The sequence below is a fragment of the Pseudomonas sp. NPDC088414 genome, from assembly GCF_044753325.1.
GTDB lineage: Bacteria > Pseudomonadota > Gammaproteobacteria > Pseudomonadales > Pseudomonadaceae > Aquipseudomonas.
In genome coordinates, this window is the sequence record NZ_JBIVMY010000001.1 from 271,007 (window position 1) to 383,265 (window position 112,259).

Below are 112,259 nucleotides of genomic sequence, written 5' to 3' on the forward strand. Positions count from 1 at the left end.
TGATGAAGATGCTCGGCATGGAAGATGGCGGTGAAGGGATCATCAAGAAGGCGACCAATGTCGCCAATTCTTTCGCAGAAGAGCAGACACAACGTAACGCCGGCGCCGGTGGCGGCACCGGTGCTTTGTTGCAAGCGGATGCAACTCAGGTTGCAAAAGGTCGGCAGGCACTCAACAACCAGGCGTTTGGTATCGACAACAACCAGCTACTTCGCGCGCCTGGACAACTGCCCCCGTCGGGACAATTGCCGCCCTCGGGAAGTCTGCTCCAGCAGACTGCCGCTGCAAACACTCAGAAAGTGAATGGCGAACTGACGATCAATATCCCAAGCGCGCCGCCGGGTACGACGGTGGAGCAGCCGAAGTCAGACAGTAGCGGCCTAAAAATCAAACCAAAAGTCGGCACCCGTACTGTGGGTGTGATGAGGCCATAAATGGACCAGACATGGCGTGACCAAATGCTGCCGGCTTCGTTTCGCGGGATCAGTTTCTTGATCCCTCAGGCCTCGGTACCGATCGGCATGAAGGGACAGCTGCACGAATTCCCGCAGCGTGACGAACCGTACTTCGAGCAACTGGGCAAGCAATCTCAGGTGCATCGATTGGTGTGCTGGATTATCGGTGATGATTGTTTTGAACGACGTGACAAGTTCATGGAGGCAATTCAGACGCCCGGCCCGGGTGAGCTGGTACACCCGTGGCTGGGCCGGATGCAGGTCAAGGCGGGTGAGGGTGAGCTGACCCACGATTTCAAGTCGGGAGGAATGGCCGCTTTTGAGGTGACTTTCTACCCCGACACCCCTCTGAAGTTTCCGACCGCCAAGGTCAACAGCCAGCAGCAGGTGGTCAAGGCTTCCGACAGTTTGTGGGATTCGGCGTTGTCTCGTTACAAATCGGCAATGGCTACGGTGGACCAAGCCCGACTCGGGTTGGCTCGCCTGCGCAACACGTTGTCAGGTGTATACACGGTGATCCAGCAGCAGTTTTCGACCATCGTCGGTGTATTCACCAACCTGACCGGATTCGTCCAGTCGCTGATGAACGCACCAGATTCCCTGTCGTCGTTGTTCTCCAGCTACTTCAGCGAGTTTTCCGTCGATGACTATCTTGGCGAGGGCTCCAGTTCGAGCTACAGCGACACGGTAGCCACGGCAACTCAGCATTCAGAGGCCGTGTCCAGTATCAACACAGTCAGTCAAGTAGGCGGCGTTGATGCGGTTGCAGCAAGCCAGGCCACCGCAAATCTGGTGCAAGACGCGCTGCTGGTGCAGGTTGCGATGATCATCAGTGAAATGCCGATCGCGTCTCAACCGGTCTCCACCAGCACCGCGCCGTCGGTCGAGCAACAAGCGGTGCTGCCCATCGTGCGTCCGGAGGTTCCCGTAGCGGATGATGTGATCGACCTGCGCGATAACCTTGATGAAGCCATCTTTCAGGCGTCACTAAAGGCTGACCCGGTGCATTACATGGCGTTGAATACGCTTCGCCAAGCCATCGTAAAGCACCTGACCGCAGTCGCGGAATCGGGCGTGCGCCTGGTTGACATCACTCCACCCGTAACGCTCTCGGCGTTAGTGATTGCTTACCGCCGCTTCGGCGATGCCACTCGCGAAACTGAGGTGGTGCAGCGAAACCGCTTGCGGCACCCGGGCTTCGTCCCACCGCGTCCGATCAAAATCGCCCAGAGGTAGCCCATGGAAGACATCAATGCTGTCAGCCTCACGGTTGACGGGCTGGATTACTCTGGCTGGAAATCCGTGGAAATCGCCGCGGGGCTAGAGGATCAGGCGCGTTCGTTCAATCTCAGCATCACGTGGAGATGGCCGGGCCAGATTGAGCCGCTGCCGATCAAGCAGGGCTCCAAGTGTCAGGTAAAGATTGGGGACGACCTGGTGCTGACTGGTTGGGTATTCGCTACGCCCATCAGCTACGACGACAAGCAGATCACCACCACCGTTAGCGGGCGTTCGCTCACTGCCGATCTGGTGGACTCCGGGGCGATCAATAAGCCGGGTCAGTGGAACAACCAAAGCGTGCTGGCGATCGTTAGTGCTCTGGCTGCGCCATACGGCATCAGGGTACGAAATGAGATCCCGGAAGGGGCCAAGCTGTCAGATCACACCATCGAGCCTGGCGAAACGGCGTTCGAGTCTATCGATCGCTTGCTGACGCTTTTCCGCGTGTTCTCCACGGATGACGCGAAAGGTATGGCGGTGCTGGCTAAACCGGGCAGCGAGGTGCGGGCTTTTGACGTGCTTGAGGTTGGTAAGAACATCTTGTCCGCTGACGCTTCGTTGGATTTCTCGGCGGTATTTTCCGAATACCGGGTACTGGGCCAAAAGAGTGGCACCGATGAAGAGTTTGGTGAGAAGGCTGCCGAGGTGTCGGCTGTAGTCGTTGATCCGCGCATGACGCGTAAACGCGTGATGGTCATTCAGGAGTCCGGCCAGATGACCAACGAGCTGGCACAGGCCCGGGCGAACTGGGAGCGCGGCAGCCGAATGGGTAAGGCGGTCACAACGACGTACACGGTGCAGGGTTGGCGTCAGTCAAATGGAGCGTTGTGGAAGCACAACGCACTGGTGCGTGTGATTGATCCAATCATTGGCTTCGACCGAATCATGCTCATCGCCCGCGTGACCTACACCCTTGCCGACAACGGCATGCTCACCAAGATGGAGGTTGGCCCGCCGGATGGGTTCGAGCCAGAACCGCATGATCCGCACAAGAACCGAAAGCTGAAGAAGGGCGGCAAGGCCGACAACTTCGAGTACCTCATCCCCGCAGATTACGAGCCGAAAAAATGAGCCTGAAAAGCATAATGGCGCGCGGCACAGTGGTGCTCGCGGCAGCCGGAAAAAAGATGCAAGCGCTGCAGGTGCGGCTGACAGCGGGTGAGCTGAAGGACAACGTCGAGCACTTCGAACCGTATGGCCTGACCAGCAACCCGCTGCCAGGCGCAGAGGTGCTGACGCTGTTTCTCAATGGCGATCGGTCACACGGAGTGGTGGTGGTCGCTGCTGATCGTCGGTATCGGATTACCGAACTGAAGCCTGGCGAGGTTGCGGTTTACACGGATGAAGGCGACAAAGTGCACTTCAAGCGTGGTCGTATTATCGACATCGAAACCCAGACCCTGAACATCAAAGCGACCACCGCGGTGAATTTCGATACACCGGTGATCAATCAGACCGGAAAGATCGTTTCTAGTGGCGATCAAGTTGCCGGCGGTATCAGCCAGATCGGTCATGTTCACACCAACGTGCAAGCCGGTAGCGGCAATAGCGGGCCTCCCGCAGCGGGGGGCTGATGATTATTTCGGAAAACCGTGAAGCCTCCCTGACGCGTGCGGTGCTCATTAGCCTGTTCACCTGGCGCCGCGCTGCCCCCGATGACCCCGTCGATGATGAAGAGCTGTTCGGATGGTGGGGGGACAGTTACCCGGCCATTACGGACGATCGCATCGGTTCGCGGTTGTGGCTGCTGCGCAGGGTGAAGCTTACTGAAGCGACCCAGCGCGATGCGGAGTTCTACGCCAATGAGGCTCTGCACTGGTTACTAGATGACGGCCATGTGATCGCGATCGAGATCACCAGTGAAAAACCTGACATCAATCGACTGAACCTGGTGGTGATCCTTACCGTGCCAGGCGGCGCGCGCGTTGAAATCAAACCCCTCTCATCGTGGCAGGTGATCTATGCCGTTTGAAACTCCTTCGCTACCGGCGTTGATCAGCCGTACTCAAAGTGATCTGGCGAGCGATTCGCTCCGGCGTTCCGATGCGCAAGTATTGGCCCGCACGCTAAGTGGTGCTGCTTATGGCCTATACGGTTATCTGAACTGGATGGCCGACCAGATTCTGCCAGACAGGGCCGAGGTGGAAACGCTGGAGCGGATTGCCGCCTTGCGGCTCAATCAGCCTCGAAAAGCGGCGCAGCCTGCTGAAGGTTCAGTGCGGTTCAGCGCCGCTGCCGGTGCTGTGCTGGACGCTGATGTGGTGATGCAGTCGAGTGATGGGCGCATGTACAGAGTCACCACCGGCATCACCACGGTGGCAGGTTGGAACACAACCTCCATCGAAGCGGTTGATGCGGGCGCCTTGGGTAACTCCGAAACAGGCTTGGCGTTGACGTTAGTCCAGCCGGTACGTGGTATCACCAATGCGTTCACCGTGGCCGATCCGGGACTCTCGGGCGGGGTGGCGATCGAAAGCATCGAGTCACTTCGGGCGCGGGTCATTCGCTCCTATCGAGTGATCCCGCATGGTGGCTCTGTCGATGACTACGAGACTTGGGCACTGGAGGTGCCAGGCGTCACGCGAGCCTGGTGCCGTGGCTCCTACATGGGGCCGGGGACGGTAGGCCTCTTCGTAATGCGTGACGATGATCCGGTAGCTGTCCCCAATCCGGTCCAGTTGCAGGAAGTGAAGGATTACATCAAACCACTGCGACCGGTCACCGCTGAACTGTACGTGCTTGCGCCAGTGGAAAAGCCGGTGCTTTACAGCATCCGGCCGGTACCTGACACCAGTGCGGTTCGAACGGCAATCTACGTGCAGCTTGCCGACCTTCACAAGCGTGAAGCGGGACTGGGAGATACCCTGCTGATCAGCCATATCAGGGAGGCGATCAGCGGGGCGGCAGGCGAGACGGACCACAACCTAACTGTTCCCAATGCGAACGTAGCTGCCGCCACCAATGAGCTGCTGATCTTGGGGGGTATCACATGGCTGTAGCAAGAAGCGCGGACCAGTATCACCGGCATTTGCGGGGGTTGTTGCCAGCCGGCCCGGCATGGGATCCGGAACTTGTTCCTGAGATCGATCTTGTCCTGTCGGGCGTTGCGGTCGAGTTCTCTCGGCTCGATGCCCGAGCTGTGGACCTGCTCAACGAAATGGACCCCGCCGGCGTCAGTGAGTTGGTCCCCGATTGGGAAGCCATCATGAACCTGCCGGATCCGTGTCTCGGCCCAAATCCAGCGTTCGATGATCGCCGCCTGGCAGTTCGTCGGCGCCTAGTCGAAGTGGGAGGGCAGAGCCGGGCGTACTTCATCGATATTGCCGTCAGCCAAGGCTATCCCAACGCCACTATCACCGAGCACCGAGCGCCCCGAATGGGGCGTTCTCGTTTTGGCTCCGCGAATTTCGGTACCTGGTCGGCTCAGTTCATGTGGACGCTGAACACGGGGGGCCGCCAGCGATCGGGCCGCAGGTTCGGTGCCAGCTTTTGGGGTGAGCGCTTTGGAACGAATCCGGGCGATTCCCTTGAATGCTCGATCCGCCGACCGGCACCCGCATACACACTCGTATATTTTAATTACTCTTAAGAGGTAATCGCGTGGACTATCCAAGAAGCGTTCCGAACATCGGTCTTGTTAACGGGAAGTTTGCTAACGAAAACACTGCTACGGGAACACCCGGATCTCTTATTCCGGCGGAGTGGGGGAATTCTGTAACCGACGAGCTTCTGTATGTTATTGCTCAAGCAGGACTGGTGCCTTCCGAGGCAAGCCATCAGCAACTGACCCTCGCCATCCTGAAACTGATAGGGGACAAAACACCTCAGGCTACTGAGTTATTGCTCGGGGTTTTGAAAGTTGCAAGTCAAGTTCTGACCGATGCTGGGGCAGATGACGCATCTGCAGTTTCCCCGAAGAAACTCAAGTGGGGGTTTGCGGCCAGCCTCTCTCAGACGGGATACATTCGGTTTCCAACGTGGCTTGGTAGCGTGACCCTTCAATGGGGAATCACTGCCAATATTCCAGCGGGATCATCTGCAACGACACTTTTTCCAACGGCGTTCGCAACAAATTTGTTCTCGGTCGTTACCACGTACAGCAATCCGTCAGCCAACGTTGCTACAGGTGGCAACCCTCACATGTTAAGGACTCGCTCTAATACGGGGTTCGCTGTTTGGAACGGCGGGAACTCGGATTCGCAATACACATACTTCGCTGTGGGGGCTTGAGATGAATTACTTTTCGGCAGAGAACATGGGGTTTTATAACGATGACGCGGGTGCAGATACTTTCATTCCAGAGGATGCGGTTGAAATAACAGAAGAGCGCTGGCGGGAATTATTGAACGGCCAGGCAACAGGCCAATACATCGTGGCAGGTGAGGATGGTTTTCCCGAGCTGGTGAGTACTGCGCCTTCTAGTTCCTGATCACAACGTTGTTAACGCATATCCCGCTTCGGCGGGTTTTTTATTACCTGGAGACAAGTGATGACTGCAACCGAGAAAGACCGCGACATCCTCGCACGCACGCTATGGGGAGAGGCGCGCGGCGAAGGCACGGCAGGACAGGTAGCCGTAGCTTGGACGATTCGCAACCGTGTGTTCGATGGTAAGGCCAATTCGTGGTGGGGCGAGGGCTACGCCGGCGTGTGCCAAAAGCCGTACCAGTTCAGCTGCTGGAACAAGACCGACCCGAACTATCAGTTCCTGATCGGCGTGAAGCAGATCCCATTCCGCGAGTTGGCGCAATGTCGTATCGCAGCCGACCAAGTGATCGACGGCAATGTCCCTGACCCAACCAACGGCGCGACTCACTACTACGCCACCAGCATCAAAGCGCCGACCTGGGCGGCGAAGGCAAAACAGACGCTCAAGCTGGGTGGACATGTCTTCTTTCGAGATGTGCCGTGATGGTCGTTCCGTGGAAGGCGTTGGGCGTGCTGACGCTGGTAATCGCTGGTGCTGGTAGCGCTTGGCAGTTTCAAGACTGGCGCTACGGAGAGCAGTTGGCGAAGCAAGCGCGGCTTCATGCCGAAGCCCTTAACCAACTGAACAAAGCTGCCGCGACAGCGCAACAGGTCGAGCAGGATAAACGCCTGGCACTGGAGCAACGGCTTGTAACCAGTGAACAAACCCACTACAGGAAACTGAGCGATGCCCAACGTGATCAAGATCGCCTGCGCGATCGCCTTGCCACTTCTGATTTGCGCCTGTCAGTCATCCTTGCCTCGGGTTCAGCCGGTGCCAGTGACGTGCCCAAAGCCGCCAGCGCCGGCGGCGTGGATCATGGAACCGTACGAGCCGAACTTGACCCAGCGCATGCTCAAAGAATTGTCGCCATCACGAATCGGGGTGACAGAGGATTAATTGCGTTAAGTGCGTGCCAAGAAATTTTGAGAATGGCGACTCAATGAGCGGTTATGCTCACCCTAATGTGACTGGAGTACTTCGTGCTTGCTAGTGGTTCAACTGTCTGAGATTGTATGTGTGGAGGGGATCTGTTTTGTAAAAAATGAGGAGTAGCACTGTGACAGAAAACGTTCCATACGTATTCCATTACACCACAGCACGAACAGCGCTTAATTATATATTGAAAAATATGACTTTGAAGCTGGGGTCTCTGGCTGCTGTTAATGATCTTAAAGAATCAAAGTATCGCGACTTTACTCTGTATTCTAGAGGTATGAAGTCTGTGTTCGAATTTAAAGATTCGTATTTTGATGAGCTGACTCAAGATCTGGCGAATAACTCTTATGTCTTATGTTGTGGACTGAATGGAAAAGATCTTCATGACGGTGCGTTACGCCATCACATGTGGGCGAATTATGCAAGAAAGCATACTGGCGTGTGTCTGGTACTAAATGCGGCTAGGCTTCAGGAGGGCATTGAAAGAGCGGCCGGTGAAAACCCTCTGTATAGTGGTGAGGTTAGTTATCACGAGTTTGATGACAGAAATAATCCAAGCTGGCCGGCTTACAATTTGTACTTGGAGCAGTGGTTGCAAGATAAGGAGGGTTTTTTCGATGCGCATGTAAAAAATTATTATAAAGGTCTTTTTTTTAGTAAGGGTGTAGATTGGCGCGATGAAAGAGAGTGTCGGTGGGTTATTCGCTCTCGGGCGGGTAGGCCATTTTTTGTAGATATTAGTAATGCTTTAGATGGAATTGTAGTCGGTGGTAATATTTCCGATCGTAACTTTAATGCCATTCGCGAGATATGTGAAGGTTCGAACATTGATTTGCGCGCGGCAGTCTGGAACAATCATGGGTACCTATCTGAAAACTTAATCGCCGGTGAAGAGAGCGTAAACATTTCCGGGTCGTATAGCCTCGGCGTGCCTTGCAAAGCAGTATTTCGTAAAGCTACATCTGGTCGGGGCAAACAATATTCTTACGTTATTTCAAATGAAGGTAAGTGCATTTTTGTTCCTGATAATAATCCGGAGTATAGAAAGAATCTGGTTGAAAGTTTAGGGGGGGCTGTTCAGGAAGTGGGTGAGCCCTACGAGGTGAAAGGGTTTTCGGCGGCCAGATTGTCTGAGGTGGATAAAAAGCCACTAATGTTTGAATTTGTCGGTGATGTTTTGAAATTACATAAAGACGAAGAGCAGCCATACTACGGATTGGAAATTAGGAATTAATGATCGCGGGAACTTTTGTCTTATTGTTAAAATACTCTTGCGAATGGGGAGGGGGCGGATATTTGGTCAACCTCCTGCCGCATTCAGTTCCGCAACTGAGCACGCCCTCCTTGCATTACGCGGGCTAGAGCCCTTAGGGAATTAGCAAGTTGCGGAATTTATTTCGTTCTAAGCTATTGATATATAATGATTTGTAGATGGACTTAAAATCCCCCGCTCGTAAGGGCGTGCCGGTTCGATTCCGGCTTCGGGCACCATGAATATCAAAGGCCTGCATGAGATTTCTCATGCAGGCCTTTATCATTTGTACCCTGCAATAGTTGGGCGCTTTATGCAATTCACTGGGTCGAAACGATCTCAAGGGAAGATGCATAGCGCATCAGAGCGGGAGCATGGATAACGTGAATCACACACCAATTGAAAACCCGGCTCAGCTCCGGTTTTTTTTGTGCCCGCCATTCGACCGAGCGCACGTCGTCTGCCAGACACCGATTCCTTGAACTAAAAGTTGACCGGTAAGTCGGGATAATGAGTCGTCCCTTCATTCAGAGGTCATCCATGCGCAACTACACGATCCAATATTTGTTCAACGACACACCCCGTACGCATCAGCTCCAGCTGAATCAGTCGGAGCTTTCGGTCGCGGATGCTGCAATGCATCTGCTCGAGCTACATTTTGGCGATGGTGAGAACAGCTTGATCATGCCGACTGCGGACTCGACCGTTGAAGAGATTCTCCAGCAGGCGGAAGTGATGGGAATCACTCGGGTCGAAGTGGCTACGGAACCAAGCCTGCTTCACCATCTTGAATAATCTTATGTTTTTGGCGGACAACAAAAAGCCCGGACGTATCCGGGCTTCTCAGAGCTAACCTCAGCGCGAATTTACTTCTTCCTGTGTCCGGGCCGACGCTCTTTCCCTACGCCGGCGAACCCAACTATAGAAAGCGTGAACCGGGTGTAAAAACGCCGCAAGTACGCACAGCAGCAAGATGATGAAAATGGCAATCAGCGGGAGGCTTTCGTGCGAGAACATGGTGGGGTACTCCTGTAGGCACTATGTTGGAACCCGCAGGCTAGACGCTTTGAGCCATGCTTGCGATGAACGTATGTTCATCCTCGGGCGCTTGAACTGTGCTACGGAGGGCTCACCAAAATGATCGATTCCAGAGGTGCGCGAGCGCCGGTCTTCCGTTAAGGCCGGCGCCGTGCGTGGAGTGATTACGCAGGTGTGTTTCAGCTGCGCTTGGGCAGCTTCCAGTTCGGGCGGATGAAATGGCAGGTGTAACCATTCGGTATCCGTTCCAGGTAGTCCTGATGTTCAGGTTCCGCTTCCCAGAACGGCCCGGCGGGTTCGATTTCGGTGACTACTCGGCCCGGCCAGAGACCGGAAGCGTCAACGTCGGCGGCGGTATCCTCGGCGATGTCACGTTGTTGTTCGCTGAGGTAATAAATCGCCGAACGGTAGCTGGGGCCACGGTCGTTGCCTTGACGGTTGGGCGTACTCGGATCGTGGATCTGGAAGAAGAACTCAAGGATCTGCCGGTAGCTGATCACCGCCGGGTCGAAGATAATTTCGATGGCTTCAGCGTGGTTGCCGTGGTTGCGGTAGGTGGCGTTCGGTACATCGCCGCCGCTATAGCCGACTCGCGTCTGCAGCACGCCGGGATAGCGCCGCAGCAGGTCCTGCATGCCCCAGAAGCAGCCGCCGGCGAGAATCGCGGTTTCGGTTTGTCCGGTCATAATCTTTTTTGCCTCTCGGTGACTGTGGGTACGGTGCTGGTTATGAGGGCGCGTTGGCTATTTGCAAGCTTGACTCAGGGATAAGGACGGCTCGATCCGGTATTTTCAACAAAAAGCCCTGACGCTCAGGCCAGGGCATTGATGGGTTCGAGCGCTGAATTCGGGGCAGTTCACATCGAGTGATGGACTAAAAACACGACACAAGCGGTTATACAAACGCTTGCCCGAAAAAGCCCCGTGGCAGGCGCTGCGGCCCGGCCAGTGCGGTCAGGCGTTCGATCCACTCCGAACGCCAGTTCGATGCGCCGTGATCAGCCTTGGTGTGGCGCGCCGCGCGGCGTGCGGCATTGCGCTGGGCCTTGCGTGCTTCTTTGTAGGCGTCGGTGTTGCGGCAGCTGCGGCATTTGACGCGATTGAGTTCCAGGCTGGAGGCCAGGTTGTTGCCCTTGTGACCACAAGCCAGATGTCCGTCTGTTTTGAAATGGATAACCATGAACAGTCTCCTGGGTGACGTGTACAGGTTTTGACCTCCCACGACCGCAGGCGTTCGCCGGATCGGCCCAGTGGTGCGCCCGGAGACTGTCGTTTATCGCTGCGCAGTCATCTGAAACGTGGCAGTGGCCGCTCGACCGGTTGTAGCGACGACAGGGTGCTGCGGATCAGCGGTGTGTCTTTTTCGATGTCGTTCAGACGATCGCGGATGCGCAGGGCGGTCGGATGGCCGCCTTGATGATCGACCCAGTCGGCGATTTCCTTGCAGGCCGCAGCCAGCCGAGCCTGACGGGAGTCGAGCAGAGTGAGGAGGGTGGTGATGGACTCTTTTTCGGACATGGAACACCTCCGTTCAGAAAAACCGTTGAGAGGCAGCAAAGAGCCCGCGGGCTGCGAGCTCTGTGCCGTTGGGGCGCTGGTCGTCAGCTGCTTTGAGTATAGACCCCGCCTGTCAATTGCATCAGCCGGCCGATTGTCGCGCCGGCAGCGGCGAGCTGGCCGCATTGAGCCGTCGGCATTCGCGTCGGGCATCCTCCTCAAGATCGTAGCCATCGCCGATGAAGCCGCCGGTGCGCGTGTCGTTGATCCGAAACCAGCTGCTGGCCTCGGCGGGCTCGTGCTGGCTTTCCCCGGCGCGGCGGCCGTGAATGATGATTTTGTTGCAGCGCTTCACGACAAAGATGTCTTCCATGGCGTCACCACAGCAAATGGGTGTCAGATCAACTATAGAAGCCTTGGCCGATCGTGCAAAAAATAGCCAGTCAGTTCGTCGGTTGCAGCCGCCATTCTGTGGCATGCCAATCCAGATGATGCGTCGGACTCAACGCTTGTAGAAACTCAGGATCGTGGGAGACCGCGACAATGGCGCCGGGAAACGTCTGCAATGCCTGTTCGAAAGCCTGAACCGATGCCAGATCCAGATGATTGCTCGGTTCATCGAGCAGCAACAATTGCGCAGGTGTCTTGCCCCACAAGGCCACCGCCAGTGCGGCTTTCAAGCGTTCGCCACCACTGAGTGAAGCGCTCGGTCGGGTGACCCGTTGTGCGTCCAGTTGCAGATGAGCCAAATGCCCGCGCAATGCACTTTCACTCAACGGACTCTGCAGCGCCAACAGTTGCTCGATGACGCTGAGGCGGTCATCCAGCAGCTTCAGATGCTGGTCCAGATAGGCCACGGGAACATGGATGATGCACTCGCCACTGACGGGCTGCAGTTGACCTGCGAGGACTCTGAGCAGCGTCGATTTGCCGCAGCCATTCGGACCATTGACGGCGACGCGCACAGGACCGCTCAGCGCGAGATTGAACGGTTGCGCCGGCAGCCATGGCAGGCGCGCATCAATCAACGAGCAGACCCTGCGCGCAGCGGGCACTGCGCTGCCGGGCAGGTTCATCAACACGGTTTCGTCCGCGAGCACTTTGGCGTAGGCATCGCGCACCCGTGCATCGAGTTCGGATTTGCGCTGCTGATGACCATGACGCACCTGGCCCATGATCTGTCTCGCAGCACCTTTCAGGCCGGCGCGTTCGAAGCCCGAGACGTTGGCGGTTTTGGCATTGCGCAGTGAGCGGGCGGCATGCCGCTGGATGGTGTCGTGCTCGTTTTGCAAGCGCTGCTGCTCGCGCCGGCGCTCGGTTCGGCTTTGATCCAGCGTCGCTTGCGCCGCCGCCTGATGGATCTGTCGTTGCTGCTGATAAGCGGAAAAATTGCCGCCGTACACCGTAACACCCAGCGGCGTCAGCTCGACGATACGTTGCATGCGCTCAAGCAATTGCCGGTCGTGGCTGACGACGATCAATCCGCCGCGCCAGCGTTCCAGTTCGTTCATCAACCAGTTGCGGCCGGGGCTGTCCAGATGATTGGTCGGCTCATCCAGCACCAACAGGCGCGCCGGACTCAGAAACGCTCTGATCAACGCCAGCCGCGCCTGCTGGCCGCCGCTCAGCGGTTGGGTCAAATCCGTGGCGGCAATGTCTGGCAGACCGGCGTTATCCAGCGATTGGCGCAGACGTTCGGGCAGATCCCAGCGCTCGCCGAGGATGTCGAAGTCTTCCGCCGCCGCGCCACACTGCAGCCGTTGCAATGCGCGAAGAGCGGCAGCGGTGCCGGTGGCATCGGCCACGGTCTGCGCCGCATCGGCGGTGAATGTTTGCGCCACATAGGCCAATGGAACCCAGCAGGTGACGCTGCCGGCAGTCGGTTGCAAATGTCCGGCAATCAGCTTGGCCAGCACGCTCTTGCCGACGCCGTTGCGTCCGACGATGGCAGTGTGGATGTGATCGAAATGCAGATTCAGGTCGTTGAAAATCGCCTCGCCATTGGCGAACTGAAAACTGGTTTGATTCAGGGAGACGAGGGCAGGCGTACGCGAGACGTGAGTCATCGGCACCTCCGAAAAATGTCGTGAAGACTGACAGGCGCTATTCAGCGCTTGTCGCGATTACATTTTCAGAAGGCTTGATTGTTCACTGTCTGCGGTCGTCCAGAAGGAGGAGAGGTGGCTAGCCTAGATCACCCGTCCGCCGCGATCAAGGCGCATCCATCATTTGCTCGAGAAACATCGCCAGCGCCACTTCCTCGGAGCGCAAGCCCTTGCGCACTCGCGGACGAGGCAGTTCGGCCAGTGCACCGAGCAGGAAGCGCTCAACCACGGCCGGATGGATGTAGCACTTGCGGCACACCGCCGGGGTGTTGCCCAGCTGTTTGGACACGTTCTTGACCATCTCCACCACGTGCCGTTTCGCTTCGGCTTCCGACTCCCATTGCAGTTCGCGCAATACCGCCAGGGCCAGTGCGCTGCCGGCCCAGGTGCGGTAGTCCTTGGCGGTGAAATCGGCACCGGTGAGGGTTTGCAGGTAGCTGTTGACGTCGTGTGAACTGACGGTGTGCCGCTCACCGTTTTCGTCCAGATACTGGAACAGATTCTGCCCGGGGATTTCCAGGCAGCGCTTGATGATGCGCGCCAGGCGACGATCCTTGACGGTGATCTGGTGTTCGATGCCGCTTTTGCCGCGAAACTGGAACAGGATCGCGCTGCCGTTGACCTCGACATGCCGGCTGCGCAGGGTGGTCAGGCCATAGGAGCGGTTGTCCCGCGCGTATTGGGTATTGCCGACGCGGATCAGCGTGGCGTCGAGCAGCGTGATGACCGTGGCCATGACCTTGTCACGGCTGAAGCCGGGTGCGTCGAGCAGGGTTTCGAGCTGTTTGCGCAACTTTGGCAGCGCCAGGCCGAACTCACGCAAGCGTGAGTACTTGTCGGCATCGCGCACCTCGCGCCAGCGCGGGTGATAGCGATACTGCTTGCGGCCCCGGGCATCGCGGCCGGTGGCCTGCAAATGGCCACGCGGATCGGCGCAGATCCACACGTCGGTGTAGGCCGGCGGCACTGCCAGCGAATTGATCCGTTTGATCTCATCAGGGTCGGTGATGCGCTGCCCGGCCGGATCGAAATAGGCGAACTTGCCGCGCAGCTTTTTACGGGTGAGGCCGGGTTGAGTATCGTCGACGTAATGCAGGTCGGGCGGTAAGACGTCGGCTAGTGCGGTGTCGGGCATGGCAGTGTCCTTGGCGAATCGCTCTGTTACAGCGATTGACCGCGCGCCGTGGCCGTCGTGCCAACCAATTCAGGCCAGCACGGCGACGGCCTTGATCTGCGCCCACAAATGCTGGCCCGGGTGGATGCCAAGCTGATCCCGGGAAAACCGCGTGATCCGTGCCAACAGCGGTGTGCCGCCAGCGTCCAGACGAATCAGCACATGCGCGGTATTGTCCGCCGTCTGCTCGCTGATCACAGTGACCGGCAACCGATTGAGGATGCTGCTGGCCACACTGTCGTGGAGGCTCAGGCTGATGTCACGGGCGTGCACCTTGGCGCGCAAAGCCTGGCCCACGGCCATGGGTGCGTGGGTCACGCGGATATTCATTTCGGTGGCCGGCAGTTGCAGGCTGAGCAACTGATAATCGGCGTCGTAGGCACTGACTTGACCTTCGATGATCACCCCGGCGTCGTCGCCCATCGCCATTGGCAGGTCAAGGCGCGCGAGGGTTTCGCCAATCGGGCCGCTGGCCAGGGCCTTGCCGTCGCTGAGCAACACCAGATGATCGGCCAGTCGCGCGACCTCATCCTGAGCGTGGCTGACATAGAGCACCGGAATGTCCAGTTCATCATGCAGACGTTGCAGGTACGGCAGGATTTCGTTTTTGCGCTGACTGTCGAGGGCAGCCAACGGCTCATCCATCAGCAGCAGTTTCGGGCTGGTCAGCAGTGCGCGGGCGATGCCGACACGTTGGCGTTCACCACCGGACAGGTGTTGCGGATGGCGCTCCAGCAGATGGCCGATGCCCAGCAGTTCGGTGGCTTGCGCCATGTCGACCCGGCGCTGGGCCCTGGCAATGCGCTTGAGACCAAACTGCAGGTTGGCCAGCACTGACAGATGCGGGAACAGGCTGGCCTCCTGGAACACATAACCCAGCGCACGTTTGTGCGGCGGGACAAAAATCCGTCGCTCGCTGTCCTGCCAGATTTCGTCGTTGACCTGGATGAAACCCTGCTCGGCGCGCTCGAGCCCGGCGATACAGCGCAGGCAAGTGGTTTTGCCGGAACCGGAATGGCCATACAGCGCGGTCACGCCGCGCCCCGGCAAGTGCAGATCGACATCCAGGCTGAAACCCGGATAAGCGATTTTCAGACGTGCATCAATCATCGATCAGCTCCAGCCCGCGCGGGTCTTGCGGCTGGAGTAGAGCGCCAGCAACACCAGAAACGAAAACACCAGCATCGCCCCGGCCAGCCAATGGGCCTGGGCATATTCCATCGCCTCGACATGGTCGTAGATCTGTACCGAGACCACGCGGGTTTTGTCGGGAATGTTGCCACCGATCATCAGCACCACGCCGAATTCACCGACGGTATGCGCGAACCCGAGGATCGCCGCCGTCACAAAACCGGGGCGGGCCAACGGCAGGATCACGCTAAAAAAAGTGTCCCAGGGATTGGCGCGCAAGGTTGCGGCCACCTCCAGTGGGCGGGTACCGATGGCGGAGAACGCGTTCTGCAACGGTTGCACCACAAACGGCATGGAATAAATCACCGAACCGATCACCAGCCCGGTAAAACTGAAGGTCAGAGTGCCCAGGCCCAGCCATTGCGTAAAGTGGCCAAGAAAGCCATTGGGTCCCATTGCCAGCAGCAGATAAAAGCCGATCACGGTCGGCGGCAGCACGAGGGGCAGGGCGACGATTGCGCCGATGGGGCCGCGCAGCCAGGAACGGCTGCGCGACAACCACAGGGCAATCGGAGTGCCGACGACCAGCAGGATAGCGGTGGTCAGGGACGCCAGTTTCAGGGTCAGCCAGATCGCCGCGAAGTCGGCACTCGTCAGCGACATTTAGAGCTGATAGCCGTAGGACTTGATCACCGCAGCGGCTTTCGGGCCTTTGAGGTATTCAACCAGAGCCTTGGCAGCGGCGCTGTCCTTGCCCTTGTTCAGAATCACTGCGTCCTGTTTGATCGGGTCGTGCATGCTCGCTGGAACGATCCACGCCGAACCGCTGGTGACCTTGCCGTCTTTGTAGATCTGCGACAGCGCGACGAAGCCCAGTTCGGCATTGCCGGTGGACACAAACTGGTAGGCCTGGGTGATGTTCTGGCCTTCGACGATCTTGGCTTTGGTTGCTTCAGTCAGTTTGAGTTTTTCCAGCACTTGAGTGGCGGCCAGACCGTACGGCGCGGCTTTCGGATTGGCGATGGACAGGTGCTGGTATTCGTTCTTCTTCAGGACTTCACCTTTGGCGTCGACATAACCTTCTTTCGCCGACCACAGGGCCAGGGTGCCGATGGCGTAGGTGAAGCGCGAGCCCTTGACGGTGTCGCCTTCTTTTTCCAGTTTTTCCGGGGTGGTGTCGTCTGCCGAGAGGAACACTTCAAACGGCGCGCCGTTCTTGATCTGGGTGTAGAACTGGCCGGTGGCACCGTAAGCGGCGACCAGTTTGTGCCCGGTGTCTTTTTGGAAAACGGCAGCAATTGCCTGGATCGGCGCAGTGAAGTTGGCGGCAACCGCCACTTGCACTTCATCAGCCTGAGCGGTGCCGAAGGCGAATACCGCAAGCAGGGTGGCCAGGCAGGTTGGGGCAAAACGTGAGGCACGAATGGTCATGTAACAGCTCCGTTGTTGGCGTGTGCAGAGGGCAGTTATTGTTGGGGGTGGACTGCACCGATGCGAGGGGGTGAAACGCTATATAGCGAAATATATAGCGAAATGCCGCTAAACAGGAAGTGCTGTTGTATACAGAGTGAGGCTGCGCCGTACCTCATCCTGGATCGGATCAGCGCCGGACCAGTTTTGCCAGCGCGCCTTGCGCCAGTTCCCGGGTCAGATCGGCGCTGCTCAGTTCCTGGCCCAGCGGGAAAGCCTGACCGGCCCAGAGGTTGCTGAACTGCGCTTCACTTTTGGCACGCAACGGCATCAGCGCCCCGCCGGCCAGCGGGAAGGCCGGAGCTTTCGGTGACATCGGGCCGATTTCGCGCATCACCCGATTGAGAATGCCGCGAGCCGGGCGGCCGGTGAACAGGTTGGTAATCGCGGTTTCGCTTTCCTTGGCGGTGCGCAGCGCCTGGTGATGCGAGGCGCTGACTTTCGCTTCCGGGGTGAACAGATACGCGGTGCCGACCTGCACAGCTGACGCACCGAGTACCAATGCTGCGGCGACACCGCGTGCATCGGCAATGGCGCCGGCAGCGATCACCGGCACCTTGACCGCATCGACGATCTGCGGCACCAGCGCAAAGGTGCCGACCTGGCTGCTCAGGTCATCGCTGAGAAACATCCCGCGATGACCACCCGCTTCGTAACCCATGGCGATGATCGCGTCGCAACCGTTTTGCTCAAGCCACAGCGCTTCATCGACAGTGGTGGCGGACGAGAGGATTTTCGCGCCAGTGGCCTTGACCCGATCCAGCAGGGATTTTTCCGGCAGACCAAAGTGAAAGCTCACCACCTCAGGACGAAACTCTTCGAGCACGGCGCACGCTGCCGCATCGAATGGCGCGCGGTTGGAAACCGGTGTCGGTGCGTCGAAATCGACGCCCAATTCGCGGTAGTAAGGCTCCAGCAGGTTTTTCCAGTCTTGCGCGCGCTGTTCATCGGCGGCCGGTGGCTGGTGGCAGAAAAAATTGACGTTGAACGGATTGCGGGTGTGCTCGCGAATGGTCTTCAGCTCTTCGCGCAACTGCTCGATGCTCAGCATTGCGGCCGGCATCGAACCCAAGCCACCGGCGTTGCACACGGCAATCACCATGGACGAGTTCGTGGCACCGGCCATCGGGGCCTGGATGATCGGCAACTCGATGCCGAGCAGGTCAAGAATGCGAGTGTCAGGCCATTGGCTCATGGAAGCGCTTCTCCGAACGATGAAACGGGGCAGGGACGGCAGAGCCGGTTTTTTAACAGCAAAACCGGACCCAGGGCCAGTGCGAATTTTCAGATCAAGGACAATCGCGCGACCTTAGCGTCGATGAAATCCCCCACCGCCAAAGGAGTGGTTCATCAATCGCGAGGAATCGTGAAAGGTGTTGGTTCGCTGATTGCCGAAGTTGCGTGCAGCGGATTCGCGATTGAGGTTTTGCAACTGCGCGTTGTTGTTGACCGGTGCCGTGCGGGCAGGGCTGCCCTTGACCATCGATTGCCAACCGTTGTCGGTTTTCTTGTAGACGTTGCCGTCGCGCCCGGCATAGACGTTGTCGCCGACCCGGGCGGCGCCGCCGTCGCGGCCTTTCACGCCGGCATATTGCGTGGTCTTGTCGGTGTTGGGGTTGTACACCGCGCCACGATTGGCGCTGACTTGGGTGCCATTACGAGCGTTGCCTGCGGTGACCCGTCCACCGGCGATGGCGCCACCGTTTGGCCCGACCACTTCACCGCTGCGCCCGGCCGCATAATTGCCGTTATACACATTGTGTACGGCACCGCGCTGGCCCGCCGCCGCAATGCCGGTGCGCGAGTTGTAGGAAGAACCGACCTGACCGGCCCAGCGATTGCCGGTCCAGGCGTTGTATCCGGCGCCATAGCGACTCACCGTCGCGCGATCCCCCCACTGACGATAAATGTTGCCGGTGGTGCCTGCCCAGCCACCAGGCCCCCAGGCCACAGCACCGCCACGATAGCCATAAGCGGCGCCGCCCCAGGCCAGTGGCGCGGGGTACAGGCGCGGGCCCCAGGCGTAACCCCAGCCATAATTGCCCCACCATGGATAAGCGCCCCAGCCCCAACCCATCGCCACGGTGTTGCCGCCCCAGCTCCAGCCGAAGCCGAAACCGAAGGTCCAGCCAGTCCACGGCGTATAGCGCATGGCGACGCCGAAACCGTAGGTCACCGGTGGTCCGTACCAGACGCTGCCGACCCAAGGCGTGTACGGATAACCGGTGCCGTAGACCACCACGCCGGTGGCCGGATCCAGATTCGATCCTTGATAACCCGGGGTGTAGCCGACCACCACGGTGTCGCCGCTGGACTCATAGACTTTGACGTAGGTGAGGTAATGCATCGGCGAACTCGGCGGAATCGAATAGATCACCGCCGGCACCGAACTGGCGACGCTCCATGGTCCGTTCACCGAGGTGGCGTTGAACCAGATACCGTTTTCCACCGCATACCAGCTGTCGTTGTCGACCCGGATGATCGGCGTGGCACTGTTGACCACGTACTGCAGGGATGTGCTGTTGATTGCCTTCAACTGCGGCTCGCCATCGAACTGTGGCGCGGTCATTTTCACAGCGCTCTTCCTGATCGCCGAGGTTTGCGGGATGGTCGCCGCGATCGCGGCTTCCTTGGCCTGTGGCGTGCCGGCGACCGAGGCCTTGACGTTCTCTTTCGGACTGTCGTCCGGGATGTTGGCGAAATCTGCCGGCAGTTTGTCCGCCGGGGTAAACGTCCATGGGCCGCGCATGTCGGCAGCGCGAAACCAGCGCCCGGAGATCAGCACGTAACTGTTCTGGTCGCCGATTTCCTTGAAGATGTGCCCGGTGGTGTTGCTCACGTAGAGCAGACTGGTGCCCTGAATTGGCAGCCACTGCGCTGCGCCGTCGGTGACGATCAGCTCGGTGGGCGTGGTGGCGATGAAGATTTTCGGCTGCGGCGGTTTGGCCAGATTTGGGATTTTGTCTTTCGGATCACTCTGCCCGGTCAGCAGGTCGACCTGACGGCTCTGGATCGCCGCCTGTTTGGCTTTCTCCAGATCGGCTGGCGGCGAGGTCAGACGAGTGTATTCGCCGCTGAGGCTGTCAGCGACCATCCAGCCATCGAACACATGCAGGTAGTGCTTGCCCTCGGCGTCCTTGAGCAATAGCGGGCGGGTGTTGATCACCCGCTGCAACGCGGTGCCGTCGACCGCACGGTACACGGCGTCGCCATCGATGTAGATGAGCAGGGCGGGAACGTCGGAACTGATGATCGTCGGCGGGGTGTTTTCCAGTGGTGCGCTGTCGGCTTTCTGCTCGGCCGACAGCACGCCGACAGCGGCTTCGAGTTGATCGAGGGAAATGGTTTTCTTGCGACTTTCGGCATCTTTTTGCAGCGCGCCGAGCCAGACATCGGCCTGACTGGCATCGGCAGGGAAGTCGGCCTTGATGATCTTGTATTGATCCAGTGCGACCCAGCGCGTGGCTTTGTCGACCAGGGTGTGCGCGCTGAACTGGACGATGCCGAAAGTGGGTTTGCCGTCGGCGCCGGTGGCTTCGACGGCAGCCCGGGCATTGAGGGTGTAGCCATCCCAGCTGTCGAGTTGCGGCTGGTACACGGTCAGTTTGGCTTTGCCGCTGCTGATCACTTGCGGCCACGCCGGTGCGCTGGGAGCGGTGTCGGCCGCAGTGGCTTTGGTCGCCGGGGTGGACGCTGCCCAGGCATCGCCAACGGTCAGCAGGCACAGCATCAGTATCGCAAGCAACGAGCGCGGGTAAGACATTGTCAACTCCATCGACAGGGCCGCTTTCAGCAGGATGGCAGCGAAAGTTCGACCGTCGAAAAAGCATAGCCGCCCGCTCCGGAATTACTGGATGGATTTGCGAATTAGCGCAAAGTCGGGTAGGGCAATGTGTTGCTTTGTGTTATTTCAGGGCACGAGGACTTGAACCCATTGATTGAGAGGCAGCCATGTTCAACGGCATTTTGATCGACAAAGACGACAGCGGATATCGCGCCAGCCTGCAGCAGATCAGCGAAGCGCAGTTGCCTGAAGGCGACGTGACGGTGAAGGTCGCGTACAGCACGCTGAACTTCAAGGACGGTCTGGCGATTACTGGCAGCAGCCCGGTGGTGCGCAAGTTCCCGATGGTGCCTGGGATCGATCTGGCGGGTACGGTCGAAGCCAGTTCGCATCCCGACTATAAAGTTGGTGATCAGGTGCTGCTCAATGGCTGGGGTGTGGGCGAAAGTCATTGGGGCGGGCTGGCGCAGAAGGCGCGACTCAATGGCGACTGGCTGATTCCTCTGCCCAAGGCATTTACCGCAGCGCAGGCGATGGCCATCGGTACCGCCGGCTACACGGCGATGCTGTGTATTCTGGCGCTGGAGCGTAACGGCGTGACGCCGGATCAGGGCGAAGTGCTGGTGACCGGCGCCAATGGCGGGGTGGGCAGTTTCGCCATCGCCTTGCTCAGCCAGCTTGGTTATCGCGTGGTGGCGTCCACCGGCCGGGTGTCGGAGCATGAGTACCTGAAGCAATTGGGCGCCAGCGAGATCATCGACCGCGCAACCTTGTCGGAACCAGGCAAACCGCTGGCCAAGGAACGCTGGGCCGCAGTGATCGATTCGGTCGGCAGTCACACCTTGGCCAACGCCTGCGCCAGTACCCGCGCCGAGGGCACGGTGGCAGCCTGCGGTTTGGCCCAGGGTATGGATTTTCCGGCGTCGGTGGCGCCATTCATTCTGCGCGGCGTGACATTGGCCGGGATCAACAGCGTGACCCAGCCCAAGGCGCGGCGAATTGAGGCCTGGGCGCGCCTGGCCAAAGATCTGGACTTCGCCCTGTTGCCCTTGATCAGCCATGAAATCGCCTTGAGCGAAGCCATCGACGCGGCGCCGAAACTGCTCGCCGGACAACTGCGCGGCAGGGTTGTGGTCGACGTCAATCGCTGACAAAGTAGGCGGCATTGCGGCCCTGTGTGGCCGCACTTCTATTCAGGGAGCCGCAATTTCGATGGATTTGAAACGACAGCAAATCGACGCCTTTACCGTTGCTGGCCTGCGCGTTCGCACCACCAACGCCGCAGAGCACCAACCTGAAACCGCGAAAATCGGCCCGATGTGGGGTCGGTTTTTCGGCGAGGAACTGGCCGAAACCATTCCCGGCAAATCAGTCCATTCGCCGATTTATGGCGTGTATTCGGCTTACGAGTCGGATGCTTCGGGTGCGTTTGACGTTACCGCTGGCGTTGCCGTGAATGCTTCGGTCAAAGACTTCGAGTCCGTGCGGATCGAAGCGGGCGAGTATCTGGTGTTTGAGGCGCAGGGCTTGTTGCCTGACGCGGTCATCTCGACCTGGGGAAAGATCTGGAAGTTCTTTGAGCAGAATCCGCAGATTCAGCGTCGTTACGCCACGGACTACGAGGCCTATACCGGCCCCGAGTCCGTTGCGGTCTATATCGGCGTGCGCTAAGGCTGCGTTTCGCGCTCCAGCAACTGGCGCTTACGCTCAACGCCCCAGCGATACCCCGACAGATTGCCATCGCTGCGTACCACGCGATGGCAGGGGATCGCCACGGCCAGACGGTTGGCGCCGCAGGCCTGCGCCACGGCGCGCATGGACGTCGGCGCGCCGATGCGTTGGGCGATTTCGGCGTAACTGGCGGTGCGTCCGACGGGGATTTCCCGCAGCGCCTGCCATACCCGTTCCTGAAATGCGGTGCCGCGCACGTCCAGTGGCAAGTCGAGGCCCAGCGCTGGCGCCTCGATGAAACCCACCACTTTGGCAATCAACTGTTCGAAGCCGGCATCGGCGCCAATCAGGTTGGCCTGACGGAACTGATCCTGCAGATCGCAGACCAGTTGATGCGGGTCGTCGCCCAACAGAATCGCGCACACCCCGCGTTCGCTTTGCGCCACCAGAATCGCCCCGAGTGAGCATTGCCCGACAGCAAAATGAATGTCGTTGTTGCGTCCGGCAGCGCGGTAGTCGCCGGGTTTCATGCCCAGCAGCTTGTCGGCCGACTCATAAAAGCGGCTGTTGGAATTGAAACCCGCGTCATACAAAGCATCGGTCACCGAGCCGCCGTCTGCGAGCCGTTCACGCACCCGGCGCGAGCGGTGCGCCGCTGCGTAGCCTTTGGGCGTCAGGCCGGTAGCCGCCTTGAACACGCGATGAAAATGGAACGGGCTGAGGCCGGCGACCTCGGCGAGTTCAATGAGCGCGGGCACTGTTTCACTCGACTCGATCTGCCGACAGGCCATCGCCACGGTCGCGGCGTGCTGGCTGGCGACTTCAGTCTGATCCTTGCTCGTGCGTTTGCTTGGGCGGTAGCCCGCCGCTTCGGCAGCTTGAGCACTTTCGAAGAACTCGACGTTCTGCGGTTTGGGCAAACGTGAAAGGCTGCTGGGGCGGCAATAGATACCGGTGGTTTTCACCGCGTAGACAAACTGCCCGTCGGCCCGTGGGTCCCGTGCAACGACAGCGGCCCAGCGTGGATCGGTTTCAACGTTGATGATGGGCGAAAGCTTTTTCATGGCGAGTAGTCCGTTGACCTGTTTGATTCAGGTTAACCAGCAGCAATGTCGGTAACACTCCGGGCCTTGCGGTCAAATTTTTCAGATCACCCGGCGACACGCAAGGTCAGGTTGATCCGCCGCTCGCCCAGACGCGGATGCTGGCCGGGCTTGATCGGCAATACGCCGTGAAAACGCAAGCGATCGACCCCGCCCCAGACCACCATGTCGCCGTGCAGCAGAGGAATACGCTGGCTCTTGTCGCTGCGGGCAAAACCACCGAAGAGGAACATCGCCGGCAATCCCAATGACAGCGACACGATCGGCGCCGCGTAGGCATGTTCGTCCTTGTCCTGGTGCAAAGACATTTTGGCCCCGGGGACATATTGGTTGATCAGGCAGGAGTCTGGATGAAAGTCGGCAAATCCTGCGCACTCTGCTGCTTGGCGCGCCAGTTCTGACAGTACTTCTGGCATCGCCGGCCAGGGCTTGCCGGTCAGCGGATCCACGGAGCTGTAGCGATAACCGCTACGGTCGGTGATCCAGCCCAGGGTTCCGCAACTGCTGGTGCCCACCGACATGCTGAAACCGCCCGGGGTCATCATGTGGCGCAACGGTGCTACGGCGAGAATGGCTTCCAACGCTGGCAATAGTTGATCGATCACCGGCAAAGCGAAGCCGCGCAACACCCACGATTGTTCGCCGATCTGCTCGGCGCGGGGTTGCTGCTCGGGTTCGTGGTCGGCGAACAGGTCGAAGGTGGTCTGTTGCATGGCGTTCATGATGCGTCGTGAAAGATGATGCCCAGAGTATGCCGATTTCCGCTGTGCAGGCGACTGACGCCGTGACGCATGGTCACTCGATAATCACCGCGTGTGCCGCTGACCGGGCGCTGGTTGACCGCGAATATAACCGCGTCACCCTTGTGAAGATCCACAACGTGCGGGCGCGACTGCATGCGTGGGCGCTGCTCGGTCAGGATGAACTCGCCACCGGTAAAATCCTCTCCGGGCTCCGACAGAAGAATCGCCACTTGCAGTGGGAAAACCAGTTCTCCGTACAGATCCTGATGCAGGCAGTTGTAGTCCTCCGGACCGTATCGCAACAATAGGGGTGTCGGCCGCAGTTGGCCGGCAGCCTGACAGCGCTGCACAAACTCGGTATGGGTTGCGGGAAAGCGTACAGGCACATTCATGCGTTCGTACCAACGATTGGCCAGTGGCATCAGGCGTGGGTAAAGCGCAGTGCGCAGACGTCCGATAGTGGTCGGCAGGGGATAGCTGAAGTACTTGTATTCCCCGCGACCGAAACCGTGGCGGGCCATGATGACCTGCGAGCGAAACGGTTCGGTCTGCGGATACAGGGCGCTCAAGCGTTCACAGGTCTGCGCCGACAGCAGCGAGCGGACGATGGCATAGCCATATTGATCCAGATGCTGTTCGAGGCTTGCCCAATCGAGCGCATCCAGCCGAGACGGGGACATTGACATGCTGACTCCTGAACCCTTTGGTCGAGGCTGTCAGTCTGGGTAAATCCCGGCGGCAGAACACTCCGCCGCTTGCGGTCGAATCCCCGGATGTTGCGTTACAGGGCTTTGCTGACGGCGATGTCGCTGATTACATCATCAGTCTGGCCGTGGATGGCATCCAGTGCGGCCTTGGCTTCTTCCTCGGTGCCGTTTTCCAGTTGTGCGAACTCGAAACGGCGCTCGCCGTTGAGCTTGTATTTGATGACGTATTTGGTCGTTTGGGCCACGGTCGTGCTTACCTTTGCGTCAGGGGCGACTCAGCTCAGTTTGGAGCTGGAGCGGCGGATGATCTTGATCGAGTGGGTCAGGGTCGGCTTGCGCGTGACGCTGATGGCGCGACGGTTGACGGTATCGATGGTGATGTTCCAGAAACCGGTGCTCGGTGCGGTGATGCGCGCAGGAAACGTGTCGAAAGCGCCGCCGTGGTAGGTGTGGCGGCCGCCGTTCTTGAACGCGCGGAAGTTGGCGTCGTTCATCAAGCGGATGTTGCAGGTTTGCGAGCATTGGATGACGACGATGTCGTCTTCGTTGAGGTGCTCGCGCTGGTGAATGAATTTCATGGGCGCCTCCAGAAGGGCTTTTTCTACTAAATCAAAACGATAGCATGTGCGATTGGCGCAGTTTATCAGCCCGAACGGGTTATTATCCCGCCGTCGAGCGCTGCTTTGACAATTAAAAACAGTTATTCGCGATTCCATGCGGGTTTAATGGAGTAAGCCTCGGAGAAAAATGGCATTACTGCTGTCCGAGGGTCTTTATGGGAGGTATTTGTATGAAGTGGGGTGTGGTGTGTCTGCCGTTGATGTTAGTGGGTGGTTGCGCGAGTGTTTCCGAAATCAACGAAACCTTGCCCACCATGAGCGTGATTTCCGGCAAGAAACCCCATGAGTATGCTCAGTGCCTGGCCGACAAGCTTGCCAACAGCCGCGGCGCGCTGCAGATGCAGCCGCACAAGGATGGCGTGCGAGTGATTGTTCCCGGGAAATTTTCCACCGGCGCGGCCGCGGTGTTTGATATCGAAGACCGCTCCGGCGGCAGCAGCATCAAGCTGCATGAGCGGATGTCCAATGTGCCGATTCGTCCCCGTGACGTGCAAAACGCCGCCAATGCCTGTATTTCCGGCTGATAGAATAGCGCTCATCAGCACCGATGCCGTCACAGTCATGCTGTGACGGCATTTTCATTTCTGGAGTCGCGCATGAAGCGAGAACAAGTACGGGAACGGCATGCAGAGGGCCTTATCTCTGCCACGCATGTGATTCAAAATCCGGCGAACTCGGGCGAGTGGATCGTGTTTTTCAAGAAGAGTGCCGGTCGCAGCTATTTTCTGGTGGACGATAACGACGAAGTCGAATCCTTTGCCCGGCTCGACGACCTGATCGAGGTCGTGCGCGGGCTCGGGATCAAATTCGCCGAGATCCACATGTAGGGTCTATTTGCAGACCACCACCACGCTGCGGTTCTTGTAGTTGCCGACATCGACCCCCAGGGTCTTGTCGCTTTCCTTGGGCGCCGGCGTGCCGTCGGTACCGACGATGCGGTAACCGGTGCCGGCGCAGGAGGCGTCAGCCTTTTCGTAGCAGGTGGCCCAGGAGTTGGCTTCCCCGGAGCAGTCGATGCTCAAGCCCTGTTCGCCGTTGTTCAGGTAGGTGGTTTCCGAGGTGGCACAGCCACCGAGGGCCAATACCGCGAGCAGCGGCAGCATTCTGTTCATGTTCATAAGTGTGTCGTCTTCAGCGAGGGAGGGGCTAAACGCTCTGACAGCGCCAGCATGAAAAGGTTATAGCGATTGGCCACTTGTTTTCATCGCGCTGCGAGCGGCCACAAAAAAGCCCTGCACAAAGGCAGGGCTCGGCGTGTGTCGCAACCGATCAGTCCTGATCTTTGCCACGTCGCTTGGACGATGCAGGGGTGTCAGTGAACACCGACGCTACATCAGTCGCCAACTGCTCGCTGTCGAAAGGACCGGCGATGTGTTCGCCATTGGTAGTGGTCAGGTTCCACTTGCCGTCTTTCTTGTCGATCACATACCCATTGATGATTTTTACCGCGGCCATCTATCTGTCTCGTTCGCTGGATCAAAGGCGCCATGATACCGACAAATCCTCACATTGGGGGATGATGAGCGTATGGTGATGCAGCGCATTTGCGTGTTTGAGCTACTCTGTTTCCGCTGGGCAAAGTCGCCAACGGAACTATCGGCGAGAATATTTCTCTATGTTGGCATCGGTTAGCCAGTGCGGGGCATTGTAAGGTGCGCGCCGCCTGATTAGACTGCGCCGAAACTCGTACACACAGCCCTTTCAAGGACTTATATGATCAAGAAATGCTTGTTCCCAGCAGCCGGTTACGGTACTCGCTTCCTGCCAGCGACTAAAGCCATGCCCAAAGAAATGCTGCCGGTGGTAAACAAGCCACTGATCCAGTACGGCGTTGAAGAAGCACTGGACGCTGGCCTGACTGAAATCTCGATCGTGACCGGTCGTGGCAAGCGCGCTCTGGAAGACCACTTCGACATCAGCTACGAGCTGGAAAACCAGATTAAAGGCACCGACAAGGAGAAGTACCTGGTCGGCATCCGCAAACTGCTGGATGAGTGCTCGTTCTCCTACACCCGTCAGACCGAAATGAAAGGTCTGGGCCACGCGATCCTCACCGGTCGCCCGCTGATCGGTGACGAACCGTTTGCCGTGGTACTGGCGGACGACCTGTGCGTCAACCTCGAAGGCGACGGCGTTCTGACCCAGATGGTCAAGCTGTACAAGCAGTTCCGCTGCTCGATCATCGCCATTCAGGAAGTCGATCCGCAGGAAACCAGCAAGTACGGCGTGATCGCCGGCGAGATGATCCGCGACGACATCTACCGCGTACACAGCATGGTCGAGAAGCCAAAGCCGGAAGACGCGCCGTCGAACCTGGCGATCATCGGTCGTTACATCCTGACCCCGGACATCTTCGACCTGATCGAGCAGACCGAGCCAGGCAAGGGTGGTGAAATCCAGATCACCGACGCCCTGATGAAGCAGGCCCAGAACGGCTGCGTCATGGCTTACAAGTTCAAGGGCAAGCGTTTTGACTGCGGTGGCGCTGAAGGCTACATCGAAGCGACCAACTTCTGCTTCGAGAACTTCTACAAGACCGGCAAGGCTTACTGATAGCGCCGGATCTGCAGCGTGAAGGGTGTGAAAGCACCCAAGCGAATGTACCCACAAACGCCCCCACCTGTTCGGGGCGTTTGTTTTTGTGCCGGGAAAAGCCTTGAACCCGGCGGCGAGTTTTTACTGACGCCCTCTGAGCGCACTGGCTGCTTTTCAGGGAGGAAGGTACGTGCGAGCATGCTGGCTGCTCCGATTTCCCTCAGGCGGCGCAGCAGAGCCCCGTTAAAGCGGGTTACCTGTCCGCCCAGAACGAAAAAAGCTCCGTATCGCAAGATACGGAGCTTTTTCTTTATGCGTTACACCGGTTGCGATCTCTCGAAACCGGCGCCTTCCGAGCGGTTACTGTTGCACGACATTCGCAGCGGCAGGGTCAACCTTTTTCGGCTTCATCAGGCTGAAGTCGATCAAGGCGCGCTGCTCGCGTTCGTACGGGTTGCCGATCATCAGCGGACGCGGCTTGAAGCTGTCGCTGACCAGGCTCTTGCTGCGGTCCAGTTCATCGAAACTCAAACCGGCCAGGTCCGCCCAGGTGTGGATCAGGTGCGAGCTGCTGTACGGCCGGCCCAGGTCGGCGGCAAAGTTCCAGTCGTGGCTCTCGCGCCATTTCGGCGAAGCCCAGGCCATGAACGGAATGGTGTACATCGGCGCGGTCGGTTTGTTTTCGTTACGGCCGAGGGTGTTGTGGCCGGCGGAGTCAAACACGTCTTCACCGTGGTCGGAGAGATACAGCAGGAAGCCATTCGGATCGGACTTGGCGTAGTCCTTGATCAGGCTCGACACCACGAAATCGTTGTACAGCACGGCGTTGTCGTAGCTGTTGTAGGTCGGCACCTGATCGTCACGCACGCCGGCCGGCACGCCGGTACGGTCCTGGAACTTGTCGAAGGTCGGCGGATAGCGGTACTGGTAGCTCATGTGAGTACCGAGCAAGTGCACGACGATCAGCTTGCGCTGCGCCGGGTCGGTCAGCGCCTTGTTGAAGGGTTCGATCACGTCACCGTCGTACTGCGCGGCGTTCTGGTTGCGGTTGTTGTTCAGGTACACCTGCTCGTCGGCCTGCTCGGAGAAGGTCGTGAGCATGGTGTTGCGCTTGGTCATGGTCTGCTGGTTGGTGATCCAGAACGTCTTGTAACCGGCCTGTTTCATCATGCTGACCAGCGACGGCGTGGACAGGTACAGATCAGGGTTTTCTTCATCGGCGAAGGTCAGGACCTGCTGCAGCGCTTCAATGGTGTAGGGGCGTGGGGTGATGACGTTGTCGAACACCGCGAGCTGATCCTTGAGTTTGTCCAGCTCCGGGGTGGTCTTGCGTCCATAGCCGTACAGGCTCATGCGCTGACGGTTGGTCGACTCGCCGATCACCAGCACCAGGGTCGACGGTTTATCGGCGTCGGCAGCTTTCAGGTTATGCAGCGGCGGCACCTTGCTGGTGCTGTGCAGCATGTCCTGCATGCCGGCCAGGGTGTCGAGGTAACGGTGGTAAGCCACTGCCATCTGCCAGGGCACGGCTGGCTCGATGCGGTCTTCGAACTTCTCGAAACCGCCGGCGAAACTGCCGGTACGCTGGGTCTGTTTGATCAGCGGGTAACCGACCACGGCGAAGACGATCGCGATCGCGGCCACGAACGCACGGCCTCGGGGCATGTACACCGGGCGCAGGCGGGTCCACAGGAAATAGGCGAAAGCGGTATGGGCGAGGAACGCCGGGATCATCCACCAGGCGAAGTACTGCGTCATGTATTCGCCGGCTTCAGAGATGTTCGACTCGAACATGATGAAGATGACGCTTTGCGAGAACTCCTGCTGATAGATGAAGAAGTAGCCCAGGCTGGCCATGGAGCAGGCCCACAGGACTACGCCGATCAGCGCGGCCAGCAGTCTGGTGCGTTTGGGGAACGCCAGCATCGGGGCGAGCCACAGCGCACTCATCACGAAAGCCTGACGGAAACCGCTGAAACCGGAGGTGCCGGTCAGCTGGATCAACAGTTGGGTGATACCCGAGAAATACCAGAAGAAAGCGAACAGCCAGAGAACCCCGGCCCAGTCGAAACCTGTCGCAGTCGTTTTGCTGCGTTTGAACAATGCCATTCAGCACTCCAGCTCATCGTCACTAACCACCGCCGGAACGCTACATCAAACCGACGAACGGAAGCCGCGCGCAAACGCACGGCCAGAATGGGCCGGAGTATCACCAAGGCAATGTGAAAACTTCGTTAGTTGCTGATCAGGGGCAGGGGAGCATCATGTCGGGAACGACAGGCGCCGTTCCCGAAGCTGGCGGGGCAGGTCAGGCGTGCGGATGGCGCTGGACCACCGGCAGAGGTTTGGGCTGAGCGCCCTGGGTCAGCGAGCGCAGCTGCGCCAGCTCCTGCTTCAACTGGTCGCGCTCGTCTTTCAACTGGCGCAATTCATCGCGACGGATTGTGACGTACAGGGTTTGTGGCGGCATTGCTGTGTGTACTGTGCCCATTGCTCACCTCGCAAATGGCGTGTCTCAACTGCAAATCGTCCCCGCGTCGGGGCTACTGACTTGCTATCGGCGCCAATTTTGATTTCTTTTGCCCATGAATGGAACTTTTTTATTTTTCATGGTCGGTGTGTCTTCGGCAGGATTCGGGGCGTTATCAGTCTGGATCGGGCACAATGCCCGGAAACTTCATCGCAACGCTCTGGACTAACCTCCATCAGTCGCGTTGGGCTATAACCAATGACACACATTTATTTGTAGTAAGGAGCATCAGCACATGCAACTCGGGATTATTGGACTGGGCCGCATGGGCGGCAATATTGCGCGACGTCTGATGCTCAACGGTCACACCACCGTTGTTTACGACCGCAATACCGCTTTCATCGATAACCTGGTCGCCGAGGGCTCCACCGGCGTTGCCGACTTGCCGGCCCTGGTGGCAGGCCTGGCCAAGCCGCGTGCGGTATGGGTCATGTTGCCGGCCGGCGCACCGACCGAAGACACCATCAACACTCTGAGCGACTTGCTGGAAGCCGGTGACACCATCATCGACGGCGGCAACACCAACTACAAGGATGACATCCGCCGCGCCAAGACTCTGTCGGAGAAGGGCCTGCACTACATCGACGTCGGTACCTCCGGCGGCGTCTGGGGCCTGGAACGCGGTTATTGCATGATGATCGGCGGTGATGCCGAGACCGTGCAGCGCCTTGACCCGCTGTTTGCCGCTCTGGCACCGGGCATGGGTAACATTCCGCGCACCAAGGATCGCAAGTCCGAGGATCACCGCGCCGAGCACGGCTACATTCACGCCGGTCCTGCCGGTGCCGGGCACTTCGTGAAGATGATTCACAACGGTATCGAGTACGGCATGATGGCCGCGTTCGCCGAGGGCTTCGACATCCTCAAGACCAAGTCCAGCGAGCGTCTGCCGGAAGATCAGCGTTTCGACCTGAACGTGGCCGACATCGCCGAGGTCTGGCGTCGTGGCAGCGTCGTTTCCTCGTGGTTGCTCGATCTGACTGCCGATGCACTGGCCAGCGATCCGAAACTGGACGGTTTCTCCGGTTCGGTGGCTGACAGCGGTGAAGGTCAATGGACCATCGAAGCGGCGATGGAGCAGGCGGTGCCGGTTCCGGTGCTGTCCAACTCGCTGTTCTCGCGCTATCGCTCGCGCGGTCAGGGCACGTTTGGCGACAAGATTCTTTCGGCCCAGCGCTTCGGCTTTGGCGGCCACGTGGAGACTCCGAAGAAATGACCCATACGATCCGCAGAAAATCCAAGGCAGAACCCGCACCACCGACCACGCTGTTTCTGTTCGGTGCCCACGGCGACCTGGTCAAGCGCTTGCTGATGCCGGCGCTGTACAACCTCAGTCGCGACGGCCTGCTTGACGAGAATCTGCGGATCGTTGGCGTTGATCACAACGCCATTACCGATGAAGCCTTCGCGCAAAAGCTCGAAGACTTCATCCGCACCGAAGTGGCAGCGAAGGTCGGCAAGGGCGATCAGATGCTTGATCCGGCCTTGTGGGCCAAGCTCGCCAAAGGTATCAGCTACGTCCAGGGCGACTTCCTGGACGACAGCACTTATTCCGCGCTGTCGGCAAAAATTGCCGATAGCGGCACTGGCAATGCGGTGTTCTACCTGGCCACCGCGCCACGTTTCTTCAGTGAAGTGGTACGCCGTCTCGGCGCGGCCAAGTTGCTCGAGGAAACTCCCGAAGCATTCAGAAGGGTGGTGATCGAGAAGCCGTTCGGCTCCGATCTGCAAACCGCCGAAGCGTTGAACGCCTGTCTGCTCAAGGTCATGTCTGAGAAACAGATCTATCGGATCGACCATTACCTGGGCAAGGAAACCGTCCAGAACATTCTGGTCAGCCGGTTCTCCAACAGCCTGTTCGAGGCGTTCTGGAACAACCATTACATCGACCACGTGCAAATCACTGCGGCAGAAACCGTCGGCGTTGAAACCCGTGGCAGTTTTTACGAGCACACTGGTGCGCTGCGTGACATGGTGCCCAATCACCTGTTCCAGCTGCTGGCAATGGTCGCCATGGAACCGCCGGCCGCATTCGGCGCTGACGCCGTGCGCGGCGAGAAGGCCAAAGTGGTCGGCGCGATCCGCCCGTGGAGCGTTGAAGAGGCGCGAGCCAACTCGGTACGCGGCCAGTACCGCGCCGGCGAGGTCGATGGCAAAGCGTTGAATGGCTATCGTCAGGAAGCCAACGTGGCGCCCGACAGCAACACCGAAACCTACGTCGCGCTGAAAGTCATGATCGACAACTGGCGCTGGGTCGGCGTGCCGTTCTACCTGCGCACCGGCAAGCGCATGAGCGTGCGCGACACCGAGATCGTCATCTGCTTCAAACCGGCGCCGTACGCGCAGTTCCGGGATACCGAGGTCGACGAGTTGCAGCCGACCTATCTGCGCATTCAGATCCAGCCCAACGAAGGCATGTGGTTCGACCTGCTGGCCAAGCGGCCGGGGCCGGCGCTGAACATGGCCAACATCGAGCTGGGTTTTGCCTACAAGGACTTCTTCGAAATGCAGCCGTCCACCGGCTACGAAACGCTGATCTACGACTGCCTGACCGGCGACCAGACGCTGTTCCAGCGCGCCGACAACATCGAGAACGGCTGGCGTGCGGTGCAACCGTTCCTCGATGCCTGGCAACAGGATGCGAGCGTGGAGACTTACGCTGCCGGGGAAGACGGCCCGCAAGCCGCCAATGATCTGCTGACTCGCGATGGTCGCGTCTGGCATGGTCTGGGATGAGTGACTCGATCCGCTTTTTACTGAGTGATATGGACGGCACGCTGTTGCTGCCCGATCACAGTCTGAGCCAGCGCACCATCGACGCCGTTCGTTCGCTGCGCGAGGCCGGCGTGTTGTTCAGCCTGGCCACCGGGCGCCCGCCCAAAGCCATGTTGCAGCAGATCGAAGCCTTGGGCGTCGATCTGCCGACCGCCGCCTTCAATGGCGGCACCATCGTCAATCCGGATGGCAGCCTGTTGGTGGCGCACTACCTGCCGGTGCCGACGGCGCTGATTGCCCTGGCGTTGTTTGCTGACCAGCCGGATGTGGAGATCTGGGTGTTCAGCGGTGGCGACTGGTTGCTCAAGGATCCGCACGGGCCGATGGTGCCGCGCGAACAGCACGGCCTCGGTTATCCGCCGGTGGTGGTCGAGAGTTTCGAGCCGTACCTGGAGCGCATCGACAAGATCGTCGCCACCAGTACCAACACGGATCTGCTGATCGAGCTTGAGGCGCGCCTGCTGCCCAGGGTCAACGGCATGGCGCAGGTCTCGCGTTCGCAACCGGTGTACCTGGACGTGACAGCGCTGGAAGCCAACAAGGGCAACGCACTGGCGACGATCGCCGAGCATCTCGGCATCCCGCTGGAGCAGACGGCGGCGATTGGCGATGGCGGCAACGACCCGGCGATGTTCCATTGCGCGGGATTGTCGATTGCCATGGGGCAGGCGGAGGAGGCGGTGAAGCGTCAGGCTGATGTAGTCACGGCCCCCAACACCGAAGACGGCGTGGCGCAGGCGATCGAGAAGTACATCCTCCGTCGCTGAACTCACCCCAAAACAAATGTAGGAGTGAGCCTGCTCGCGATAGCAATGTTTCAGTCACCATTTCTGGGCTGACACACCGCTATCGCGAGCAGGCTCACTCCTACAGTTTTTGCGCGGCGGAATTACAGCCAGTAGCTGACGGCGTACCAGCCCAGCAGGCCCATCACCACGGTGTACGGCAGCGCCATCCACACCATCCGCCCGTACGACAGGCGCACCAGCGGCGCAATCGCCGAGGTCAGCAGGAACAGGAACGCCGCCTGTCCATTCGGAGTCGCCACGCTTGGCAGATTGGTACCGGTGTTAATCGCGATCGCCAGGGTCTCGAAGTGCTCGCGACTCATGTGCCCGGACAGGAAGGCCTGTTTCACTTCGGTGATGTAGATCGTGGCGACGAACACGTTGTCGCTGATCGCCGAGAGCAGGCCGTTGGCGATGAACAGCATGCCCGGCTGTTGCTCCGCCGGCAGCGCCAGCACCCACTGGATCAGTGGGGCGAACAGTTGTTGATCGTGAATCACCGCGACCACGGCAAAAAACACCACCAGCAATGCAGTGAACGGCATGGCGTCCTTGAACGCGCTGCCGAGGCGATGCTCATCGGTGATGCCGGTGAACGCGGTGATCAACACAATCACCATCAGGCCGATCAAGCCGACTTCGGCAACGTGAAACGCCAGGCAGCCAATCAGAATCAACGCGGCAGTCCCTTGCACCAGCAGGGCGGCACGTTGGCGCGGGGTGCGTTCGGCGTTGTCTTCGGCGGCGTAATTGGCCAGTACGGCGCGGACGTTGTCCGGCAGCAGGGTGCCGTAGCCAAACCAGCGCAGTTTTTCCAGCAGCAGACAGGTCACCAGGCCGGCCACCAGTACCGGCAGCGAGACCGGCGCGACTTTCTGGAAAAACTCTGCGAAGTGCCAGCCCATTTCATGACCGATCAGCAAATTCTGCGGCTCGCCCACCAGGGTGCAGACCCCGCCTAGGGCAGTACCGACCGCGCCGTGCATCAGCAGGCTGCGCAGGAATGCGCGGAATTGCTCCAGATCTTCATGGTGCAGGGCTGGCAGATGGCGGTCGTCGCTGAATTCGCTGTCCTGACGCGGATCGTTGCCCGAGGCCACACGGTGGTAGACCGAGTAGAAGCCGACCGCCGCGCTGATGATTACTGCGGTGACGGTCAAGGCATCGAGAAACGCCGACAGAAAGGCCGAGAGGAAGCAGAACATCAGCGCCAGCAGCGCCTTGGAGCGCACGCCCAGCAGCAACCGTGAGAACAAAAACAGCAGCAGGTCCTTCATGAAGTAGATGCCAGCGACCATGAACATCAGCAGCAGGATCACCGGGAAGTTGTGCAGCAACTCATCGTACAGTGCCTGCGGGGTGGTCATCTTCAGCAGCAGGGCTTCAATCAGCAACAAGCCACCGGGCATCAACGGATAGCACTTGAGGGCCATGGCCAGGGTGAAAATGAACTCGATCACCAACAACCAGCCGGCGGCGACCGGGCCGACAGTGAACAGCACCACGGCGTTGAGGATCAGGAACCCGACGATGCACGCCTTGTACCAGCGGGGCGAATGCCCGAGGAAGTTATGCGCGAACGCCTGGGCCAGTGAACCGGACATCGTTTGCTCCTTGTATTAAGAAGCGCGCAAGTTGCCGCAAGTGCCTGGCAAGTTCAAGTCTGGGGGGAATTATTGATTCAGATAGCGCGCGACCATGGCGCGGTAGTTGCCGTCCAGTGAATAGCCGCCGACCAGTATGTGTCCGTCCGCCTGTACCGCGAGGGAATTGGCGGTGTCGAGGCTGCGTCCCAGCCGCGTGCGCAGCCAGCCGTGGCCGTTGCCAAACTCGTGGTCAAGTTGGCCATCAGGCAAATAGCGCGCGACGATGAAATCCGCCTCGATTCCGCCAATGGTCGCGCCCACCGCGATGATGCGGCCATCGGCCATGCACTGGGCGGCGCTCCACTGGCAACCACTGGGGCCGATTTCCAGCAGATGCGGATGACCGGCATTGTTGCGCAACTCCGGTCGGCCGTTGTTGTGCAGGCTCAGTGCCAGACAGCGGATCGGATCGCGGCTGCTGCCAAAGCAGTGCAGATGCTCCTGCGACTCGATGACCTGACTGACCATGGCGCTTTGGCCGTGGGCCTTGAAGGCGAGGAAACCATCCACCGCGAAGCGCTCATCCAGACGCCCGTCCGGCAGATAGCGCGCCACCAGCCCCTCTTGGGGGAAGTCGATGGAGCCGGCGACGAGGATCCGCCCGTCCTGCTGCAGTGCAAGGCTGCTGAGCCAGGTGTTGAGCAGCAAATGACGAATCATCACGAAGCCGCGGCCATTGAAGCTCGGATCAAGCGCACCGTCTGGCATCAGGCGAATCAGCATGCCGGCATGGTCGGCGAGTTCGAAATGATGATTGGCGATCAGCAGAATGTGCCCGTCGTCCTGCACGGCAATGTCGCAGGCTTCGGCGCCAGGCACGCCGGGCGGCAGCCAGGCATCGCGGGAGCCGATGGACAAGTCGCCGGGCAGGCGCACCACTTTACGGCCATTTTCACCAAAGCGCGGGTCCGGGATGCCGTCGGCGCTGAACAAGGCAAGCGCGGGCAGGGTGCGGTGGGCGGTTTGATAATGCAGACCGGCCAGCAGGATACGTCCGTCGGGTAACACCTGGATTTTGCCGGCGGTGGCTTCGAAACCGGGTTCAAACTCGCCGATGACGCTGCCTTGCTGGCCGAACGCGAGATCGGCCGAACCGTCAGCGAGTATTCGCGCCAAGCCAAACCGGCTGCCCTGAGCGGTGCCGATCTTGGCCGCGACCAGCACGCGCCCCTGTCGGTCCAGCGCAACACCCTGGGTCATGCTGGAAACACTGCCAGCGAAATAGACCTGAGCAACGCCAGTCTTGGCGAATTGTCTGTCCAGTTGTCCGCAGCGATTGAGTAGTGCCGGTCGCGCAAAGGCGTTCTCGGAGGACATGCATGCTTCTCCTTGCAAGTTGACCAGGCCCGAATCGGGCGGGTAACTGCATGAGCGGAACATTCAATCCCTGAATACACGCAAGTTCAACTGACAGAACTAACAGGTGGAGGGTCGCACTGTGCCATAACAGTGTCTTTTTGAACCAAATGAAAGCATGCCAAGCAGTGGCACCTGATGCTTTAAGGGAAGTTGTACAAAAGTACTGGAGACGAACTACCGCAGGTAACTAACAGAACAGAGGGCGGATGACCTGAGCGTCATCCGCATGATCCTCTGATCAATGTGGCATCGACCACGATTGCAGCAGGTAACCTTCTTTGCTCAATTCGGCGCGGGCCTGTTGCAACAGCAGTTCCAGTTGCGCCGGATCGGAGTAGGCGCTACTCGGGATCTGCTGGCGACCGATGTGCGAGTTGGTACGATCGATGACGGTCAGGTTCAGTTCGCCGTTGCCGTCTTGTGGGGCCCAGGCCACGCACTGAAAGGGTTTGAACGCGTGGTTGGCAATCAAAAGAGCTTCGTTGATACGGAGCGGGGCGGTCATTGGGGTCTTCTCTCTGTCGTGCCCAATCAAGTGATGTGCCGTCGGTTGGGCTTACCGTTCGGCTGGTTACTTGTACTGATGCACGCAACCCCGTGGCAGGTCACACACGAAACAAAGAAATTTCAACTTAATTGCTCAGGCTCAACATTCCGAACGTTTTTGAAAGCCTGGTGAAAGATAGCAACTCGATAGCTGACTAATAAACTCGCTTCTTATAACTCGTTAGCTTGTACACCTATAAGCAATCGATACAAGGCGCTGTCAATTTCTTGCTAATGTTACAGTCGGGTCTGCCAAATGACTGTTTTTACAATAATTTCCTTAAATTTGGCGCCAAGGAACAGTCATGATCGAAGCGCCAGCGTTACGACGTTTATTGGTAGTCGACCCCTGTGACGACTGCCATCGCCTGTTACCCGGATTGCGCACGGTAGGTTGGGATGTCGACAGTTGTACCCTGGAAAATGCCGCCGATCGGACCTGCGATGTCGGGCTGCTGCGACTGCAACCTTTTCACCTTGAACGTCCCGAAGCGGTCAAGGAACTGATCAGTCGCAGCGGCACCGAGTGGATCGCGGTGTTGAATCAGGAAGTCCTGCGGTTGCAGAACGTCGGCGACTTCGTCTGCGAATGGTTTTTCGATTTTCACACCTTGCCATTCGATGTCTCGCGGGTTCAGGTGACCCTGGGGCGCGCATTCGGCATGGCGCGTCTGCGCGGGCAAGGCACGATTCACGTCGATCAGCCGGAACATGAACTGCTCGGCGACAGCAAGCCGATCCGCGAGCTGCGCAAGTTATTGAGCAAACTGGCGCCGACCGAATCTCCTGTGTTGATCCGCGGTGAAAGTGGCACCGGTAAAGAACTGGTGGCGCGCACGCTGCACCGCCAGTCCCAGCGCCACAGCAAGCCGTTTGTGGCGATCAATTGCGGGGCGATTCCCGAACACTTGATCCAGTCCGAACTGTTCGGTCACGAAAAAGGTGCCTTCACCGGTGCCCATCAGCGCAAGGTCGGGCGCATCGAGGCTGCCAATGGCGGCACGCTGTTTCTCGATGAAATCGGCGATCTGCCGCTGGAATTGCAGGCCAATCTGCTGCGCTTTCTGCAGGAAAAACACATCGAGCGCGTCGGTGGCAGTCAGCCGATTCCGGTTGATGTTCGCGTGCTGGCGGCCACCCACGTCGACCTCGAAGCCGCCATCGAGAAAAAGCGTTTTCGCGAAGACCTGTATTACCGGCTCAATGTGCTGCAGGTGGTGACCGCGCCATTGCGCGAGCGCCATGGTGATCTGTCGATGCTGGCCAACCATTTCTCGCACTTCTACAGCCACGAAACCGGCCGCCGTCCGCGCAGCTTCAGTGAGGATGCGTTGATCGCCATGGGCAAGCACGACTGGCCGGGCAATGTGCGCGAGCTGGCCAACCGCGTGCGACGGGGTCTGGTTCTGGCAGAAGGTCGACAGATCGAAGCCCGCGATCTGGGATTGCTCAGCCAGCACACGATTTCTACGCCGATGGGTACGCTGGAAGACTACAAGACCCGCGCCGAACGCCAGGCGCTGTGCGATGTGTTGAACCGCCACAGCGACAACCTCAGTGTGGCGGCGAAGGTGCTGGGGGTGTCGCGGCCGACGTTTTATCGGCTGCTGCACAAACATCAGATTCGCTAGAGACCAAAGCTCAAAAGATCGCAGCCTGCGGCAGCTCCTACAGTTGTAACCCTGTAGGAGCTGCCGCAGGCTGCGATCTTTTTCTTTAGAAGTAGTACGGGAATTTCAGGCTGAAGGAAAAGTCGGGGGCATCCGGGGTCATGCCGATCGACAGGTTGGGCACGATAGTCAGGTTGTCCGTGGCGGCAATGGTCATGCCGACGTTGAAGTAACCTGCGTTGGCGTCACTGGACACCACAGATTGCCAATCCCCGCCATCGGGTTTGAGTTTGCTCCTGCGTTGCACCAGATCAGACATCGAAAACGACATACTCATCTTTTCGTTCAGTGCAAATGCAATACCGGCGCCGATCTGGAAGCTGTCGCCAATACTGACCTTGCCCGGGGTTTTCTGGTTGACGGTCGAACTGATGTCGTCGAACGACTCTTCCAGGTTGTGGGTGTAGGACAAGCTGCCGAACAGCACAGCCGGGTCGAAGGTCTTGACCAGCGAGACGCCGGGGGTGATCGACCAGACGCCGTTGCCGGTTGGCAGCGTGTCAGGCACGAACAGGTTGGAGTTGGCGTCGGTCTGGCGCAGTTTGATACCGAACGGATCCTTGCCGGTTGGTGCCTTGACCCGCAGGGTGACCACGGCGTCCGGCGTGTTGACCGACTCGTCGAGGAATTTGTAGGCGATGCCGAAGTTGACGTCGCCGATGGTCGGGTCGCGCGAAACATCCTGTTCCGTCGTGACGTTCGATGCACCACCGTTGCCGCCGCCGGACTGATAGGTCGATTCGCGGTAAACCACCGGCACGTTCACGTCGAACTGCCAGCGATTGTCGAAGTTGTAGCGCCCGGTCAGGTCCAGCGTCCAGGTGTCGGCCTTGATCCGGTCGAGGTTGATGTTGCCGAGAAAGATCGAGTCCAGCGCGAGGAAGCCGTTGAGGATCAGCTGCCGGGTGTCGTAACGCGAGTAGGTCACGCCGGTTTCAAAGCTGAATTTACCACCGCCGAAGAAGCCGCTGGCCTCGTCGTAGAGGTTGGACACGCTCTGTGCCGGTTGCGAATCATCGGCCAGCGATTGACCGTAAGAAGCGCCGCTGCCCCCGGCCGCGCCCCCCGACGCTGCTGCGGCACCAGTACCAGGCGCTCCGGTACTGGTAGCGACTTTCGGATTGCCTTTCATGTCAGACGGCGACTTGGCCAGGCGTTTGGGTTGCGGGGCTGCCGGTTGATCTTCGACCTGACGGACCCGTTGCTCGAGCACCGCCAGGGCCTTTTGTTGTACTTCGTATCGTTGCTTCAGCTCCAGAAGTTCCTGTTTCAGGGTCTCCACATCTGCGTCGGGTGCTGCTTGCAGCATCGCCGCGGGTAGAAGAGTACTCAGACATACAGCGGCACGCAGTGATACTGATCGATACATGAATAAGCCGTCCCTTTAAGCCCAATGATCGAGACTCAGCGTAGTTCAATATCCGATATTGCGTAGTGCCCTGAGTTGAGTCAGGTTGCAGTCCAATGCGCCGGGGCTGATACCGTTATTGTTAAGCACAACATTGAGTTGGGTCATGTTGTTGACCACGTTGGCGCTGCCGAGCAGGCGGGTGTTCTGTAGCAGGCCACCCTGGGCCACTTGTTGCAGGGCAGTGCCCTGATTGCCCGAGGCCTGAATCGCCATTTGCACGCCACTGTTGCTGGCCGAAACGGCGACACTGCCGGCGGCATTGCTGGCCCCGATAGTCTGCCCGGCCATCAGGGCCTGGCCTTGTGCGGGGGCCAGTGGAGGAGGGGTGTTGGCTTCTTTTACATTGATCGCCACATTGTTGTTGGCGGTGTTGCCGTCGCCAGCGGCGCGTACGCTTTGGGTCACGCCCTGGCTGCTGTTGAGCGCCGCGCCACCAATGACATTGCCAGTGCCCGGAGTCGGGGTGCTGCCGTTGCCCTGTTCCTTGATGGTCGAGACATAGAATTCCGGTTTGATCGTGGCGGCCTGGATTTGCATCGACGTCGCAGCGCCGATCAGATCACCGCTGGCGTTGCGCCAGGTACTGCTCATGACAATGCCGAAGCTGATGATCCGCCCCGGCATGACGTAACGACCACGAAGCTGGGACAGCTCCTGATCCTGAACTTCGATGGGTTTGAATCCTGCATTGGCATAGCCTGACACGCTCGCTGCCAGGCAGGCGGCGGCCAGCCAGTATGAGGTTTTCATCTGCTGCTCCCGGGACATCCAGTCCCATTCTTTATAATCGGCGATTAAAAGAAGTCGCTCTGTATGAACCCGAAGTCCATCAATTCAGCATCTCTGACAGGGTTGAAGTTATCCAGCTTGTTCTTCGCGGTCAGCGGGGTCGGTGGCATGCGCAATGCATTGGTTTTGTCATAACCGGGGCCGACGATGGCGAAGACGATGCCGTTCCAACCTTTGACAAAGTCATCATGGGCGTAGCGTTTGTGGCCTAAGACGGGATCTCCGATATAAACCCAATCCTTGTCCGAACGCTGCAGCACCACGAAATGCTTGTAGCCGCGAATTTCCATCAGTACCACCACCGGGATTGTTACGTCGTCGAGTTTTTCCGGTGGAATCTTGTAGCCCCTGGCGCGCATGCCGATGCTTTCTATATAGCGTTTCATGTCCAGCATGGAAAAACCTTGCGTACGCACAAGGTCCTGGTCAGCGTTGACCAGCATGCCTTTGATGATGTGCTCTTCATCGACGTCGAGCCAATAAGCCTGGCGCAATACCGTGGCCAGTGCGGCGGCGCCGCAGCTGAAATCGGTTTTCTGTTCGACGATGTCGGCAAACTTGCGTTCACGGATGCTTTGCACGTTCTTGTAGACGAGTACGCCGCCGGGCAGGGCAGCGACAGGCATCTGGGCAGCCTGGGTCAGGCCGGACAGGCAAAGCAGGGCGATAAAGGCAGTCTTACGCATGATCGATACGCCTTTGCGGACTGAGGAAAAGCCCCGTTTCCGGGGCTTTCGTTTCGATCGCGATTACATGCAGGCTTTGCAACCTGCAGCGATGGACAGCGAGTTGCTTTGTTGGTTGCCAACGCCGGAAGCGTTGTTGAAGCCACCGTTACCCGACCAGTTGTTGCCTACGTTGGTCATGCTGGCAGTGTTGGTGACAGGGTTTTTCCAGCCGTCTGGGGTCAGCACTTGTTGCGTGGTTACACCAGCAAGACCGAAGGCACCCACAGCTTCGAAGGTGGCTTTCTGATCTTTGCTGCCGCCATTGCCGCCATGGCCTTTGTCGTCGTTGCCATAACCGCCACCGCCGTGGCTGTCACCTTTGATGGTAGCTTCGCCCACGGCGCCGAATACGCCGACGGCGGCGACAGTGCCAGTGAGGGTGTCTTTCTTGTAGGTCTGAGTGCCGTTGTTGCCGACTTGCAGACCGGTAGTGCTTTGGTTGGCAGCAGCAGCGGCTTGCGCTACACGACCACCGGACACAGCGATTGCCAGGTTGTTTTTCTGTTGGTTGAAGTTGCCGGCAGCGTTGTTCACGCCGATGTTACCCGAGCCACTGTTGCCAACGTTGTTCATGTTGGCGTTGTTGTTGCTGGAGTAGTTGCCAACGGTGTTGTTGCTGTTGACTTGAGTGGCGCTGGAAGCGGACACCGCAGAGCCGAAGATGAAGCTTTCGTCGGCGGTAGCCAGAGCCGCGGCGTTGTCTTGCTGGTTGCCGTCACCGGCCACGTTGTTGGCACCGACGTTGCCGTTGGCGCCGTTAAGCGAGCCACTGATGCCGGCGTTGTTCTGGGTGCCCTGGTTGAGGACGGTGTTACCGCCGTTGTTTTGCACGTCGAGTACCGCAGCACCGGCACCTGCGCCGATTTGCAGCAGTTCTTCCAGGGTAGGGCCTTTTGGTGGAGGAGGGTTGTGACCGTGACCACCATTGTTACCATGATCGTTGCCGCCTGCTTGAGCCGCCATTGCCATTACTGCTGCAAGTGCGAAAACCAGTGGTTTGAGAGCCATTGTAGTTTTCATGGTGTTTCTCCATCGTGCTTATTAGTTGGTTAAGTGTTGGTACTTTCTAATTGCACTGCTTTTGTTGTTTGGGTCAGTCAGCGACCCGGATGCTCAGGGTGTTAGCCATACGGTTCCCCACCCCGGCACTCTGGTTCACCTGAATCACCCCTCGGCTGCCGGTGAAGGCCTGATCACTTGTCGTGACCTGGCGACTGCCGGGTGAGGTGCCAGTTGCTCCTGAGCTCGGTAAAAGCGCCACGTTCTGTTGCGACAGGGCGCTGTCGTCAACGCTTTGCGGGGCAGCACTGATGCTGACGCGCGTCACGTTGGCCATCTGGTTGTTGGCACCGGCCCCCTGGTTCACGCCCAGGATCCCGTTGCCGTTACTGAAAGAGCTGCCGCCAATGGTGGCGCTGGCGTTCATCGACGGGTTGGCAGGGGTGTCCAGCTTTTGCCTGACGATGGTTGTGGCACTGGCATTGGTGCCAATGGCGATCGCTTTGGTGTTGGTCTGTTGCATCTGGTCGCCGGCGGCCTGGTTGACGTTGAAGTTGCCGCGGTACTGCACACCGGTATCCTGGATGTCTGCGTTGTTCACGGAACTCGGATCGGCCATGACGCTGGCACAGCTGAAGAGGGCAAGCAGCAGGAGGGAACGATTCATCTCATTGACCTCCAGCCATGCGAGTCAGCGGCGCCAGACCGGTGCTCAGCGAGCGATTGATCGTGTTGGAGATCGTGCCGCCACCGCCGCCGCCGTGACCGGCACTCATTCCAGGCAGGCCGTTGGGGTTGGTCAGCACGTTCATGCCGGGCATGTCCGAGTTCGGCGTGATCATGTTGCTGCGGATCGAAGCGCCGCTGGCGACACTGGCAAAGTCGCCGTCACTGAGTTCGGTGCTGGTCATCGCTTGATGGATTCGATCGGAAGGGTTGGCGTTGACCGTGGTTGGATACGGGTCTTTGCCACCGCTGCGCCCGATTGCAATGGGCTGGACGTCGCGGTTGAGAACGATCACGCCATTGCCTTCGGCCTGAACGTTGAAACTGATGAATGTGCTGGCGGCTGATCCAATCAGCAGAAGGCAGGTCAGGCCTTTATTGATATTCCCCACGGCGGCAATTCCTTCTTCAGTGGGCTGGCTCTTGTCAGCGTTGGGAAGGAGAGAGCGAAAGCTGTGCCGCTTTTCAGTTGTTGTTGGTTTTCAACGGGTTGGCGATGGGCCGTGCAGCGCTGATACAAATGCTGTTTCAGCGCTGAAACAGTCACCCAGACACCCACAGGGTCAATGGCGGCGCAAAGCTCTGGAACAAGGGTTTGCCGGGGACTGTTTCACTGGCGTAACAAATGTCCTTGCAGAATGATGAAGGCCATTTAAACGGCTGCTTTGCGCGGCATCGGGTGTTTCAGGAATGGACACTTGGGTCCCGAAGTTAGCTGTTTGCCAGGTCAATCAGCCATCAAGCGCGCGACTGCTTCGAAAGCCTGAAACCGCCGGTCATCCCAGTTGCCCTGAATGATTTGCAACGGTTGCCCGTGTTGTTCCAGCCAGTCGCGGGTGGCCTGAAAGAATGCCATGCGTTCGCTGAGCTGCGGCTGGCAGCGTTGGCCGTCGTCAGTCCAGTCGATCTGCTCCGGCGACAACAGCAGGTGCAGGTCGTAATGCCGCGCAAGCAGCTCGGGCTCCAGCCATGCAGGGCAGGCGCCAAACAGGGTCTGGCTCCACAGAATGTTGCTCAGCAAATGGGTGTCGAGAATCAGCAATTGCGGTTGCTGCGCCCGAGCCTGATCTTCCCACTGCAACTGCCCACGGGCGATGTCGGGGATGTCGTTGAGGCAGGTATCGCGTGGATTCTGCTCGATGAACCAGCGCACGTATTCGTCCACCCGCAGGCCGCCAAAGCGCTCCTGAAGGCCAGCGGCCAGCCAGCTTTTGCCGGTGGATTCCGGGCCGGTGAGGACAACCACCTTCATCGCTGCAACGCCGGATCGGCGCGCCATTCGCGCCAGCCTTGCACAGCAATCAGGGTGAACAAGGCATACAGCGCGGCGGTGAGGTACAGGCCCTTATAAAGGAACAGGCCGACGAAAATCACATCCAGCACGAACCACAGCGCCCAGCATTGCAGGCGTTTCTGCGCCATCCACAATTGCGCAACCAGGCTGAACGCCGTCAGTGCGGCATCGAGCCACGGCTGCGCCGCGTCGGTCCAGTGCGCCATGGCCGCACCCAGCAGCAGGCTGCCGAGGGCGCCTACGCTCAGACCGAGCAGGATCGAGCGCCGGTCCAGACGCGTGACGTCGCGCCCGTCGTGCATCGTCCCGGCGCGGGTCCATTGCCACCAGCCGTAGACTTGCAGCGCGGCGTAAATCACTTGCAGCAACATGTCCGAGTACAGCTTCACGTCGTAGAAGATCCAGCTGTACAGCAACACCATGACCAGACCGATCGGCCAGCACCACGGATTCTGTTTGACCGTCAGCCAGACGGCGATCACACCGAGGGCGGCGGCAAACAGTTCAAGCCCGGACATGGGGGTTCCTTGGGGGAATTGACGAGGGAGCGGATTGTACCGAAAAACCTGCAGGAGTGAGCCTTGCCGATTTTGACGGAGCACCTGGTCCCTCTGTGGGAGCGAGCTTGCTCGCGAAAGCGTTTTATCAGTAACGACTCTATCGACTGACACCAAGCCTTCGCGAGCAAGCTCGCTCCCACAAGGGTGAGGGGTCAGACGCGGAACTGGCGCAGCAATTGGTTCAACTGCTCGCTCAACTGCCCAAGCTTGACGCTCGCCGCACTCGACTGCTCCGCCGCCAGCGCCGTGCTGTGAGACAGGCCGGCCGCCTGGGTGACGTTCTGATTGATGTCCTCGACCACATGCGCCTGTTGCAGCGTGGCGCTGGCAATCGAGGCGTTCAGGCCATTGAGATTGCGCAGTGCCTGGCCGATGGCATTCAGGCTCGCGCCGGCCAATCCCGCCTGTTCGATGGTCAGTTGCGAGGCCTTGCTGCTGTCGCCAATGACTTTCACCGCCGCTTCGGAATGATTCTGCAGGCGTTCGATCATGCTCTGGATTTCCGCCGTCGACTTTTGCGTGCGCTGCGCCAGCAACCGCACTTCATCGGCCACCACCGCAAAGCCCCGGCCCTGTTCACCGGCGCGGGCCGCTTCGATGGCCGCGTTGAGTGCCAGCAGGTTGGTCTGCTCGGCAATCGAACGGATCACCTCCAGCACACTGCCGATCTGCGTACTTTCGGCTGCCAGGGTGCGAATCACTTCGACCGCCTGATCAATGGTTCCGGACAATTTGTCGATCTGTTGCAGGCTGCCGTCGATGTTGATCTGACCCTGCTGCGCCTGAGCTTCGGCATCGCGCATTTCAGCGGCAGCGTGTTCGGCGTTCTTTGCCACGTCCTGCACGCCATAGGTCACTTCGTTGATCGCGGTCGCGACCAGTTCCATCTGCTGCGATTGCTGCTGGCTGCGCTGCTGGGCCTGGTTCGCGTCGTTGCCCAGTTCACTGGACGACTGGCCGAGCGCACTGGCTGAAACCTGCAAATCACCGATGACCCGGCGCAACTTGGCGGTGAAGGCGTTGAAGTGATGCGCCAGTTGCGTGACTTCGTCCTGGCCGTGGGTGTCGAGGCTGCGGGTCAGATCGCTTTCGCCGCTGGCGATGTTGGCCATGGCGTTCACGGTTTCCTGTAGCGGACGGACGATGCTGCGGGCAATCAAAATCACCAGCAGGGCCATAATCACGGCAATCACTAGGCCGATCACCGAAGCCTTGATCAACTGACCGCGGAACTCACTCTGCACATCATCGACGTAAACGCCGGAGCCGAGCACCCAGCCCCACGGTTCGAACAGTTTCACGTAGGAGGTTTTCGCCACCGGCTCACTGGCACCGGGCTTGGGCCAGCGGTAATCGACCATGCCGGCGCCTTTGCTTTTGGCGATCGCGACCATCTCGTTGAACACCGCGAAACCGTCCGGATCGCGGATCGCCGAGAGGTTCTGGCCTTCGAGCTTGGGGTTGGTCGGGTGCATGACCATCACCGGGGTGAGGTCGTTGATCCAAAAGTAATCGCTCTGGTCGTAGCGCAGACCACGAATCGCGGTCAACGCCTGTTTCTGCGCGGCGTCGCGGGTCAGGGTGCCGCCGGTTTCCAGGTCGTGGTAGTAGGTCAGCAGGCCGCTGGCGGTCTGCACCACATGCTGGGTTTTCTGCGCCTTGGCGTGGTACAGGTCGTCGTGGATCTGCTTGAGCATCAACACGCCCAAGGTCAACAACATGACCATGGCCACAATCAAAATGAGCCACAAGCGTCGGCTGATCGACACACTGCGCAAGCTGTTCATAACGCTGTCACTCCGATTTCTTTTTCTTGTAATAAATCAACGCCAGCATCCAACCACGTTTGGAGTGGTCAGGCATACGCGACCCAAGTCGAATAACGCCGCAGCACTATTAAGGCTTGTCTGTTAGGATTTCGGCCCCGCGCGTGAAAACCTGAATCCGAATTGATATTTCACGGAATTTTGACCGTTTCGTGTGGATGCTGTGTGCGCGGAATCGGTACAGCAACAAACAGCTACGCTGATCGCAGTGAACGTAAAAAATATTATCGGGGCATGCCACCGTGTATCGCTCTTTGGGGGACTGATGGATCTTTGGACCGCCTTGCAGGCACTGATTCTTGGAGTTGTAGAGGGGCTGACGGAGTTTTTGCCCATTTCCAGTACCGGACACCAGATCATTGTTGCCGACTTGCTCGACTTCGGCGGCGAACGGGCCATGGCGTTCAACATCATTATTCAGCTCGGCGCGATCCTCGCGGTGGTCTGGGAGTTTCGTCGCAAGATTCTCGACGTGGTAATCGGCTTGCCGACCCAGCCGAGTGCGCGGCGTTTTACCGCCAACCTGCTGATCGCGTTTCTGCCGGCGGTGGTGCTGGGGGTGATTTTTGCCGACCTGATTCACCAATACCTGTTCAATCCGATCACCGTCGCGACCGCGCTGGTGGTGGGTGGTGTGATCATGCTGTGGGCCGAGCGTCGGCAACATGAAGTGCACGCCGAAACCGTGGACGAGATCACCTGGAAGGACGCGCTGAAAGTCGGTTTCGCCCAGTGTCTGGCGATGATCCCCGGCACCTCGCGTTCCGGCTCGACGATCATCGGCGGCCTGCTGTTCGGCCTGTCGCGCAAGACCGCGACCGAGTTCTCGTTTTTCCTGGCGATGCCGACCATGGTCGGTGCGGCGGTGTACTCCGGTTACAAGTATCGCCATCTGTTCGTGCCGGCAGACTTCCCGGTGTTCGCCATCGGCTTCATCACCGCGTTCATCTTTGCCATGATCGCCGTGCGCGGTCTGCTCAAGTTCATCGCCAGCCACAGTTACGCGGCATTCGCCTGGTACCGGATTGTTTTCGGTCTGGTGATTCTGGCGACCTGGCAGTTCGGCTGGGTTGACTGGTCGGCGGCCAAACCATGAGTGATTCCCGCGCGCGCCGCCCGGATGGACGCCCGTCCGGTGGTGGCATTCAGCATTTGAAACTGAAACTGGCGGTGCTACTGATCGTCTGCGCGCTGCCGCTGTTCGGCTCGCTGTCGATGTGGCTGCGTGGCATCTCGCTGGTGCCGTTGACGGCTTATGGCGTGGTCAGCGTGCTGGCGTTTTTCATGTACTGGGCAGACAAGCGCAAGGCCCGCGCCGATGCGTGGCGCACGCCGGAGAACATCCTGCATGCACTCGAACTGGCCGGCGGCTGGCCCGGTGCGCTGATCGCCCAACAGGTGTTCCGGCACAAGACGCGCAAGGTGTCGTTTCAGATTCTGTTCTGGGTCATTGTGGCGTTGCATCAGGTGTTCTGGATCGACCAGTTGTTTCTCGGCTCGAACCTGCTGTCACTGTTCTGAATCACCACAAATCCCTCTGTAGGAGCTGCCGCAGGCTGCGATCTTTTGATCTTTTAAAAAGCAAGATTAAAAGATCGCAGCCTGCGGCAGCTCCTACAGGGGGGGTTAGAGCAGTAATCCGATTTGGGTTTTCTTCGGCAACTTGCCCACCACCAACTGGTGCGAACGCGTCAGCAATCCCTGCAGTTCCTCGGCGCCCAGCGGGTAGGGCGGGTGGATGATGATCCACTGCGCCCGCGCCAGATAAGGGGCCGGGTGAATGCCCGGGCGGTCGCAATGGCCGAGAAACAGATCCTTGTCGACCTTGAACGCCAGTGAGTCCCCGCGCAACCCTTGCAGGGCGAACATCTTGTTGCCGGCAATCGAAAACACCCGCACGCCGCCCCACTTGTAATCCTCCCGCGCGCCCGGCAAGGCCAGGCAAAAGGCGGCGACGTCCGCTTCGTTCATTTTTCCCTTGTTCATAACAACCGCTCCCCGCACGCATTGAACGATTCGACCAAGTGATCGATCCACGCCCGCACCGCCGGCATTACCCCGCGCCGATGCGGGTACACCGCCTGCAACCAGCCGCCGGGCAATGACCATTCGGGTAGTAATTGCACCAGCGCGCCGCTCTCAAGGTCGGCTTCGCAATACATCATCGGCAGCAGAGTGAAACCCTGGCCGGCCAGCACACAGGCTTTGCGCACGATAAAGTCATCGATGCCCAGCCGCGCCTCCATGTTCAGTTCGACGCTGTTGCCTTGCTCGTCCAGCAAGCGCACATGCACCATGCGATCGGCCTCCAGCGCGCCGAGCACCGGCAGGTTCTTCAGGTCCTGTGGATGAGTGATGGTTTTGCCTTCGACAAAAGCCGGGCTGGCGACGACGACCATTTGTGCCTGGCGCAGACGTCGAGTCACCAGCAACGGATCTTCATCGCCCAGCTCGCGTACACGCAGGGCCACGTCGAAGCCTTCGGCCACCAGATCCACTCGGCGATTGAGCAGCACCACCTCCAGTTGCACCTGAGGAAATTTGCCGAGGAATTCGCTGATCACCCACGGCAACATTTCTCGCGCCAGGCCAGTGGGACAGGACACGCGCAAGCGGCCGCGTGGCTCGCTGGACATGCTGGCGACCGCTTCGTCGGCCATCTCCGCTTCCAGCAACATCGCCTGACAGTGACGCAAGTAGCGTTCGCCAACAGCGGTCAGGTTCAACTGGCGCGTGGTGCGTTGCAGCAGACGGGCGCCGAGGCGCTCTTCGAGTTCGGCAATGCGTCGTGATAGTCGAGACTTGGGAATGCCCAGCAAACGCCCGGCCGCCGCGAAGCCACCGGCCTCGACCACCTTGGCAAAATAGTAGAGATCGTTGAGATCCTGCATCAAAAATCCACCGTTCTATCAGTGGGACGAACTATCGCATTGTCAGCAGCTAATCAGCTATTGGTTTCTTCCGTAGGATTGTCTCCATTCCGTCGCCGCCGGCGATTCTTTCCAGGAGATTCCACATGAAACTGCTGCACATCGATTCGAGCATTCTGGGCGACAACTCCGCTTCCCGTCAGTTGAGCAGCCAAGTCGTTAAAGCCTGGCAAGCCGCCGAGCCAACCGCCGTGGTGACTTACCGCGACCTGGCCGCCGACGCCATCAGCCACTTCTCGTCGACCACCCTGGTGGCTGCCGGTACCACCGCTGAACTGCGCGACGCCGCACAACAGCATGAAGCCGAACTGAGCGCTTCGACCCTGGCCGAATTCATCGCCGCCGACGCCATCGTCATCGCCGCGCCGATGTACAACTTCACCGTACCGACCCAGCTCAAGGCCTGGATCGACCGCGTCGCCGTTGCCGGCCAGACTTTCCGTTACACCGAAGCCGGCCCTGAAGGCCTGTGCGGTGGCAAGAAAGTGGTGATCGTCTCCACCTCCGGCGGCATCCATGCCGGTCAGGCGAGCGGCATCGCTCACGAAGAATATCTGAAGCTGGTACTGGGGTTCCTCGGCATCACCGACATCGAAATCGTCCGTGCCGAAGGCCTGGCTTATGATGAAGAAGTACGTAACAACGCGATGAGCGCTGCTCAGGCGAAGATCAGCGAGCAGCTGTTCGCCGCTGCGTAAGCATTGCGTAAAGACCAGCTGCCGTTCAGGTAGCGCCTCAAAAAACTCTGTATTCTGGATCTGCAAGGGCCGGATGCAGAGTTTTTTGTTTCTGACTGTTGCATAATCTGGCCCGGGTTATGCAGTCAAACGATCAACGTCTGAGTGCACCGCTGTGCCGAATCTCCGAACCTCGGGATTTGGGGCGTGTCGGAACACAAAGGATCTTTCGATTGAGTAACACAGGGTGGGCCATCCGATGATGCGTCTTTGTGCAACGTTACTGATTTGCCTGCTTGGCAGCCTCGGTTCAGTGCATGCCGCGCCCGGGCGACACCCTGTCTGGAGCGTCGGTTACCACGAGATGACCTTCCTCGATCCGCTGGATCTGCAGCCGATGCGCGCCATCGCCTTCTATCCCTCCAGTGATCGCGAACACACCAGCCTGCTTGAGGGCTACACCGTCGAGGCGGGCGCCGACACCAAGGTTGCCATCGGCCGCTTCCCGATGCTGATGCTGTCTCACGGCAACACCGGCACGCCGCTGGCCCTGCATGACCTCGCCACCTCGCTGGCACGCAAGGGCTTTGTGGTGGTCGCAGTAATTCATCCCGGCGACAACTCCAAGGACCACAGCCGCCTCGGCACCCTGAGCAATCTGTATGGCCGGCCAATCCAGATTTCCGAAGCGATCACCGCGACCCTGGGCGACCCGATGCTCTCGCCGTTCGTCAACGCTGATCAGGTCGGGGTCATTGGTTATTCGGCCGGTGGCGAAACCGCGTTGATCCTCTCCGGGGCGCAGCCGGATCTGGATCGTCTGCGTCGTTACTGCCAGGAGCGTCCGGACGACCATGATGCCTGCAATACCCAGGGTGAACTGATCGTCGATCGCGATGATTTGCAGCCAGTGGCCGATCCGCGCGTGCATGCGTTGCTGCTGATGGCGCCGCTGAGCCTGAAATTCGGCCGTAGCACTCTGGCGGATGTGCATGTGCCGGTGCTGCTGTACAGCGGCGATGGCGACAAACTGGTGGCCTTCGACAAAAACGCCGCCGCTCTGGCGCGCAAACTGCCGACCGCGCCGGACTTCAAGTTATTGGCCGGGGCAGGGCACTTCGTGTTCATGGCGCCATGCAATGAAGAGCAGATCCGCGCCATGCCGGCCCTGTGCACCGACGCTGACGGGGTGGATCGCGAAGACATCCATCGCAACCTGATTTCCGAAGCCGGGCAGTTCTTCTCGCGCACGCTGGGCAAGCCGAGCCGGGCGGGGATGCAGACTGCGGATCAGTGATTTTGGCCTTTTGTAGGAGTGAGCCTGCTCGCGATAGCGATTTGTCAGCCATAAAGATGCTGACTGAACCACCGCTATCGCGAGCAGGCTCGCTCCTACAGGGGGGGCAGCTCAAGATATCGCCCGGCGCTTGAGCACCAAGGTCAACCCCAACCCGATCACCGACAACAGCGCCGCACTGAAGAAAATCCACGCATACCCCAGATTCAATGCCACCGCGCCCATCAGCGGCCCGGCAATTGCCAGCGCCAAATCAAAGAACACGGCATACGCCCCCAACCCCGAGCCACGGCTGGAACTGGGCACCTGCTTGATCGCCTCGACCCCCAGCGCCGGATACACCAGCGACAAGCCAAATCCCGCCAGTCCCGCGCCGATCAACGCGAACGCGGTGGAGGGTGCCAGCCATAGCAACACCAGGCCGACGGTCTCGATGCTCATGCAGGCAATCGCCGAATTGAAGCCGCCAAAACGGCTGATCGCCGAAATGAACAGCAGCCGCGACACGATGAAACACACGCCGAATACCGTCAGGCAATACGCGGCGCCGCTCCAGCCTCGGTTGAGGTAATAAAGGGTGATGAAGGTGGTCAGCGTGCCGTAACCGATCGACGCCAGACTCAAACTGGCCCCATACGGTGCAATCCGTCCGAACACCGCCCAAAAAGGCAGCCGTTCGCCGCGCACCACCGGCACCGAAGGTTTATTGCGGATCAACACCAGGGCGCCCGCGGCCAATACCGACAAGGCGATGCCCAGGCTGGCAAAGCCGTAGTCGGCGACCATGACCACGCCCAGTGGCGCGCCAATCGCAATCGCGCCGTAGGAGGCAATGCCGTTCCAGCCGATCGACCTTGCCGTGTGTTCGACGCCGACCTGGCCCATGCACCAGCTGATGGTGCCGACGCCGATCAAGCCTTGTGCGACGCCGAGCAGCAGCCGACCGATGATCAGAATGATCAGGCTCGGCAACGGGAAGTCCTGCAACAGCGTCGAAGTCAGCGTCAGCAGCCCGCTGAGCACAATCCCCGACAAGCCATAAACAATTGCCCGCTTGGTGCCCAGCGTATCCGACATGCGCCCGGCCATCGGCCGACTGAGCAGGGTGGCCAGATACTGCGAGCCGATCACCAGCCCGGCAATAACGGCACTGAAACCCAGCTGCTCATGCACATAACCGGGCAACACCGCGATCGGCAGGCCGATGCACAGGAAGGCGACAAAGGTGTAGAAGACGATGGAGACGATCTGCAGGGTGATCGCCAGGGAGCTTTGCGGAGGCGGTTGCTGCGCAGACATGTGGACTCGTTCGCGGGCGGCGGTGGGAGAGTCGGCATGATGGCTTGGCATTGAAATAAAAGGAAGCAGGCTAAGTATTTTTTCCTGGCGATTTCGTTTGTTGCTGATGACCCCATCGCGAGCAGGCTCACTCCTACAGTTGAAATGCGTCCACTGTAGGAGTGAGCCTGCTCGCGATAGTGTCGGTACCCGCATAAATACTGGCTCTTGAATGCAAAAAGCCCCGTCACAAGGACAGGGCTTTTATCTTGCAGCTAGCAACTCAACACTCGAAGCCGCTCTTAGAACACCACACCCTGACTACGCAGGTAGTCATCGTAAGTGCCGCTGAAGTCAGTCACGCCGTTGGCGCTCAGTTCGATAATGCGCGTGGCCAGGGACGATACGAACTCACGGTCGTGGCTGACGAAGATCAGCGTGCCCGGGTAGTTTTCCAGCGCCAGGTTCAGCGCCTCGATCGATTCCATGTCCAGGTGGTTGGTCGGTTCGTCCATGATCAGCACGTTCGGCTTTTGCAGGATCAGCTTGCCGAACAGCATGCGGCCTTGCTCACCACCGGAAATCACTTTGACCGACTTGAGGATCTCGTCGTTGGAGAACAGCATGCGGCCCAAAGTACCGCGAATCATCTGCTCGCCCTGCGTCCACTGACCCATCCAGTCGAACAGCGTCACGTCGTCTTCGAAGTCGTGCGCATGGTCCTGAGCGTAGTAGCCCAGTTCCGCGGCGTCGGTCCACTTGACGCTGCCGGCATCCGGGGTCAGTTCGTTGACCAGGGTGCGCAGCAGGGTGGTTTTGCCAATACCGTTCGGGCCGATGATCGCTACGCGCTCGCCCGCTTCAACCTGGAAGCTGAAGTCTTTGAACAGTGGCTTGCCATCGAAACCTTTGGCCATTTTTTCGACCATGACCGCCTGGCGGTGCAGCTTTTTGTTCTGCTCGAAGCGGATGAACGGGCTGACGCGGCTGGAAGGCTTGACCTCGGCCAGCTGGATCTTGTCGATCGCCTTGGCGCGGGAAGTGGCCTGTTTGGCTTTCGAGGCGTTGGCCGAGAAGCGGCTGACGAACGATTGCAGCTCGGAAATCTGTGCTTTCTTCTTGGCGTTGTCCGACAGCAGTTGCTCGCGGGACTGGGTCGCCACGGTCATGTACTCGTCGTAGTTGCCCGGGAACAGGCGCAGCTCGCCGTAATCCAGGTCAGCCATGTGCGTGCACACGCTGTTCAGGAAGTGACGGTCGTGAGAGATGATGATCATCAGGCTGTTACGCTGGGTCAGAACGTTTTCCAGCCAGCGAATGGTGTTGATGTCCAGGTGGTTGGTCGGTTCGTCGAGCAACAGCACTTCCGGATCGGAGAACAGCGCCTGCGCCAGCAATACGCGCAGTTTCCAGCCTGGCGAGACTTCGCTCATCGGGCCGAAATGCTGTTCCAGCGGAATACCCAGACCCAGCAGCAGTTCACCGGCGCGGGATTCGGCGGTGTAGCCGTCCATCTCGGCGAACTCGGTCTCCAGCTCGGCCACGGCCATGCCGTCTTCTTCGCTCATTTCCGCCAGCGAGTAGATGCGATCGCGCTCGGCCTTGACCTTCCACAGCTCTTCGTGACCCATGATCACGGTATCGATCACGGTAAATTCTTCGTAGGCGAACTGGTCCTGGCGCAATTTACCCAGGCGCACGTTCGGCTCGAGCATGACCTGACCGCCGGACGGATCGAGGTCGCCGCCGAGGATTTTCATGAAGGTCGACTTGCCGCAACCGTTGGCGCCGATCAGGCCGTAGCGGTTACCCGCGCCGAATTTGACCGAAACGTTTTCGAAGAGCGGCTTGGCGCCGAACTGCATCGTGATGTTAGCTGTAGAAATCAAAGGTTTTTCCTGCGAAGCATGCTGAGTAGCGAGGGTGCGGCTGGAGCGCTTGGCCCGAGTCAAAGTGCGCTGAGTCGGGACAGTCCCGTCATCAACCAAGGGGGGCGCGTAAAGTTTGGCGGCGATTGTACTGGTCTGGCTCTTTAAACGATAGGGCGATGACGTCGCGCCCGCCGTTTGGCAGATTCAGCGGACAGTTTTTCACAGATCAGGTTCACTATTGGTTACAAAGTATGGCTAAAATGCCATCCGATTACCCAATAGCCGCTAACGGCATGGGCTCAAGGAAGTGCCACCGGGACAGTATTTGTATTCATGCCACTGCATCAGACCCTGGGCCTCCGGCCGGCAGGCGCGCAGTTTGTTCACTTTTGACGTGTGACGATTTCCGTGAAACTCATCATTGCCGCTATTTATGTCATTTCGATTGCATACGTTCACCTTCGTGGACGTGTGCGTCACAAACTGGGCCGTCAATTGAGCGATCACTCGACGTTTCTGGCCCCGATCAACTGCTTCCTTTACCTGTTTTCGAAGAAGCCGAACAAACCGTATCTCGATCCGTCCGAGTTTCCGGACCTGAGCCCGTTGCAGACGCACTGGGAAGAAATTCGCCAGGAAGGGCAGGATCTGCTGCGTGCCGGTGAGATCAAGCGCTCGAATCAGTACGATGACGTCGGTTTCAACTCGTTCTTCAAAAGCGGCTGGAAGCGTTTCTACCTCAAGTGGTACGGCGAGAGCCATCCGTCGGCGATGAAGCTGTGCCCGCGCACCACCGAACTGGTGCAGAGCATCGGTTCGATCAAGGCCGCGATGTTCGCCGAGCTGCCACCGGGGTCGAAACTGGTTCGCCACCGTGACCCGTATGCCGGTTCGTACCGCTACCACCTGGGTCTCGACACGCCGAACGATGCCGGTTGCTACATCAATGTCGACGGCGAGAGCTACCACTGGCGCGACGGTGAAGCGGTGATGTTCGATGAGACATACATCCACTATGCCGAAAACACCACCGACAAGAACCGCATCATCCTGTTCTGCGACATCGAGCGCCCGATGAAATATCGCTGGGCGGCGGCGTTCAACCGCTGGTTCAGCCGCACCGTGATGTCCGCTGCAGGTGCGCCAAACGATGCTGGCGACCGTACTGGCGGGATCAACCGCCTGTTTACCAAAATCTACAAGGTTCGCCTGCGCGGTAAAGAGCTGAAAAAGCGTAATCGCGCGCGTTACTACATGGAAAAGTGGGCGATCTTCGGCGGTCTGCTGGCGATCTTCATTCTGATCTGACTGCTGTTTCGCGCCTGTTTATGGCATCGCCAGCAGGCTGGCTCCTGCAGTGGAATGTGTGTTCGGCAAAGAACGAATTCCAACTGTTTGGAGCCACCTGCTGGCGATGAGTCTCTCAAAGCCAACCTGTCAGCTTCCTGACAGGATCCGCATCTGATTACGCCCCCGAAGCCTTTTTGGTCTTTCTCGCCGGAGCCGCCTTACTGGCAGGCTTGTCTTTTGCCTTCGGTTTGGCCGGCGCTTTACCGCCCAGGCTGCGTTTAAGCAACTCGGTCAAGTCGATCACATCCGCAGATTTGCGCTCCTCCTCGCCACCCACGGTTTCGACATCCTCGATCTTGCCTTCATGGGCTTTTTTCTCGACCAGGGCCATGATCTTGTCTTCAAACTCGTCCTTGTAGTCCTCCGGACTCCAGTCGCCACTCATGTCCTGCACCAGACGTTTGGCCATGTCCAGCTCGCCCTTGGCCAGTTGCGGTTTGGTCACTTCGCTGCCCAGTTCCAGTTCGTCGAGGCCGCGCACCTCTTGCGGCCAGCGCAGTTTGACCAGCACCAGCGCCGATTCCAGCGGCATCAGTGCCGCCAAGTATTGCCGAGTGTGCAGGACGACGCGGGCGAGGGCGACCTTGTTGGTTTTGCTCAATGTTTCACGTAGCAAGGCGTAGACCTTGCCGCCGCGTTTGTCCGGGGCCAGGTAATAAGGCGTGTCGATGTTCTGCAGCGGGATCTGCTCGGCATCGACAAAGGAAAAGATGTCGATGGTTTGCGTCGACACCGGGTGCGCCGAACGGATCTCCTCCTCGCTGAGCACGACGTAGCGGCCTTTTTCATAGGCCACACCTTTGACGATGTGCTCCTTGGTGACTTCCTTGCCGGTGACCTTGTTTACCCGTTTATAACCCACCGGATCCATGCTGCGGTTGTCGAGCCAGTCAAAGTCCACGCCGTGCGAAGAGGTTGCCGACACCAGCGCGACAGGGATGTGTACCAGTCCGAAACTGATCGCGCCTTTCCAGATTGCCCGAGCCATGGTGAGTTCTCCAAGTGATGTTCAGGTGACCTGTGGCGCCGTGCGAAAGTTTCCGGCATTTGCGTGGCGCGCAGCGTTGCCGGTCAAGCCGTGTTACATCTTGTTTAAGGGCGACGGGTTAACAAATCCGAACCCGGGGCGTAGCGTGGACTCGAAGGCTCTATCACCTGTGCATCGAGAGGCCACCCCATGAACCGAATACTGCCAGGCATTATTGTTCTGCTCCTTGGGGCCGATCTGGCGCATGCCGACGTCGCGGCACCGTCCGCTCCGCTTTTACTGGCGCAGAACCCAGCCGGTACCAACAACAATCCCTACAACAGCCCGATCCGCCGGGCCAATCCCAACAGCATGCAGGGCACGCAGCCCAGCGCGCCGGTGATTCGCGGGCCGAATACAGTGCCGGTGCCCAGTACGCCCACCGTTGGCAATGGCGGCATCGGCAACGGTCAGCAGCAACGCTCGGTACCGAGTACGCCGCCCAGATTCATTCCCAACCCACCGCCACGCGATGGAGACAGCAACCGTTGAACGGCGGGACTGCGTTCCTGTCAGCCTTTGAAATGAACAAAAGGAATCGTGCATGTTGCGTAAACCCCTTCTAGCCACGTTGTGTGCCGGCGCGCTGATCAGCGCTCCCGCGTTCGCCGCTGCCCCCCAAGCGCTGCAAAGCGAGCAGGGCACCCTTGAAGTCACCACGATCACCCAAGGCCTTGAGCATCCCTGGGCGCTGGCGTTTCTACCGGATCGTCAGGGGATGCTGGTGACCGAGCGCCCGGGCAACCTGCGGGTGATTACAGCCGACGGCAAGCGTTCCGAGCCCATCAGCGGCGTGCCCAAGGTCTGGGCCAAGGGCCAGGGTGGTTTGCTCGATGTGGTGCTGTCGCCAGACTTCAAACAGGATCGATTGGTCTATCTGTCCTACGCCGAGGGCGGTGGCGCCGGGGACAAGGCCGGTACAGCGGTGGGGCGAGGCCGGCTGTCAGACGACTTGAAGACAATCAGTGATTTCAAAGTGATCTTCCGTCAGGAGCCGAAACTCTCGACCGGCAACCACTTTGGCTCACGACTGGTGTTCGACCGCGCCGGTTATCTGTTCATCACCCTGGGCGAAAACAACGACCGGCCGACCGCGCAGGATCTCGACAAGCTGCAGGGCAAGGTCGTGCGGATCTTCCCCGACGGCAAGGTGCCGGATGACAACCCGTTCGTGGGCCAGTCCGGCGTGCGTCCGGAAATCTGGTCGTACGGCCAGCGCAACCCGCAGGGCGCGGCGCTGAATCCATGGAACGGCACCATCTGGGAGAACGAACACGGCCCCCGTGGCGGTGATGAGGTGAACATCATCGAGCGCGGAAAAAACTATGGTTGGCCGCTGGCGACTCACGGCATCAACTATTCGCTGCAACCGATCCCCGAAGCGAAGGGCAAGAGTGTCGAAGGTGCGGTTGACCCCTATTATGTCTGGGAGAAATCACCCGGTGTCAGCGGTATGGCGTTCTATGACGCTGATCGTTTCAAGCCATGGCAGCAGAACCTGTTTATCGGTGCGCTGGTCAGTCAAGAGCTCATTCGCTTGCAGTTTGACGGGGACAAGGTGGTGCACGAAGAGCGGCTGTTGGGTGAGCTGAAACAGCGGATTCGGGATGTGCGGCAGGGGCCGGATGGCTATCTGTACGTGCTGACGGATGAGCAGAACGGTGCGCTCTACAAGATCGGCCTGAAATAATTTCAGTTCAAATTTTCACAGATGTCCTGTGGCGAGGGAGCTTGCTCCCTCTGGGTTGCGCAGCAGCCCCAAAATCTCGTGAGCGCTACGCACTCATGCGGGAGCAAGCTCCCTCGCCACAAAAAAGTCTCTAGAACGTAACGACAGTTGGCGAAGTGCGGGCATACAAAACCACCGCCGCGCGCAATTTCCCCCGACCAAACCGACTCATCTTCTCAAACTCGCCATGGCTGACCGGCACATGCTGGCAGTCCATTGGCTGACGATGCTGGCTGTGATCGACATCCGGATCGTGCAGATACACAAAGTCTTCATCGCAGTCGGTCACCATGACCCAATGCGGTGATTTGGAGCGGGTCAGGCGATAGCTGCTGATCAGCACCAGAGGCTGACCGCCAGCCTGCAGCAGGCGCGGCAAATCCAGGTGGGTACCAATCTTGCGCTCGATATCGGTCTCTTGCATTTGGGCGCTGAACTCCTCGTGCACCAGGCGCATGACGTCTTTTTTATGCTCATCGCGCACGCCATCGAGAAACAATGGCCCGGCCATACTCAGTTGCAAACGCACCCGGAAACCCCGCCGCCAGGCCGCCAGTGCCAAGCCTTGAGGGCTGCAGCCACCATGGCCGGAAGTCATGAACACCGTGGTCGCTTCACGCCAGATCTGCAATTCCTCACGCCGCTCCAGCAAGCGCTCAGGTTGCAGCGCGCCCATGGCCATCAGCTGGCAAGCCGGGCCACAGGTGAACTCAGTGGTTTGCGGGTAATAGGGCACCTTGATGTTGCGCGAATCACGGTGCTGAACAATGCGTTTTTCCAGACGCAACGCATCGGCATGGTCTTCGTAGTAATCGTGAATCAACGCAAAGCGTCGGTAGCCGTTGCGCTCGTACAGCGCGATGGCGGTGGGGTTGTCGATACGCACTTCCAGGCGCAGGTACGCGCAGTCATGCTCGACGGCGCAGGCCTCGATACGTTGCAGCAACTGTTTGCCCAAACCGCTGCCGCGAGCTTCCCCGGCAATGGCGATCGAGTACAGGCGCGCCAGCGAGGTGCCGCGATGAAACAGCACCAGTGCGTAGCCGAGCAATCGACCGTCAAGCTCGGCGACCAGCAACTGCGCATGGGCGCGGGTGATCATCCACTGAAAGCTGCGGCTGGTGAGCCGGTCGGTGGTGAAACATTGCATTTCCAGGGCCAGCAGCGCTGGCAGATCTTCAACTACCGCCAAACGAAAAACAGCATTCATATGACCACCGTAAAAGTTGCGTAACGAAACGGGACTTTCGAAAAACTTCGTGCTTAATAGAAATGGTCTTGTTCTCCAACGGATCAATCTCTATGTCAGCGGTACAGGGTCATTGGCGCGAAGTATCCGAGCAAAGTTTGCCGGCGGCAACTTTTTTAAATCCAGCCATCAGAACTTCCAGTCAAGTGTTGATTATCGTCGAACGCAAGGAAGACTGGGCTTCGTACTTTCCCAGCGAGGACATCGTCACGGCTCAGGAATACCTCGAGCAAACCCGTGACAGCGAGCCGGGCAAGCGGGTGCAGGTGATCAACCTGTGCCGCAGCTACAAGTACCTGGGCCACGGTTACTACTGCTCGCTACTGGCTGAAGCCCGCGGCCACAAAGTGATTCCCTCGGTGCGCACGATCAGCGAGCTGACGAAAAAATCGCTTTACGGTCTGGCACTGGACGATCTCGATAAAACCCTGGAAAAAGCCCTCAGTCATCATCTGTACAGCGATACCGAAGGTTTTACCCTCACACTTTATTTCGGCAAGACGCATATCGAGCCGCTGCAGGATCTGGCTCGACAGTTGTTCGAAGTGTTTCCGTGTCCGATCCTGTTAGTTGAGTTTCGTCGAACTAACGGTTGGCATATCGAAGGCATAAAGTCCGGCGCGCTGCACAAGTTGCGTGATGACCAAGAAGATCAGTTCGCCAATGCGCTGGATGGCTTCAGCCGTAAAGTCTGGCGGGCGCCACGCTCGCCACAAGTGGCGCGTTACGACCTGGCGATCCTGCACGATCCGCAGGAAGCCTTGCCACCATCCAACGCCAAGGCACTGGAGAATTTCGTGCGGGTCGGCAAGCGCATGGGCATCGACGTCGAGCTGATCGAACGCAAGGATTACGCGCGGATTGCCGAGTACGACGGCTTGCTGATCCGCGAGACTACCAGCGTCGACAACCACACCTATCGCTTTGCAAAAAAAGCCGAAAGCGAAGGATTGGTGGTCATGGACGACCCGACGTCGATCCTGCGCTGCACCAACAAGGTCTACCTGACCGACCTGCTCAATAGCCATCAACTGGGCATGCCCGCCACGGAAATTCTCTACAAGGAACGACCGGAAGACTTCGAACGGGTCGGCGAACGCCTCGGTTTTCCGCTGGTGCTGAAGATCCCTGACGGTTGTTTTTCTCGCGGAGTGATCAAGGTCGAAAGTCAGCAGGCGTTGCTGGAGGCCACCGCTGAACTGTTCGAACATTCGGTATTGCTATTGGCTCAGGAGTTTTTCTATACCGAGTACGACTGGCGCATCGGCGTGCTCAACCGCAAACCGATCTTCGCCTGCCAATACTTCATGTCCAAAGGCCATTGGCAAATCTACAACCACAAAGCCAAGGGCCAGGACATCAACGGCGAGTGCCGTACCCTGGCCGTTCACGAGGCGCCGCGAGCGGTGGTGGATCTAGCGGTAAAAACCGCCAACCTGATCGGTGATGGCCTTTACGGTGTGGACCTGAAACAGGCCGGCGACAAAGTGGTGGTGATAGAGGTCAACGATAACCCGAACCTCGACGCCGGCATCGAAGATGCCTACTTGCAGGACGATCTGTATTCACTGGTGCTGGAGGAGTTCGTGCGACGGCTGGAGCTCAAACGTCGCGGCCAGGCCTGGTGACGCGCCGATGATCAGCAGTTTCGCATTGAGTCATGGCGCGTTACAGCGGGTCGAGCGGCTGGACGCCGAGGTGATGCTGTTCAGTAATCCCGATGCCGCCGAGCGCGATTTGCTGCACAGCCACTACAAGGTCGACGAACACGCGTTGGCCTCGGCGCTGGACCCGGACGAAGTGTCGCGAATCGAGTTTCACCCCGATCATTTGTTCCTGATCTGGAAGCGCCCGGAAAACTATTCCGGCGGTGGCAGCCTGGCGTTTGAAGTGTCGTCCTGTGGCCTGCTGTTTGCGCCCGGCCAATTGCTGGTGATCGCCACCGACGACACGCCGCTGCACGGCATCGGCACCCGGCAGCCGCTCAACGCACCACTGGATGTGTTGCTCGATTTACTGTTCAACAACATCCACCATTACCTCGGCCACCTCAAGGTGATCAAACTGGTGGCCCGCGAGCTGCAACAGAAGTTCAACGCCTCGATGCAGAACCAGCATCTGGTGCAGATGTTCAACCTCAGCGAAAGCCTGATCTATTACATCAATGCTCTGCACAGCAACGGCGCGGTGCTGACGCGGCTGCGCAATCACGCGGAAAAGCAGCATTTCGGCAGCGAGGCGATCGGGTTGATCGACGACCTGATCATTGAAAACAACCAGTGCTACAAGCAGGCGGAGATCTACTCCACGGTGTTCTCGGGGCTGATCGATGCTCGCGGCAATCTGATGAACAACAGCATGAACAATCTGCTGCGCAAGCTGACGTTGATCAACGTGGTGTTTCTGCCGTTGAACCTGATTGCCAGTATTGGCGGGATGTCGGAGTTCAGCATGATGACGGCGGGTACGCCGTGGTGGATTTCCTACCCGGTGTTTCTGCTGGTGATGTTGTTGGGGGCGGGGGGAATGTTGTTCGGGTTGCGGCGGTTGGCCAAATAATCAGTGGTGACTTGGCCGACGCCATCGCGAGCAGGCTCACTCCTACAAATTGGAACGCGTTCCTCTGTAGGAGTGAGCCTGCTCGCGATGGCGTATTCAGCAATACCGGAAACCCGGATCAGCTCGCCGGGTTCGCCGCTGCGACCTTCCGGCGCTCCCGAACCCCACGCACCACCAGATACAACAACGGCCCGATCGACACAAACACCGCCGTCAGCAACAGATACGGCACCACCGACCAGACCGACATCCCTCGCGAGCGGGCATCCTTGACCATCCATACCCCGGCCAGCGTCGCCAGCAGATACAGATCGATCACCACCTGCGCCGTATCCGGACGCGACATCAGGCTGATGCCGAAGTCGATCAACGACTGTTCGGCCTGAAGCATCACCGATACGGTGTAGCCGGTAAACGCAATCAACGCAGTGAGGGGCAGGGCGACAGACATCATGCATTCCTTCCTTGGGTGATGAGCAGAATCGCCAGCCTACCTTGGCATCCGCAAATAAGCCATTGACTCGCCGGTCGCCGCCGGGCTAATTTCAGGCCCATGACTTCCACTGTATTGCGCTGCCAGCCAAGCATTATTACCGCCATTCCTCATTTGGCGGGCTAGCTCACGACTGCAGCACCCAACCCGCCCTAGAGGCGGGTTTTCATTTTCTGTCTCCAGGGTTTTAACAACGATGGCTCCCCGTAGGAGCTGCCGAAGGCTGCGATCTTTTGATCTTGCTTTGGATTTGAGAAATACAAAGTCAAAAGATCGCAGCCTTCGGCAGCTCCTACACAGAGCGCCCGGAGATGACGATGAAATACAGCCCCGACCAGCAAGCCCTGCTTGAGCAGTACGTGAAAAGGATCCTCGCCGCGCCGGTCTACGACATTGCCGTGCGTACGCCGTTGCAGGCGGCGCCGGCTCTGTCCGAGGCGCTGGACAACCGGATCCTGCTCAAGCGCGAAGACCTGCAACCGACGTTCTCCTTCAAGATCCGTGGCGCCTACAACAAGCTGGTGCAATTGAGCGATGCGCAGAAAGCACGCGGGGTGATCACCGCTTCGGCGGGCAACCATGCCCAAGGCGTGGCGCTGGCAGCGCGGGAGCTGGGAATCGCGGCGACCATTGTCATGCCCTCGACCACCCCCGAACTCAAGGTGCTTGGGGTACGAAGTCGGGGCGCCGAGGCGCTGCTGCACGGCGAGAGTTTTCCGTTTGCCCTGGCCCATGCGCTGCAACTGGCCGAACAAACCGGGCGCACTTTTGTCTCGCCTTTCGATGATCCGGACGTGATTGCCGGCCAGGGCACGGTGGCCATGGAAATCCTCCGTCAGCATCAGGGCTCGCTGGATGCGATCTTCGTTCCGGTGGGCGGTGGCGGCCTGATCGCCGGCATCGCGGCCTACGTCAAATACCTGCGACCGGAGGTACGGATCATTGGAGTTGAATCGGAGCACTCGGCCTGCCTGAAGGCGGCGCTGCAAGCGGACGCGCGAGTGGTGCTGCCCAATGTAGGAACGTTCGCCGATGGCGTGGCGGTGGCGCAGATCGGCGCTTATGGTTTTGAGGTGTGCCGGTTTTGTGTGGACAAGGTGGTCACCGTCAGCAATGACGAACTCTGTGCGGCGATCAAGAATATCTACGACGATACCCGCTCGATCACTGAACCTTCCGGTGCATTGGCGGTGGCCGGCATCAAGCAGTACGTGGCGCGCAGTGGTGTTCGCGAGCAGACCTTCGTCGCGATCGACTCCGGCGCCAATATCAACTTCGACAGCCTGCGCCACGTCGCCGAGCGCGCCGCGGTGTGCGGCGTCCCGGCGTGATACCGCTCAGGGCAGCAGTGGGCGCAGGAAACTGCGCTCGTAGCTGACGATGAATTTCTTCTGCACCAGTGATTCCACCAGCGCCGTGCTTTCCGGGTCGGTCAGCGCGATGTGCCGGTAGCTTTCGTAATCGGCCAGCGAAGGAAAGCTGAACAGGCAATAAGCGATATTGCTCGCGCCCTCGGAGGGCAGGAAATAGCCGTGATGAGTGCCGCCCAAGCGCTCGACGATGCCCAGCCAGGCCTTGGCGTAGGCCTCGAATTCGGTCAGTTGGTACGGATCGATCACGTATCGCACATGGCAGGTAATCACGTTTGGCGCTCCCTGTTCAGGTCATTCCGCAATGGCGGTGCCGACCTTGTCCGAAGCCGACCAGATGCGATAGCGCACCTCGACATCTTTCGGGGCGTAAATCACCAGCGGCAGCTTGCTGTTGTAGCGCAGCATGAAGCCGTCACCGACGACCGGCACAAAGGCGCGTTTCTTGGCGGTGCCGGGTGGGCAGGCCATCAGCGTGCTCATCGGGCCAATGACTTTTTCCAGGCGGTAGAAGGGATAGCCCCAACCTTCGAGGTTTTTCTCGTCCAGAGCGCCGCCCAGACGCTGGCGATTGCAGTCGACTTCCAGGGTTTTGCCGGCGAGGACTTCGACCTGGAAGTTCTCTTCCTGATCCTGTTTGGGCAGGTAGATGACTTGGCGGGTGAAGCCGTTTTCCGCCTTGGGATACGGCGCGACGTCTTCGAGTCTGGCCGCGTGGGCGAGGGTAGACAGGCCAGCAACGAGCAGACCGATTGTCGCGCGAGCGCGTAAAGAACCCATGAAAGCCTCCTGGCGGGTGTAGGGTGGATGTCGGGCATTCTCACTGTCATCAGTGATGAATGCAAACCGGCGTCGACTTGCAAATTGCAGTGCTCAGGAGAGTCGATCTTGCATTTTGCAACTGGCCAACTGCTGGCCAGCGCGCCAAGTGCTTGATTTCATGAGGGTCGAAATGACCCGATGAAAGGCACGTTTTATGCGTCGCTTTGGTGCAGCGCACCGGCTTCGGGCGCCTACACTCCAATGGGCATTTCGCAGTACAACCGTTTGCCGCACCAGGGAATCAGCGGGGACACACCCGTGCAGGGGCAGCAAAAGCGGTCAACGTGAAGAGTTGATTGGCAGTTTCATCAATAAGGAGAGGTTCACCATGTTTCTGTCTGCCTTGGAACTACGCAATATCATTGAAAGCAGTTTTCTGCCTAAACGCTGCCAGTGCACGCTGTCGCCAGACCTGTCGATGACCGTCAAGGTCTTCGGCGACCACCAGACTGACCAGGTTGATCTGCACGTCAGCGGAATCGACGCCAGCCACCTCAACGGCTGTCGCGAGATCAACGAACTGATTGCCGGCCTGCGCTCGGATCTGGCGCAACAGACCACGCCACAGCATTACAGTCCTCGCTCCAGAGCGCTTTAACTCACCGTTTCACCCAGTTCGACCGTCACGCGCCGGGCCTGCACAAAGCCAAGGCCCAGCGCGAACTCGACCAGCACCGCGAGCAGAATCCCGGGGCCGGCGTGGCCGTTCAGCCATTCGCCAAAACCCAGTACCGCCAGACCAAAACAACCGACGATAAACCCGTTGCTCAGGGCATTGCGACCCAGCGACGGCGGCGCGTTGCGCACCAGATAAAACATCACCCCCAACGCTGCAAACAGCACCGCACTGCGCCGCGCAACAAACCCTACCGCGCTGGAATACTCAATGCTCCAGATCGCCAGCAACACCTCCGGGAAAAAGCTCCAGACGAGCGCCAGTACAAAACACAATGAAGCAGTGATGATCGACAACGTGCGAAACGACAACTGCATGGCGAGTCCTTGCGGCAGTGAGAAGTGACCCCGAGCATAACCCGCGAGCCCTTCACCGCCTACCGCAAAGCCGCAAATCAGAGCCTTCTGTCAGTTCTGCTCGCTGCAAGCGTCAGACATTTTCCGGTAGGTGATTTCCGCTGGCTTGCCGGCATTGTCGATGTACTTCATGTCAGCGCTCACGACCTTGCACTGTCGCGTGGGTTGCTCGGTCATGGAAATCACTTTGTTCACATGCAACGGCATGCCGTACTGGTAGGGAACGGCCTTGGACGTGGCGGAGGTGTCATTGGCCTGAGCCAGCCCGGCGAATGCGGTGCAGGCGAGGACGGAGGTGAGCAGCAGCGTGCGAATGTTCATGAATCGGACTCCCGTGCGACGGAATAAGCGTTCGGCGCCATACGGCCGAACCTGCCGCACTCGGCGTCAGCCAGGGGCTGAGGTGTGCGGTTCAGTACAGTCTTGGACTGTGGCGTTAAGCGATGGTTAACCTGGCTGAACGCCGGCTGTCTGGCAGCGGGATCATTTCTCGGGGATGCGGTGCCGATTCCTACAAGGATGGATGCTTTGTCTGCTTCCGGCGGCGGGAACGGGGCGGGTATGGTTTGGCGTCGCTGCAAAATCAGCGATTCGGGTTTGGTCACCTGAAAATACTCACACATGTGTGCCATCATTCGCACCGCGGACATCTATGTCTTCGTAGTGCATCGCTGTGGCGGCTGTGTGCAGGACGCCTTCGGGCGAGCTGATTGGGTATTCAGTTGACCAAACTTGCATACAGTCCGCCTCCCATCGTTTGGTCACGGTGTCGGCGGGTTACCTTACCCAGCAAGAGATAACTCTGATGCCGATATTAAATCCGTTACCCAATCGTTATCACCCTCTAAACAGCGGCGTCACCGACAGCGCTCCAATGGTCATCGACACCCAAGCCAACCCCCAAGACATCCTCGAAGCCGCCGTCCAGCGCATCCGCGCCTGCAGCGACCTGCTCGAAACCCTGCACTGCTTGTGCTTCCGCCATGGCGATGTTCAGGACATTCCACACATTACCCATGCGCTGTACCTGCTGGCGCAGGACGGCAATGATTTGCTGCAGGTGGCACAGCAGCAGATGCTGGATTGGAAGGCGCCGGTTTGAAATTCTAGAATCAGGCTTGGAGGGAAGTCAGACGAGACTTCCCTCCAACTGCATAGGCCGTTTGCATCAGACCATTATCGTGATGCCGCCTCAAGCCATGCTTGTCGTGGTGGATCGCGGAATTTGTGCCAAACGTACCGACTCCTGATTCTCACGATGCTCAGCCCAACGATCGATATGCTTTTGCAGCTCCGGCAGTGCCGTGCAATCGCCGTAGATTTCAGCCAATGTCAGCTTTGTAGAGCTCAAGCGTGTGATCGTCAGGAGTGTTTCTTCAAGCGCTTTCAGTTCCTTTTGGTTATGTTTTAGTGCTTGCCTGATTGCCGTCTGGCGCTCCTGAAGGTCGGACATCGTCGAGCGGCGCTGGAATGCGGTAGCGCGATCTTGAGGGCGGCTTTCAATAGTGCCGCCGGGGAATTCCTTATCCGCCTCGCTTTGCCATTGCTGCAGTTGTGTGCGGTAGGTTTCCACCTCCAGCTTCAAACGGTCGGATTCGGTTTTGCTGACGATGTAGCCGCCGGTTTTCTCTGTATCCTGCCAGCGGCGTAACGATGCCCAGCATGCCGGAATATAACCGTCGAGCATCTTGTGATCGGCACCGTTGGCCGCCTGAACCAGGAATTGCTTGCGATCCGGTGTGTCGTTGTTCTTCAACTGAGCAACGCACTTGGCCATGGCTGCTTCTTCGTAGCCTTCGCAACCGGGTGTCCAAAGGACAGACGAGACCTCTCGACCGGGCAGGCGCAGTGGCATGAAGTAGCGCTGCTCGCCATGATGCCAATAAGGCTTGCCGCCAAAACGCGTCAAGCCGGCCGCAAACACCAGTCCCCCGGCGGCTGGCGTCAAAACGCCCGAGACAGTTGCCGCAAGGCCGGTGATCCAGATCGGCTTTTTGGTATCCATCCAGCCGGCGGGTACGCTCGGCACAGGGTCGTTCTGGTTGACGATCCGGTGATGAACCAGGCCGCTGGCGGATTCGACGAAGTCTTTGTCGCCAGCACGCGGTGAGCCGAAGGTGTAGAGGATTACGTCGCTGGTAATCTCACGATGGAGCCATTCCGAAAGCAGCAAGGAAATGGCGCCTCCCAGACTATGGCCGCAGACGATGATTTTCTGGTCGGTGCGGAAGCGAAGAATGTAGCGTTCGATAAATGGCCGCAACGCCATGAACGCTTCATAAAAGCCTTGATGCGCCTTGCCGGTTCCGCCCTCAATCGGTACCTGTTTGGCATCGGCATCTCGCCAGCCGTCCCAGCCTTCGGCCGTACCCCGTACACCGATAAGGATGATCCGGTCATCGTGGGTGGCATAGGCCTGGGTGTCGGTATTTTTCCAGTCCGTTGCACCTTGTCTCAAATCATTGAAAAAATGCACGTCTGAGGGGGTTTCCAGTTCTTCACCAGAGGATGAGTCATTCTGCGGGTAAAGTTCTGGATCGAAGGGGACGATTTCCAGGCGCTTGGAGTAGGGCACATCTTCTACGAGCGGAAACGATGGCTTCTTGGAGTCCGCGTAACTCGACGGCTCTTCGAAACACGCAAGGCAAGTATTCAGTACATGACCAATGGTGCCGCGCGAGGGATAGGTGAACGCAAAATCTTTTTTCGGGGCCGCATCAGCTTTCTCAGGTGTCTGACCGAAAGCCCCGTAACTGAGCGTGGCGAGCAGAGACAGTTGATAAAGGTTCAACGCACTGAATTCCGGCGCCAGCGACAGAAGCGGCCTGAACGCGCGCAAGGCGCGAACTTCGAGGACATAGTGTTTTTCTGGTAGCAGGCCTACACCAAAACTCGGAACTTTGTCTCCGGCGAAATCACGGGCGAGTTTGGCGCAACCTGCTGGCACAGGATTTGAAAGCTTTGCAGCAGGGGGCAAATGTTTGCTGAATTCAACAAAGTCACGAACTTCAACGTTGTGAAACTCGCCTTTTTCTGCCGAGGCACGGTATGCACCCGTTTTGCTGGTGCTACCAATTGGTCGTCGTAGTGTTTGCTCTGCGGCAGCTTGCAGCTCTGTTATCGGCAATGGGTAATCTTTGCGGTTTGACAGATCGGCATAGATCTTTTCTCCACCCTTGTATGGAGCGGATAGTGTCAATATCAGCGGTCCGCTGTAAGTCCCTGTTAATCGAGCATAAGCCTCTCCGTTCAAGACCCCTTCGTATCTTGTACCTTCAGAGTCAGTCAATACATAGCTGAGGCCTGCATAAGGCGTGGCTTCTCCGAACTCGTCTACTAAACGGAAACTTATCCAGCCCCCCCGCAACGGGCATGTGCGCCCTTGATCAGAAAGCAGTGATTTTTCTTGGCTCTGCATAAAAATCCTTATTCATTACACCCGGGATACACGGAGCAATCGCGTCCATTCAGTTTGAAAGTTCTAAATTGAGGGGGCGAAGTACACAGTTCTTCTCGACTAGAGTTCCAGCGTCCAGTACATGGCTTCCAGCCACCTGGGAGCTTGATCCAGTAATTTTGATAGTATGGTTCTTCTAGTGGGGATAATTTGAACTCTACGTGGACTGACTTGTTCGATATATCGCCTCTTGCGATTACGCCACCAGGCTTGCGGCGTTTAAAGCGATCGTGCGTCATTTCCCACTCAGGGCCTGTTGCTTCACAGGAAAGGATTTTTTCAATTTCGCCTTTTTTAATTTTTGATGTGCTTATCTGGAAGTACCAAGTGCAGATTCCGCGTTGCTCTATAACGCTAGGGGCCGACTCTATTGTGATGGAGGCCTTATCTGCAACTGAAAGCCCACCGGCTAACTCCATGTCGCGATCCAAGGAGCCTGGGCCGTATCTACCGCTTAACTCATAGCTAACGCTTGTAAGCTCCATCGAACAGTCCGCGATATTATATTCAAGCGGAATATCCGTAGATACTGTCTGCTCAACTTGCTTTGCCTCGGTCGTATTAGATTTTTGTTGTTGGCGTGTCACATTTCCACCAAGGCCGGGGCTGTAGATATCGCATTTTTCACCATCTTTAGGAGAGTATTTGGCTTTCGATGTAAAACCAAAATTCGCAGGAATGGTCGCAACTAATGTGAAGTGATCATTGCTGTAGTGGCTCGTAACACCTTCTACTGAGCTCTTCGCCATCTGACCGGCAAAACTGCATGCGCCTATCAATGGCAGAACAAGGAAAAACACAGTTCGGACACTGTGTGAGAAATTTCGGTTATTCATTAACTACTCCCTGTTCCGCACAGTTGGGATAAGCGGTGCATACACGACCATTCATTTTGAAAGTTTTAAAGTCTTTGTTGCCACGACAAAATCCGAAAGGGTCATTTGGGCCCTTTCCAAGGCATGGTTTCCACCCGCCAGGAAATTTTATCCATGTATCACCAATTGAAGGTTGCTCTTCATTGGAAAGACGAAACTCAACTTTTACAGTTGTGTTGGCAAGTCTATTTATTGCGATATAGCCACCTGGCTTCCTCGGCTCATATTTCGTTTTTTTCAACGACCAGTTGTCATCGGTTGCATGGCATGACAAAAGCTTTTCTATTTCTCCTAACTTGGCCTTGGATTTACTGATCTGGAACAACCAGGAGCAGAAGCCTCTCTGCTCTATAGTGCTTGGTATTCTTTCTGAGCGACTGTCTACTGTTGACGTCCTAATAGATAAGCCACCAGCCTGATCATAATCGCGGTCTAAAGATCCTGCACCATACCTCCCGCTCACCTCATAACTAACCCTGCCAAGCTCCATCGAACACCCCGCAATGTGATATTCCAGCGGTATATCCGTAGACGCAGTCTGCGCTTCCGCTTTTGCTTCAACCGTATTGGACTTCTGCTGTTGACGGGTGACGTAACCGCCGAGTCCGGAGCTGTAGACCTCGCAGGTCTGGCCCGGTTTTGGGTAGTAGTGTGCTTTAGAGGTGAAACCGAAATTAGCCGGTACGGTGGCGACCAAGGTGAAATGGTCGCTTGAGTAGTAACTCACGCTGCTTTCGGCAATCTGTTGCGCGAAGCTGCATCCGGCCAGTGCCGGTAGCACTGCCATCGCAGGGCAAAGACTGATTCTCAAGCCAGGACGCCTGCTTTTGGATTACTGAACACTCGCTGACAACGCGCAAAATGTACTTCGGGCGTCTCCCCCGAAAGGGGTTCCCACGCGATATCAGCTTCGCATTGTGGCGACAGGCGCAGGCTCAGCATCAACTGACGTTGTTCTTCGGTCCGCCAGTCCCATGCATCCAGCAGGTCCATTTGCTCCTCAAGCCATTCACTGACAACTCGGGTTTCGGCCAGTGTGGCAGCCGCATCGACGTGATAGGTCAGCAACCAGCGCTTGAGGTTGTCTCGCAGGATGCTTCTGGCTTGCTCGCCTGATTCCGGAGTGCGGAGCCATGGCGCCGGATTCGGTACCGGATGCATCCCAGACCTACTGTTATCTGCACTTTTCCATTGATCCTGGTCCCAATACAGCACGCTGCTGATTGGCCCGAGCAGCAGCGGCCATTCGGTCTCTTTCATGTTGCCCAGGCAGCGGGCCAGAACCCGGTTGTCTTGAAAACGGAACAGCGAGCGCTCGCCGTCTTCGTCGATGACCATACGGGCAATCCAGTGCTGAGTAAGGCTGTCGAGATCAGCCTTGTCCATGCTGCCGATCCAGCCCCAGTTGCGCTGTGGGTCATCGAGCAGTCTGCGGAACGCATCGTTGCCCGGGTTCTGTAATTCGGTCAGCCATGGGCTGATGGCGGCGAACTGCGCGTATTCGGTACGGCGGTAAAGTTGTACCGAGCGTTGCATGACGCCAGCGCTGTACAGCGAGGTGACCGGATTGGGTTCGGCGAGGCTGTCCAGTGCCAGAATCAGCACGCGATTGAGTCTGGACTGTTCGCCTAGCCAGTTGTTGAGTACTTCGCTCATGCTGTGGCTCCCAGATCGCATTTGCCTTCGCGGCAGGCTTCGCAGATCGGGCAACGTATGTCGCCGGCCGCGCGAGCGGCTTTGGCCAAGGCCATTTGTGCGGCGGCCGGGACGAGCAGGGCACCTGCTTTGTCTTTCGCTGCGGCCCACGGTATGACAGGTTCCAGAATCCCAATCCCGGTCCCCACACCCGGCGCACCACCGGTATTGACCTTCACCTCAGCCCCGCTGATGGTCACTCCACCCGCATCCACCTTCACAAAGCTCCCACCCGCATTGGCGGTCAGCTCCATGCCACCCTCGATCACCACTTTCTCACCCGCGTGATAGTGAATCTCGGTCCCGGCCTCAACAAACTGCGCCGTACCGACTTTCACATGCTGCGTCACGCCCACCGTCAGGTGATCATCCGCGCGCATCTCGCTGATGCGATCCAGATGGGTTATCCGGTGTTCTTCAACCTTGAACTCGCTCAGGGTGTTGGCCTCAACCGTGTCATGCCGCTCATTGCCCACTCGGATCTTCTGGTCGTGCTCGATGTTCTCGTCCCAGTCGCGCTGCGCATGGATGTAGATCTGCTCCACACCCTTTTTGTCTTCAATCCGAAACTCGTTGTAGCCCTTGCCGCCCGGGGAGCTGAGGGTTTTGAAGGTGCTGCGGGTCTTGTTCGCCGGCAGGTCGTAGGGGACGACGTTTTCCTTGTGGTACAGGCAGCCGGTGACGAGTGGCTGGTCGGGGTCGCCTTCGAGGAAGGTGACGAGGACTTCCATGCCGATGCGCGGGATGGCGATGCCGCCGTAGGCGGCGCCGGCCCAGCCGCTGGCGACGCGCAGCCAGCAGGTGGTTTTGTCGTCGGACTGGCCGTCGCGGTCCCAGTGGAACTGGACTTTGATGCGGCCGTACTGGTCGCAGTGGATCTCTTCGCCGGCCGGGCCGGTGACGACCGCGGTCTGGCTGCCGAGGACTTTCGGTTTCGGGTGTTCGAGGGCCGGGCGGTAGTGCGCGTCCCACGGAGTGGCGAGGAAGCTGTTGCGGTAGCCCTGGTGGAAATCGCTTTTGTGGTCGGTGACGTCGCTGGTGACGTTCTCACCCAGCACCTGCGGTTGTTTGCCTTCATGGAAAACTTCCAGCAACAGCCACAAATCGTTCCATTCAGCGCGGGGGTGTTCGGCCAAGGTCAGGAAATGGCCGCTGGTCAGGGTCGGTTCGTCACCTTTGCCTTCGGCGAGTTTGTAGTCGCTGCGATGGCGCTCCAGGGCGCGGGTCGAGAGGAATTTGCCGCGCTCGCGGGTGGTGAAGCGGCCGGGGTAATCGTAGTCCTCAAGGTCCGGGGCGAACTCGGATTTGACTGCACCTTCGGGCAGGATCTTCGGTTTTTCGAAGTCGTAATCGCGGCGGCTGACGCGGGTGGTGCGGGTTTCCAGGCGCAGGTTGAAGCGCTTGATCACCGGTTTGTCGGCGCTCATGCCGGAGTCTTGCTGGTAGCTCACGGCTTTGAGTTTGCGGAACACTGTTTGATCGTCGCCGAACACCAGTTTGTGCCCGCTGCTGCTGTGCTGGAAGTGGAAGTGGATGCCTTCCTCTTCGCAAAGGCGCTGGATGAAGTGCAGGTCGGACTCGTCGTACTGCACGCAGTAATCGCGCTGCGGATACTCGGCGTTGAGCTGGAAGCTGTAGGCGTCGGCGAGGATGCCGCGATCTTCCAGCACCTGGGCGATGATCTTTGGCACCGTGAGGTTCTGGAAAATCTGCTGGTCATGGTTGTGCCGCAGATAGGCCAGTTGCGGCACCAGGCTGATGCTGTAACGGGTCAGGGTCTTGCCGGAATCGCCTTGCTCGATGCGATACACCAGGCCATGGATCTGGCCTTCGCCGGTGGCGCCGAAGGTCAGGACGCCGGGCTTGTGCAGCAGCTCTTCGAGTTTGAGGTCGGGGCGGGCGCTGACCAGTTCGAGGTCGAAACGGAAAGGCTCGTTGAGGGCTTCGCGACCGGTGAAGCTGAGCACTTGCAGGTCGGCGGAAGCGCCTTCGAGGGTAAGGGTAATGTGGGTAGCGTTGGCGTCCAGCATGCCTTGAATTCCGTCCATTGAATAAGCAGGTGACGGATGATGGAGGATTAAACCGCCTCGTTCAAGGCGCAAATGCCGTAGGGACGGGACCTGCAGGGTATAGGGAAAACCCCTATGACAGCGTTTACACCCAATGAAAACGGGGGCTTCGCTGCCGTGAGTTACAGATCTGCACGCGGTTTGAGCCCATCGCAGGCCGAAGAATCGCCAGTCAGTTTCAGACTAAAGTCGCCTTCAGGCCGTCAAAGCCATCTGCCATCATTGCAGCTCACCCCTGCGTGTCCACTTCTTCCCGGCTGTTTTTGACCCGGGACGGGAGCTATTTTTCTGGCTGACTGCGCCCCGGCGCAAACGCTGTACTGTTGGAGTTTTTCATGCGTCCCCCATTCCCTCTCATCACCCCGCGCCAGTCGTTTGGCTTCGGAGCCGTTGTGCTGTGCGCCGGTTTTGCCGCGCAGGTTCAGGCCAGCGGTTTTCTTGAAGACACCACGGCGAAAATCGAATCGCGCACGGTGTATTTCAACCGCGATTTCCGTGATGGGCACACCTCCAGCGACCAGGGCGCTTCCAAGCGTGAGGAGTCGGCGCAAGGCTTTATTCTCAATCTGCAGTCGGGTTACACCGAGGGCACGGTCGGCTTCGGTATCGATGCGTTGGGCATGCTCGGTTTCCAGCTCGATTCCAGCCCTGATCGCAGCAACAGCGGCTTGCTGCCGTCGAGCGGCGAGAACCCGCGCGGCTCGAAGGGCCAGTACGCGAAGATGGGCCTGACCGCCAAGGTCAAGGTCTCGGACACGGTGTTGAAGTACGGCGCGCTGCTGCCGGATCTGCCGTTGCTCAAGTACAACGACGGCCGCTTGCTGCCGACTATGTTCAACGGCGCCATGCTGACCTCTAAGGAAGTGAAGGATCTGACCTTCATGGCCGCGCGTCTGGACAAGTACACCGCGCGCGATTCCACTGATTCGCAAGACATCCGCGTGCACTGCAAGAACAAGCGCTACGCCTGCAACACCACCGCCGACCATTTCGACATGTACGGCTTCGACTACAAGATCAACGATCGCCTGACCGCGCAGTATCACTACGCGGAACTGGAAGACATCTACCGCCAGCACTTCATTGGTTTGCTCGGCAATCAGCCGCTGGGTGACGGTGTGCTGAAGGCCGATCTGCGTTTGCTGAAAAGCGCCGACAGCGGTGATGCCAAGGCCGGCTCCATCGACAACCGCGCCTTGAGCGGCATGCTCTCGTACGGCATCAGCGGCCACACTTTCAGCGCCGGCTGGCAGCGCATGAACGGCGACAACTCGATGCCGTACCTCGATGGCAGCAATCCGTATCTGGTCAACTACGTGCAGGTCAACGACTTCGCCGCCGCGCAGGAGCGCTCCTGGCAGCTGCGTTATGACTACGACTTCAAGGCCATCGGCATCAACGGTTTGAGCTTCCTGACCCGCTATGTCAACGGTGATCACATCAAGGTCCCGGGCAGCGATCAGGAAGGTAAAGAGTGGGAACGCGACAGCGAGTTGAAGTACGTGATCCAGACGGGCACGTTCAAGGATGTCAGCCTGCGCCTGCGCAATGCGACGTACCGCACCAACTATGAAAAATTTGCGCGGGATGTGGATGAGACCCGGTTGATTGTGAGTTACAACTTTTCCGTCCTGTAAACCTCACCCCTGTGTAGGAGCTGCCGCAGGCTGCGATCTTTTGATCTTGATTGTAAAAAACAAAATCAAAAGATCGCAGCCTGCGGCAGCTCCTACACAGGGGATTTTCGGCGCCCTACAACCAATGCCAGAACCGGCTCCAGAAGCCGCGATTCAGGTCTTCCTTGCACCCGGCATACTGTCGCGCATATACGTCCGAGCGCGCCTGCACCTTGCGCGCCGTCGGCATCAACCAGGCCTTGCTGGCGTAGGTCTTGTTGCGGAAACCGCCCCAGCCTTCGTGGTAGTTCAGGTACTGGTTGTAGGCGTCGTACTTGTACACGCCGTTGATCGAGGTGGTCTTGTCCATGTACCAGCCGACGAAATCGATGGCGTCGTCGAAGTCTTCGCGGTCGGCGCCGTGTCGGCCGGTGCTTTTCTGGTAATCGGACCAGACTTCATCCTTGGCCTGGGCATAGCCGGCGGCTGTCGATACCCGGCCCCACGGGATTACCCACAACAGGTATTTGCGTGGGGTCTTGGCGTCGTAGCGGTAGCCGGACTCCTGATACATGATCGCGAAGGGCACCTGGATCGGCACGCCCCAGCGTTTCTGCGTGACTTGCGCCGCGTCGTACCAGTCGCTTTTCTCGCGGAAGATCGCGCAGATGTCTTCCGGCGAACGCGGTGGCGAGGTGCCGCAGCCGCTGAGTAATCCCGCCAGTATCAAAAGTCCCGCCGTCCGCCCCGACATCAAACCGTCATCCCCATGCGCGCAAAAAGGCCGACAGTCTACGCGTTCAGCTCAACTGGTGACGATAGGGCAAATCCGGACCGGTCTTGCTGCACGTCAGGGCGGCCGCCTGTACGGCAAACCTGAGCATCGCGTCGATCTGCTCGCGGCTGAGCTGTCGCACGCTCTCAACCGAGTCCAGACCTTGTTCGGTCAGCCAGGTGATCAGTGCCGCTTGAAAGGTATCGCCGGCGCCGACAGTATCGGCGATCGTCACCGAGCACGCCGGTACTGACCACGAGCCGTGGGCGCGGCTGAACACCGTCGCGCCTTCGCCGCCACGGGTGAGGAACACCAACTGGCAGCGATGCTGCAGCCAGCCTTCGATCACCCGTTGTGGATCCTGCTCGGGATACAGCAGGCTCAGGTCTTCGTCGCTGACCTTGATCATGTCGGCCAGTTGCACCAAGGTCGCCACGCGTTCGCGCCAGAGGTCGATGTTCGGCTCGGGGTTCAGGCGTACGTTGGGGTCGAGGGTGATCAGGCGCTTGCCGCTTTCGCGCTGCACCAGGGTCAGCAGGGTATCGGCGATCGGCTGCACCACCAGCGAGAACGAGCCGATGTGCAGACCACGCACTTCAGCGCCGAGCTGCGGCAGATGCGCAACGCTCAATTGTCGATCAGCGCAGCCTTCACCGCGAAAACTGTAATGCGGCGAACCGTTGGCGCCCACCGCGACCATCGCCAGAGTCGTCGGCGCCGCGAAGTCCACCAGAAAGTCCGGGCGCACACCTTCATCCTGCAGCACTTGCTGCAAACGCCGGCCCAGATAGTCGGTGGACAGCCCGGCAAACAGCGCCGAATCCACACCCAGACGACGCAAGCCGACTGCGACGTTGAACGGCGAGCCGCCGGCAATCGCCTTGAAATTGACCTTCGACGCCAGACCGCTGGCATCGTCTCCGCTGAAGAAATCGAACAGGGCTTCGCCACACACCAAATACATAATTGTTTGCTCTTTATAGGGTTGCGACATGCTGTTGATAGCGTTCATAGGCCTGCTGGAACGCCGCGACATTGACGGCAACCGGCAGGGTTTCACTGTGCAGATCGAGCTTCACGCAACGCTGGCACAGATCGGCCAAAGTGTCCTCGTGGCCGTTCGACCATGACTTGCACCACGCCGCCTGAATCGCCGCGCCAAGGGCGGCGGCTTCGCTGTGTTCGGTGCAGATCACCGGGGTGTTCATGATGTCGGCGACGATCTGCCGCCACACCGAACTTTTCGAACCGCCGCCGATCAGGCAAATGCTGCGGCTTTGTAAACCATTGTGGCGCAACAGATCCAGTCCATAACGCAAACCGAAGGTGGTGCCTTCGACCACCGCACGGCACAGGTTGGCCTGGGTCAGGTTGCTCAGGGTCAGGCCGTGCAGGCTGCCGGTGGCATGGGGCAGGGCGGGGACGCGTTCACCGTTGAGGAACGGCAACATGCTCACGCCTTCGGCACCGATCGGCGCCTCGGCCACGAGTTGATTGAACTGCTGCAGATCGAGGTCGAACAGTTCGCGAATCGCGCCGGTGGCGTTGGTCAGGTTCATGGTGCAGATCAGCGGCAGCCAGCCGCCGCTGGACGAGCAGAAGGTCGCGACCGAGGCGTCCGCGCTGACTTTGGGTGCCTCGGCGTAGGCGTACACCGTGCCGGAGGAGCCGAGGCTCATGGTGATCGCTCCCGGCTGAATGTTGCCGGTGCCGATGGCGCCCATCATGTTGTCGCCACCGCCGCTGGCGACCAGCGCATTCGGGTTGAGGCCGAGCTGTTCGGCAATCGAAGGCAGCAGCGTACCGACCGCCTGATGCGCGTCGATCAGCTCCGGCAGCGCCGCTTGCAGGCGACCCGTGGTGTCGATGTCGCGCAGCAGTTGCAAGTCCCACTGACGGCTGCGCACGTTGAAATAACCAGTGCCGGAAGCGTCGCCGTACTCGCTGCAGGCGCGGCCGGTGAGCCAGAAGTTCAGGTAGTCGTGGGGCAGCAGGATGCGTGCGACGCGCGAGAACACCTCAGGATGCTGTTCTTTAGTCCAGAGTAATTTCGAAACGGTGTAGCCCGGCGCGATGACTACGCCGAGGCGCTCAAGCGATCCTCTTTCGCCGCCGAGGTGTTTGAGCAAACGGTCGTTTTCATCGGTGGTTTCGGTGTCGCACCACAGCTTGGCCGGGCGCAGCACCTGGCCCTGATCGTCGAGCAGCACCAGCCCGTGTTGCTGGCCGGAGACGCCGATGCCGAGGATCGCCTGACCGTCGACATTGGCTGCGAGCAAGGCGCGGCGGGTGGCGAGGGCGAAAGCGTCCAGCCATTGTTGAGTGTCCTGCTCGCGACGGCCGTTGGCGCCGCTGATCATCGTGTGCGTGGCAGCGCCTTCGCCGAGCACCTGACCGCTGGCGGCATCGAGAATGATCGCCTTGGTGCCCTGGGTGCCGCAGTCGATGCCGAGGAAGAGTTGTCGGGTGGTCACAGTGAGGTCCTCAGGGTGTCTGGTGAGTCAGGGTGAAGCCAATCGCTGGCAAGCCAGCTCCCACAGGTTCTCGGTTGTACGCAAAATCCATGAACAATTGAAAACCCTGTGGGAGCTGGCTTGCCAGCGATGGCGTCGGTGGTTTCACCGCATCACTCAGCCAGCACCCGCTCTAACGTGCGCGTCACACCCACCTCACGCAAGCTGTTGCAGCACCATTCAAATGCTGCCACGAACGCCGCCGACCGCGGAATCGCCGTGCCGAAGATCTCCTCAACCGCCAACAACCGCTGGGTGATCAACGCATCATCGGCCACCAGTCCCTGACAGAATTCCGCCCGTGGATCAGGTATCGAATAGCTGTCGCCATTCTCGTCCACACCTTTCAAATACAGGGCCCAGGCCGCCACCACCAGTGCCGCGCGTTTGGTCTCGCGGCCGTCGGCAATCAAGCGATTGATCGTCGGAATGGTGAACTTGGGAAACTTCGACGAGCCATCCGAACACACCCGCTCCAGCTGATCGGCAATCGCCTGATTGGAAAAGCGCGCCACCAGCGTGTTCTTGTAGTCAGTCAGGTCGATGCCCGGCACCGGCGCCAGTTGCGGGGTGACGTCGAGGTCCATGTAGGCGCGCATGTAACGCACGAACAGCGGATCGTTCATGGTTTCGTGAACGAAGCGATAGCCCTTCAAAAAGCCCAGATACGTCAGCGCCAGGTGGCTGCCGTTGAGCAGTTTGATCTTCATTTCTTCGTAGGGCGAAACGTCGTCAGTGAACTGCACGCCGACCTGTTCCCAGGCCGGGCGACCGTTGACGAATTTGTCTTCCAGCACCCATTGCACGAACGGCTCGCAGACCACCGGCCAGGCATCGTCGACCGCGTGTTTGTCGGCCAGTTGCAGGCGATGCGCGGTGCTGGTCATCGGCGTGATGCGGTCGACCATGGCGTTGGGGAAACTGACGTTGTGTGCGATCCAGTCACGCAGCCCCGGGTCACGCAGGGTGGCGAAGGCCAGCAACGCTTTGCGGGTCACTGCGCCGTTATGCGGCAGGTTATCGCAGGACATGATCGTGAACGCTGGTGTGCCTGCGCCACGGCGTTTTTCCAGCGCCGCGCAGAGGAAACCGAACACGGTTTTCGGCGTTTGCGGGTGTGCCAGATCGTGTTGAATCTGCGGCAGGTGCGCCATGAATTCGCCGTTGCTGTCGTCGATGCAGTAGCCGCCCTCGGTGATGGTCAGCGAGACGATGCGGATCTGCGGATCGGCGAGTTTGTCGATCAGCGCCTGTGCACCATCCTCGGCCAGGAGCATGTCGCGAATCGCACCGATCACCCGCACGTCGGTGTCGTCGCTGTCGCCGAGTTCGAACAGGGTGAACAGGTAGTCCTGTTCCTTGAGGTCGTCACGGGCGCGGCGGTCTTCCGTGCGCAGGCCGACCCCGCAGATCGCCCAGTCCAGCGCCTCACCGGTGTTCATCAGCGCATCGGTGTAATACGCCTGATGCGCACGATGGAAACCGCCAACGCCAATGTGCGCGATGCCCTGACGGGTGTCGCTGAGGTTGTAGGCCGGCAGTTGCACCTCGGGGGCGAGGTGATGCAGGTTTTGTTCATTCAGTTTCATCGGGCAGGTCTCGAAATTCAGGCCGCCGCGCGCAGCGGGCGGATCAGCGCCACGCCGTCGGCGTCGAACAGGTGGCAATGGCTGGCGTCCAGGTGCAGGTTCAGTTGCTCGCCGTAGCGGCTCGCGAGGTCACCGCGCACGCGCATGGTCAGGGCTTCGCCGGCGTTGGTGGTGACGTGGCAGAAGGTGTCGCTGCCCAGGCGTTCGCTGACGTCGGCGGTGACTTGCAGGGTGCAGTCGCCCGGTTGCGCCAGTTCCAGATGTTCCGGGCGAATGCCCAGGGTCACCGCGCTGCCGACGCTCAGGTTGGCAGCGTTGAACGGCAGGGTGATGCGCGTGCCGGCGTCCAGCGAAACTTCGCAGCTCTGGCTATCGACGCGGGCGATCTTGCCCTTGAGGAAACCCATTTTCGGCGTGCCGAGAAAACCGGCGACGAACAGGTTGGCCGGGTTGTGATAGAGGTCCAGCGGCGAGCCGACCTGCTCGATCTTGCCGCCGTTGAGCACCACGACCTTGTCGGCCATGGTCATCGCTTCGACCTGGTCGTGGGTCACGTAGATCATGGTCGCTTGCAGGTCCTTGTGCAGACGCAGCAGTTCCAGACGCATCTGCACCCGCAGGGCAGCGTCGAGGTTGGACAGCGGTTCGTCGAACAGGAATATTTTCGGATTGCGCACGATGGCGCGACCGATGGCGACCCGTTGCCGTTGGCCACCGGACAGTTGTTTCGGCTTGCGCTCGAGCATCGGCCCGAGTTCGAGAATCCGCGCCGCTTCGCCGACCTTTTTCTCGACTTCGGCTTTCGGCACGCCCGCCAGATCGAGGGCGAACGACATGTTCTTCTTCACGGTCATGTGCGGGTACAGCGCGTAGGTCTGGAACACCATCGCCAGATCGCGCTTGGCCGGGCTGACTTCGGTGATGTCGCGGCCATCGAGTTCGATGGTGCCGCCGCTGACTTCTTCCAGCCCGGCGATCAGCCGCAGCAGGGTGGATTTGCCGCAGCCGGACGGGCCGACGAATACCACGAATTCCTTGTCGTTCACCTCAAGGTCGATGCCCTTGATGATGGAAAAACCTTCGAAGCCTTTTTGCAGATTCTTGATTTTCAGGTTGGCCATGATGGTGGGCCTCCGCAATAAATTATTCAGTTGAACCGGATCAGCTTTTCGGTAGGAGTGAGCCTGCTCGCGATAGCGGAGTGTCATTCAGCGATGATGTCGACTGACATGGCCTCATCGCGAGCAGGCTCACTCCTACAGGTGGTTGTGTTGGGTCAGAGATATTCATTTCACGGCGCCGAACGACAGGCCGCGCACCAGCTGTTTCTGGCTGATCCAGCCGAAAATCAGGATTGGCGCGCAGGCCAGGGTCGAGACCGCCGACAACTTGGCCCAGAACAAGCCTTCGGGGCTTGAGTACGAGGCGATCAGCGCGGTCAGTGGCGCGGCTTTCGACGAGGTCAGGTTCAGCGACCAGAACGCTTCGTTCCAGCACAGAATCAGCGACAGCAACACGGTCGAGGCGAGACCGCCCTTGGCGATCGGCAGCAGCACCCGGAGCATTTCCTGCATCAGCGTGGCGCCGTCGAGGCGGGCGGCCTCGAGGATGTCTTTGGGGATGTCCTTGAAGTAGGTGTAAACCATCCAGACCACGATCGGCAGGTTGATCAAGGTGTAGATCACGATCAGTGCGATGCGCGTATCGAGCAGGCCGAAACTCTTGGCCAGCAGGTAGATCGGCATCAGCACGCCCACTGGCGGCAGCATCTTGGTCGAGAGCATCCACAACAGCGTGCCCTTGGTGCGCTGGGTTTCGTAGAACGCCATCGAGTAAGCGGCGGGCACCGCAATCAGCAGGCACAACGCCGTGGCACTGAACGAGATCACCACCGAGTTCCAGGCAAAACTGAAGTAGTCGCTGCGCTCGTTGATGTGCAGGTAGTTCTCCAGCGTTGGCGTGAAGATGAACTGCGGCGGCGTGGCAAAGGCGTCGATTTCGGTCTTGAAACTGGTCATCACCATCCAGAAGATCGGGAAGAAAATCACGATCGCGATGGCCCAGGCCAGGGTGCCGAGCAGCAGGCTTTGCAGCCGGCGGGATTGTTGAAGAGTCATGGCGGGCCTCAGGCTTTGTCAGTCAGGTTTTTGCCGATCATCCGCACCAGAATGATCGCGGCGATGTTGGCGATGACCACGGCGATCAAGCCGCCCGCCGAGGCCATGCCGACGTCGAACTGCACCAGCGCCTGGTTGTAGATCAGGTAGGCGAGGTTGGTCGAGGCGTAGCCGGGGCCGCCGTTGGTGGTGGTGAAAATCTCGGCGAACACCGACAGCAGGAAGATCGTTTCAATCATCACCACCACGGCAATCGGCCGCGCCAGGTGCGGCAGCGTCAGGTGCCAGAAGATCGCGACGGGGCCGGCACCATCGAGACGCGCGGCTTCCTTCTGTTCCTGGTCGAGGGACTGCATGGCGGTCATCAGGATCAGGATCGCGAAGGGCAGCCATTGCCACGAGACAATGATGATGATCGACAGCAGCGGGTAGTGCGCCAGCCAGTCCACCGGCTCGGCGCCGAACAGCCGCCAGACGTAGGCGAGGATCCCCGACACCGGATGGAAAATCAGGTTCTTCCAGATCAGCGCGCCGACCGTGGGCATGATGAAGAACGGCGAGATCAGCATCACCCGCACGATGCCGCGGCCGAGAAATTCGCTGGCCTCGAGCAGCGCACTGATCAGCACACCGAACACCACGCTGATCAACAGCACGCTGCCCACCAGCAACAGAGTGTTGGTGGCACCGGGCAGGAAGCCGGAGTCGGTGAGGAAGTAAGTGAAGTTCTCCAGTCCGACGAATTCGTTTACTCCCGGATCGAGCAGGTTGTAACGAATCATCGAGAAGTAGATGGTCATGCCCAGCGGCACAATCATCCACAGCAGCAACAGGGCCACCGAAGGGCTGACCAGAAACCAGCCGGGATTGCGTACGCGGACTTTGCGCTGGGGTTGCGACAGGTCGAGGTGGGCTTTGGCAGTTGAAGTATTCATGACAGTGATCACTTACTCGAGATACAGCGAGTTCTCTGTGGCGAGGGAGCTTGCTCCCGCTCGGCTGCGTAGCAGTCGTGAACCCGGCAAACGCGGTCTATCTGATTGACCGTGTCGGCAGTGTCTGGGGCTGCTTCGCAGCCCAGCGGGAGCAAGCTCCCTCGCCACAATTGAAGTAGGCAGCGGTTACTTGGGATAACCGGCGCGCTTCATCTCGCGTTCGGTGGTTTGCTGCGCCGCAGCCAGGGCCTGATCCACCGTGGTCTGGCCGATCAGCGCTGCCGAGAACAGTTTGCCGACCTGGGTGCCCACGCCCTGGAATTCAGGAATGGTCACCAGTTGAATGCCGATGTAAGGCACCGGTTTCAGCGTCGGTTTGCTCGGATCCGCGGCTTTCAGCGATTCCAGCGTGACCTTGGCGAACGGCGCCGCACTCATGTAAGCATCGCTGTAGGTCGAGGCGCGGGTTCCCGGTGGCACGTTGGCGATGCCGTCGGTCTTGGCTACCAGTTCGCCGTACTCTTTGGAGGTGGCCCAGGCGCTGAACGCCTTGGCGGCGTCCTTGGCCTTGGAACTGGTGGGAATCGCCAGTGCCCACGAATACAGCCACGCCGAACCTTTGTCGGTGACCTGATGCGGGGCGAAGGTGAAGCCAACGTGATCGGCAACCTTGCTCTGGGTCTTGTCGGTGACGAACGAGCCTGCGACGGAAGCATCCACCCAGATCGCGCACTTGCCGCTGTTGAACAGCGCGAGGTTCTCGTTGAAGCCGTTACTGGAGGCGCCGGGCGGGCCGGATTTCTTCATGGTGTCGACGTAGAAATTCAGTGCGTTTTTCCACTCGGGGCCATTGAATTCAGGCTGCCATTTTTCATCGAACCAGCGCGCGCCATAAGCGTTGGCGACGGTGGTGATCAACGCCATGTTCTCGCCCCAGCCGGCCTTGCCGCGCAGGCAGATGCCGTACTGCTCTTTGTCCTTGTTGGTGAGTTTTTCAGCGAAGCCGGCGATCTGTTCCCAGGTCGGGCGCTCGGGCATGCTCAGGCCGGCGTCCTTGAACAGGTCGGTGCGGTAATAGGTGATCGAGCTTTCGGCGTAGAACGGCAGGGCGTACAGCGAACCCTTGACCGACAAGCCTTCACGCACCGATGGGAACACGTCGTCGAGGGCATAACTGGCCGGCAGATCCTTCATCGGTTCGAGCCAGCCCTTGGCGCCCCAGAGTGCCGCTTCGTACATGCCAATGGTCAACACATCGAACTGGCCACCCTGAGTGGCGATGTCGGTAGTGAGACGCTGGCGCAAGACGTTTTCTTCCAGTACCACCCAATTGAGCTTGATTTCCGGATGCTCGGACTCGAAGGTTTTCGAGAGCTTTTGCATGCGGATCATGTCGCTGTTGTTGACGGTGGCGATGGTCAGGGTCTGGGCGCCAAGGCTGACGCTGCTGAGGGTCATGCAGGTGAGGGCTAGCAGAGCTTTTGCAGTGGGTTGCATCGTGCACTCCTTTTCTGCGCCGTTGGGGGGCAGAAGGACAGTTATTGTTTTTGTGTCTTCCGGTGCAGGAAGAATGTGTGTTGATTACAGCCCTCAATCGACAGACTGACAAATCATCCGTCGCACTTGAACCGATACTTTTTTGCACTGGCTGAAACATCAAAAGATCGCAGCCTGCGGCAGCTCCTACATCGATTTCTGTAGGAGCTGCCGCAGGCTGCGATCTTTTGATGTGGCGGTTAAGCGTGATTCTGTTCGGTCAGACGCTGCACCGCGAGGCGTCGATAGTGCGACGGTGTCATGCCCTTGAGTTGCTGGAAGCGCCGATTGAAATTGGAAATGTTGTTGAACCCCGACTCGAAACACACCTCCGTCACCGGTTTGTCGCCATCGGCCAGCAGTTCGCAGGATTTGCTGATGCGCAGACGATTGACGAATTCGATGAAGTTGCGCCCGGTGGCTTGTTTGAATACGCGGCTGAAATAGGTGGGCTTCATGCCCAAATGCTCGGCGACTTCTTCCAGCGTCAGTTCGCGGGCGTAGTGGCTGAAGATGTAATCGACCGCGCGGTTGGTGCGGTCGATGTTGTGTTCGTCGGCCAGTTGCGTGTTGGTGGCGCCGGACAACAGTTGATAATCGTCAGTCGCCGCCAGCAGTTCCATCAGAATGAAAAAGTGCCCGAGACGAGTGATGCCGCGACTGTCGGCAATCAGCTGCATCAGTTTGAGCGCCTCGCGGATCGTGTCCTTGTCGCGAAATTCGATGCCGTACTGCGCGCGTTCCAGCAGCGGTGTCAGCGTCTTGAGTTCGGCAAATACCTGATGGCCGCTTTCAAACAACTCATCGGTGAAGTTCACCAGCATGTCGCGCTTTTCCACCACTTCGTCTTCGGCCACCTGGCTGATCCAGTTGTGTGGCAGATTGGGCCCGGTGAGGAACAGTGTCTGCGGGTAAAAGTTGCCGATGTAGTCGCCAATGAACACTTTGCCGGAACTGGCGACGATCAGATGCAGTTCGTATTCCTTGTGGAAATGCCAACGCACCAGCGGGCACGGAAAACCATGCTGACGGTAGATGATGGACAGCCCGTTATGGTCGTCCATCAGTTCGTAGGAGGGATCAGTGATTCTGGTGGCCCGGGTCATGTCCGATGCGTCTTGTTGTGGTGTTCAGATGCCCATCATGCACGCGCGCCAAGGACAGTTCCAGCGCCTCAGCCTCGGGTCTTTCTGAGACCTTTGGACTGGTTGACCTGCTGGCAATGGCCAATCAGTGGAGTGCCACCGATGAAGTCGGCATTGATGATGCTGCACTTCGGTGCCCATCCCGAGTCCGGGCCAAACCATTGATTGAGCTCGTCGGTGATCCGTTTGACGCCGGCCAGTTCGCCGTAGCTGGTGGCCGACAACGACCAGAGGTTGCCGGATGCCGGTGGGTTGGCCAGGGTTCGGGTGATGTGTTGCTTGAGCTGCTCGGGAGAAGTGATATCCGAGCCGCTCCATTCATGACGGATTTTCGGCCAGTACAGGGGTGAGCTGAAGTCCGGGTGCGAGTCGCTTGCCAATACCACGCGTTGCAGCGAGCTGGTTCTTTTAAGTTGCTCAATTGTCAGGTGACTGTTGCTCCGGGGAATAAGCCGCGAAGCCAGTTCCGTGGTGATGACTTCATGAAAACCCTTGTAATCGAATGGCTGATCGTTGGTGCCCTTGAGTTCATGCAAGTCCAACACGATGAACTCGTTCGGATTCTCGTTGAGGAAAAAATTGAGACTTTTTACCAGCTCGCTCAAGGAGCGTCCCTGGAACAGTTTCACGCCATGAAACGTATGGAATTTCTTGATGCCCACCCAGTGTTCATCCGCATGCAGGCGCAAGTCGAAGGCGCGCACGCCTTCATTAAGTTGCTGAATGAATGGACCGTCCTGACAGACAAACCAGTTCTGGGCGGGTTGGAGATAAGCCGGGTACGGGAAATCAAAATCCAGCCCGGAGTTATGCGCGCCGGGCCAGACCACTTCGCCAAGGGTCAGTCGGTCCATATCCGGCGTAGCCGCCATCCAGTTTTTGAAAGGGTAATTGTTCATGGTGCATTCCGTTGCAGATAAAGTTTAAATTTCCGACCGTTCAAGTTGTCTGGTCAGTTCGGAAGTTATTCTTTGGTGCAAACGGAAAAACTACAAGCCAGCACTCTTTGCAAAGTATTGGTAATGTGCTCTTGTACTTTGGTTGTCAACTTTTCTGATTTTTTGCTTCGATCCACTGCGCCATGTATTGGGTGCTTTTATGCAAGTGGTGACGCAACATGCTGCCAGTGAAGTTGGCGCGACGTAACGCTGACAAGTTGTCGCGACAATGTTGCAGGCGATTGATCAACGCCGGGCCGTGATCAGCCTGTCGATAGCGCGCATTCAACAACGCGACGCCGGCCTGCTGTGCGTCAACCCAGCGCAATCTGTCTTCGTGCAGTGCCACAGCGGCATCGGCCAAGGCTTGGGCCGACTGAGCCACCGCACCGGGCCAGGGCATTGCGCCGCCCATGCCTTCAGCGCCGATGGGCGTCGTGACATTGGGCGTGCCGCAGAGCATCGCATCGACGATCTTGCCCTTGATCCCCGCGCCGAAACGCAAAGGCGCCAGGCAAACTCTGGCTTGCGACATCACTTGCAGCGCATCTTCTGCCCAGTTCATCACATGAAACCCCTGCGCCGCGTTGTGCAGGGCTGTGGCCTTGGGCGGCGTATAGGCACCGTAGACATGCAGTTGAGCGCCGGGCAATTGCTGGCGGATCAGCGGCCAGACGGCGGTCTTCATCCACAGGACGGCGTCCCAGTTGGGCGCATGACGGAAGTTGCCAATACTGAGAAAGTGCGCGCGCTGTTCAAAGGGTACGAACGAATCGCGCGGTGGTTCGAGCATCAGCGGGCACCAGTGCAGCAGATCCACAGGGACTTGAAACTGTTCGACCAGCAGCCGGATTTCCACTTCGGAAATCATCAGATTCAGATCGCAGCGATACAACGCGGCGATTTCCCGTTTGGCCAGGTCAGTATCGGCCATCAACGCGAACTCTTCGCGCAGCGCCGGTGCGAACAGGGCGCTGAAATCCTGATTGTCCGGGTCGTCTTTCAAGCGCTCCTTGAGCCGTTGGTGGCGGGCGTGGCGCAGGCTCTGCAGGTCGGACGTCTCCAGTACGCGCAAGGCATTCGGGCATTGCTTTTCGACGCGCCAGCCGAACTGCTCCTCCATCATGAACTGGTCGAACAGCACGATATCCGGGGCCAGTTCACTGATGAAACTATCGAAGCTGCTGTGGTTGAGTTCGATCGGCACTTCGCGGATGCCCAGAGCCGTCAGATCGGCCTTGTGCTCGCCCGGGCCGGCCGGGCTGCTGAAAGTGATGTCCCAGCCTTGCTGCAGGAAGATATCGAGGATCTGCATCACATGCCCGCTGGCTGCCGAAGAGCGCGGTTCGGGCCAGACGTAACCGATGACCAGAACTTTGGTGGCGGGTGATGCAGTCATTGACGGGTGTTCCTTGCAGGCAGGCGGCTGAAAATGGCGCGCAATTAGAGCACATCTGCAGCCGCTGCCGGATCAAGGTGAATCACGAGCCCAGAATGCCCTTGACCTTGTCACGCAGTTGATCGATCGAGAACGGCTTGCCGATGACATGCATGTCAGCAGGCGCGTCGATGTTCTCGGCATAACCGCTGGCGAACAGAATGGGCAGGGTGGGGCGCAATTTCCGGGCCTCGGCGGCCAGTGCCTGGCCGTCCATGTCCCGCAGGCCGACATCGGTCATCATCAAATCGATAGGCTTGCTGTCATCCCGGAGAATCTTCAGCGCCGGTTCACCATCGTCTGCCTCCAGTACACTGAATTCCAGCTCCTCCAGCACATCAACGATGAGCATGCGCACGATGTCGTCGTCTTCGACTACTAGGATGGTGGGCGCTGGGGTGGACATAGTGAAGGCTCTCAAGAATAGAATTCGGGGATGTCGACCGGTCGAAAATGCCGGGCTCTTGCATGAGTAAGTGGCGCATGGCCACAAGTTCCCGAGCGGGTACAAAAAGATTAGCCGCAAATCGGGGCGGCAAGGATAACCGTTGCCTGAACGGGAAGTGCAGCAAATGTAGGAAATTGCCATCATGGCAGTGAGAAAAATGGATCCATAGTACCGTTTTGGGGCAAACTCCCGGGTTTCGACAGTTCGACAAGGCTGCCCCATGTCCACTCGGTCTACAGTTGACGAAGCACGGTTCCGTAAACTCCTGACGCGCAACATCAGTCTGCCCTTGGGCGTTGGCGCGATCAGTGCGGTGTTTTTCATTTCGCTGATCACCTATTTGCTCTCGGTGATTCAGTGGGTGGAACACACCGACCGGGTGATCAACAACGCCAACGAAGCGGTGAAACTCACCGTGGACCTGGAAACCGGCATGCGCGGCTTCCTGCTCAGCGGCGACGAGCACTTCCTCGACCCGTACGAGACTGCCAAGCCGCGGATCAACGTGGCGCTCAACACCTTGCTCGAACTGACCGCCGACAACCCGGTGCAGACCGATCGTCTGCGTCGTTTGCAGGCATTGCAGACTGAGTGGAGCAATTACGCGCAATCGATGATCGACCTGCAGCGCTCCAGCGGCGACTATCGAGCGGCGGTCAAGGCCGGGCGCGGCAAGCGCCTGACCGATGAGATCCGCAAACAGTTCGAAGACGTGATCGACATGGAGCAGCAGTTGCGCACCACGCGCAACGAAGACGTGCGCCGCACGACGATCTGGAGCATCACTCTGTATCTGCTGTTTATAGCCGGGATCAGCGGTTTGCTGGCCTATGTCGGTCGCCGCGATCTGGTCAGCCTGTCGGACAGCTACAGCGCCAACCTCGCCGCGCAGCAGGCCAGTGCCGAGCGTCTGGAGCGTCAGGCGTGGATGCGCAGCGGCCAGACCGAGCTGGCAGAGCAGGTGCTGGGGCAACTGACATTGAACCTGCTGGGGCGCAATATTCTGCAGTTCTGCGCGCAATACCTCGGCACGGCGGTGGCGGCGCTGTACGTGCGCGAAGAGCACGGCGGCCTCAAACGCGTGGCGTCCTATGGGTTCTCCCGTGAACAGGAAGAAAAAGACCAGCAGATCTACAGCGGCGAAGGCATCGTCGGCCAGGTTGCCCAGCAGGGACAACTGATTCGTCTGGATTCGGTACCGGCCGACTATTTCAAAGTCAGCTCCGGCCTGGGCGCGGGCCTGCCGCACAGTGTGCTGGTGGTGCCGACCAGTGATGATGACCGGGTCAACGGCGTGATCGAACTGGGCTTCCTGCGCCCGCTGACTCAGCGCGATGTCGAATTGCTGGAACTGATTGCCGGCAACATCGGCACCTCGATCGAAGCGGCACGTTATCGCCAGCGCCTGCAGGAAGTGCTGGCCGAAACCCAGCAGCTCAACGAAGAGTTGCAGGTGCAGCAGGAAGAGCTGAAAACCGCCAACGAAGAGCTGGAAGAACAGTCGCGGATTCTCAAGGAATCCCAGGCGCATCTGGAAACCCAGCAAGTCGAGCTGGAGCAGACCAACGAGCAATTGGCCGAGCAGGCGCAGACTCTGGCCGAGCAGCGCGACGCCATGGACCAGAAGAACACCGAACTCAATCAGGCACAGGTGCAGCTTGAAGAGCGCGCCGAAGAGCTGCAGCGTTCGAGCAAGTACAAGTCCGAATTCCTCGCCAACATGTCCCACGAACTGCGCACACCGCTGAACAGTTCGCTGATCCTCGCCAAGTTGCTGGCCGAGAACCCGCAGGACAATCTGACGGCCGAGCAGGTCAAGTTCGCCGAGTCGATCTATTCGGCGGGCAACGATCTGCTGAACCTGATCAATGACATTCTCGACATTTCCAAGGTCGAGGCCGGCAAGCTGGAAGTGATCCCGGAAAACACCAGCGTCGCGCGTCTGGCCGACGGCCTGCGCAGCGTGTTCGAACCGCTGGCGGCGGACAAGCAACTGACGTTCAGCGTCGAGTTGCAGCCGGATGCGCCGATCATGCTGTACACCGACCGCCAGCGTCTGGAGCAGGTGGTCAAGAACCTGCTGTCCAACGCCGTGAAGTTCACCGAACACGGCGCGGTCAGCCTGACCATCGCCGGCCAGCCGAACGAACGCATTGCGTTCATCGTGCGTGATTCGGGGATCGGTATCGCGGCGGATCAGCAGGAAAGCATCTTCGAAGCGTTCCGTCAGGCTGACGGCACCACCAACCGCAAGTACGGTGGCACCGGTCTGGGGTTGTCGATCTCGCGGGATCTGGCAGCCCTGCTTGGCGGCTCGATCAGCGTCAGCAGCGCGCCGGGGCAGGGCAGTGTGTTTACCCTGGTGTTGCCGCAGCAATACAGCGAGCCGGGTGACAGCCCTGCGATCCCGCTGACCTTCACTGCGCCGGTATCGGCTCCGGCGCCGGTGGTGCAGCCGCCATCGATCGCGGTGTCGCCACTGGCGCCGGTGCACATCCCGCGGTTTGCCGATGACCGTGGCAAGGCGCCGTTCGCCACGCGCTGCATTCTGGTGGTGGAAGACGAGCCGAACTTCGCCCACATCCTTTACGACCTGGCCCACGAACTGGGCTATCAGTGCCTGGTGGCCCACGGTGCCGACGAAGGTTACGACCTGGCCCGCGAGTTCGTACCGGACGCGATCCTGCTCGATATGCGTCTGCCGGATCACTCCGGTCTGACCGTGCTGCAACGCCTGAAAGAACACGCCGAAACCCGGCACATCCCGGTGCATGTGATCTCGGTCGAAGACCGTGTCGAAGCGGCGATGCACATGGGCGCGATCGGTTATGCGGTCAAGCCGACCACCCGCGAAGAACTCAAGGACGTGTTCGCCCGTCTCGAAGCCAAGCTGACCCAAAAGGTCAAGCGCGTGCTGCTGGTCGAAGATGACGATCTGCAACGCGAAAGCATTGCCCGCCTGATCGGTGACGAGGACATCGAAATCACCGCCGTCGGTCTGGCGCAAGACGCGCTGGAGAAACTGCGCACGACGATTTACGACTGCATGGTGATCGACCTGAAATTGCCGGACATGCTCGGCAACGATCTGCTCAAGCGCATGTCGACCGAGGACATCTGCTCGTTCCCGCCGGTGATCGTCTATACCGGACGCAACCTGACCCGCGATGAAGAGGCCGAGCTGCGCAAGTATTCACGCTCGATCATTATCAAGGGCGCGCGCTCGCCGGAACGTCTGCTGGATGAGGTGACACTCTTTCTGCACAAAGTCGAATCGCAGTTGTCCCATGAACGGCAGAAGATGCTCAAGACTGCGCGCAGTCGCGACAAGGTCTTCGAAGGCCGCAAGGTGCTGCTGGTGGACGACGATGTGCGCAACATCTTCGCCCTGACCAGTGCGCTGGAGCACAAGGGCGCAGTCGTGGTGATCGGCCGTAATGGTCGCGAAGCGATTGATAAGTTGAATGAAGTCGAGGACATCGATCTGGTGCTGATGGACGTGATGATGCCGGAGATGGATGGTTTTGAAGCCACCATCGAAATCCGCAAGGATCCGCGCTGGCGCAAGCTGCCGATCATCGCCGTGACGGCCAAGGCCATGAAAGACGATCAGGAGCGCTGCCTGCAGGCGGGCGCCAACGATTATCTGGCCAAGCCGATCGATCTGGATCGCCTGTTCTCGTTGATTCGCGTGTGGTTACCGAAGATGGAACGCATTTAGTGGATAGCAGTCACTCCGCGGAGCGCAACAGCGAAATCGAATTACGCCTGTTGATTGAGGCCATCTACCTCAAGTACAGCTACGATTTTCGCGATTACTCGGGCGCTTCGATCAAGCGTCGGGTGCAGCACGCCTTGAACCAGTTCGAATGCGCGACCATTTCGGCGTTGCAGGAGAAAGTGCTGCACGATCCCACCGCGTTCATGCAGTTGTTGCAGTTGCTGACGATCCCGGTCAGTGAGATGTTCCGCGATCCGTCGCACTTCCTGGCAATCCGCAAGGAAGTGGTGCCGCTGCTGCGCACCTATCCGTCGCTGAAGATCTGGATCGCCGGGTGTAGCACGGGGGAGGAGGTGTATTCGATGGCGATTCTGCTGCGCGAAGAAGGCTTGCTCGACCGTACGATCATCTACGCCACCGACATCAACCCGCGCTCGCTGGACAAGGCCAAGCAGGGGATTTTCTCGATGGAGAACGTGCGCGCCTATACCGCCAATTACCAGCAGGCCGGCGGTCAGCGCTCCTTTGCCGATTACTACACCGCGGCCTATGGCTACGCGATCTTCGACAAGAGCCTGTGCGAGAACGTGACCTTCGCCGACCACAGCCTGGCGACGGACAGCGTGTTCTCCGAAACGCAGCTGATTTCCTGCCGCAACGTATTGATTTACTTCAACAAGAAACTTCAGGACCGTGCCTTCGGTCTGTTTCACGAATCGCTGTGTCACCGTGGCTTTCTGGTGTTGGGCAGCAAGGAAACGCTGGATTTTTCCGGCTACTCGAATCAGTTCGAACCGTTGGTCAAACAAGAACGGATCTACCGCAAATTATGAACGATGCCGTGGATTTGCCTCGCGTCGAGGCCATCGTGGTCGGTGCTTCGGCCGGTGGGGTCGAAGCCCTGCTGACCCTGCTCGCGCCGCTGCGCCAGGGTTACGTGTTGCCGATCATTGTTGTGTTGCACCTGCCGGAGGAGCGTCGCAGCCAATTGGCCGAGGTGTTCGCCCGGCGGCTGATGCTGCCGGTGGAGGAGGCGAGCGACAAACAGGACATCGCTCCTGGCACGGTTTACTTCGCTACCCCCGGCTATCACCTGTCGGTGGAACAGGATCGCAGCCTGTCGCTGAGCCTTGAAGACCGCGTGCACCATTCCCGTCCGGCCATTGATTACTTGTTTGAATCTGCCGCGGATGTTTACGGCGAAACCCTGGCTGCCGTGTTGCTGACCGGCGCCAATCACGATGGTGCTCGCGGCCTGGCGCAAGTCAAGCGACGCGGCGGACTGACCATTGTTCAAGACCCGCAGGACGCACAGGTCGCCACCATGCCTCAGGCTGCGCTGAAAATTCAGCAGCCCGACCATGTCCTACCCATTCACGGCATCGGCCGTCTGCTTGTCGAGCTGGAACGAATCGCATGCTGAGTAATATCCAGGCCAAATTGCTGATCGTCGACGATCTGCCGGAGAACCTGCTGGCCCTCGAAGCGCTGATCAAGCGCGAGGACCGCACGGTGTACAAGGCGCTGTCGGCGGACGAAGCACTTTCGCTGCTGCTGCAACACGAGTTCGCCATGGCCATCCTCGACGTGCAGATGCCGGGGATGAACGGCTTCGAACTCGCCGAGTTGATGCGCGGCACCGAAAAAACCAAAAACATTCCGATCATCTTTGTCAGCGCCGCCGGTCGTGAACTGAACTATGCGTTCAAGGGTTACGAAAGCGGTGCGGTGGACTTTCTGCACAAGCCGCTGGATATCCACGCGGTGAAGAGCAAGGTCAATGTGTTCGTCGACCTGTACCGCCAGAGCAAGGCCATGAAGCAACAGGTCGAAGCTCTGGAGCAGGCGCGTCGCGAGCAGGAAGCGCTGCTGCAGCAACTGCAAAGTACGCAGCTGGAGCTGGAGCAGGCGGTGCGTATGCGCGATGACTTCATGTCAATCGTCGCCCACGAAGTCCGCACACCGCTCAATGGCCTGATACTCGAAACCCAGTTGCGCAAGATGCACCTGGCGCGGGATAACGCCGCGGCGTTCACGCTCGACAAGATGCACGCGATGGTTGATCGCGACGAACGCCAGATCAAAAGCCTGATCCGGCTGATCGAAGACATGCTCGACGTTTCGCGGATTCGTACCGGCAAGCTGTCGATCCGGCCGAATCGCTTCGATCTGTCACAACTGGTGGCCAACCTGCTGCAGAATTTCGCGCAGCAGATCGAGGCCGCCGAGACCGAAGTGTCGTTCACCGCGCCGCAGCCGGTGGAAGGTTACTGGGACGAATTTCGCATCGAGCAGGTGGTGTCCAACCTGCTGACCAATGCTTTGCGCTACGGCGGTCGCAGCCCGATTCAGGTGCGCGTGTACCGTGAGGGCGACGAGGCGCGGGTCGAGGTTCAGGACCGGGGCATCGGCATCAGCGAAGAGAACCAGAAGCGTATTTTCCAACAGTTCGAACGGGTTTCCGCCAAGACGGTAGTGGCTGGTCTCGGGCTGGGTCTGTTCATTTCCGAGCAGATCGTCGCCGCCCATGGCGGTTCCATCGTCGTCGAGAGTCAAATCAACGAAGGCGCCCTGTTTCGCGTTTGTCTGCCAATCCAGGAAAACGGCATATCCGACGCAACCTCTGAGTGACCGCACGGTCGTATCAGCAGCTATTGACCGAACAAAGGCTTCCCATGAGCGTAGATGCACAAGATGTAGTACTCGTCGTCGAGGACGAACCGGTTATCTTGATGGTGCTGACAGATTACCTGTCGGGGCAGGGGTACCGCGTGTTGCAGGCCGAAAACGGCGAGCAGGCGTTCGAGATTCTCGCGAGCAAGCCGCATCTGGACATGCTGATCACTGATTTTCGTCTGCCGGGCGGGATCTCCGGCGTACAGATCGCGGAGCCGGCAGTAAAACTGCGCCCGGATCTGAAGGTGATCTTCATCAGCGGCTATCCGCAGGAAATCCGCGAGACCGGCAGCCCGATCACGCGCAAGGCGCCGATCCTGGAAAAACCGTTCGATCTGGACGTGCTGCAGGAAAAGATTCAGGAATTGCTGGCCTGATCCATAGCGGCTGATATTTCCCATGTAGGAGCTGCCGAAGGCTGCGATCTTTTGATCTTAAAAAAACAAGATCAATAGATCGCAGCCTTCGGCAGCTCCTGCAGTCGTTTTTGGGGGATCAGTTCTTGATCATCTCGCGGACCTTGGCGGTCAGCAGATCGAAAGTGAACGGCTTGGTGATCATCTGCATGCCCGGGTCGAGGAAGCCACCGCGCACCGCGGCGTGCTCGGCATACCCGGTGATGAACAGCACCTTCAGCCCTGGCCGGTACTGCCGGCCGATTTCCGCCAGTTGCCGGCCGTTCATGCCTGGCAGGCCGACGTCGCTGATCAGCAGGTCGATGCGCTGCGTCGAGTTGAGGATCGGCATTGCACCATCGGCATCGCCGGCTTCGACAAACGCATAGCCCAACTCACTGAGCACCGCGCTGACCAGTACGCGCACGGCGGGGTCGTCCTCGACGATCAACACGGTTTCGCCGTCCAGCGCTTCCGGGGCCTGTTGAACATCGGACACCGGATGCTCCAGCTCTTCGCCGCGAAAGCGCGGCAGGTAGAGTTTGACCGTGGTGCCCTGATCGATTTCGCTGTCGATCGAGACGTGACCACGGGACTGCTTGCTGAAGCCGTAGATCATCGACAGGCCTAAACCGGTGCCTTGACCGATCGGCTTGGTGGTGAAGAACGGATCGAACGCGCGGCTGACCACACTCTGCGGCATGCCACTGCCGTTATCGGTGACGCTGAGCATCACGTAGTCGCCGGGTTCGAGATTCGGGTAGGCCTCGGTGAACTCCGGCTTAAGCACTTGGTTGCTGGTTTCGACCACCAGTTTGCCGCCCTCGGGCATCGCATCACGGGCGTTGAGTACCAGGTTGAGCAGGGCGCTTTCCAGTTGATTGGGATCCGCTTCGGCGATCCACAACTGGTCGTTAAGGCGCATCTCCAGCTGGATGCTTTCGTTGAGGCTGCGCTGCAGCAACTCGCCCATCGACAGCACCAGCGTGTTCATCTGCACGGCTTTGGAGTCCAGCGATTGCCGGCGGGAAAACGCCAGCAAACGGTGGGTCAGGCCGGCCGCGCGGTTGGCTGAAGTGACACCGAGATCGATCAGGCTGTCGAGGTCTTCGGTACGCCCACGGGCCAAGCGCCGGCGCAGCAGTTCCAGACTGCCGATGATCCCGGTGAGCATGTTGTTGAAGTCGTGAGCGATGCCGCCGGTCAACTGACCGACCGCTTCCATTTTCTGCGACTGACGCAAGGCTTCTTCGTTGTGGCGAAGTTGCGCGGTGCGTTCCTCGACCTGTTGCTCAAGGGTTTCCAGTGTCGATTGCAGTCGGCGTTCGCTTTCACTCAAATCAATCAGGCGATCGCGGGCTTCGTACTGTCGTCGTCGCCCGCGCAGGGCGGTCGAGACCAGACTGACCAGGGTCGCCGGATGAAACGGGCGCTCAAGAAAGGTGACGTTGCCCAGCAATTTGCTCATGCGCGAGGAGGGGCCCGGTTCCGGGCCGCCGTGATGGGTGAGCAAGACGATCGGCAGATCCGACCAGGCCGGCTGCTGTTCCAGAAAGTGCAGAAGACTTTCCAGCTCGGGACCACGCAGGGCTTCGGTGGCAATCAACAAGAGCCCGGCACCGGGCTCCAGTTCTGCGCACAGTGCGCCCAGATCCGGAGTGATGACGCCGCCATAACCCGCCTCATTGAGGATCATCAGCGCCACTTGGCTGTCCCGACCCATGGGCGCCAGAATCAGCGCCCGTTCCGGCAGTGATACGGAAGCTGTCACAAGGTTTCTTCCCGCAACAGCGGACTGCTCGCGCCGAGGTAAGTCGGCACGCCACGCAGCACGCCCTGGAACGCTTCCAGCGGTTCGCCGATGGTCATGCCCTGGCCCGAAATGCGGTATTCACGGATGGTCGATTCGTGGCTGCCGGTACGTTTCTTGATGATGGAAATGGCCCGGCGAACCTTGCCGATGGCTTCGAAGTAGCGCAGCAGGATCACCGTGTCGGCCAGGTAAGTAATGTCGACCGGCGCCTGCATGTCACCGACCAGGCCATGCTGGGCAACGGTCATGAAGGTCGCCGCGCCTTTGCGGTTCAGATACAGCAGCAACTCATGCATGTGCAGCACCAGCGCGTTTTCTTCCGGCATCGCGGCCTGATAGCCGTTGATGCTGTCGATGACCACGGTCTTGATGTTGCCTTCATCGACGCAACGACGCACCCGATGCGAGAACTCGCCGGGGGACAGCTCGGCGGCGTCGACCTGATCGATCAGCAGGTTGCCGGTGGCTTGCAGGGCCTTGAGGTCGATGCCGATATTTTTCATCCGCTCGAACAGCAGACCCAGCTCTTCATCAAAGATGAACAGCGCAGCTTTTTCGCCCCTGGCCACTGCCGCAGCGGCGAAGATCATCGAGATCAGCGACTTGCCGGTACCGGCCGGGCCGAGAATCAGCGTGCTGGAACCCGTTTCGATGCCGCCGCCGAGCAGCGCATCCATTTCCTTGATGCCGCTGGTCAATTGCAGGCGCGGATAGTCGCCACGGTGTTCGGCAGCGACCAGTCGCGGGAACACATGCACGCCGTCGCCCATGATGGTGAAGTCGTGGTAACCGCCACGGTATTTCTGGCCGCGATACTTGACGATGCGCACGCGGCGGCGCTCGGCGCCGTAATTGGGCGTCAGTTCTTCGAGGCGGATTACCCCGTGAGCGACACTGTGCACGGTCTTGTCGAGGGACTCGGTGGTCAGGTCGTCAAGCAGCAGCACGGTGGCGTCGTAACGCACGAAGTAATGTTTGATCGCCAGAATTTGCCGGCGGTAGCGCAGCGAACTCTGCGCCAGCAGGCGGATCTCCGACAGACTGTCGAGCACCACGCGGGTCGGCTTGAAGCGCTCGACCACTTCGAAAATCTGCTTGGTGGCTTCGCCCAGCTCCAGGTCGGAGGAGTACAGCAGGCTTTGCTGATGCTCGGCGTTGAGCAGACTTTCGGGCGGCGTCAGCTCGAAGATTTCAATGTTTTCGTTCAGCTCCCAGCCGTGGGAGGCCGCGCCTTGACGCAGTTCACGCTCGGTTTCCGACAGCGTGATGTACAGACAGCGTTCGCCGGCACGGGCGCCCGCCATCAGGAAATGCAACGCGACGGTGGTTTTGCCTGTACCGGGTTCACCTTCGAGCAAAAACACATGCCCTCGGGACAGACCACCGGCGAGGATGTCATCCAGGCCAATGATGCCGGTGGCGGCTTTTGCACTGATCAACTCGTTGGACGTAGACAAAGAATGCCCTCTCATGACTAGGGGAATCGAGGCAGCAGGCTGTATCAGCCGTTGTGCTCTACCTGATTACTTGACCGCTGCCAGTCATGACGGTTCCGATGTTTCGATATCAAAATGTCATTGAATCAGCGGGTAAAGGCTCAGAGTCCCTGCTGTAACGCCGGGTCATCAGGGTTCATCTGTTCCAGTTGCGCGAGCAGAATCTGCACGTTCTGCAACTGGCCGCTTTCCTTCCAGTAATTGATCAGCAGCACTCGCGCCTTGCGGTCGGCTGGGTGACGCTGGACGACTTCCTGCAACTGCTTTTGCGCCGCTTCCAGCTCTTCGGCAGCGTGCAGGGTGGTGGCGAGGTCGTAGCGGTAATCCTTGTTGTCCGGCTCCAGCTCCACCGCTTTGGACAAGCCGAGCAGGGCGAATTCACGCTGGCCGTGGTGCAACAGCCACAGTCCGAGCGCGTGTTGCAGGTAGGCGGAATCCGGTTGCGCCTGCAACTGTTTGGCGAGCAACTGGCGGGCAGCGTCGCTCTGACCCTGGCGGTCGAGGACATCGATCTGCATCACCAGTGCCGGCAGGTTGCCCGGTTCCAGCCGCAGGGTGTTGTCCAGCGCTTGTTGGGCCTGTTTGAGTTCGGCGTTGTGCAGATACAGGCGTGCCAGCTGCGCATAGGTGGCAGCGCTTTCCGGCTGACCCTTGAGCGCTTGTTCCCAGCCATCGATGGCTTGCTGCAGCGGGGCGAAATACAGACCGAGTTCATCCGGCGTCAGGCCGAGCAGGGCGTTGATCGCGGCGAATCGTACGCTTTGGTCTTCATCCTCGAGCATCGGCCCGAGCAACAGACTGCGTTGTCCGCCGGGCACCAGTCCGACCACACTTTGAATCGCCGCCAGCCGTACTTCGGGGGCTTCATTCTGCAGGTGAGCGTCGGCCAGTTTCAGCGCTTGCGGGCTTGGATAGTTGGGCAGCTCGGCCAGCAGCCAGACACTGCGCTTGACCGACAGGTCCGGGCGACCCAATTGCTGATACAACTGCCGCGCGGCTCCCGGCTGACCGGAACGGGCCGCCGTCAGGGCTTCGCTGTAGCCGCGCTTGATCGCTTCTGGCACCACTGGGGCGGTGGAGCGCAGCGATAACCAGGCAATGACGACAAGCAGCACAAGGCCAAGGCTGATGAGCAGGTAGCGGCGGGACTGAGGCATGCAGATTTCCGTGAACTGGCGTTCTATAGCAGAGGGGCAAGCTTCGGTCAGAGAAGGCCATGAGTCAAACCCGTGCTTGCGAATAGACCTGTAGGAGCTGCCGCAGGCTGCGATCTTTTGATCTTGTTTTTTAAAAGCAACATCAAAAGATCGCAGCCTGCGGCAGCTCCTACAGGGGCGGGCATAAAAAAGCCCCGCGACCGAATGATACGCGGGGCAAAAAATTGGTTGGTTGCGGCCAACCAAAGGAGCTCTGTAGAGACGCTTACTTGCTGGCGACGGTTTCCGGCTGCCAGCCACCACCCAAGGCCTTGTAGATCGCGACGATGCCGCGATACAAATCAACCTCGGCCTGGGCCTGGCTGTCTTCGGCGTTCAGGCGTTCGCGCTGGGCGTCGAGCAGCACGAGGAAATCGGTGGTGCCTTCGCGGTAGCGGATTTCCGCGAGATCGGCAGCCTTACGGCTCGATTCACTCTGGCGAATCAGCGAGATCAGCCGTTGCTGACGCTTGCCGTAATCGCTGAAGGCATTTTCCGATTCTTCCAGCGCCAGCAAAACCTGTTGCTCGTAGGTGGCGAGTGCGCCTTCGGCGTCGGCATCGGCGCCGCGCAGACGCGCGCGCACGCTGCCCAGATCGAACGCCGCCCAGGTAATGCTCGGGCCGAGTGCCCAGGCGTTGGCCGCCGAGGAACCGATCTGCGAACCGCGCCCGGCCGTCCAGCCGAGGAACCCGCTGAGGCTGACCCGTGGGAACAGATCAGCTTTCGCCACGCCGATCCGCGCGGTGGCCGAGGCCAGTTTGCGCTCGGCGCTGAGGATGTCCGGCCGGCGTTGCAGCAGCTCACCCGGATCACCGATCGGCAAGGCTTTGGCGATTGCCGGCAAGTCTTTCGGGCTCAGATCCACGGTCAGCTTGTCCGGACGCTCACCGAGCAGGGTAGCGATACGGTTTTTCTGCCGAACCTGTTCGGCCTGCAATTGCGGCACGCTGGCTTCGACCGAGGCCAGACGCGCATCGGCCCGTTCGACGTCGAGCTGATCGCCAACGCCGGCGTCACGCAGGCTGATGGTGATCTTGCGTGACTCCTGCTGGTTTTCCAGGTTGGCCACGGCGATCTTCTCGCGCAATTGCGCACCGCGCAGTTGACCGTAGGCGTCCACCAGTTCGGCAATCATGGTGACTTGCAGTTGGTACAGATCGGCTTCGGCCGCTTGCTGGTCGGCGTCGCTGGCTTCCAGATTGCGCTGGATCCGGCCGAACAGATCGAGTTCCCAGGCCATGTCCAGACCCAGATCGTAGCGTTCGCTATTGACCCGTTTGGTGGTCTGGCCGGGGATTTGTCCCTTGGCCAGATCACTGCTGGCGCGGCTGGTGATGGTCGGCATCGCATCGTTGCTGACGTCGTCGCGGATCGCCCGGGCGGCTTTCCAGCGGGCAAACGCCACGCGCAGTTGACGGTTGCCTTGCAGCGATTGAGTGACCAACTGGTTGAGGGTCGGGTCGTCGAATTGCTGCCACCAGATGCCTTCGAATTTCGAACGGTCAAAGTTCTTCTGACCGGCAGCGCCGTCGGTGGCGGTCGTAATGTTGGCCGCCTCCGTCGCCGGGGTCTTGTAGTCAGGGCCGACGGCGCAGGCGTTCAACGCCAGCACCAGCAGACTCGGCAGGAAGACTTTCAGACTCATTATTGCGCCTCCAGTGGCTTTTGCAGAGCGTGCGCCTTGGCCGCTTTGCGGGCTTCGCCGCGCTCGACGAAATTACGGATCAACACGTAGAACACTGGCGTCAGCAGCAACCCGAAGAAGGTCACCCCGAGCATCCCGGAGAACACCGCCACACCCATGGCGTGACGCATCTCGGCACCGGCACCGCTGGAGAACACCAGTGGCACCACACCCATGATGAACGCGAAGGAGGTCATCAGGATCGGCCGCAGACGCAGGCGGCAGGCTTCCAGTACCGCTGCCAGCGGGTCGAGGCCTTCCAGCTGTTTATCCTTGGCGAACTCGACGATCAGAATCGCGTTCTTGCACGCCAGGCCCACCAGTACGATCAGGCCGATCTGGGTGAAGATGTTGTTGTCGCCGCCGGAGACAATCACCCCGGTGATGGCCGACAGCAAGGTCATCGGTACGATCAGGATCACCGCCAGTGGCAGGCTCCAGCTTTCGTATTGAGCGGCGAGCACCAGGAACGCCAGCAGTACGCAGAGCGGGAACACGAACAGCGCAGTGTTGCCGGACAGAATCTGCTGGTAGGTCAGGTCGGTCCACTCGTAGGTCATGCCGTTTGGCAGTTCATCTTTAAGCAGTTTCTCGATGGCTTTTTCGGCCTGGCCGGAGCTGTAGCCGGGGGCTGCCGCACCGTTGATTTCCGCAGTGATGAAACCGTTGTAGTGCATCACGCGATCCGGACCCGAGGTGTCGCTGACCTTGATGAAGGTCGCCAGCGGGATCATTTCGCCCTTGTTGTTGCGTACTTTCAGCTGGCCGATCTGGTCGGATTCGAGGCGGAACTGTTGCTCAGCCTGAACGTTGACCTGATAGGTACGCCCGAAGCGGTTGAAGTCGTTGGCATACAGCGAACCCAGATAAATCTGCAGGGTGTCGAAGATGTCGCTGACGGCCACGCCGTGGGTCTTGGCTTTTTCGCGGTCGATGGCGGCATCGACCTGCGGCACGTTCACGGTGTAGCTGGTGAAAAGCCCCGCAAGCTCAGGCACGCTGTGGCTTTTGGTGATGATGTTCATCGTCTCTTTGTACAGCTCGTCGTAGCCCAGGTTGCCGCGGTCTTCGATTTGCAGGCGGAACCCGCCAATGGTGCCCAGACCTTGTACTGGCGGTGGCGGGAAGATCGCCATGTACGCTTCCTGGATGTTCGCGTACTGACCGTTCAAGGCCCCGGCGATGGCGCCGGCGGACATGCTCGGGTCTTTACGTTCGTCGAACGGTTTCAGGGTCACGAACACGATGCCGGCGTTCGGGCTGTTGGTGAAGCCGTTGATCGACAGACCGGGGAACGCTACGGCACTTTCCACACCCGGCTGTTTCAGCGCCAGGTCGGACATACGCTTGATCACGTCTTCGGTGCGATCCAGGCTCGCGGCGTCCGGCAATTGCGCGAAGGCCACCAGGTATTGCTTGTCCTGGCCGGGTACGAAACCGGTCGGGGTGCTGGAGAAGCCGAAGAACGTCAGCACCATCAGGCCTGCATACAACAGCAGGGCGATGCCGCTGCCACGGATGACCCGGCGCACAGTACCGACGTAACCGTGGCTGGCCTTTTCAAAGAAGCGGTTGAACGGACGGAACAGCCAGCCACCAAAGATTTTGTCGAGCACTTTGGAGAAGCGGTCTTTCGGCGCGTCATGGCTTTTCAGCAACACGGCAGCCAGTGCCGGCGACAGGGTCAGCGAGTTGAACGCGGAGATCACGGTCGAAATCGCAATGGTCAATGCAAACTGCTTGTAGAACTGCCCGGTGAGGCCGGAGATGAACGCCGCCGGTACAAACACCGCACACAGCACCAGCGCTGTTGCGATAATCGGGCCGGTCACTTCACCCATGGCTTTTTTGGTCGCATCGAACGGGTTGAGCCCCAGTTCAATGTTGCGCTCGACGTTCTCCACCACCACGATGGCGTCGTCCACCACGATACCGATCGCCAGTACCAGGCCGAACAGCGACAGCGCGTTGAGCGAGAAGCCGAACAGGTGCATCACCGCAAACGTACCGATCAACGATACCGGCACCGCCACCAACGGAATGATCGAGGCGCGCCAGGTCTGCAGGAACAGGATCACCACCAGCACCACGAGGATCAGCGCTTCGAAGAGGGTGTGAACCACCGCTTCGATCGAGCCGCGCACGAAGATCGTCGGGTCATAGACGATGCTGTAGTCCATGCCTTGCGGGAAGCCTTTCTTCAGCTCTTCCATCTTGCCGCGAACTTCGTTCGAGATATCGATGGCGTTCGAGCCTGGACGCTGGAAGATCGGGATCGCCACCGCTGGCTGGTTGTTCAGCAGCGAACGCAGGGCGTACTGGCTGGAACCGAGTTCAACGCGTGCGATGTCCTTGAGGCGAGTGATTTCACCGTTGTCGCCGGAGCGAATGATGATGTTCTCGAACTCTTCTTCAGAAACCAGACGGCCCTGAGTGTTGACCGACAGCTGGAAGCTCTGGGCATTCGGGGCAGGGGGTGCACCGAGTTGGCCGGCAGCGACCTGACGGTTCTGCTCACGAATCGCGGTCACCACATCGGTCGCGGTCAGATTGCGCGAAGCGGTCTTGTTCGGATCGAGCCAGACCCGCAGCGAGTAGTCGCCCATGCCGAACAGCTGCACGTCACCGACACCGCCCAGACGCGCCAGCTCATCCTTGATGTTGAGGATCGCGTAGTTGGACAGGTAGAGCATGTCGTAACGTTTGTCCGGCGAGGTCAAGTGCACAACCATGGTCAGGTCGGGCGAGGCCTTGTCGACGGTGATACCGATGCGCGTCACTTCTTCGGGAAGTTTCGGCTCGGTCCGGGTCACCCGGTTTTGCACCTGCACCTGCGCGTTGTCCAGGTCAGTGCCCAGGGCGAAGGTGATGGTCAGGGTGATCTTGCCGTCAGCGGTGGACTGCGAGGACATGTACAGCATGTTCTCGACGCCGGTGATGGCTTGCTCCAGCGGAGCGGCCACGGTTTCACCGATGACTTTGGGGTTGGCGCCCGGGAAGTTGGCACGTACCACCACGGTCGGTGGCACGACTTCCGGGTATTCGCTGATCGGCAGCTGGAACAGCGAGATCGCACCGGCGATCAGGATCAACAGCGACAGCACCGCTGCGAAGATCGGCCGTGAAATGAAGAATTGGGAAAAATTCATCGGAGTTGTCGTCCCTTAACCGCGTGGGGTCGCAGCGGCGAGCTTCACAGCCGTACCCTGTGCACCTTTGGCAGGTGCGACTTTGGGCAGGTTGCTGGCTTCCAGCGCTTGACGTTGTTGAGCCAGAGCGGCAATGGTCTGCTCGCTGGCCATCGGGATCACTTCAGGCGTCACCGGCGAACCCGGACGTACCCGTTGCAGACCCTTGACGATGATCGTGTCGTCCTTGTTCAGACCGGTGCGCACGATGCGCAGGCCTTCGATCTTCGGCCCCAGTTCAACCGCGCGATAGGCGGTCTTGTTGTCCGCATCCATCACCAGCACGAACTTCTTGCCCAGATCGGTGCCGACGGCTTCGTCGTTGATCAGCATGGCGTTGTAGGTGCCGCTGCCGACCAGTTTCAGCCGTGCGTACAGGCCCGGGGTGTAGGTGCCGTCGCTGTTGTCGAACACCGCGCGACCACGGATGGTGCCGGTTTTCGGGTTGACCTGGTTGTCGACGAAGTTCATCTGACCGAGGTGCGGGTTGCCGTCCTCGTTGGACAGGCCCATGTACACCGGGGTGGTGGCGCCACGTTGGCCGTTGCGGGCGAGTTGGGTGTATTTGAGGAACACACGCTCGTCGGCGTCGAAGTAGGCGTAGACCTTGTCTGTGGAAACCACGCTGGTCAGCGGAGTGGTGTCGGCGGTCACCAGGTTACCGGCGGTGATCTCGGCACGGCTGACGCGGCCGCTGATCGGCGCGGTAACGCGGGTGAAGCTCAGGTTCAGCTTGGCCAGATCCAGTTGTGCTTGCAGGGCGCCGACGGCGGCGCGGGCTTCCTGGGCGGCGCTGGTGCGCGAGTCGGCCAGCTCGGCGGAGATGGCGTTGCTGGCACGCAGGCGTTCGCCACGCCCGGCTTCGTTTTCACTGCGGGTGGCGTTGGCACGGGATTGAGCAACCAGCGCTTCGAGGCGGCGCACCTCAGCCTGGAATGGACGCGGGTCGATCTGGAACAACAGGTCGCCTTTCTTGACCAGTGCGCCTTCGGTGAAGGCCACCTCGTCGATCTGGCCGGAGACCCGAGGACGGATTTCAACGGTTTCCGGTGCTTCGAGGCGCCCGGTGAATTCGTCCCACTCGTTGACCGGTTGTTCCAGCACCTTGGCCACGCTGACTTTGGCAGCGGGCAGGGTGGCGGCAGTCTCCGGAGTCTTGCCGCAAGCGCTCATCACCAGCACGGCCAACATGGCCAAGGGGAAGCGCAAATGTTTGAGTGACTGTTCCATGGAATCATCCGCCAATGTATTGAAGATGGGCGGATGATGCTCGGCGAGGTGTGATGGCACGAATCGAATGAAGCAAAGGTAACTATCATTCGGAATGATATAAGACCGATTCGAGCCCTCTAGCATGCACCTTTCGTTAGGGTGCTATCAATTGGTTTGATGACAAATGTGTGTTGCGTCACCCGTAAAAATCCAGCGGCGGCTTCAGGTACCGATTGCACAAACAAAGAGACGGCCGTAAAGGCCGTCTCGTTCAACGTGTTGCGGGGTGGCTCAGTTATTGCCTTTGCGGTTCGGCCCGAAACGGTTTGGCCCCGGCTGGCTGTCTTGCGCCAAAAATACCAGGTTGACGATCGGCAGCAGCAACCACCAGCCGCTGCGGTCGGTGTCGTGCATGCGGCGTGCACCGACGGCAATGCTCGGCAGAAACATCGCCAGGTTGTACAGGTTGTAGAGCACACCCTTGGTGTTGAGCATGGCGTCGAGAACGCCCATGAGAATGCAGATGCCCAGGTTGATCAGCACAAACATCCAGTACTCGCGACGGGTGGCGCGGCCTTTGAATTCGGCGTAATTCTTCAGCGCTTCCACGTAAGGATTGCCGGTGGTGATGGCGGGGCCGCTGGCATACGACGGTTGAGCGGCCTGAGGTGCGCCGCACTGTGGGCATGCCACGGCCAGGCTACTAATTTCCTTGGCGCAACCACGGCAGAAAACCAAGCTCATATTTTTTCCCTAAAATTATTCAATCGATAGACAGGACAAAACGAACGCGGCAAGGCCAGACAAAATGATGCCGGCGATCGCGAGGTTTCTTCCTGGGTGTTTTTGGTTGATACAGACGATGCCGCAAGTGAGGCCCGCAAGGCTGAGGATGCCCACACCGACAATCGCATCCCTGTCCCATTCGGAATCATCGAACAGGGTGAGTGCGCTGATAATCCCGAGGATCAATGAAACGATGGCCAGCCAGGGCATTTCGGCTTGCGTTTGCGGCACGCAGGCCTGTTGGGGCGCCCCGCATTGGGGGCAGGTGAGCGCCGTTTCGTGTAGCTCCTTGGCGCAAGCACGACAATAGACCATTGCCATCGTTTTCCTTAACTGAGTGCGAATGCCCGACCCTCCAACGGTCGGGGCGGCGGTAAGTTAAACTTTATTACCGGATTTGTCATTAGCACTTTGCCATCATTGCTGCTGTGGGTACGCGGTTGCGAAAAGACTGAAGGCAATCGGGATTCCCTGCCAACGAGGTCATTTACTTCTTCGGCATGGTCGAACGCTTCACTGGCTCCTTGCTGCTCAAGATACGCCGCGCGGCATGCACCGCCCGCCCGGAGAGCATTTCCATGCGTGGCGATTGCAATTCCCAGGCGTGCCAATAAAGCTCTACATCGGTGAAATGATTCGGCGCGACATCCACCAGCTCCCGACTTTTCAGCAAGTCGCTGACCTGCATGTGCGGCACCATTCCATAACCCAGGCCACGGCGTATGGCTTTCAGACGTGCCTCCGGAAGTGACAGGTAGTGTGTGGGATAGGCGTCTGCGGTAAGACCAAAACGCGACTGCATGAACTCCGACTGCAAGGTGTCCTTGCGCGAATAGGCGAATACCGGCGCCTTGCGTGCAGTCGCGCGTGTCAGGCCCTTGGCAAACCAGCGCTGCTGAAACGCGGGCGATGCGACCAACTGATAGCGCATCGACCCCAGCAACTCGGCAAAACATCCCCGCATAGGCTGTGATCGCGTGCCGATGCAGCCAATGACCTGGCCGCTTTCCAGCAAGGCATAGGTGTGATCCTGATCGTCGACCACGACGTCGAGCAGAATATTCTCGCTGACGAAGATCTCGGCCAGTGCCGGAAAGAACCAAGTGGCCAGCGTGTCGCCATTGACCGCAATCACCACACGCAGGTGATCCTGTTCATCGCCGCTCAGCTCGTTGAGCAGTTCTGCTTCAAGCACGGTTGCACGGCGCAGATAGAGCATCAGTTTTCTACCCGCCAGCGTCGGCTCGCAAGGGCGCCCGCGCACCACAACCGAGCTGCCGAGGCGAACTTCAAGGGCGTGTATGCGTTGCGACACCGCCGACGGTGTCACGTTAAGACGGTCTGCAGCCTTCTCGAAACTGCCGCTGTCGACCACGGCGAGGAACGCCTGCATCTGTTTTGCATCGAGTTGCATGGCCGTCGCTCTGGTTAAGTATTTCTAAGCGTCACTGAAAGATACTGCGATTTTCTTCACTTCAACATGGCGCGGCTCAATCATTACTCTGCGGCCTGATCAATGACTGCATGCGCGTCTAAGGTTACTCGGGCCAGTGAACAAGGCAGCTTGATTGATCAATACCTCGTATGCTTCTACCGCATTGGAGCAGATCAGTGTGGCTTGACCCTCTGATGATGCGTCCCCTGAACGTCGACACATTCGGCAATCGGTATCAAGACACCGACAGATGGGCACAGATCGCTTGCGTACATTCACGCATGATCATCGAAGAGTAATACGACGTTTAAATGAGTGAATCTACGGCGACAAACTCCGGCAACTGGTACGCAGTCATTGCCTTGGCACTGGCGGCTTTCGTGTTCAACACCACCGAATTTGTCCCGGTCGGTCTGTTGAGTTCGATCGGCAGCAGCTTCGACATGTCGACCGCTCAGGTCGGTCTGATGTTGACCATCTATGCGTGGGTGGTGTCTCTGACATCGCTGCCGATCATGCTGCTGACACGTAACGTCGAACGACGGAAATTGCTGATTGTGCTGTTCGGGATGTTTATCGCCAGTCACATCCTGTCGAGTCTGGCGACCAGTTTCGGGGTGCTGCTGGTGAGCCGGATCGGTGTGGCGTTGTCGCATGCGTTGTTCTGGTCGATCACCGCGTCTCTGGCCGTGCGTCTGGCGCCACCGGGCAAACAGGTTCAAGCCTTGGGCTTGCTGGCAACCGGTACTTCGCTGGCGATGGTGCTGGGCATTCCCCTCGGTCGCTTGTTGGGCGAGGCCATGGGCTGGCGCACCACGTTCATCGTGATTGCAGGCTTTGCCGCGGCGCTGGTGTTCTGCCTGGCGAAGGTGCTGCCGCTGCTGCCCAGCCAGAACTCGGGCTCGCTCAAGAGCCTGCCCATATTGCTGAAGCGACCTGCGCTGGTGGCCGTCTATGTTCTGACGGCGCTGGTGGTGACGGCACAGTTCACCGCCTACAGCTACATCGAACCGTTCGTACTGACCGTGGCCAACATGAGCGGCGATGTGGTGACGCTCCTGCTGTTGCTATTCGGCGGTGCCGGTATTTTCGGCTCGTTGCTGTTCAGCTACCTGCACAGCTATAACCCACAGCGCTTTCTGATCATTTGCGTATCGGTGCTCGCCTTGTGCCTGGCTTCGCTGTTGCCGTTGAGCGGAAACGTCTCATACCTCGGCGTGCTGAGTGTGTTCTGGGGCATGGCGATCATGGGCTTCGGTCTGGCGTTGCAGTCGAAAGTCCTGGTGTTGGCGCCGGACGCCACCGACGTGGCGATGGCGCTGTTTTCAGGCATCTACAACATCGGTATCGGCGGCGGGGCACTGGTGGGGAGTTGGGTCGGCAGTCAGTTTGGTTTTGCTTACATCGGGGTGGTTGGCGGGATGCTGGCGGCAGCGGCGTTGGCGTTTTACTGTTTGTCGATTTATCGCAACGGTCGGGCTGGGGTTTGATGTTTGGCTGCCTGCTTAATGTGCAGGCAGCTCGAGGCTGTCCGGGTCGCCGAAGAGCATTTTGACTGGGCTCTAGCGCGGTAGTTACAGCCTGAAAAAAACGAATTATGCCCCCAGTTATGCCCCTAATTGCGCGTAGTGTTCGAGATATCGCGAATAGCGATTTCTGACACGGACTTGGGTGGCTTTGGCTGGTATTCATTGCGCCTCCGTATACTGGATTAGCAACCCGTATCTGGCAAACCCTTGCTCGTCCGGAAGCGGATATGGGTAATGAGTCGATATCCTTAAGTGGTGTTGTCGGGTCTTTGTCTCAGCACCTATCCTGAAATTGACTCCAGAGATGCTCGTGCTCTGCGTGATGTTGCCAGGGCTCTGGATGCTAGGGGCATTGATCCGCGTGTCCATCGGCAGTTGCAGCGTAATGCGAGGCGCCTAGGCACGGAAAACGCCTATGAAGCGGTTGTTCAGCATTGAAAGCGGTGGGCAAAATTGAACATCGTGTTTCTTGTCGTGGATCTCGATAGTCCGGTCGGGGCCAGAGCATCGTGCTTCAATTGGCCGCCGAATCGGCTGGCAGCGGGGGAGGGGCTCAGGTTGCGATGTAGAGGGGGCGCGTACCTTTGCTGTTCATGGCTGGTTAAACTGTTGGGCCCGGTCGGTGATCAGTCGTTCGGCAAGTGCAACTGCACTTCCATGGCGTCATGAAGGAGTC

The 112,259-nt window shown here is 59.1% G+C and carries 108 protein-coding genes and 3 pseudogenes (2 of these 111 running past the window's edge); 41 read left to right on the forward strand and 70 right to left on the reverse strand.

The features are described 5' to 3' along the window. From ACIP8I_RS01150 to ACIP8I_RS01210, 13 genes and pseudogenes are all read left to right on the forward strand, one after another. Positions 1-434 (forward strand): annotated as a pseudogene (locus ACIP8I_RS01150) (phage tail tape measure protein); it begins 1,640 nt to the left of the window's first position. After that, a complete protein-coding gene (locus ACIP8I_RS01155; RefSeq protein WP_400758067.1) occupies positions 435-1,691 on the forward strand; it encodes a DNA circularization protein in 1,257 nt (418 codons plus the stop codon). 3 nt (positions 1,692-1,694) lie between these two features. Then, entirely contained in the window at positions 1,695-2,807 is a 1,113-nt protein-coding gene (locus tag ACIP8I_RS01160; protein WP_400758068.1) for a phage baseplate assembly protein, read from the forward strand. Beyond that, positions 2,804-3,310 carry a phage baseplate assembly protein V gene (locus ACIP8I_RS01165; RefSeq protein ID WP_400758070.1) on the forward strand — a complete coding sequence of 169 codons (507 nt, stop codon included), beginning with the start codon at positions 2,804-2,806 and terminating at the stop codon, positions 3,308-3,310. Before ACIP8I_RS01160 ends, ACIP8I_RS01165 begins: the two co-directional genes overlap by 4 nt. Next, positions 3,310-3,708 carry a phage GP46 family protein gene (locus tag ACIP8I_RS01170; RefSeq protein WP_400758072.1) on the forward strand — a complete coding sequence of 133 codons (399 nt, stop codon included), beginning with the start codon at positions 3,310-3,312 and terminating at the stop codon, positions 3,706-3,708. The genes ACIP8I_RS01165 and ACIP8I_RS01170 overlap by 1 nt, the downstream gene beginning before the upstream one ends. Continuing rightward, the gene (locus tag ACIP8I_RS01175; RefSeq protein WP_400758074.1) at positions 3,698-4,735 is read left to right on the forward strand and encodes a baseplate J/gp47 family protein; all 1,038 of its coding nucleotides are present in this window, start codon (positions 3,698-3,700) and stop codon (positions 4,733-4,735) included. Before ACIP8I_RS01170 ends, ACIP8I_RS01175 begins: the two co-directional genes overlap by 11 nt. Further along, on the forward strand, positions 4,726-5,325 hold the full coding sequence (locus ACIP8I_RS01180; protein ID WP_400758076.1) for a YmfQ family protein: 600 nt from the start codon (positions 4,726-4,728) through the stop codon (positions 5,323-5,325). The genes ACIP8I_RS01175 and ACIP8I_RS01180 overlap by 10 nt, the downstream gene beginning before the upstream one ends. 11 nt (positions 5,326-5,336) lie before the next feature. Further along, a pseudogene (locus ACIP8I_RS01185) lies at positions 5,337-5,543 on the forward strand (phage tail protein); the annotation flags it as partial. A gap of 424 nt (positions 5,544-5,967) precedes the next feature. Then, positions 5,968-6,165, forward strand: coding sequence for a hypothetical protein (locus ACIP8I_RS01190; protein WP_400758077.1), 198 nt, complete (start codon positions 5,968-5,970; stop codon positions 6,163-6,165). Positions 6,166-6,225: 60 nt separating this feature from the next. Beyond that, a complete protein-coding gene (locus tag ACIP8I_RS01195) occupies positions 6,226-6,648 on the forward strand; it encodes a cell wall hydrolase (protein WP_400758079.1) in 423 nt (140 codons plus the stop codon). Next, positions 6,648-7,151, forward strand: a complete 504-nt coding sequence (locus ACIP8I_RS01200) for a lysis system i-spanin subunit Rz (protein ID WP_400758081.1) — start codon at positions 6,648-6,650, stop codon at positions 7,149-7,151. The genes ACIP8I_RS01195 and ACIP8I_RS01200 overlap by 1 nt, the downstream gene beginning before the upstream one ends. Positions 7,152-7,264: 113 nt before the next feature. Further along, complete coding sequence (locus tag ACIP8I_RS01205) at positions 7,265-8,377, forward strand: DUF2971 domain-containing protein (protein ID WP_400758083.1); 1,113 nt, start codon at positions 7,265-7,267, stop codon at positions 8,375-8,377. 558 nt (positions 8,378-8,935) lie between these two features. Continuing rightward, a complete protein-coding gene (locus ACIP8I_RS01210; protein WP_367084388.1) occupies positions 8,936-9,190 on the forward strand; it encodes a hypothetical protein in 255 nt (84 codons plus the stop codon). 422 nt (positions 9,191-9,612) lie between these two features. On the opposite strand, the gene msrA is transcribed toward ACIP8I_RS01210, so the two are convergent. The 11 genes from msrA to ACIP8I_RS01265 form a co-directional block, all read right to left on the reverse strand. Further along, the gene (gene msrA / locus ACIP8I_RS01215) at positions 9,613-10,119 is read right to left on the reverse strand and encodes a peptide-methionine (S)-S-oxide reductase MsrA (RefSeq protein ID WP_400758085.1); all 507 of its coding nucleotides are present in this window, start codon (positions 10,117-10,119) and stop codon (positions 9,613-9,615) included. Between the two features lie 208 nt (positions 10,120-10,327). Beyond that, positions 10,328-10,612 carry a hypothetical protein gene (locus tag ACIP8I_RS01220; RefSeq protein ID WP_367084390.1) on the reverse strand — a complete coding sequence of 95 codons (285 nt, stop codon included), beginning with the start codon at positions 10,610-10,612 and terminating at the stop codon, positions 10,328-10,330. A gap of 107 nt (positions 10,613-10,719) precedes the next feature. Then, a complete protein-coding gene (locus ACIP8I_RS01225; RefSeq protein ID WP_007964939.1) occupies positions 10,720-10,950 on the reverse strand; it encodes a hypothetical protein in 231 nt (76 codons plus the stop codon). Between the two features lie 121 nt (positions 10,951-11,071). Continuing rightward, positions 11,072-11,302: a hypothetical protein gene (locus ACIP8I_RS01230; RefSeq protein WP_007964938.1), complete on the reverse strand. Its 231-nt coding sequence runs from the start codon at positions 11,300-11,302 to the stop codon at positions 11,072-11,074. A 70-nt stretch (positions 11,303-11,372) separates the two neighbouring features. Next, positions 11,373-12,995, reverse strand: coding sequence for an ABC-F family ATP-binding cassette domain-containing protein (locus ACIP8I_RS01235; RefSeq protein WP_400758087.1), 1,623 nt, complete (start codon positions 12,993-12,995; stop codon positions 11,373-11,375). A gap of 145 nt (positions 12,996-13,140) precedes the next feature. Beyond that, complete coding sequence (locus ACIP8I_RS01240) at positions 13,141-14,169, reverse strand: DNA topoisomerase IB (protein WP_007964936.1); 1,029 nt, start codon at positions 14,167-14,169, stop codon at positions 13,141-13,143. A 69-nt stretch (positions 14,170-14,238) separates the two neighbouring features. Then, positions 14,239-15,318: a molybdenum ABC transporter ATP-binding protein gene (gene modC, locus ACIP8I_RS01245; protein ID WP_400758089.1), complete on the reverse strand. Its 1,080-nt coding sequence runs from the start codon at positions 15,316-15,318 to the stop codon at positions 14,239-14,241. A gap of 3 nt (positions 15,319-15,321) precedes the next feature. After that, entirely contained in the window at positions 15,322-16,002 is a 681-nt protein-coding gene (gene modB / locus ACIP8I_RS01250; RefSeq protein ID WP_003225407.1) for a molybdate ABC transporter permease subunit, read from the reverse strand. Then, positions 16,003-16,770 (reverse strand): molybdate ABC transporter substrate-binding protein, encoded by a 768-nt coding sequence (gene modA, locus ACIP8I_RS01255; RefSeq protein WP_400758091.1) that lies wholly within the window; start codon positions 16,768-16,770, stop codon positions 16,003-16,005. Positions 16,771-16,939: 169 nt separating this feature from the next. Then, positions 16,940-18,004 carry an NAD(P)H-dependent flavin oxidoreductase gene (locus ACIP8I_RS01260; protein ID WP_400758093.1) on the reverse strand — a complete coding sequence of 355 codons (1,065 nt, stop codon included), beginning with the start codon at positions 18,002-18,004 and terminating at the stop codon, positions 16,940-16,942. Between the two features lie 114 nt (positions 18,005-18,118). Continuing rightward, positions 18,119-20,572 (reverse strand): autotransporter, encoded by a 2,454-nt coding sequence (locus tag ACIP8I_RS01265; RefSeq protein ID WP_400758094.1) that lies wholly within the window; start codon positions 20,570-20,572, stop codon positions 18,119-18,121. A gap of 188 nt (positions 20,573-20,760) precedes the next feature. Here ACIP8I_RS01265 and ACIP8I_RS01270 point away from each other — a divergent pair, with 188 nt between their 5' ends. Together ACIP8I_RS01270 and ACIP8I_RS01275 are read left to right on the forward strand one after the other, a co-directional pair. Further along, on the forward strand, positions 20,761-21,744 hold the full coding sequence (locus tag ACIP8I_RS01270) for an MDR family oxidoreductase (protein ID WP_007964923.1): 984 nt from the start codon (positions 20,761-20,763) through the stop codon (positions 21,742-21,744). 61 nt (positions 21,745-21,805) lie between these two features. Beyond that, positions 21,806-22,264, forward strand: coding sequence for a GyrI-like domain-containing protein (locus ACIP8I_RS01275; RefSeq protein ID WP_400758096.1), 459 nt, complete (start codon positions 21,806-21,808; stop codon positions 22,262-22,264). On the opposite strand, the gene ada is transcribed toward ACIP8I_RS01275, so the two are convergent. The 5 genes from ada to ACIP8I_RS01300 form a co-directional block, all read right to left on the reverse strand. After that, positions 22,261-23,328, reverse strand: coding sequence for a bifunctional DNA-binding transcriptional regulator/O6-methylguanine-DNA methyltransferase Ada (gene ada / locus ACIP8I_RS01280; protein ID WP_400758098.1), 1,068 nt, complete (start codon positions 23,326-23,328; stop codon positions 22,261-22,263). The genes ACIP8I_RS01275 and ada overlap by 4 nt on opposite strands. Positions 23,329-23,414: 86 nt before the next feature. Next, the gene (gene alkB / locus ACIP8I_RS01285; RefSeq protein ID WP_400758552.1) at positions 23,415-24,080 is read right to left on the reverse strand and encodes a DNA oxidative demethylase AlkB; all 666 of its coding nucleotides are present in this window, start codon (positions 24,078-24,080) and stop codon (positions 23,415-23,417) included. Between the two features lie 5 nt (positions 24,081-24,085). Then, complete coding sequence (locus ACIP8I_RS01290; protein WP_400758100.1) at positions 24,086-24,796, reverse strand: 2OG-Fe(II) oxygenase; 711 nt, start codon at positions 24,794-24,796, stop codon at positions 24,086-24,088. A gap of 95 nt (positions 24,797-24,891) precedes the next feature. Next, complete coding sequence (locus tag ACIP8I_RS01295) at positions 24,892-25,062, reverse strand: hypothetical protein (protein ID WP_007964915.1); 171 nt, start codon at positions 25,060-25,062, stop codon at positions 24,892-24,894. A 30-nt stretch (positions 25,063-25,092) separates the two neighbouring features. Next, a complete protein-coding gene (locus tag ACIP8I_RS01300) occupies positions 25,093-25,395 on the reverse strand; it encodes a DUF1883 domain-containing protein (protein ID WP_024164475.1) in 303 nt (100 codons plus the stop codon). A 212-nt stretch (positions 25,396-25,607) separates the two neighbouring features. Between ACIP8I_RS01300 and ACIP8I_RS01305 the strand changes: the two genes are divergently transcribed. Together ACIP8I_RS01305 and ACIP8I_RS01310 are read left to right on the forward strand one after the other, a co-directional pair. Further along, positions 25,608-25,961: a hypothetical protein gene (locus ACIP8I_RS01305; RefSeq protein ID WP_400758102.1), complete on the forward strand. Its 354-nt coding sequence runs from the start codon at positions 25,608-25,610 to the stop codon at positions 25,959-25,961. A 72-nt stretch (positions 25,962-26,033) separates the two neighbouring features. Beyond that, positions 26,034-26,264, forward strand: coding sequence for a hypothetical protein (locus ACIP8I_RS01310; protein WP_007964656.1), 231 nt, complete (start codon positions 26,034-26,036; stop codon positions 26,262-26,264). Positions 26,265-26,267: 3 nt separating this feature from the next. Here the strand turns inward: ACIP8I_RS01310 and ACIP8I_RS01315 are convergent, their stop codons facing one another. Continuing rightward, complete coding sequence (locus ACIP8I_RS01315; RefSeq protein ID WP_367084402.1) at positions 26,268-26,555, reverse strand: hypothetical protein; 288 nt, start codon at positions 26,553-26,555, stop codon at positions 26,268-26,270. 151 nt (positions 26,556-26,706) lie between these two features. Beyond that, complete coding sequence (locus ACIP8I_RS01320; protein WP_007964653.1) at positions 26,707-26,892, reverse strand: hypothetical protein; 186 nt, start codon at positions 26,890-26,892, stop codon at positions 26,707-26,709. Between the two features lie 258 nt (positions 26,893-27,150). Here ACIP8I_RS01320 and galU point away from each other — a divergent pair, with 258 nt between their 5' ends. Then, a complete protein-coding gene (gene galU, locus ACIP8I_RS01325) occupies positions 27,151-27,990 on the forward strand; it encodes a UTP--glucose-1-phosphate uridylyltransferase GalU (RefSeq protein ID WP_007912230.1) in 840 nt (279 codons plus the stop codon). Between the two features lie 342 nt (positions 27,991-28,332). On the opposite strand, the gene ACIP8I_RS01330 is transcribed toward galU, so the two are convergent. Beyond that, positions 28,333-30,081, reverse strand: coding sequence for a phosphoethanolamine transferase CptA (locus ACIP8I_RS01330; RefSeq protein WP_400758105.1), 1,749 nt, complete (start codon positions 30,079-30,081; stop codon positions 28,333-28,335). A gap of 199 nt (positions 30,082-30,280) precedes the next feature. Next, positions 30,281-30,463: a DUF6026 family protein gene (locus tag ACIP8I_RS01335; protein ID WP_007964649.1), complete on the reverse strand. Its 183-nt coding sequence runs from the start codon at positions 30,461-30,463 to the stop codon at positions 30,281-30,283. A 274-nt stretch (positions 30,464-30,737) separates the two neighbouring features. Between ACIP8I_RS01335 and gnd the strand changes: the two genes are divergently transcribed. From gnd to ACIP8I_RS01350, 3 genes are read left to right on the forward strand one after another with little or no spacing between them, the layout of a single operon-like run. Next, entirely contained in the window at positions 30,738-31,718 is a 981-nt protein-coding gene (gnd, locus tag ACIP8I_RS01340) for a phosphogluconate dehydrogenase (NAD(+)-dependent, decarboxylating) (protein ID WP_400758107.1), read from the forward strand. Continuing rightward, on the forward strand, positions 31,715-33,238 hold the full coding sequence (gene zwf / locus ACIP8I_RS01345) for a glucose-6-phosphate dehydrogenase (RefSeq protein WP_400758108.1): 1,524 nt from the start codon (positions 31,715-31,717) through the stop codon (positions 33,236-33,238). The genes gnd and zwf overlap by 4 nt, the downstream gene beginning before the upstream one ends. Then, complete coding sequence (locus ACIP8I_RS01350) at positions 33,235-34,044, forward strand: HAD family hydrolase (RefSeq protein ID WP_400758109.1); 810 nt, start codon at positions 33,235-33,237, stop codon at positions 34,042-34,044. The genes zwf and ACIP8I_RS01350 overlap by 4 nt, the downstream gene beginning before the upstream one ends. Before the next feature lie 122 nt (positions 34,045-34,166). Here ACIP8I_RS01350 and nhaB read toward each other — a convergent pair whose 3' ends face one another. The 3 genes from nhaB to ACIP8I_RS01365 all read right to left on the reverse strand — a co-directional run bounded on the left by nhaB (position 34,167) and on the right by ACIP8I_RS01365 (position 37,575). Then, positions 34,167-35,669, reverse strand: coding sequence for a sodium/proton antiporter NhaB (nhaB, locus tag ACIP8I_RS01355; protein WP_367084407.1), 1,503 nt, complete (start codon positions 35,667-35,669; stop codon positions 34,167-34,169). Positions 35,670-35,738: 69 nt separating this feature from the next. Next, positions 35,739-37,028: a hypothetical protein gene (locus ACIP8I_RS01360; protein WP_400758110.1), complete on the reverse strand. Its 1,290-nt coding sequence runs from the start codon at positions 37,026-37,028 to the stop codon at positions 35,739-35,741. A 280-nt stretch (positions 37,029-37,308) separates the two neighbouring features. Continuing rightward, on the reverse strand, positions 37,309-37,575 hold the full coding sequence (locus tag ACIP8I_RS01365; RefSeq protein WP_003225374.1) for a hypothetical protein: 267 nt from the start codon (positions 37,573-37,575) through the stop codon (positions 37,309-37,311). A 346-nt stretch (positions 37,576-37,921) separates the two neighbouring features. Between ACIP8I_RS01365 and ACIP8I_RS01370 the strand changes: the two genes are divergently transcribed. Then, a complete protein-coding gene (locus ACIP8I_RS01370) occupies positions 37,922-39,247 on the forward strand; it encodes a sigma-54 dependent transcriptional regulator (RefSeq protein ID WP_007964636.1) in 1,326 nt (441 codons plus the stop codon). 85 nt (positions 39,248-39,332) lie between these two features. Here ACIP8I_RS01370 and ACIP8I_RS01375 read toward each other — a convergent pair whose 3' ends face one another. The 9 genes from ACIP8I_RS01375 to ACIP8I_RS01415 all read right to left on the reverse strand — a co-directional run bounded on the left by ACIP8I_RS01375 (position 39,333) and on the right by ACIP8I_RS01415 (position 47,580). After that, positions 39,333-40,655: a hypothetical protein gene (locus tag ACIP8I_RS01375; RefSeq protein ID WP_400758112.1), complete on the reverse strand. Its 1,323-nt coding sequence runs from the start codon at positions 40,653-40,655 to the stop codon at positions 39,333-39,335. A gap of 45 nt (positions 40,656-40,700) precedes the next feature. Then, entirely contained in the window at positions 40,701-41,447 is a 747-nt protein-coding gene (locus tag ACIP8I_RS01380) for a hypothetical protein (RefSeq protein ID WP_367084411.1), read from the reverse strand. Between the two features lie 44 nt (positions 41,448-41,491). Beyond that, positions 41,492-42,172: a C39 family peptidase gene (locus ACIP8I_RS01385; RefSeq protein WP_007964629.1), complete on the reverse strand. Its 681-nt coding sequence runs from the start codon at positions 42,170-42,172 to the stop codon at positions 41,492-41,494. Positions 42,173-42,235: 63 nt separating this feature from the next. After that, on the reverse strand, positions 42,236-43,234 hold the full coding sequence (locus ACIP8I_RS01390; protein WP_367084412.1) for a heme utilization protein: 999 nt from the start codon (positions 43,232-43,234) through the stop codon (positions 42,236-42,238). Positions 43,235-43,307: 73 nt separating this feature from the next. Next, the gene (locus ACIP8I_RS01395) at positions 43,308-43,880 is read right to left on the reverse strand and encodes an adhesin (protein ID WP_400758114.1); all 573 of its coding nucleotides are present in this window, start codon (positions 43,878-43,880) and stop codon (positions 43,308-43,310) included. 1 nt (position 43,881) lies between these two features. Continuing rightward, the gene (locus ACIP8I_RS01400; protein ID WP_098964142.1) at positions 43,882-44,331 is read right to left on the reverse strand and encodes a hypothetical protein; all 450 of its coding nucleotides are present in this window, start codon (positions 44,329-44,331) and stop codon (positions 43,882-43,884) included. 335 nt (positions 44,332-44,666) lie between these two features. Beyond that, positions 44,667-45,191, reverse strand: coding sequence for an AAA family ATPase (locus tag ACIP8I_RS01405; protein ID WP_400758554.1), 525 nt, complete (start codon positions 45,189-45,191; stop codon positions 44,667-44,669). After that, a complete protein-coding gene (gene pnuC / locus ACIP8I_RS01410; RefSeq protein WP_041064427.1) occupies positions 45,188-45,751 on the reverse strand; it encodes a nicotinamide riboside transporter PnuC in 564 nt (187 codons plus the stop codon). Before pnuC ends, ACIP8I_RS01405 begins: the two co-directional genes overlap by 4 nt. Before the next feature lie 194 nt (positions 45,752-45,945). Then, positions 45,946-47,580: a methyl-accepting chemotaxis protein gene (locus ACIP8I_RS01415; RefSeq protein WP_400758116.1), complete on the reverse strand. Its 1,635-nt coding sequence runs from the start codon at positions 47,578-47,580 to the stop codon at positions 45,946-45,948. A gap of 304 nt (positions 47,581-47,884) precedes the next feature. Between ACIP8I_RS01415 and ACIP8I_RS01420 the strand changes: the two genes are divergently transcribed. Next, complete coding sequence (locus tag ACIP8I_RS01420; RefSeq protein WP_027612707.1) at positions 47,885-48,715, forward strand: undecaprenyl-diphosphate phosphatase; 831 nt, start codon at positions 47,885-47,887, stop codon at positions 48,713-48,715. Continuing rightward, positions 48,712-49,140 (forward strand): DUF1294 domain-containing protein, encoded by a 429-nt coding sequence (locus ACIP8I_RS01425; protein ID WP_041064418.1) that lies wholly within the window; start codon positions 48,712-48,714, stop codon positions 49,138-49,140. Before ACIP8I_RS01420 ends, ACIP8I_RS01425 begins: the two co-directional genes overlap by 4 nt. 105 nt (positions 49,141-49,245) lie before the next feature. On the opposite strand, the gene ACIP8I_RS01430 is transcribed toward ACIP8I_RS01425, so the two are convergent. Continuing rightward, the gene (locus ACIP8I_RS01430; protein ID WP_400758119.1) at positions 49,246-49,605 is read right to left on the reverse strand and encodes an MmcQ/YjbR family DNA-binding protein; all 360 of its coding nucleotides are present in this window, start codon (positions 49,603-49,605) and stop codon (positions 49,246-49,248) included. Then, positions 49,602-50,510 (reverse strand): LysR substrate-binding domain-containing protein, encoded by a 909-nt coding sequence (locus ACIP8I_RS01435; RefSeq protein ID WP_007964611.1) that lies wholly within the window; start codon positions 50,508-50,510, stop codon positions 49,602-49,604. The genes ACIP8I_RS01430 and ACIP8I_RS01435 overlap by 4 nt, the downstream gene beginning before the upstream one ends. Positions 50,511-50,635: 125 nt before the next feature. Between ACIP8I_RS01435 and ACIP8I_RS01440 the strand changes: the two genes are divergently transcribed. Next, positions 50,636-51,247, forward strand: a complete 612-nt coding sequence (locus ACIP8I_RS01440; protein WP_400758121.1) for an FMN-dependent NADH-azoreductase — start codon at positions 50,636-50,638, stop codon at positions 51,245-51,247. A 238-nt stretch (positions 51,248-51,485) separates the two neighbouring features. Continuing rightward, entirely contained in the window at positions 51,486-52,523 is a 1,038-nt protein-coding gene (locus ACIP8I_RS01445; protein ID WP_367084418.1) for a dienelactone hydrolase, read from the forward strand. Between the two features lie 111 nt (positions 52,524-52,634). Here ACIP8I_RS01445 and ACIP8I_RS01450 read toward each other — a convergent pair whose 3' ends face one another. Both ACIP8I_RS01450 and ACIP8I_RS01455 read right to left on the reverse strand, forming a co-directional pair. Beyond that, entirely contained in the window at positions 52,635-53,822 is a 1,188-nt protein-coding gene (locus ACIP8I_RS01450; protein ID WP_400758123.1) for an MFS transporter, read from the reverse strand. Between the two features lie 281 nt (positions 53,823-54,103). Beyond that, entirely contained in the window at positions 54,104-55,690 is a 1,587-nt protein-coding gene (locus ACIP8I_RS01455; protein WP_027612713.1) for an ABC-F family ATPase, read from the reverse strand. A 390-nt stretch (positions 55,691-56,080) separates the two neighbouring features. On the opposite strand from ACIP8I_RS01455, the gene lpxO reads away from it, so the two are divergent. After that, entirely contained in the window at positions 56,081-56,980 is a 900-nt protein-coding gene (lpxO, locus tag ACIP8I_RS01460) for a lipid A hydroxylase LpxO (protein ID WP_400758125.1), read from the forward strand. A 157-nt stretch (positions 56,981-57,137) separates the two neighbouring features. Here the strand turns inward: lpxO and ACIP8I_RS01465 are convergent, their stop codons facing one another. Beyond that, positions 57,138-58,010, reverse strand: a complete 873-nt coding sequence (locus ACIP8I_RS01465) for a Ku protein (RefSeq protein ID WP_400758127.1) — start codon at positions 58,008-58,010, stop codon at positions 57,138-57,140. A 189-nt stretch (positions 58,011-58,199) separates the two neighbouring features. Between ACIP8I_RS01465 and ACIP8I_RS01470 the strand changes: the two genes are divergently transcribed. Next, positions 58,200-58,541, forward strand: coding sequence for a hypothetical protein (locus tag ACIP8I_RS01470; protein ID WP_400758129.1), 342 nt, complete (start codon positions 58,200-58,202; stop codon positions 58,539-58,541). A gap of 52 nt (positions 58,542-58,593) precedes the next feature. Beyond that, on the forward strand, positions 58,594-59,739 hold the full coding sequence (locus tag ACIP8I_RS01475; RefSeq protein ID WP_400758131.1) for a PQQ-dependent sugar dehydrogenase: 1,146 nt from the start codon (positions 58,594-58,596) through the stop codon (positions 59,737-59,739). 130 nt (positions 59,740-59,869) lie between these two features. Here the strand turns inward: ACIP8I_RS01475 and rimI are convergent, their stop codons facing one another. Further along, positions 59,870-60,988, reverse strand: a complete 1,119-nt coding sequence (gene rimI / locus ACIP8I_RS01480) for a ribosomal protein S18-alanine N-acetyltransferase (RefSeq protein WP_400758132.1) — start codon at positions 60,986-60,988, stop codon at positions 59,870-59,872. Positions 60,989-61,080: 92 nt separating this feature from the next. Here rimI and ACIP8I_RS01485 point away from each other — a divergent pair, with 92 nt between their 5' ends. Together ACIP8I_RS01485 and ACIP8I_RS01490 are read left to right on the forward strand one after the other, a co-directional pair. Further along, positions 61,081-62,655, forward strand: a complete 1,575-nt coding sequence (locus ACIP8I_RS01485; RefSeq protein WP_400758134.1) for a RimK family protein — start codon at positions 61,081-61,083, stop codon at positions 62,653-62,655. A gap of 7 nt (positions 62,656-62,662) precedes the next feature. Beyond that, positions 62,663-63,586, forward strand: coding sequence for a magnesium transporter CorA family protein (locus ACIP8I_RS01490; protein ID WP_047597123.1), 924 nt, complete (start codon positions 62,663-62,665; stop codon positions 63,584-63,586). A gap of 118 nt (positions 63,587-63,704) precedes the next feature. Here ACIP8I_RS01490 and ACIP8I_RS01495 read toward each other — a convergent pair whose 3' ends face one another. Next, positions 63,705-64,040 (reverse strand): DUF2834 domain-containing protein, encoded by a 336-nt coding sequence (locus tag ACIP8I_RS01495; protein WP_400758136.1) that lies wholly within the window; start codon positions 64,038-64,040, stop codon positions 63,705-63,707. Between the two features lie 350 nt (positions 64,041-64,390). Here ACIP8I_RS01495 and ilvA point away from each other — a divergent pair. Continuing rightward, a pseudogene (gene ilvA, locus ACIP8I_RS01500) lies at positions 64,391-65,386 on the forward strand (threonine ammonia-lyase, biosynthetic); the annotation flags it as partial. Positions 65,387-65,416: 30 nt separating this feature from the next. Here ilvA and ACIP8I_RS01505 read toward each other — a convergent pair. After that, on the reverse strand, positions 65,417-65,722 hold the full coding sequence (locus ACIP8I_RS01505) for an NIPSNAP family protein (protein WP_003225174.1): 306 nt from the start codon (positions 65,720-65,722) through the stop codon (positions 65,417-65,419). 21 nt (positions 65,723-65,743) lie between these two features. Further along, positions 65,744-66,229 (reverse strand): serine protease inhibitor ecotin, encoded by a 486-nt coding sequence (eco, locus tag ACIP8I_RS01510; protein WP_367084426.1) that lies wholly within the window; start codon positions 66,227-66,229, stop codon positions 65,744-65,746. Between the two features lie 370 nt (positions 66,230-66,599). Between eco and ACIP8I_RS01515 the strand changes: the two genes are divergently transcribed. Continuing rightward, positions 66,600-66,869 carry a DUF1652 domain-containing protein gene (locus tag ACIP8I_RS01515; RefSeq protein WP_007964586.1) on the forward strand — a complete coding sequence of 90 codons (270 nt, stop codon included), beginning with the start codon at positions 66,600-66,602 and terminating at the stop codon, positions 66,867-66,869. Here the strand turns inward: ACIP8I_RS01515 and ACIP8I_RS01520 are convergent. Together ACIP8I_RS01520 and ACIP8I_RS01525 are read right to left on the reverse strand one after the other, a co-directional pair. Then, positions 66,866-67,264 (reverse strand): hypothetical protein, encoded by a 399-nt coding sequence (locus ACIP8I_RS01520; protein ID WP_400758139.1) that lies wholly within the window; start codon positions 67,262-67,264, stop codon positions 66,866-66,868. The genes ACIP8I_RS01515 and ACIP8I_RS01520 overlap by 4 nt on opposite strands. A gap of 90 nt (positions 67,265-67,354) precedes the next feature. Then, positions 67,355-67,624, reverse strand: a complete 270-nt coding sequence (locus ACIP8I_RS01525) for a DUF2790 domain-containing protein (RefSeq protein WP_400758141.1) — start codon at positions 67,622-67,624, stop codon at positions 67,355-67,357. Between the two features lie 484 nt (positions 67,625-68,108). On the opposite strand from ACIP8I_RS01525, the gene ACIP8I_RS01530 reads away from it, so the two are divergent. Next, a complete protein-coding gene (locus tag ACIP8I_RS01530; RefSeq protein ID WP_400758142.1) occupies positions 68,109-68,405 on the forward strand; it encodes a hypothetical protein in 297 nt (98 codons plus the stop codon). A gap of 90 nt (positions 68,406-68,495) precedes the next feature. On the opposite strand, the gene ACIP8I_RS01535 is transcribed toward ACIP8I_RS01530, so the two are convergent. The 5 genes from ACIP8I_RS01535 to ACIP8I_RS01555 are packed head-to-tail and all read right to left on the reverse strand — an operon-like array spanning position 68,496 to position 75,360. Next, the gene (locus ACIP8I_RS01535) at positions 68,496-70,721 is read right to left on the reverse strand and encodes a lipase family protein (RefSeq protein WP_400758144.1); all 2,226 of its coding nucleotides are present in this window, start codon (positions 70,719-70,721) and stop codon (positions 68,496-68,498) included. A gap of 8 nt (positions 70,722-70,729) precedes the next feature. Further along, the gene (locus ACIP8I_RS01540; protein ID WP_400758146.1) at positions 70,730-71,596 is read right to left on the reverse strand and encodes a hypothetical protein; all 867 of its coding nucleotides are present in this window, start codon (positions 71,594-71,596) and stop codon (positions 70,730-70,732) included. Then, entirely contained in the window at positions 71,589-72,446 is an 858-nt protein-coding gene (locus tag ACIP8I_RS01545; protein ID WP_400758148.1) for a hypothetical protein, read from the reverse strand. The genes ACIP8I_RS01540 and ACIP8I_RS01545 overlap by 8 nt, the downstream gene beginning before the upstream one ends. Continuing rightward, a complete protein-coding gene (locus ACIP8I_RS01550; protein ID WP_400758149.1) occupies positions 72,443-73,291 on the reverse strand; it encodes a DUF4123 domain-containing protein in 849 nt (282 codons plus the stop codon). The genes ACIP8I_RS01545 and ACIP8I_RS01550 overlap by 4 nt, the downstream gene beginning before the upstream one ends. Then, on the reverse strand, positions 73,288-75,360 hold the full coding sequence (locus ACIP8I_RS01555) for a type VI secretion system tip protein VgrG (RefSeq protein ID WP_400758150.1): 2,073 nt from the start codon (positions 75,358-75,360) through the stop codon (positions 73,288-73,290). The genes ACIP8I_RS01550 and ACIP8I_RS01555 overlap by 4 nt, the downstream gene beginning before the upstream one ends. Positions 75,361-75,734: 374 nt before the next feature. On the opposite strand from ACIP8I_RS01555, the gene ACIP8I_RS01560 reads away from it, so the two are divergent. After that, positions 75,735-77,036 carry an OprD family porin gene (locus ACIP8I_RS01560; protein WP_096796571.1) on the forward strand — a complete coding sequence of 434 codons (1,302 nt, stop codon included), beginning with the start codon at positions 75,735-75,737 and terminating at the stop codon, positions 77,034-77,036. A 115-nt stretch (positions 77,037-77,151) separates the two neighbouring features. Here ACIP8I_RS01560 and ACIP8I_RS01565 read toward each other — a convergent pair whose 3' ends face one another. The 12 genes from ACIP8I_RS01565 to ACIP8I_RS01620 form a co-directional block, all read right to left on the reverse strand. Then, positions 77,152-77,769 (reverse strand): hypothetical protein, encoded by a 618-nt coding sequence (locus tag ACIP8I_RS01565; RefSeq protein WP_400758152.1) that lies wholly within the window; start codon positions 77,767-77,769, stop codon positions 77,152-77,154. Between the two features lie 46 nt (positions 77,770-77,815). Next, a complete protein-coding gene (locus tag ACIP8I_RS01570) occupies positions 77,816-78,754 on the reverse strand; it encodes a carbohydrate kinase (protein ID WP_400758154.1) in 939 nt (312 codons plus the stop codon). A 13-nt stretch (positions 78,755-78,767) separates the two neighbouring features. Beyond that, positions 78,768-80,264 carry a xylulokinase gene (gene xylB / locus ACIP8I_RS01575; protein WP_400758156.1) on the reverse strand — a complete coding sequence of 499 codons (1,497 nt, stop codon included), beginning with the start codon at positions 80,262-80,264 and terminating at the stop codon, positions 78,768-78,770. 152 nt (positions 80,265-80,416) lie between these two features. Next, complete coding sequence (locus tag ACIP8I_RS01580) at positions 80,417-81,892, reverse strand: mannitol dehydrogenase family protein (RefSeq protein ID WP_400758158.1); 1,476 nt, start codon at positions 81,890-81,892, stop codon at positions 80,417-80,419. Positions 81,893-81,909: 17 nt separating this feature from the next. Continuing rightward, positions 81,910-83,013 carry an ABC transporter ATP-binding protein gene (locus ACIP8I_RS01585; RefSeq protein ID WP_400758160.1) on the reverse strand — a complete coding sequence of 368 codons (1,104 nt, stop codon included), beginning with the start codon at positions 83,011-83,013 and terminating at the stop codon, positions 81,910-81,912. Between the two features lie 165 nt (positions 83,014-83,178). Next, positions 83,179-84,009 (reverse strand): carbohydrate ABC transporter permease, encoded by an 831-nt coding sequence (locus ACIP8I_RS01590; RefSeq protein WP_400758162.1) that lies wholly within the window; start codon positions 84,007-84,009, stop codon positions 83,179-83,181. Between the two features lie 8 nt (positions 84,010-84,017). Continuing rightward, positions 84,018-84,944 (reverse strand): carbohydrate ABC transporter permease, encoded by a 927-nt coding sequence (locus tag ACIP8I_RS01595; RefSeq protein WP_003225141.1) that lies wholly within the window; start codon positions 84,942-84,944, stop codon positions 84,018-84,020. 186 nt (positions 84,945-85,130) lie between these two features. Next, positions 85,131-86,441 carry a sugar ABC transporter substrate-binding protein gene (locus ACIP8I_RS01600; RefSeq protein WP_007963567.1) on the reverse strand — a complete coding sequence of 437 codons (1,311 nt, stop codon included), beginning with the start codon at positions 86,439-86,441 and terminating at the stop codon, positions 85,131-85,133. A gap of 239 nt (positions 86,442-86,680) precedes the next feature. Beyond that, entirely contained in the window at positions 86,681-87,586 is a 906-nt protein-coding gene (locus ACIP8I_RS01605) for an AraC family transcriptional regulator (RefSeq protein ID WP_007963566.1), read from the reverse strand. A 68-nt stretch (positions 87,587-87,654) separates the two neighbouring features. Then, positions 87,655-88,524, reverse strand: a complete 870-nt coding sequence (locus ACIP8I_RS01610; RefSeq protein WP_367084442.1) for a phospholipase — start codon at positions 88,522-88,524, stop codon at positions 87,655-87,657. A gap of 145 nt (positions 88,525-88,669) precedes the next feature. After that, entirely contained in the window at positions 88,670-89,962 is a 1,293-nt protein-coding gene (locus ACIP8I_RS01615) for a glycosyltransferase (RefSeq protein ID WP_400758165.1), read from the reverse strand. A gap of 82 nt (positions 89,963-90,044) precedes the next feature. Next, entirely contained in the window at positions 90,045-90,407 is a 363-nt protein-coding gene (locus ACIP8I_RS01620; RefSeq protein WP_400758167.1) for a response regulator, read from the reverse strand. Positions 90,408-90,669: 262 nt separating this feature from the next. Between ACIP8I_RS01620 and ACIP8I_RS01625 the strand changes: the two genes are divergently transcribed. The 5 genes from ACIP8I_RS01625 to ACIP8I_RS01645 are packed head-to-tail and all read left to right on the forward strand — an operon-like array spanning position 90,670 to position 97,223. Next, positions 90,670-94,170, forward strand: coding sequence for a response regulator (locus tag ACIP8I_RS01625; RefSeq protein ID WP_367084445.1), 3,501 nt, complete (start codon positions 90,670-90,672; stop codon positions 94,168-94,170). Next, positions 94,170-95,003 carry a protein-glutamate O-methyltransferase CheR gene (locus ACIP8I_RS01630; protein WP_007963561.1) on the forward strand — a complete coding sequence of 278 codons (834 nt, stop codon included), beginning with the start codon at positions 94,170-94,172 and terminating at the stop codon, positions 95,001-95,003. The genes ACIP8I_RS01625 and ACIP8I_RS01630 overlap by 1 nt, the downstream gene beginning before the upstream one ends. Next, complete coding sequence (locus ACIP8I_RS01635) at positions 95,000-95,593, forward strand: chemotaxis protein CheB (RefSeq protein WP_400758169.1); 594 nt, start codon at positions 95,000-95,002, stop codon at positions 95,591-95,593. The genes ACIP8I_RS01630 and ACIP8I_RS01635 overlap by 4 nt, the downstream gene beginning before the upstream one ends. Then, positions 95,587-96,801, forward strand: coding sequence for an ATP-binding protein (locus tag ACIP8I_RS01640; protein WP_400758171.1), 1,215 nt, complete (start codon positions 95,587-95,589; stop codon positions 96,799-96,801). The genes ACIP8I_RS01635 and ACIP8I_RS01640 overlap by 7 nt, the downstream gene beginning before the upstream one ends. Before the next feature lie 44 nt (positions 96,802-96,845). Then, positions 96,846-97,223: a response regulator gene (locus ACIP8I_RS01645; RefSeq protein ID WP_003225116.1), complete on the forward strand. Its 378-nt coding sequence runs from the start codon at positions 96,846-96,848 to the stop codon at positions 97,221-97,223. A gap of 118 nt (positions 97,224-97,341) precedes the next feature. On the opposite strand, the gene ACIP8I_RS01650 is transcribed toward ACIP8I_RS01645, so the two are convergent. The 9 genes from ACIP8I_RS01650 to ACIP8I_RS01690 all read right to left on the reverse strand — a co-directional run bounded on the left by ACIP8I_RS01650 (position 97,342) and on the right by ACIP8I_RS01690 (position 110,033). Further along, complete coding sequence (locus ACIP8I_RS01650; RefSeq protein ID WP_367084449.1) at positions 97,342-99,012, reverse strand: ATP-binding protein; 1,671 nt, start codon at positions 99,010-99,012, stop codon at positions 97,342-97,344. Further along, the gene (locus ACIP8I_RS01655) at positions 99,009-100,511 is read right to left on the reverse strand and encodes an ATPase domain-containing protein (RefSeq protein ID WP_400758174.1); all 1,503 of its coding nucleotides are present in this window, start codon (positions 100,509-100,511) and stop codon (positions 99,009-99,011) included. Before ACIP8I_RS01655 ends, ACIP8I_RS01650 begins: the two co-directional genes overlap by 4 nt. Before the next feature lie 140 nt (positions 100,512-100,651). Beyond that, on the reverse strand, positions 100,652-101,707 hold the full coding sequence (locus ACIP8I_RS01660) for a tetratricopeptide repeat protein (RefSeq protein WP_400758176.1): 1,056 nt from the start codon (positions 101,705-101,707) through the stop codon (positions 100,652-100,654). Positions 101,708-101,972: 265 nt separating this feature from the next. Beyond that, complete coding sequence (locus ACIP8I_RS01665) at positions 101,973-103,394, reverse strand: efflux transporter outer membrane subunit (RefSeq protein ID WP_400758178.1); 1,422 nt, start codon at positions 103,392-103,394, stop codon at positions 101,973-101,975. After that, complete coding sequence (locus ACIP8I_RS01670; RefSeq protein ID WP_123586431.1) at positions 103,394-106,582, reverse strand: efflux RND transporter permease subunit; 3,189 nt, start codon at positions 106,580-106,582, stop codon at positions 103,394-103,396. The genes ACIP8I_RS01665 and ACIP8I_RS01670 overlap by 1 nt, the downstream gene beginning before the upstream one ends. 15 nt (positions 106,583-106,597) lie before the next feature. Next, positions 106,598-107,851, reverse strand: coding sequence for a multidrug efflux RND transporter periplasmic adaptor subunit MexE (gene mexE / locus ACIP8I_RS01675; RefSeq protein ID WP_329697987.1), 1,254 nt, complete (start codon positions 107,849-107,851; stop codon positions 106,598-106,600). Positions 107,852-108,124: 273 nt separating this feature from the next. Then, positions 108,125-108,577 (reverse strand): DUF805 domain-containing protein, encoded by a 453-nt coding sequence (locus tag ACIP8I_RS01680; RefSeq protein ID WP_400758180.1) that lies wholly within the window; start codon positions 108,575-108,577, stop codon positions 108,125-108,127. A 15-nt stretch (positions 108,578-108,592) separates the two neighbouring features. After that, positions 108,593-108,940 (reverse strand): hypothetical protein, encoded by a 348-nt coding sequence (locus ACIP8I_RS01685; protein ID WP_007963547.1) that lies wholly within the window; start codon positions 108,938-108,940, stop codon positions 108,593-108,595. A gap of 166 nt (positions 108,941-109,106) precedes the next feature. Further along, positions 109,107-110,033 (reverse strand): HTH-type transcriptional regulator ArgP, encoded by a 927-nt coding sequence (locus ACIP8I_RS01690; protein ID WP_400758182.1) that lies wholly within the window; start codon positions 110,031-110,033, stop codon positions 109,107-109,109. Between the two features lie 332 nt (positions 110,034-110,365). On the opposite strand from ACIP8I_RS01690, the gene ACIP8I_RS01695 reads away from it, so the two are divergent. Then, complete coding sequence (locus ACIP8I_RS01695; protein WP_400758184.1) at positions 110,366-111,544, forward strand: sugar transporter; 1,179 nt, start codon at positions 110,366-110,368, stop codon at positions 111,542-111,544. Between the two features lie 665 nt (positions 111,545-112,209). Here the strand turns inward: ACIP8I_RS01695 and ACIP8I_RS01700 are convergent. Continuing rightward, a protein-coding gene (locus ACIP8I_RS01700) for a type II toxin-antitoxin system RelE/ParE family toxin (RefSeq protein WP_400758186.1) crosses the window boundary here: on the reverse strand, positions 112,210-112,259 show its final stretch. Its footprint extends 307 nt past the window's final position; the window shows 50 of its 357 coding nt (coding positions 308-357); the start codon falls outside the window, past its right edge; its stop codon occupies positions 112,210-112,212.

What these genes read in the sequence shown, in the direction of transcription:
- ACIP8I_RS01645 (WP_003225116.1), top strand. Translation starts at nt 96,846, where the DNA reads ATGAGCGTAGATGCACAAGATGTAGTACTCGTCGTCGAGGACGAACCG.
- ACIP8I_RS01320 (WP_007964653.1), bottom strand. Translation starts at nt 26,892, where the DNA reads ATGGCCGCGGTAAAAATCATCAATGGGTATGTGATCGACAAGAAAGAC.
- ACIP8I_RS01265 (WP_400758094.1), bottom strand. Translation starts at nt 20,572, where the DNA reads ATGTCTTACCCGCGCTCGTTGCTTGCGATACTGATGCTGTGCCTGCTG.
- ACIP8I_RS01490 (WP_047597123.1), top strand. Translation starts at nt 62,663, where the DNA reads ATGATCAGCAGTTTCGCATTGAGTCATGGCGCGTTACAGCGGGTCGAG.
- ACIP8I_RS01305 (WP_400758102.1), top strand. Translation starts at nt 25,608, where the DNA reads ATGAAGTGGGGTGTGGTGTGTCTGCCGTTGATGTTAGTGGGTGGTTGC.
- ACIP8I_RS01230 (WP_007964938.1), bottom strand. Translation starts at nt 11,302, where the DNA reads ATGGAAGACATCTTTGTCGTGAAGCGCTGCAACAAAATCATCATTCAC.
- ACIP8I_RS01210 (WP_367084388.1), top strand. Translation starts at nt 8,936, where the DNA reads ATGCGCAACTACACGATCCAATATTTGTTCAACGACACACCCCGTACG.
- ACIP8I_RS01235 (WP_400758087.1), bottom strand. Translation starts at nt 12,995, where the DNA reads ATGACTCACGTCTCGCGTACGCCTGCCCTCGTCTCCCTGAATCAAACC.
- mexE (WP_329697987.1), bottom strand. Translation starts at nt 107,851, where the DNA reads ATGGAACAGTCACTCAAACATTTGCGCTTCCCCTTGGCCATGTTGGCC.
- ACIP8I_RS01445 (WP_367084418.1), top strand. Translation starts at nt 51,486, where the DNA reads ATGATGCGTCTTTGTGCAACGTTACTGATTTGCCTGCTTGGCAGCCTC.
- ACIP8I_RS01435 (WP_007964611.1), bottom strand. Translation starts at nt 50,510, where the DNA reads ATGCAGGATCTCAACGATCTCTACTATTTTGCCAAGGTGGTCGAGGCC.
- ACIP8I_RS01680 (WP_400758180.1), bottom strand. Translation starts at nt 108,577, where the DNA reads ATGAGCTTGGTTTTCTGCCGTGGTTGCGCCAAGGAAATTAGTAGCCTG.
- ACIP8I_RS01350 (WP_400758109.1), top strand. Translation starts at nt 33,235, where the DNA reads ATGAGTGACTCGATCCGCTTTTTACTGAGTGATATGGACGGCACGCTG.
- ACIP8I_RS01525 (WP_400758141.1), bottom strand. Translation starts at nt 67,624, where the DNA reads ATGAACATTCGCACGCTGCTGCTCACCTCCGTCCTCGCCTGCACCGCA.
- ACIP8I_RS01160 (WP_400758068.1), top strand. Translation starts at nt 1,695, where the DNA reads ATGGAAGACATCAATGCTGTCAGCCTCACGGTTGACGGGCTGGATTAC.
- ACIP8I_RS01515 (WP_007964586.1), top strand. Translation starts at nt 66,600, where the DNA reads ATGTTTCTGTCTGCCTTGGAACTACGCAATATCATTGAAAGCAGTTTT.
- ACIP8I_RS01170 (WP_400758072.1), top strand. Translation starts at nt 3,310, where the DNA reads ATGATTATTTCGGAAAACCGTGAAGCCTCCCTGACGCGTGCGGTGCTC.
- ACIP8I_RS01475 (WP_400758131.1), top strand. Translation starts at nt 58,594, where the DNA reads ATGTTGCGTAAACCCCTTCTAGCCACGTTGTGTGCCGGCGCGCTGATC.
- ACIP8I_RS01385 (WP_007964629.1), bottom strand. Translation starts at nt 42,172, where the DNA reads ATGCGTAAGACTGCCTTTATCGCCCTGCTTTGCCTGTCCGGCCTGACC.
- ACIP8I_RS01610 (WP_367084442.1), bottom strand. Translation starts at nt 88,524, where the DNA reads ATGAACAATTACCCTTTCAAAAACTGGATGGCGGCTACGCCGGATATG.
- alkB (WP_400758552.1), bottom strand. Translation starts at nt 24,080, where the DNA reads ATGCAACAGACCACCTTCGACCTGTTCGCCGACCACGAACCCGAGCAG.
- ACIP8I_RS01380 (WP_367084411.1), bottom strand. Translation starts at nt 41,447, where the DNA reads ATGAAAACCTCATACTGGCTGGCCGCCGCCTGCCTGGCAGCGAGCGTG.
- ACIP8I_RS01220 (WP_367084390.1), bottom strand. Translation starts at nt 10,612, where the DNA reads ATGGTTATCCATTTCAAAACAGACGGACATCTGGCTTGTGGTCACAAG.
- ACIP8I_RS01540 (WP_400758146.1), bottom strand. Translation starts at nt 71,596, where the DNA reads ATGAATAACCGAAATTTCTCACACAGTGTCCGAACTGTGTTTTTCCTT.
- ACIP8I_RS01485 (WP_400758134.1), top strand. Translation starts at nt 61,081, where the DNA reads ATGTCAGCGGTACAGGGTCATTGGCGCGAAGTATCCGAGCAAAGTTTG.
- ACIP8I_RS01200 (WP_400758081.1), top strand. Translation starts at nt 6,648, where the DNA reads ATGGTCGTTCCGTGGAAGGCGTTGGGCGTGCTGACGCTGGTAATCGCT.
- ACIP8I_RS01270 (WP_007964923.1), top strand. Translation starts at nt 20,761, where the DNA reads ATGTTCAACGGCATTTTGATCGACAAAGACGACAGCGGATATCGCGCC.
- ACIP8I_RS01425 (WP_041064418.1), top strand. Translation starts at nt 48,712, where the DNA reads ATGAGTGATTCCCGCGCGCGCCGCCCGGATGGACGCCCGTCCGGTGGT.
- ACIP8I_RS01300 (WP_024164475.1), bottom strand. Translation starts at nt 25,395, where the DNA reads ATGAAATTCATTCACCAGCGCGAGCACCTCAACGAAGACGACATCGTC.
- ACIP8I_RS01695 (WP_400758184.1), top strand. Translation starts at nt 110,366, where the DNA reads ATGAGTGAATCTACGGCGACAAACTCCGGCAACTGGTACGCAGTCATT.
- ACIP8I_RS01605 (WP_007963566.1), bottom strand. Translation starts at nt 87,586, where the DNA reads ATGACCCGGGCCACCAGAATCACTGATCCCTCCTACGAACTGATGGAC.
- ACIP8I_RS01690 (WP_400758182.1), bottom strand. Translation starts at nt 110,033, where the DNA reads ATGCAACTCGATGCAAAACAGATGCAGGCGTTCCTCGCCGTGGTCGAC.
- ACIP8I_RS01670 (WP_123586431.1), bottom strand. Translation starts at nt 106,582, where the DNA reads ATGAATTTTTCCCAATTCTTCATTTCACGGCCGATCTTCGCAGCGGTG.
- ACIP8I_RS01190 (WP_400758077.1), top strand. Translation starts at nt 5,968, where the DNA reads ATGAATTACTTTTCGGCAGAGAACATGGGGTTTTATAACGATGACGCG.
- ACIP8I_RS01260 (WP_400758093.1), bottom strand. Translation starts at nt 18,004, where the DNA reads ATGAGCCAATGGCCTGACACTCGCATTCTTGACCTGCTCGGCATCGAG.
- ACIP8I_RS01155 (WP_400758067.1), top strand. Translation starts at nt 435, where the DNA reads ATGGACCAGACATGGCGTGACCAAATGCTGCCGGCTTCGTTTCGCGGG.
- ACIP8I_RS01530 (WP_400758142.1), top strand. Translation starts at nt 68,109, where the DNA reads ATGCCGATATTAAATCCGTTACCCAATCGTTATCACCCTCTAAACAGC.
- ACIP8I_RS01365 (WP_003225374.1), bottom strand. Translation starts at nt 37,575, where the DNA reads ATGACCGCCCCGCTCCGTATCAACGAAGCTCTTTTGATTGCCAACCAC.
- ACIP8I_RS01375 (WP_400758112.1), bottom strand. Translation starts at nt 40,655, where the DNA reads ATGTATCGATCAGTATCACTGCGTGCCGCTGTATGTCTGAGTACTCTT.
- ACIP8I_RS01195 (WP_400758079.1), top strand. Translation starts at nt 6,226, where the DNA reads ATGACTGCAACCGAGAAAGACCGCGACATCCTCGCACGCACGCTATGG.
- ACIP8I_RS01590 (WP_400758162.1), bottom strand. Translation starts at nt 84,009, where the DNA reads ATGACTCTTCAACAATCCCGCCGGCTGCAAAGCCTGCTGCTCGGCACC.
- ACIP8I_RS01565 (WP_400758152.1), bottom strand. Translation starts at nt 77,769, where the DNA reads ATGTCGGGGCGGACGGCGGGACTTTTGATACTGGCGGGATTACTCAGC.
- ACIP8I_RS01165 (WP_400758070.1), top strand. Translation starts at nt 2,804, where the DNA reads ATGAGCCTGAAAAGCATAATGGCGCGCGGCACAGTGGTGCTCGCGGCA.
- gnd (WP_400758107.1), top strand. Translation starts at nt 30,738, where the DNA reads ATGCAACTCGGGATTATTGGACTGGGCCGCATGGGCGGCAATATTGCG.
- ACIP8I_RS01240 (WP_007964936.1), bottom strand. Translation starts at nt 14,169, where the DNA reads ATGCCCGACACCGCACTAGCCGACGTCTTACCGCCCGACCTGCATTAC.
- ACIP8I_RS01495 (WP_400758136.1), bottom strand. Translation starts at nt 64,040, where the DNA reads ATGATGTCTGTCGCCCTGCCCCTCACTGCGTTGATTGCGTTTACCGGC.
- ACIP8I_RS01615 (WP_400758165.1), bottom strand. Translation starts at nt 89,962, where the DNA reads ATGACTGCATCACCCGCCACCAAAGTTCTGGTCATCGGTTACGTCTGG.
- rimI (WP_400758132.1), bottom strand. Translation starts at nt 60,988, where the DNA reads ATGAATGCTGTTTTTCGTTTGGCGGTAGTTGAAGATCTGCCAGCGCTG.
- ACIP8I_RS01275 (WP_400758096.1), top strand. Translation starts at nt 21,806, where the DNA reads ATGGATTTGAAACGACAGCAAATCGACGCCTTTACCGTTGCTGGCCTG.
- pnuC (WP_041064427.1), bottom strand. Translation starts at nt 45,751, where the DNA reads ATGTCCGGGCTTGAACTGTTTGCCGCCGCCCTCGGTGTGATCGCCGTC.
- ACIP8I_RS01440 (WP_400758121.1), top strand. Translation starts at nt 50,636, where the DNA reads ATGAAACTGCTGCACATCGATTCGAGCATTCTGGGCGACAACTCCGCT.
- ACIP8I_RS01290 (WP_400758100.1), bottom strand. Translation starts at nt 24,796, where the DNA reads ATGTCAATGTCCCCGTCTCGGCTGGATGCGCTCGATTGGGCAAGCCTC.
- modB (WP_003225407.1), bottom strand. Translation starts at nt 16,002, where the DNA reads ATGTCGCTGACGAGTGCCGACTTCGCGGCGATCTGGCTGACCCTGAAA.
- ACIP8I_RS01625 (WP_367084445.1), top strand. Translation starts at nt 90,670, where the DNA reads ATGTCCACTCGGTCTACAGTTGACGAAGCACGGTTCCGTAAACTCCTG.
- ACIP8I_RS01600 (WP_007963567.1), bottom strand. Translation starts at nt 86,441, where the DNA reads ATGCAACCCACTGCAAAAGCTCTGCTAGCCCTCACCTGCATGACCCTC.
- ACIP8I_RS01635 (WP_400758169.1), top strand. Translation starts at nt 95,000, where the DNA reads ATGAACGATGCCGTGGATTTGCCTCGCGTCGAGGCCATCGTGGTCGGT.
- ACIP8I_RS01640 (WP_400758171.1), top strand. Translation starts at nt 95,587, where the DNA reads ATGCTGAGTAATATCCAGGCCAAATTGCTGATCGTCGACGATCTGCCG.
- ada (WP_400758098.1), bottom strand. Translation starts at nt 23,328, where the DNA reads ATGAAAAAGCTTTCGCCCATCATCAACGTTGAAACCGATCCACGCTGG.
- ACIP8I_RS01550 (WP_400758149.1), bottom strand. Translation starts at nt 73,291, where the DNA reads ATGAGCGAAGTACTCAACAACTGGCTAGGCGAACAGTCCAGACTCAAT.
- ACIP8I_RS01470 (WP_400758129.1), top strand. Translation starts at nt 58,200, where the DNA reads ATGAACCGAATACTGCCAGGCATTATTGTTCTGCTCCTTGGGGCCGAT.
- ACIP8I_RS01225 (WP_007964939.1), bottom strand. Translation starts at nt 10,950, where the DNA reads ATGTCCGAAAAAGAGTCCATCACCACCCTCCTCACTCTGCTCGACTCC.
- eco (WP_367084426.1), bottom strand. Translation starts at nt 66,229, where the DNA reads ATGGGTTCTTTACGCGCTCGCGCGACAATCGGTCTGCTCGTTGCTGGC.
- ACIP8I_RS01415 (WP_400758116.1), bottom strand. Translation starts at nt 47,580, where the DNA reads ATGAACAGCTTGCGCAGTGTGTCGATCAGCCGACGCTTGTGGCTCATT.
- ACIP8I_RS01390 (WP_367084412.1), bottom strand. Translation starts at nt 43,234, where the DNA reads ATGAAAACTACAATGGCTCTCAAACCACTGGTTTTCGCACTTGCAGCA.
- ACIP8I_RS01660 (WP_400758176.1), bottom strand. Translation starts at nt 101,707, where the DNA reads ATGCCTCAGTCCCGCCGCTACCTGCTCATCAGCCTTGGCCTTGTGCTG.
- ACIP8I_RS01595 (WP_003225141.1), bottom strand. Translation starts at nt 84,944, where the DNA reads ATGAATACTTCAACTGCCAAAGCCCACCTCGACCTGTCGCAACCCCAG.
- ACIP8I_RS01535 (WP_400758144.1), bottom strand. Translation starts at nt 70,721, where the DNA reads ATGCAGAGCCAAGAAAAATCACTGCTTTCTGATCAAGGGCGCACATGC.
- ACIP8I_RS01315 (WP_367084402.1), bottom strand. Translation starts at nt 26,555, where the DNA reads ATGAACATGAACAGAATGCTGCCGCTGCTCGCGGTATTGGCCCTCGGT.
- ACIP8I_RS01620 (WP_400758167.1), bottom strand. Translation starts at nt 90,407, where the DNA reads ATGTCCACCCCAGCGCCCACCATCCTAGTAGTCGAAGACGACGACATC.
- ACIP8I_RS01665 (WP_400758178.1), bottom strand. Translation starts at nt 103,394, where the DNA reads ATGAGTCTGAAAGTCTTCCTGCCGAGTCTGCTGGTGCTGGCGTTGAAC.
- ACIP8I_RS01685 (WP_007963547.1), bottom strand. Translation starts at nt 108,940, where the DNA reads ATGGCAATGGTCTATTGTCGTGCTTGCGCCAAGGAGCTACACGAAACG.
- ACIP8I_RS01395 (WP_400758114.1), bottom strand. Translation starts at nt 43,880, where the DNA reads ATGAATCGTTCCCTCCTGCTGCTTGCCCTCTTCAGCTGTGCCAGCGTC.
- ACIP8I_RS01430 (WP_400758119.1), bottom strand. Translation starts at nt 49,605, where the DNA reads ATGAACAAGGGAAAAATGAACGAAGCGGACGTCGCCGCCTTTTGCCTG.
- ACIP8I_RS01520 (WP_400758139.1), bottom strand. Translation starts at nt 67,264, where the DNA reads ATGCAGTTGTCGTTTCGCACGTTGTCGATCATCACTGCTTCATTGTGT.
- ACIP8I_RS01585 (WP_400758160.1), bottom strand. Translation starts at nt 83,013, where the DNA reads ATGGCCAACCTGAAAATCAAGAATCTGCAAAAAGGCTTCGAAGGTTTT.
- msrA (WP_400758085.1), bottom strand. Translation starts at nt 10,119, where the DNA reads ATGACCGGACAAACCGAAACCGCGATTCTCGCCGGCGGCTGCTTCTGG.
- ACIP8I_RS01450 (WP_400758123.1), bottom strand. Translation starts at nt 53,822, where the DNA reads ATGTCTGCGCAGCAACCGCCTCCGCAAAGCTCCCTGGCGATCACCCTG.
- ACIP8I_RS01370 (WP_007964636.1), top strand. Translation starts at nt 37,922, where the DNA reads ATGATCGAAGCGCCAGCGTTACGACGTTTATTGGTAGTCGACCCCTGT.
- nhaB (WP_367084407.1), bottom strand. Translation starts at nt 35,669, where the DNA reads ATGTCCGGTTCACTGGCCCAGGCGTTCGCGCATAACTTCCTCGGGCAT.
- ACIP8I_RS01580 (WP_400758158.1), bottom strand. Translation starts at nt 81,892, where the DNA reads ATGAAACTGAATGAACAAAACCTGCATCACCTCGCCCCCGAGGTGCAA.
- ACIP8I_RS01330 (WP_400758105.1), bottom strand. Translation starts at nt 30,081, where the DNA reads ATGGCATTGTTCAAACGCAGCAAAACGACTGCGACAGGTTTCGACTGG.
- ACIP8I_RS01555 (WP_400758150.1), bottom strand. Translation starts at nt 75,360, where the DNA reads ATGCTGGACGCCAACGCTACCCACATTACCCTTACCCTCGAAGGCGCT.
- ACIP8I_RS01310 (WP_007964656.1), top strand. Translation starts at nt 26,034, where the DNA reads ATGAAGCGAGAACAAGTACGGGAACGGCATGCAGAGGGCCTTATCTCT.
- ACIP8I_RS01465 (WP_400758127.1), bottom strand. Translation starts at nt 58,010, where the DNA reads ATGGCTCGGGCAATCTGGAAAGGCGCGATCAGTTTCGGACTGGTACAC.
- zwf (WP_400758108.1), top strand. Translation starts at nt 31,715, where the DNA reads ATGACCCATACGATCCGCAGAAAATCCAAGGCAGAACCCGCACCACCG.
- ACIP8I_RS01175 (WP_400758074.1), top strand. Translation starts at nt 3,698, where the DNA reads ATGCCGTTTGAAACTCCTTCGCTACCGGCGTTGATCAGCCGTACTCAA.
- modA (WP_400758091.1), bottom strand. Translation starts at nt 16,770, where the DNA reads ATGACCATTCGTGCCTCACGTTTTGCCCCAACCTGCCTGGCCACCCTG.
- galU (WP_007912230.1), top strand. Translation starts at nt 27,151, where the DNA reads ATGATCAAGAAATGCTTGTTCCCAGCAGCCGGTTACGGTACTCGCTTC.
- ACIP8I_RS01360 (WP_400758110.1), bottom strand. Translation starts at nt 37,028, where the DNA reads ATGTCCTCCGAGAACGCCTTTGCGCGACCGGCACTACTCAATCGCTGC.
- modC (WP_400758089.1), bottom strand. Translation starts at nt 15,318, where the DNA reads ATGATTGATGCACGTCTGAAAATCGCTTATCCGGGTTTCAGCCTGGAT.
- ACIP8I_RS01180 (WP_400758076.1), top strand. Translation starts at nt 4,726, where the DNA reads ATGGCTGTAGCAAGAAGCGCGGACCAGTATCACCGGCATTTGCGGGGG.
- ACIP8I_RS01405 (WP_400758554.1), bottom strand. Translation starts at nt 45,191, where the DNA reads ATGAAGGTGGTTGTCCTCACCGGCCCGGAATCCACCGGCAAAAGCTGG.
- ACIP8I_RS01335 (WP_007964649.1), bottom strand. Translation starts at nt 30,463, where the DNA reads ATGGGCACAGTACACACAGCAATGCCGCCACAAACCCTGTACGTCACA.
- ACIP8I_RS01560 (WP_096796571.1), top strand. Translation starts at nt 75,735, where the DNA reads ATGCGTCCCCCATTCCCTCTCATCACCCCGCGCCAGTCGTTTGGCTTC.
- ACIP8I_RS01570 (WP_400758154.1), bottom strand. Translation starts at nt 78,754, where the DNA reads ATGTATTTGGTGTGTGGCGAAGCCCTGTTCGATTTCTTCAGCGGAGAC.
- ACIP8I_RS01420 (WP_027612707.1), top strand. Translation starts at nt 47,885, where the DNA reads ATGGATCTTTGGACCGCCTTGCAGGCACTGATTCTTGGAGTTGTAGAG.